Origin of the sequence: Streptomyces sp. NPDC007917 (assembly GCF_042959105.1) — a bacterium.
Taxonomy (GTDB): Bacteria; Actinomycetota; Actinomycetes; order Streptomycetales; family Streptomycetaceae; genus Streptomyces.
This window is the reverse complement of sequence record NZ_JBIBKK010000008.1, coordinates 1-111,268: the sequence shown is the minus strand read 5'-3', so window position 1 is coordinate 111,268 and position 111,268 is coordinate 1. Positions and strand designations below refer to the sequence as shown.

General features: G+C 71.5%; 111 protein-coding genes, 1 rRNA gene and 2 pseudogenes (1 of these 114 cut by a window edge). 62 read left to right on the top strand and 52 right to left on the bottom strand.

Annotation, left to right across the window (positions count from 1 at the left end; translation table 11 throughout):
- On the top strand, positions 1–739 hold the final stretch of the coding sequence (locus tag ACFZDL_RS17610) for a histidine kinase (RefSeq protein ID WP_353588728.1). 1,337 nt of this gene lie to the left of the window's left edge; only the last 739 of its 2,076 coding nucleotides appear in the window; its start codon lies beyond the left edge, outside the window; the stop codon is at positions 737–739.
- On the opposite strand, the gene ACFZDL_RS17605 is transcribed toward ACFZDL_RS17610, so the two are convergent.
- On the bottom strand, positions 736–1,344 hold the full coding sequence (locus ACFZDL_RS17605; RefSeq protein ID WP_353588730.1) for a response regulator transcription factor: 609 nt from the start codon (positions 1,342–1,344) through the stop codon (positions 736–738). The two genes, ACFZDL_RS17610 and ACFZDL_RS17605, sit on opposite strands and share 4 nt — an antisense overlap.
- Before the next feature lie 111 nt (positions 1,345–1,455).
- Here ACFZDL_RS17605 and ACFZDL_RS17600 point away from each other — a divergent pair, with 111 nt between their 5' ends.
- A complete protein-coding gene (locus ACFZDL_RS17600) occupies positions 1,456–2,187 on the top strand; it encodes an ABC transporter ATP-binding protein (RefSeq protein ID WP_353588732.1) in 732 nt (243 codons plus the stop codon).
- Positions 2,187–4,655 carry an FtsX-like permease family protein gene (locus ACFZDL_RS17595; protein WP_353588733.1) on the top strand — a complete coding sequence of 823 codons (2,469 nt, stop codon included), beginning with the start codon at positions 2,187–2,189 and terminating at the stop codon, positions 4,653–4,655. The genes ACFZDL_RS17600 and ACFZDL_RS17595 overlap by 1 nt, the downstream gene beginning before the upstream one ends.
- A 111-nt stretch (positions 4,656–4,766) precedes the next feature.
- Here ACFZDL_RS17595 and ACFZDL_RS17590 read toward each other — a convergent pair whose 3' ends face one another.
- Complete coding sequence (locus ACFZDL_RS17590) at positions 4,767–5,285, bottom strand: NUDIX hydrolase (RefSeq protein ID WP_353588734.1); 519 nt, start codon at positions 5,283–5,285, stop codon at positions 4,767–4,769.
- The gene (locus ACFZDL_RS17585) at positions 5,282–6,460 is read right to left on the bottom strand and encodes an XRE family transcriptional regulator (RefSeq protein ID WP_391191450.1); all 1,179 of its coding nucleotides are present in this window, start codon (positions 6,458–6,460) and stop codon (positions 5,282–5,284) included. The genes ACFZDL_RS17590 and ACFZDL_RS17585 overlap by 4 nt, the downstream gene beginning before the upstream one ends.
- Positions 6,461–6,785: 325 nt before the next feature.
- Here ACFZDL_RS17585 and ACFZDL_RS17580 point away from each other — a divergent pair, with 325 nt between their 5' ends.
- From ACFZDL_RS17580 to ACFZDL_RS17550, 7 genes are all read left to right on the top strand, one after another.
- On the top strand, positions 6,786–7,292 hold the full coding sequence (locus ACFZDL_RS17580) for an ATP-binding protein (protein WP_353588736.1): 507 nt from the start codon (positions 6,786–6,788) through the stop codon (positions 7,290–7,292).
- A complete protein-coding gene (locus tag ACFZDL_RS17575) occupies positions 7,289–7,486 on the top strand; it encodes a hypothetical protein (RefSeq protein ID WP_353588738.1) in 198 nt (65 codons plus the stop codon). The genes ACFZDL_RS17580 and ACFZDL_RS17575 overlap by 4 nt, the downstream gene beginning before the upstream one ends.
- Complete coding sequence (gene amcB / locus ACFZDL_RS17570) at positions 7,483–8,601, top strand: cyclophane-forming radical SAM peptide maturase AmcB (protein WP_353588739.1); 1,119 nt, start codon at positions 7,483–7,485, stop codon at positions 8,599–8,601. Before ACFZDL_RS17575 ends, amcB begins: the two co-directional genes overlap by 4 nt.
- Positions 8,579–8,758, top strand: a complete 180-nt coding sequence (amcA, locus tag ACFZDL_RS17565) for a multiple cyclophane-containing RiPP AmcA (protein WP_353588740.1) — start codon at positions 8,579–8,581, stop codon at positions 8,756–8,758. The genes amcB and amcA overlap by 23 nt, the downstream gene beginning before the upstream one ends.
- Before the next feature lie 39 nt (positions 8,759–8,797).
- A complete protein-coding gene (locus ACFZDL_RS17560; RefSeq protein ID WP_353588741.1) occupies positions 8,798–9,487 on the top strand; it encodes a pentapeptide repeat-containing protein in 690 nt (229 codons plus the stop codon).
- Between the two features lie 19 nt (positions 9,488–9,506).
- Positions 9,507–10,223 carry a hypothetical protein gene (locus ACFZDL_RS17555; protein ID WP_353588742.1) on the top strand — a complete coding sequence of 239 codons (717 nt, stop codon included), beginning with the start codon at positions 9,507–9,509 and terminating at the stop codon, positions 10,221–10,223.
- A 453-nt stretch (positions 10,224–10,676) separates the two neighbouring features.
- Complete coding sequence (locus ACFZDL_RS17550) at positions 10,677–13,406, top strand: putative Ig domain-containing protein (protein ID WP_353588743.1); 2,730 nt, start codon at positions 10,677–10,679, stop codon at positions 13,404–13,406.
- A gap of 168 nt (positions 13,407–13,574) precedes the next feature.
- On the opposite strand, the gene ACFZDL_RS17545 is transcribed toward ACFZDL_RS17550, so the two are convergent.
- Positions 13,575–14,336: a phosphoglyceromutase gene (locus ACFZDL_RS17545; RefSeq protein WP_353588745.1), complete on the bottom strand. Its 762-nt coding sequence runs from the start codon at positions 14,334–14,336 to the stop codon at positions 13,575–13,577.
- A gap of 146 nt (positions 14,337–14,482) precedes the next feature.
- On the opposite strand from ACFZDL_RS17545, the gene ACFZDL_RS17540 reads away from it, so the two are divergent.
- The gene (locus tag ACFZDL_RS17540) at positions 14,483–15,793 is read left to right on the top strand and encodes an MFS transporter (RefSeq protein ID WP_353588747.1); all 1,311 of its coding nucleotides are present in this window, start codon (positions 14,483–14,485) and stop codon (positions 15,791–15,793) included.
- A gap of 11 nt (positions 15,794–15,804) precedes the next feature.
- Here the strand turns inward: ACFZDL_RS17540 and ACFZDL_RS17535 are convergent, their stop codons facing one another.
- The 5 genes from ACFZDL_RS17535 to mshA form a co-directional block, all read right to left on the bottom strand.
- Positions 15,805–17,832 (bottom strand): M48 family metallopeptidase, encoded by a 2,028-nt coding sequence (locus ACFZDL_RS17535; protein ID WP_353588749.1) that lies wholly within the window; start codon positions 17,830–17,832, stop codon positions 15,805–15,807.
- Positions 17,829–18,497: a SigE family RNA polymerase sigma factor gene (locus ACFZDL_RS17530; RefSeq protein ID WP_353588751.1), complete on the bottom strand. Its 669-nt coding sequence runs from the start codon at positions 18,495–18,497 to the stop codon at positions 17,829–17,831. The genes ACFZDL_RS17535 and ACFZDL_RS17530 overlap by 4 nt, the downstream gene beginning before the upstream one ends.
- A gap of 112 nt (positions 18,498–18,609) precedes the next feature.
- Positions 18,610–19,131 carry a YbjN domain-containing protein gene (locus ACFZDL_RS17525; RefSeq protein ID WP_353588753.1) on the bottom strand — a complete coding sequence of 174 codons (522 nt, stop codon included), beginning with the start codon at positions 19,129–19,131 and terminating at the stop codon, positions 18,610–18,612.
- A 34-nt stretch (positions 19,132–19,165) separates the two neighbouring features.
- Entirely contained in the window at positions 19,166–20,836 is a 1,671-nt protein-coding gene (locus tag ACFZDL_RS17520) for a hypothetical protein (RefSeq protein ID WP_353588755.1), read from the bottom strand.
- 118 nt (positions 20,837–20,954) lie between these two features.
- Entirely contained in the window at positions 20,955–22,352 is a 1,398-nt protein-coding gene (gene mshA, locus ACFZDL_RS17515; protein ID WP_353588757.1) for a D-inositol-3-phosphate glycosyltransferase, read from the bottom strand.
- 171 nt (positions 22,353–22,523) lie between these two features.
- Between mshA and ACFZDL_RS17510 the strand changes: the two genes are divergently transcribed.
- On the top strand, positions 22,524–23,348 hold the full coding sequence (locus ACFZDL_RS17510) for a class I SAM-dependent methyltransferase (protein WP_353588759.1): 825 nt from the start codon (positions 22,524–22,526) through the stop codon (positions 23,346–23,348).
- Here the strand turns inward: ACFZDL_RS17510 and ACFZDL_RS17505 are convergent.
- The gene (locus ACFZDL_RS17505) at positions 23,317–24,963 is read right to left on the bottom strand and encodes an APC family permease (RefSeq protein WP_353588761.1); all 1,647 of its coding nucleotides are present in this window, start codon (positions 24,961–24,963) and stop codon (positions 23,317–23,319) included. The two genes, ACFZDL_RS17510 and ACFZDL_RS17505, sit on opposite strands and share 32 nt — an antisense overlap.
- A gap of 54 nt (positions 24,964–25,017) precedes the next feature.
- Here ACFZDL_RS17505 and ACFZDL_RS17500 point away from each other — a divergent pair, with 54 nt between their 5' ends.
- On the top strand, positions 25,018–26,211 hold the full coding sequence (locus tag ACFZDL_RS17500) for an ROK family transcriptional regulator (protein ID WP_353588763.1): 1,194 nt from the start codon (positions 25,018–25,020) through the stop codon (positions 26,209–26,211).
- 17 nt (positions 26,212–26,228) lie between these two features.
- Here the strand turns inward: ACFZDL_RS17500 and ACFZDL_RS17495 are convergent, their stop codons facing one another.
- Positions 26,229–27,095, bottom strand: a complete 867-nt coding sequence (locus ACFZDL_RS17495) for a helix-turn-helix transcriptional regulator (protein ID WP_353588765.1) — start codon at positions 27,093–27,095, stop codon at positions 26,229–26,231.
- Between the two features lie 172 nt (positions 27,096–27,267).
- Between ACFZDL_RS17495 and ACFZDL_RS17490 the strand changes: the two genes are divergently transcribed.
- Positions 27,268–28,305 (top strand): aldo/keto reductase, encoded by a 1,038-nt coding sequence (locus ACFZDL_RS17490; RefSeq protein WP_353588767.1) that lies wholly within the window; start codon positions 27,268–27,270, stop codon positions 28,303–28,305.
- On the opposite strand, the gene ACFZDL_RS17485 is transcribed toward ACFZDL_RS17490, so the two are convergent.
- The 4 genes from ACFZDL_RS17485 to mshD form a co-directional block, all read right to left on the bottom strand.
- Complete coding sequence (locus tag ACFZDL_RS17485) at positions 28,302–28,745, bottom strand: NUDIX hydrolase (protein ID WP_353588769.1); 444 nt, start codon at positions 28,743–28,745, stop codon at positions 28,302–28,304. The two genes, ACFZDL_RS17490 and ACFZDL_RS17485, sit on opposite strands and share 4 nt — an antisense overlap.
- The gene (locus tag ACFZDL_RS17480) at positions 28,738–30,174 is read right to left on the bottom strand and encodes a CHAD domain-containing protein (protein ID WP_353588771.1); all 1,437 of its coding nucleotides are present in this window, start codon (positions 30,172–30,174) and stop codon (positions 28,738–28,740) included. Before ACFZDL_RS17480 ends, ACFZDL_RS17485 begins: the two co-directional genes overlap by 8 nt.
- Positions 30,175–30,262: 88 nt before the next feature.
- Complete coding sequence (locus ACFZDL_RS17475) at positions 30,263–32,521, bottom strand: RNA degradosome polyphosphate kinase (RefSeq protein WP_353588773.1); 2,259 nt, start codon at positions 32,519–32,521, stop codon at positions 30,263–30,265.
- A gap of 269 nt (positions 32,522–32,790) precedes the next feature.
- On the bottom strand, positions 32,791–33,726 hold the full coding sequence (mshD, locus tag ACFZDL_RS17470) for a mycothiol synthase (RefSeq protein ID WP_353588775.1): 936 nt from the start codon (positions 33,724–33,726) through the stop codon (positions 32,791–32,793).
- Between the two features lie 288 nt (positions 33,727–34,014).
- Between mshD and ACFZDL_RS17465 the strand changes: the two genes are divergently transcribed.
- Together ACFZDL_RS17465 and ACFZDL_RS17460 are read left to right on the top strand one after the other, a co-directional pair.
- The gene (locus ACFZDL_RS17465) at positions 34,015–35,838 is read left to right on the top strand and encodes a bifunctional metallophosphatase/5'-nucleotidase (RefSeq protein WP_353588777.1); all 1,824 of its coding nucleotides are present in this window, start codon (positions 34,015–34,017) and stop codon (positions 35,836–35,838) included.
- Positions 35,839–36,033: 195 nt separating this feature from the next.
- On the top strand, positions 36,034–37,488 hold the full coding sequence (locus ACFZDL_RS17460; RefSeq protein ID WP_353588780.1) for an FG-GAP-like repeat-containing protein: 1,455 nt from the start codon (positions 36,034–36,036) through the stop codon (positions 37,486–37,488).
- A gap of 16 nt (positions 37,489–37,504) precedes the next feature.
- Here the strand turns inward: ACFZDL_RS17460 and ACFZDL_RS17455 are convergent, their stop codons facing one another.
- Both ACFZDL_RS17455 and ACFZDL_RS17450 read right to left on the bottom strand, forming a co-directional pair.
- Positions 37,505–37,711, bottom strand: a complete 207-nt coding sequence (locus ACFZDL_RS17455; RefSeq protein WP_353588782.1) for a DUF397 domain-containing protein — start codon at positions 37,709–37,711, stop codon at positions 37,505–37,507.
- A 12-nt stretch (positions 37,712–37,723) separates the two neighbouring features.
- The gene (locus ACFZDL_RS17450; RefSeq protein WP_353588784.1) at positions 37,724–38,575 is read right to left on the bottom strand and encodes a helix-turn-helix transcriptional regulator; all 852 of its coding nucleotides are present in this window, start codon (positions 38,573–38,575) and stop codon (positions 37,724–37,726) included.
- A 129-nt stretch (positions 38,576–38,704) separates the two neighbouring features.
- Between ACFZDL_RS17450 and ACFZDL_RS17445 the strand changes: the two genes are divergently transcribed.
- Together ACFZDL_RS17445 and ACFZDL_RS17440 are read left to right on the top strand one after the other, a co-directional pair.
- Positions 38,705–39,226, top strand: coding sequence for an ATP-binding protein (locus tag ACFZDL_RS17445; protein WP_353588786.1), 522 nt, complete (start codon positions 38,705–38,707; stop codon positions 39,224–39,226).
- A 26-nt stretch (positions 39,227–39,252) separates the two neighbouring features.
- Positions 39,253–39,879: a hypothetical protein gene (locus ACFZDL_RS17440; RefSeq protein WP_353588788.1), complete on the top strand. Its 627-nt coding sequence runs from the start codon at positions 39,253–39,255 to the stop codon at positions 39,877–39,879.
- Positions 39,880–40,026: 147 nt separating this feature from the next.
- Here ACFZDL_RS17440 and ACFZDL_RS17435 read toward each other — a convergent pair whose 3' ends face one another.
- Both ACFZDL_RS17435 and ACFZDL_RS17430 read right to left on the bottom strand, forming a co-directional pair.
- Entirely contained in the window at positions 40,027–40,419 is a 393-nt protein-coding gene (locus ACFZDL_RS17435; protein WP_353588790.1) for a hypothetical protein, read from the bottom strand.
- A 178-nt stretch (positions 40,420–40,597) separates the two neighbouring features.
- Positions 40,598–41,350, bottom strand: coding sequence for a dienelactone hydrolase family protein (locus tag ACFZDL_RS17430; RefSeq protein ID WP_353588974.1), 753 nt, complete (start codon positions 41,348–41,350; stop codon positions 40,598–40,600).
- A 112-nt stretch (positions 41,351–41,462) separates the two neighbouring features.
- Here ACFZDL_RS17430 and ACFZDL_RS17425 point away from each other — a divergent pair, with 112 nt between their 5' ends.
- Positions 41,463–41,945 carry a MarR family winged helix-turn-helix transcriptional regulator gene (locus ACFZDL_RS17425; RefSeq protein WP_353588791.1) on the top strand — a complete coding sequence of 161 codons (483 nt, stop codon included), beginning with the start codon at positions 41,463–41,465 and terminating at the stop codon, positions 41,943–41,945.
- A gap of 85 nt (positions 41,946–42,030) precedes the next feature.
- Here the strand turns inward: ACFZDL_RS17425 and ACFZDL_RS17420 are convergent, their stop codons facing one another.
- The 5 genes from ACFZDL_RS17420 to ACFZDL_RS17400 all read right to left on the bottom strand — a co-directional run bounded on the left by ACFZDL_RS17420 (position 42,031) and on the right by ACFZDL_RS17400 (position 46,158).
- Positions 42,031–42,816 (bottom strand): ABC transporter permease, encoded by a 786-nt coding sequence (locus ACFZDL_RS17420; protein WP_353588793.1) that lies wholly within the window; start codon positions 42,814–42,816, stop codon positions 42,031–42,033.
- Positions 42,813–43,811, bottom strand: a complete 999-nt coding sequence (locus ACFZDL_RS17415) for an ATP-binding cassette domain-containing protein (RefSeq protein ID WP_353588795.1) — start codon at positions 43,809–43,811, stop codon at positions 42,813–42,815. Before ACFZDL_RS17415 ends, ACFZDL_RS17420 begins: the two co-directional genes overlap by 4 nt.
- A 64-nt stretch (positions 43,812–43,875) precedes the next feature.
- On the bottom strand, positions 43,876–44,721 hold the full coding sequence (locus ACFZDL_RS17410) for a DUF4097 family beta strand repeat-containing protein (RefSeq protein WP_353588797.1): 846 nt from the start codon (positions 44,719–44,721) through the stop codon (positions 43,876–43,878).
- Between the two features lie 92 nt (positions 44,722–44,813).
- On the bottom strand, positions 44,814–45,332 hold the full coding sequence (locus tag ACFZDL_RS17405; protein ID WP_353588799.1) for a toxin-antitoxin system HicB family antitoxin: 519 nt from the start codon (positions 45,330–45,332) through the stop codon (positions 44,814–44,816).
- A gap of 238 nt (positions 45,333–45,570) precedes the next feature.
- Entirely contained in the window at positions 45,571–46,158 is a 588-nt protein-coding gene (locus ACFZDL_RS17400) for a short chain dehydrogenase (protein ID WP_353588801.1), read from the bottom strand.
- A gap of 161 nt (positions 46,159–46,319) precedes the next feature.
- Between ACFZDL_RS17400 and ACFZDL_RS17395 the strand changes: the two genes are divergently transcribed.
- The gene (locus tag ACFZDL_RS17395; protein ID WP_353588803.1) at positions 46,320–47,249 is read left to right on the top strand and encodes a helix-turn-helix transcriptional regulator; all 930 of its coding nucleotides are present in this window, start codon (positions 46,320–46,322) and stop codon (positions 47,247–47,249) included.
- Positions 47,250–47,263: 14 nt separating this feature from the next.
- A complete protein-coding gene (locus ACFZDL_RS17390) occupies positions 47,264–48,292 on the top strand; it encodes an LLM class flavin-dependent oxidoreductase (protein ID WP_353588805.1) in 1,029 nt (342 codons plus the stop codon).
- 6 nt (positions 48,293–48,298) lie between these two features.
- Here the strand turns inward: ACFZDL_RS17390 and ACFZDL_RS17385 are convergent, their stop codons facing one another.
- On the bottom strand, positions 48,299–48,715 hold the full coding sequence (locus ACFZDL_RS17385) for a RidA family protein (protein ID WP_353588807.1): 417 nt from the start codon (positions 48,713–48,715) through the stop codon (positions 48,299–48,301).
- Between the two features lie 10 nt (positions 48,716–48,725).
- Positions 48,726–49,118: a hypothetical protein gene (locus ACFZDL_RS17380; RefSeq protein ID WP_353588809.1), complete on the bottom strand. Its 393-nt coding sequence runs from the start codon at positions 49,116–49,118 to the stop codon at positions 48,726–48,728.
- Between the two features lie 187 nt (positions 49,119–49,305).
- Here ACFZDL_RS17380 and ACFZDL_RS17375 point away from each other — a divergent pair, with 187 nt between their 5' ends.
- A complete protein-coding gene (locus ACFZDL_RS17375; RefSeq protein ID WP_353588811.1) occupies positions 49,306–50,325 on the top strand; it encodes a DUF2993 domain-containing protein in 1,020 nt (339 codons plus the stop codon).
- Positions 50,326–50,428: 103 nt separating this feature from the next.
- On the opposite strand, the gene ACFZDL_RS17370 is transcribed toward ACFZDL_RS17375, so the two are convergent.
- The 5 genes from ACFZDL_RS17370 to ACFZDL_RS17350 all read right to left on the bottom strand — a co-directional run bounded on the left by ACFZDL_RS17370 (position 50,429) and on the right by ACFZDL_RS17350 (position 55,726).
- On the bottom strand, positions 50,429–51,838 hold the full coding sequence (locus ACFZDL_RS17370; protein WP_353588813.1) for a HAMP domain-containing sensor histidine kinase: 1,410 nt from the start codon (positions 51,836–51,838) through the stop codon (positions 50,429–50,431).
- Positions 51,835–52,587 (bottom strand): response regulator transcription factor, encoded by a 753-nt coding sequence (locus ACFZDL_RS17365; protein WP_353588815.1) that lies wholly within the window; start codon positions 52,585–52,587, stop codon positions 51,835–51,837. Before ACFZDL_RS17365 ends, ACFZDL_RS17370 begins: the two co-directional genes overlap by 4 nt.
- A gap of 105 nt (positions 52,588–52,692) precedes the next feature.
- Positions 52,693–53,763 carry a trypsin-like peptidase domain-containing protein gene (locus ACFZDL_RS17360; RefSeq protein WP_353588817.1) on the bottom strand — a complete coding sequence of 357 codons (1,071 nt, stop codon included), beginning with the start codon at positions 53,761–53,763 and terminating at the stop codon, positions 52,693–52,695.
- A 113-nt stretch (positions 53,764–53,876) separates the two neighbouring features.
- Positions 53,877–54,899 carry a LacI family DNA-binding transcriptional regulator gene (locus ACFZDL_RS17355; protein WP_353588819.1) on the bottom strand — a complete coding sequence of 341 codons (1,023 nt, stop codon included), beginning with the start codon at positions 54,897–54,899 and terminating at the stop codon, positions 53,877–53,879.
- Between the two features lie 23 nt (positions 54,900–54,922).
- The gene (locus tag ACFZDL_RS17350; protein ID WP_353588821.1) at positions 54,923–55,726 is read right to left on the bottom strand and encodes a response regulator transcription factor; all 804 of its coding nucleotides are present in this window, start codon (positions 55,724–55,726) and stop codon (positions 54,923–54,925) included.
- A 264-nt stretch (positions 55,727–55,990) separates the two neighbouring features.
- On the opposite strand from ACFZDL_RS17350, the gene ACFZDL_RS17345 reads away from it, so the two are divergent.
- Entirely contained in the window at positions 55,991–56,908 is a 918-nt protein-coding gene (locus tag ACFZDL_RS17345; protein WP_353588823.1) for an alpha/beta fold hydrolase, read from the top strand.
- Between the two features lie 73 nt (positions 56,909–56,981).
- Here the strand turns inward: ACFZDL_RS17345 and ACFZDL_RS17340 are convergent, their stop codons facing one another.
- Positions 56,982–58,880 (bottom strand): ABC transporter ATP-binding protein, encoded by a 1,899-nt coding sequence (locus tag ACFZDL_RS17340; protein WP_353588976.1) that lies wholly within the window; start codon positions 58,878–58,880, stop codon positions 56,982–56,984.
- Positions 58,881–59,091: 211 nt separating this feature from the next.
- Positions 59,092–60,825: an ABC transporter ATP-binding protein gene (locus tag ACFZDL_RS17335; RefSeq protein ID WP_353588825.1), complete on the bottom strand. Its 1,734-nt coding sequence runs from the start codon at positions 60,823–60,825 to the stop codon at positions 59,092–59,094.
- A gap of 104 nt (positions 60,826–60,929) precedes the next feature.
- On the opposite strand from ACFZDL_RS17335, the gene ACFZDL_RS17330 reads away from it, so the two are divergent.
- The 7 genes from ACFZDL_RS17330 (at position 60,930) to ACFZDL_RS17300 (ending at position 65,619) form a co-directional block, all read left to right on the top strand.
- Positions 60,930–61,214 carry a MoaD/ThiS family protein gene (locus ACFZDL_RS17330; protein WP_353588827.1) on the top strand — a complete coding sequence of 95 codons (285 nt, stop codon included), beginning with the start codon at positions 60,930–60,932 and terminating at the stop codon, positions 61,212–61,214.
- 10 nt (positions 61,215–61,224) lie between these two features.
- Positions 61,225–62,766 (top strand): hypothetical protein, encoded by a 1,542-nt coding sequence (locus ACFZDL_RS17325; protein ID WP_353588829.1) that lies wholly within the window; start codon positions 61,225–61,227, stop codon positions 62,764–62,766.
- 94 nt (positions 62,767–62,860) lie between these two features.
- Positions 62,861–63,556, top strand: coding sequence for a DUF2993 domain-containing protein (locus ACFZDL_RS17320; RefSeq protein ID WP_353588831.1), 696 nt, complete (start codon positions 62,861–62,863; stop codon positions 63,554–63,556).
- A gap of 253 nt (positions 63,557–63,809) precedes the next feature.
- The gene (locus ACFZDL_RS17315; RefSeq protein WP_352133573.1) at positions 63,810–63,890 is read left to right on the top strand and encodes a putative leader peptide; all 81 of its coding nucleotides are present in this window, start codon (positions 63,810–63,812) and stop codon (positions 63,888–63,890) included.
- 160 nt (positions 63,891–64,050) lie between these two features.
- Entirely contained in the window at positions 64,051–64,890 is an 840-nt protein-coding gene (locus ACFZDL_RS17310) for a sulfurtransferase (protein ID WP_353588833.1), read from the top strand.
- A 38-nt stretch (positions 64,891–64,928) separates the two neighbouring features.
- Complete coding sequence (locus tag ACFZDL_RS17305; protein ID WP_014177646.1) at positions 64,929–65,216, top strand: DUF1416 domain-containing protein; 288 nt, start codon at positions 64,929–64,931, stop codon at positions 65,214–65,216.
- Positions 65,217–65,361: 145 nt separating this feature from the next.
- Positions 65,362–65,619: a DUF3099 domain-containing protein gene (locus ACFZDL_RS17300; protein WP_353588835.1), complete on the top strand. Its 258-nt coding sequence runs from the start codon at positions 65,362–65,364 to the stop codon at positions 65,617–65,619.
- 9 nt (positions 65,620–65,628) lie between these two features.
- Here the strand turns inward: ACFZDL_RS17300 and ACFZDL_RS17295 are convergent, their stop codons facing one another.
- Entirely contained in the window at positions 65,629–65,994 is a 366-nt protein-coding gene (locus ACFZDL_RS17295; RefSeq protein WP_353588837.1) for a DsrE family protein, read from the bottom strand.
- A gap of 334 nt (positions 65,995–66,328) precedes the next feature.
- On the opposite strand from ACFZDL_RS17295, the gene ACFZDL_RS17290 reads away from it, so the two are divergent.
- The 3 genes from ACFZDL_RS17290 to ACFZDL_RS17280 all read left to right on the top strand — a co-directional run bounded on the left by ACFZDL_RS17290 (position 66,329) and on the right by ACFZDL_RS17280 (position 68,442).
- Positions 66,329–66,892, top strand: a complete 564-nt coding sequence (locus ACFZDL_RS17290; protein ID WP_353588839.1) for an FABP family protein — start codon at positions 66,329–66,331, stop codon at positions 66,890–66,892.
- Positions 66,893–66,915: 23 nt separating this feature from the next.
- The gene (locus tag ACFZDL_RS17285) at positions 66,916–67,407 is read left to right on the top strand and encodes a Fur family transcriptional regulator (protein ID WP_353588841.1); all 492 of its coding nucleotides are present in this window, start codon (positions 66,916–66,918) and stop codon (positions 67,405–67,407) included.
- 69 nt (positions 67,408–67,476) lie between these two features.
- A complete protein-coding gene (locus ACFZDL_RS17280; protein WP_353588843.1) occupies positions 67,477–68,442 on the top strand; it encodes a folate-binding protein in 966 nt (321 codons plus the stop codon).
- 81 nt (positions 68,443–68,523) lie between these two features.
- Here ACFZDL_RS17280 and dtd read toward each other — a convergent pair whose 3' ends face one another.
- The gene (gene dtd / locus ACFZDL_RS17275; RefSeq protein ID WP_353588845.1) at positions 68,524–68,949 is read right to left on the bottom strand and encodes a D-aminoacyl-tRNA deacylase; all 426 of its coding nucleotides are present in this window, start codon (positions 68,947–68,949) and stop codon (positions 68,524–68,526) included.
- A 151-nt stretch (positions 68,950–69,100) separates the two neighbouring features.
- Between dtd and ACFZDL_RS17270 the strand changes: the two genes are divergently transcribed.
- Both ACFZDL_RS17270 and ACFZDL_RS17265 read left to right on the top strand, forming a co-directional pair.
- Positions 69,101–69,862: an ABC transporter substrate-binding protein gene (locus ACFZDL_RS17270; RefSeq protein WP_353588847.1), complete on the top strand. Its 762-nt coding sequence runs from the start codon at positions 69,101–69,103 to the stop codon at positions 69,860–69,862.
- 104 nt (positions 69,863–69,966) lie between these two features.
- Positions 69,967–71,214 (top strand): GNAT family N-acetyltransferase, encoded by a 1,248-nt coding sequence (locus ACFZDL_RS17265; RefSeq protein WP_353588849.1) that lies wholly within the window; start codon positions 69,967–69,969, stop codon positions 71,212–71,214.
- 12 nt (positions 71,215–71,226) lie between these two features.
- On the opposite strand, the gene ACFZDL_RS17260 is transcribed toward ACFZDL_RS17265, so the two are convergent.
- On the bottom strand, positions 71,227–71,814 hold the full coding sequence (locus ACFZDL_RS17260; protein WP_353588851.1) for a TetR/AcrR family transcriptional regulator: 588 nt from the start codon (positions 71,812–71,814) through the stop codon (positions 71,227–71,229).
- Positions 71,815–71,931: 117 nt separating this feature from the next.
- On the opposite strand from ACFZDL_RS17260, the gene ACFZDL_RS17255 reads away from it, so the two are divergent.
- The gene (locus ACFZDL_RS17255; RefSeq protein ID WP_353588853.1) at positions 71,932–72,906 is read left to right on the top strand and encodes a zinc-binding dehydrogenase; all 975 of its coding nucleotides are present in this window, start codon (positions 71,932–71,934) and stop codon (positions 72,904–72,906) included.
- Positions 72,907–72,916: 10 nt separating this feature from the next.
- Positions 72,917–73,738: pseudogene (locus ACFZDL_RS17250) on the top strand (TIGR03564 family F420-dependent LLM class oxidoreductase); the annotation flags it as partial.
- Here ACFZDL_RS17250 and soxR read toward each other — a convergent pair.
- Entirely contained in the window at positions 73,627–74,316 is a 690-nt protein-coding gene (gene soxR / locus ACFZDL_RS17245; protein ID WP_391191417.1) for a redox-sensitive transcriptional activator SoxR, read from the bottom strand. The pseudogene ACFZDL_RS17250 and the gene soxR overlap by 112 nt on opposite strands.
- 53 nt (positions 74,317–74,369) lie before the next feature.
- On the opposite strand from soxR, the gene ACFZDL_RS17240 reads away from it, so the two are divergent.
- On the top strand, positions 74,370–74,999 hold the full coding sequence (locus ACFZDL_RS17240; RefSeq protein WP_353588857.1) for an NAD(P)H-dependent oxidoreductase: 630 nt from the start codon (positions 74,370–74,372) through the stop codon (positions 74,997–74,999).
- A 136-nt stretch (positions 75,000–75,135) separates the two neighbouring features.
- Complete coding sequence (locus tag ACFZDL_RS17235; protein ID WP_353588858.1) at positions 75,136–76,488, top strand: pyridoxal-phosphate dependent enzyme; 1,353 nt, start codon at positions 75,136–75,138, stop codon at positions 76,486–76,488.
- Between the two features lie 21 nt (positions 76,489–76,509).
- On the opposite strand, the gene ACFZDL_RS17230 is transcribed toward ACFZDL_RS17235, so the two are convergent.
- Entirely contained in the window at positions 76,510–77,154 is a 645-nt protein-coding gene (locus ACFZDL_RS17230; protein WP_353588860.1) for a peroxiredoxin-like family protein, read from the bottom strand.
- 135 nt (positions 77,155–77,289) lie between these two features.
- On the opposite strand from ACFZDL_RS17230, the gene ACFZDL_RS17225 reads away from it, so the two are divergent.
- Positions 77,290–77,889: a TetR/AcrR family transcriptional regulator gene (locus ACFZDL_RS17225; protein WP_353588862.1), complete on the top strand. Its 600-nt coding sequence runs from the start codon at positions 77,290–77,292 to the stop codon at positions 77,887–77,889.
- Between the two features lie 2 nt (positions 77,890–77,891).
- Here the strand turns inward: ACFZDL_RS17225 and ACFZDL_RS17220 are convergent, their stop codons facing one another.
- Positions 77,892–79,031 (bottom strand): MerR family transcriptional regulator, encoded by a 1,140-nt coding sequence (locus ACFZDL_RS17220; protein ID WP_353588864.1) that lies wholly within the window; start codon positions 79,029–79,031, stop codon positions 77,892–77,894.
- Between the two features lie 149 nt (positions 79,032–79,180).
- On the opposite strand from ACFZDL_RS17220, the gene ACFZDL_RS17215 reads away from it, so the two are divergent.
- On the top strand, positions 79,181–79,627 hold the full coding sequence (locus tag ACFZDL_RS17215; protein ID WP_353588866.1) for a MerR family transcriptional regulator: 447 nt from the start codon (positions 79,181–79,183) through the stop codon (positions 79,625–79,627).
- 7 nt (positions 79,628–79,634) lie between these two features.
- On the opposite strand, the pseudogene ACFZDL_RS17210 reads toward ACFZDL_RS17215, so the two are convergent.
- Positions 79,635–80,306, bottom strand: a pseudogene (locus tag ACFZDL_RS17210) (LysR substrate-binding domain-containing protein); the annotation flags it as partial.
- A gap of 26 nt (positions 80,307–80,332) precedes the next feature.
- Here ACFZDL_RS17210 and ACFZDL_RS17205 point away from each other — a divergent pair.
- On the top strand, positions 80,333–80,578 hold the full coding sequence (locus ACFZDL_RS17205) for an NmrA family NAD(P)-binding protein (protein WP_391191411.1): 246 nt from the start codon (positions 80,333–80,335) through the stop codon (positions 80,576–80,578).
- 41 nt (positions 80,579–80,619) lie between these two features.
- On the opposite strand, the gene ACFZDL_RS17200 is transcribed toward ACFZDL_RS17205, so the two are convergent.
- Positions 80,620–81,828, bottom strand: coding sequence for a transposase (locus ACFZDL_RS17200; protein ID WP_353588870.1), 1,209 nt, complete (start codon positions 81,826–81,828; stop codon positions 80,620–80,622).
- Positions 81,829–81,963: 135 nt separating this feature from the next.
- On the opposite strand from ACFZDL_RS17200, the gene ACFZDL_RS17195 reads away from it, so the two are divergent.
- The 6 genes from ACFZDL_RS17195 (at position 81,964) to ACFZDL_RS17170 (ending at position 85,495) form a co-directional block, all read left to right on the top strand.
- Complete coding sequence (locus ACFZDL_RS17195; RefSeq protein ID WP_353588872.1) at positions 81,964–82,257, top strand: hypothetical protein; 294 nt, start codon at positions 81,964–81,966, stop codon at positions 82,255–82,257.
- 86 nt (positions 82,258–82,343) lie between these two features.
- Complete coding sequence (locus ACFZDL_RS17190; RefSeq protein WP_353588874.1) at positions 82,344–82,922, top strand: carboxymuconolactone decarboxylase family protein; 579 nt, start codon at positions 82,344–82,346, stop codon at positions 82,920–82,922.
- On the top strand, positions 82,919–83,782 hold the full coding sequence (locus tag ACFZDL_RS17185) for an RNA polymerase sigma-70 factor (RefSeq protein ID WP_353588876.1): 864 nt from the start codon (positions 82,919–82,921) through the stop codon (positions 83,780–83,782). The genes ACFZDL_RS17190 and ACFZDL_RS17185 overlap by 4 nt, the downstream gene beginning before the upstream one ends.
- Before the next feature lie 124 nt (positions 83,783–83,906).
- A complete protein-coding gene (locus tag ACFZDL_RS17180) occupies positions 83,907–84,404 on the top strand; it encodes a helix-turn-helix domain-containing protein (protein ID WP_353588878.1) in 498 nt (165 codons plus the stop codon).
- Between the two features lie 18 nt (positions 84,405–84,422).
- The gene (locus ACFZDL_RS17175; protein WP_353588880.1) at positions 84,423–85,019 is read left to right on the top strand and encodes a hypothetical protein; all 597 of its coding nucleotides are present in this window, start codon (positions 84,423–84,425) and stop codon (positions 85,017–85,019) included.
- A gap of 134 nt (positions 85,020–85,153) precedes the next feature.
- On the top strand, positions 85,154–85,495 hold the full coding sequence (locus ACFZDL_RS17170; protein ID WP_353588978.1) for a DUF2516 family protein: 342 nt from the start codon (positions 85,154–85,156) through the stop codon (positions 85,493–85,495).
- 89 nt (positions 85,496–85,584) lie between these two features.
- On the opposite strand, the gene ACFZDL_RS17165 is transcribed toward ACFZDL_RS17170, so the two are convergent.
- Together ACFZDL_RS17165 and ACFZDL_RS17160 are read right to left on the bottom strand one after the other, a co-directional pair.
- Complete coding sequence (locus tag ACFZDL_RS17165; protein WP_353588882.1) at positions 85,585–86,817, bottom strand: fused response regulator/phosphatase; 1,233 nt, start codon at positions 86,815–86,817, stop codon at positions 85,585–85,587.
- A gap of 317 nt (positions 86,818–87,134) precedes the next feature.
- Positions 87,135–88,253: an NlpC/P60 family protein gene (locus ACFZDL_RS17160; RefSeq protein ID WP_353588884.1), complete on the bottom strand. Its 1,119-nt coding sequence runs from the start codon at positions 88,251–88,253 to the stop codon at positions 87,135–87,137.
- Positions 88,254–88,617: 364 nt separating this feature from the next.
- On the opposite strand from ACFZDL_RS17160, the gene pstS reads away from it, so the two are divergent.
- From pstS to pstB, 4 genes are all read left to right on the top strand, one after another.
- A complete protein-coding gene (pstS, locus tag ACFZDL_RS17155) occupies positions 88,618–89,745 on the top strand; it encodes a phosphate ABC transporter substrate-binding protein PstS (RefSeq protein WP_353588886.1) in 1,128 nt (375 codons plus the stop codon).
- Positions 89,746–89,845: 100 nt separating this feature from the next.
- Positions 89,846–90,832: a phosphate ABC transporter permease subunit PstC gene (gene pstC / locus ACFZDL_RS17150; RefSeq protein WP_353588888.1), complete on the top strand. Its 987-nt coding sequence runs from the start codon at positions 89,846–89,848 to the stop codon at positions 90,830–90,832.
- Positions 90,833–90,977: 145 nt separating this feature from the next.
- Positions 90,978–92,054 (top strand): phosphate ABC transporter permease PstA, encoded by a 1,077-nt coding sequence (gene pstA / locus ACFZDL_RS17145; RefSeq protein ID WP_353588889.1) that lies wholly within the window; start codon positions 90,978–90,980, stop codon positions 92,052–92,054.
- A 31-nt stretch (positions 92,055–92,085) separates the two neighbouring features.
- Positions 92,086–92,862: a phosphate ABC transporter ATP-binding protein PstB gene (pstB, locus tag ACFZDL_RS17140; RefSeq protein WP_089512516.1), complete on the top strand. Its 777-nt coding sequence runs from the start codon at positions 92,086–92,088 to the stop codon at positions 92,860–92,862.
- A gap of 138 nt (positions 92,863–93,000) precedes the next feature.
- On the opposite strand, the gene ACFZDL_RS17135 is transcribed toward pstB, so the two are convergent.
- Both ACFZDL_RS17135 and ACFZDL_RS17130 read right to left on the bottom strand, forming a co-directional pair.
- Positions 93,001–93,999 (bottom strand): inorganic phosphate transporter, encoded by a 999-nt coding sequence (locus tag ACFZDL_RS17135; protein ID WP_353588891.1) that lies wholly within the window; start codon positions 93,997–93,999, stop codon positions 93,001–93,003.
- Between the two features lie 8 nt (positions 94,000–94,007).
- Positions 94,008–94,628, bottom strand: coding sequence for a DUF47 family protein (locus ACFZDL_RS17130; protein ID WP_353588893.1), 621 nt, complete (start codon positions 94,626–94,628; stop codon positions 94,008–94,010).
- 193 nt (positions 94,629–94,821) lie between these two features.
- Here ACFZDL_RS17130 and ACFZDL_RS17125 point away from each other — a divergent pair, with 193 nt between their 5' ends.
- Entirely contained in the window at positions 94,822–95,202 is a 381-nt protein-coding gene (locus ACFZDL_RS17125) for a metal-sensitive transcriptional regulator (RefSeq protein ID WP_353588895.1), read from the top strand.
- 11 nt (positions 95,203–95,213) lie between these two features.
- On the opposite strand, the gene ACFZDL_RS17120 is transcribed toward ACFZDL_RS17125, so the two are convergent.
- Positions 95,214–95,408 carry a hypothetical protein gene (locus ACFZDL_RS17120; protein WP_353588897.1) on the bottom strand — a complete coding sequence of 65 codons (195 nt, stop codon included), beginning with the start codon at positions 95,406–95,408 and terminating at the stop codon, positions 95,214–95,216.
- Positions 95,409–95,535: 127 nt separating this feature from the next.
- The gene (locus tag ACFZDL_RS17115) at positions 95,536–96,612 is read right to left on the bottom strand and encodes a hypothetical protein (RefSeq protein ID WP_353588899.1); all 1,077 of its coding nucleotides are present in this window, start codon (positions 96,610–96,612) and stop codon (positions 95,536–95,538) included.
- 139 nt (positions 96,613–96,751) lie between these two features.
- Here ACFZDL_RS17115 and ACFZDL_RS17110 point away from each other — a divergent pair, with 139 nt between their 5' ends.
- On the top strand, positions 96,752–96,937 hold the full coding sequence (locus ACFZDL_RS17110; RefSeq protein WP_353588901.1) for a hypothetical protein: 186 nt from the start codon (positions 96,752–96,754) through the stop codon (positions 96,935–96,937).
- 71 nt (positions 96,938–97,008) lie between these two features.
- The gene (locus ACFZDL_RS17105) at positions 97,009–98,649 is read left to right on the top strand and encodes an FAD-binding oxidoreductase (protein ID WP_353588903.1); all 1,641 of its coding nucleotides are present in this window, start codon (positions 97,009–97,011) and stop codon (positions 98,647–98,649) included.
- Between the two features lie 72 nt (positions 98,650–98,721).
- On the opposite strand, the gene ACFZDL_RS17100 is transcribed toward ACFZDL_RS17105, so the two are convergent.
- A complete protein-coding gene (locus tag ACFZDL_RS17100) occupies positions 98,722–99,441 on the bottom strand; it encodes a phosphatase PAP2 family protein (RefSeq protein WP_353588905.1) in 720 nt (239 codons plus the stop codon).
- Between the two features lie 200 nt (positions 99,442–99,641).
- The gene (locus ACFZDL_RS17095; RefSeq protein WP_353588907.1) at positions 99,642–100,649 is read right to left on the bottom strand and encodes a bifunctional lytic transglycosylase/C40 family peptidase; all 1,008 of its coding nucleotides are present in this window, start codon (positions 100,647–100,649) and stop codon (positions 99,642–99,644) included.
- Positions 100,650–100,925: 276 nt separating this feature from the next.
- Here ACFZDL_RS17095 and ACFZDL_RS17090 point away from each other — a divergent pair, with 276 nt between their 5' ends.
- The 7 genes from ACFZDL_RS17090 to ACFZDL_RS17060 all read left to right on the top strand — a co-directional run bounded on the left by ACFZDL_RS17090 (position 100,926) and on the right by ACFZDL_RS17060 (position 109,341).
- Positions 100,926–101,132, top strand: coding sequence for a DUF397 domain-containing protein (locus ACFZDL_RS17090; protein ID WP_014177694.1), 207 nt, complete (start codon positions 100,926–100,928; stop codon positions 101,130–101,132).
- Between the two features lie 272 nt (positions 101,133–101,404).
- The gene (locus ACFZDL_RS17085; RefSeq protein WP_065961275.1) at positions 101,405–101,713 is read left to right on the top strand and encodes a hypothetical protein; all 309 of its coding nucleotides are present in this window, start codon (positions 101,405–101,407) and stop codon (positions 101,711–101,713) included.
- A gap of 278 nt (positions 101,714–101,991) precedes the next feature.
- Positions 101,992–102,885 carry a hypothetical protein gene (locus ACFZDL_RS17080; protein WP_353588909.1) on the top strand — a complete coding sequence of 298 codons (894 nt, stop codon included), beginning with the start codon at positions 101,992–101,994 and terminating at the stop codon, positions 102,883–102,885.
- Positions 102,875–104,218 (top strand): hypothetical protein, encoded by a 1,344-nt coding sequence (locus ACFZDL_RS17075; protein WP_353588911.1) that lies wholly within the window; start codon positions 102,875–102,877, stop codon positions 104,216–104,218. Before ACFZDL_RS17080 ends, ACFZDL_RS17075 begins: the two co-directional genes overlap by 11 nt.
- Before the next feature lie 2 nt (positions 104,219–104,220).
- On the top strand, positions 104,221–105,774 hold the full coding sequence (locus tag ACFZDL_RS17070; protein ID WP_353588980.1) for an SCO6880 family protein: 1,554 nt from the start codon (positions 104,221–104,223) through the stop codon (positions 105,772–105,774).
- Between the two features lie 44 nt (positions 105,775–105,818).
- Positions 105,819–107,267 carry an ATP-binding protein gene (locus ACFZDL_RS17065; RefSeq protein WP_353588913.1) on the top strand — a complete coding sequence of 483 codons (1,449 nt, stop codon included), beginning with the start codon at positions 105,819–105,821 and terminating at the stop codon, positions 107,265–107,267.
- A gap of 1 nt (position 107,268) precedes the next feature.
- Positions 107,269–109,341, top strand: coding sequence for a hypothetical protein (locus tag ACFZDL_RS17060; RefSeq protein ID WP_391191394.1), 2,073 nt, complete (start codon positions 107,269–107,271; stop codon positions 109,339–109,341).
- Between the two features lie 31 nt (positions 109,342–109,372).
- On the opposite strand, the gene ACFZDL_RS17055 is transcribed toward ACFZDL_RS17060, so the two are convergent.
- The 3 genes from ACFZDL_RS17055 to rrf all read right to left on the bottom strand — a co-directional run.
- Entirely contained in the window at positions 109,373–110,518 is a 1,146-nt protein-coding gene (locus ACFZDL_RS17055) for a DUF6596 domain-containing protein (RefSeq protein ID WP_353588915.1), read from the bottom strand.
- Positions 110,519–110,527: 9 nt separating this feature from the next.
- Entirely contained in the window at positions 110,528–110,935 is a 408-nt protein-coding gene (locus ACFZDL_RS17050; protein WP_353588917.1) for a YciI family protein, read from the bottom strand.
- Positions 110,936–111,180: 245 nt separating this feature from the next.
- A 5S ribosomal RNA gene (gene rrf, locus ACFZDL_RS17045) occupies positions 111,181–111,268 on the bottom strand; the annotation flags it as partial.

Genomic DNA, 111,268 nt, shown 5'->3' with positions numbered 1-111,268 from the left:
GCCGCGGGTGGGCCTGTCGTCCGCGATGACGGTCAACTACACCGTCAGCACCGTGGTCACCGGGCTGGTCGTCTACGGGCTGCTGCGCCTCGACCAGATCGTGAACGAACTCAAGGAGGCGCAGCGGCGGCTGGCCCGCTCGGCGGTCGTCGAGGAGCGCCTGCGCGCGGCCCGTGACCTGCACGACCTGCTCGGCCACAGCCTGGCCGCGATGCTGCTGACCTGCGAACTGGCGCGCAGGCTGCCGCCCGAGCAGGCCCGCGCACAGCTGACAGGCGTCCTGGCCATGGCCGAGCGCGGCGAGGCCGATCTGCGGGCGGCCTCCGGTGGCGTGGGCAGCATGTCGCTGACCGCGGAGGCCGCCTCGGTGCGCTCGGTGCTGACCGCCGCGGGTGTCCCGGCCGAGGTGTCCCTGGGCCACGACGGCCTCGGGGCCGAGGCGGAGACCGCGCTGAGCGCGGTGCTGCGGGAAGCGGTCACCAATGTGCTGCGGCACAGCGACGCCCGCTCCTGCACGATCTCGACGGCCTCCGAGGACGGCGGAGTGCGGCTGCTCGTACGCAATGACGGGGCGCGCGGCGCGGGGGGCCGTCCGGGGTCGTCGGGGATCGGCAACCTGACGGCGCGGCTCGTGGCGCTGGACGGGAAGCTGACCGTGGAGTCGGAGGGCGACGGCTGGTTCGAACTGGCGGCCTGGGTGCCGTACGGCTCAGCTCGCCAGGAGCCGGAAGGACCCTAGATCCAGCCCGCTTCCGTGGCGATACGGACGGCATCGGTCCGGTTCCGGGCGTTGAGCTTGCTGACGATGGCGGTGAGGTAGTTGCGGACCGTCCCCGCCGTGAGATGCACCTGCGCCGCGATCTCCGTGGCTTCCGCGCCCCCGGCCACCAGCCGCAGCACCTCGGCCTCGCGCGGGGTGAGCGGGTTGTCGGCCAGGTCCCAGGCGGTGACCGCGAGCGAGGCGTCCAGCACGCGCTCACCCACCGCCACTTTGCGGATCGCGGTGACGAGGTCGTCCGGCGGGGCGGTCTTCAGGACGAACCCGTCCACCCGAGCGCCGAGCGCCCGGCGCAGATGCCCGGGTTTGCCGTACGCGGTGAGCATCAGCACCCGGCAGCCGGGCACCTTCTCGCGCACCACGGCGGCCGCCTCCAGCCCGTCCATCGTCCCGGGCATGTCGATGTCGAGCACGGCGATGTCCGGCTGGTAGACCCTGGCCGCGTCCACGGCCGCGGCGCCGGAGTCGACGGTGGCGACGACCTCGATGTCCTCCTCGAGGCCGAGCAGCGCCGCCAGCGCCTCCCTGATGATGTGCTGATCCTCCGCCAGAAGCACCCGTATCACCCGGCCAGGTATACCAGCTGAGCACCGGGTCGTCCGGATCATGACGAGGTCACGCTTCGGACATGATGAGCTCCATGGCCCGCGTCGTGCCTGGCCAGCAGGGTTGAAGTCATGGCAGACACAGTGCGGTTGGACGCGGTGAGCAGGGTGTACGGCAAGGGCCAGGGGGCCGTCGCCGCGCTCCGCGAGGTATCGGTGAGCATCGCCCGGGGCAGTTTCACGGCGGTCATGGGCCCCTCCGGATCGGGCAAGAGCACGTTCCTGCACTGCGCCGCCGGCCTCGACACCCCCACCTCGGGCGCGGTCCGGCTGTCGGACACCGACCTGACCGGGATGAACGAGACGAAGCTGACCGAACTGCGGCGGCAGCGGGTCGGGTTCGTCTTCCAGGCGTTCAACCTCATCCCCTCGCTCACCGTCCTGGAGAACATCACCCTGCCGCTGCGGCTGGCCGGCGCCCGCCCGGACAAGGCGTGGCTGGACGAGATCGTGCGACGCGTGGGACTCGAGGGGCGTACGGACCGCCGCCCGGCCCAGCTTTCCGGCGGCCAGCAGCAGCGCGTCGCGCTCGCCCGCGCGCTCGCCACCCGCCCGGAGGTGATCTTCGGGGACGAACCGACCGGAGCGCTCGACACGATGACCGCCCGCGACGTCCTGACCCTGCTGCGGGAGATCGTCGACGACATGGGCCAGACGGTGGTCATGGTGACCCACGACCCGGTGGCCGCCTCGTACGCGGACACCGTCCTGTTCCTGGCCGACGGCCGCATCGTGGACGTGATGAGCGCCCCGACCCCCGACAAGATCGCCGAGCGGATGACCCGGCTGGGAGCGTGGAAGTAATGGCCGTGCTGACCCTCGCACTCAAGACGCTGCGCCACCGCAAGGCCGCCTTCGCCGGCGCGTTCGTCACCCTGCTGTGCGCCGCCGCGCTCGTCACCGCCTGCGGGATGCTGCTGGAGACCGGGCTGCGGGGCCGGGTCGCGCCCGAGCGCTACGCGGGCGCCCCGGTGCTGGTGGCCGGTGACCAGTACGTGCACCGGACGATCCACAAGTCCAACGGCAAGACGAAGCACAAGGCGAAGCCGATCGCCGAACGCGCTTGGATACCGGCATCGCTGACGGACCGGCTGCGCCGGACCCCGGGCGTGCGCGAGGTGGTCGCCGAGGTGACCTTCCCCGTGTCCACCCCCGCGTCCACCGGGCGCGGCCCCGCCCAGGGCCACGGCTGGGACTCGGCGGCGCTCACCCCCTTCACCCTGGCCTCCGGCCAGGCCCCCAAGGCCGCCGACGAGGTGGTCGTCGACGCCCGCTCGGATGCCCGCGTGGGCGCCCGGCTGTCCGTCCTGACCCCGGCGGGCCCCGCCACATACCGGGTCTCGGGCGTCACCCGGCAGGCCCTGCCCAGCCAGGACACGCTCTTCTTCGCCCCGGCCGAGGCACGGCGGCTGGCGGGCCGCCCCGGCCAGGTCAGCGCGATCGGGGTCTTCCCGAAGCCGGGGCAGCGGCCGGATGTGACCGCCGCCCTGCGCGGCACCAGGGCCTTGGAGTACGCCGGGGACGGCCGCGGCTCCGTGGAATTCCTCGACGCGGAGCAGGCGCGGGTCAAACTCATCAGCATGGGCGCGGCGCTCGGCGGCACGTCGCTCCTGGTCGCGATCCTCGTCGTGGCCGGCACCTTCGCGCTCTCCGTCCAGCAGCGGCAACGGGAGATCGCCCTGCTGCGCGCCGTCGCCGCCACCCCGAAGCAGCTGCGCCGACTGCTCGCCGGCGAGGCCCTGGTGACCGCCCTCGCCGCGGGCCTCCCCGGCGCCGCCGCCGGCATCGCGCTGGGCTACTGGCTGCGGTCCCGGTTCGTGGCCCTGGGCGCCGTCCCCGAACATCTCCCGCTGGTGGTCAGCCCCTTCCCCGCCCTCGCCGCGCTGCTCGCCACCGCGCTGGCCGCCTGGGCCGCCGCCCGCCTCTCCGCCCGCCGAGCGGCCCGGGTGCGCCCAGTGGAAGCGCTCGGCGAGGCCGCGCTGCCGACCGCGCGGCTGCCCTGGGTCCGGCTGGTGGCCGGCCTCCTCGCCACCGCCGGCGGGGTCACCCTCACCCTCGTCCTGTCCACGCTGACCACCGAAGCGGCCTCCGGCCCCGTGGTGCTGCTCACCGCGCTGATCTGGACCGTCGCGGTCTCCCTCCTCGGCCCCCTCCTGGCCCGCGCCGCGGTCGCCCTCCTCTCCCTGCCCCTCCGCGCCTCCCGCGTCGGCGGCCACCTCGCCGCGGCCAACCTGCGGGTCGGCTCCCGGCGGCTGGCCTCCATCATCACCCCGCTGTGCCTGCTCACCGCCCTGACCTGCACGATCCTGTTCAGCCAGACCACGATGAGCCACGCCGCCGCGCGCGAGTCCGCCGCCGGCAACCGCGCCGACTACGTCCTCGGCCCCCGCGTCCCCACCTCACTCGCGGGCTCCCTGCGCGACCGTCCCGGCGTCGAGGCCGTCACCGAAGTCCTGCACACCTCGGTCCGGATCGACCTCAAAAAGTACGGGGCCCAAGCGGTAACCCCCCAGGGCCTCGAGCGGACCACCGACCTCGGCGTGGTCGCCGGCTCCCTGCGCCACCTCGGCACGGACTCCCTGGCGGTCAGCGAGAACGCCGCCGACCGGCTCGGCGTATCCGTCGGCGACACCGTCCACCTCACCCTCGGCGACGGCACCCCCGCCGCCCTCAAGGTCGCCGCCCTCTACAGCCGCGGCCTGGGCTACGGCGACCTCACCCTCGCGTATGCCTCCGTCGCCCCGCACGTGGACAACCCCATGCCCACCCTCCTCGTCAGCGCCCCCACCCTGACCCGCACCCAACTGACCGCCCTGACCTCCGCTGTCCCCGGCGTCACCGTCATGGACCACACCGAGGCCGCCGCCACGACCGCGCCCAACGCCGAGGTCAACTACGTGGCCATGGGCCTGATCATCGCCTTCTCCGCCATCGCCGTCATCAACACCCTCGCCATGTCCACCTCCGACCGCTCCCGCGAACTCGCCCTGCTCCGCCTGGTGGGCACCACCCGCCGCCAGGTCCTCCGCGTCCTACGCCTGGAAACCCTCGCCGCCCTCCTGATCGCCACGACCCTCGGCACCGCCATCGCCCTCCTCACCCTCACCGCCTTCGCCACCGGCATGACGGGCTCCTCCACCCCCCACATCCCCCCACTCACCTACCTGGCCGTGCTCCTGCCCACCGCCGCCCTCGCCCTGGCCGCCACCACCCTCCCGGCCCGCCTGGCCCTCCGCCAGCACCCGGCGGAGGCGATCAGCGCCCGCGAGTGAATGGCGAATGCCCCCTGCCTGCGAGAACGGGTGGGGGGCTTAGCGTTGCCAGGGGGGATCTGAACGCTACGCAACCAACGGATTGACAGGCTCGGAATACGTGTCATCCGCTCACGCGTCCGGCGTCAGCTGCCCGTCGCGCAGAAACTTCGGGTGTGCGTCGGAAAGCGCGGTGATAGCGGCCTCCAGCCGTCGGCCCAGCCGGTCTTGTAGCCAGCCGTCGATCTGGTGCGGTGGCACAAAGGCAAGTTCGGACAGTTCGTCGTCGTGGGGACGGAGTGCGGTGGCCTGGTCGTGGTCGAGGGTGCCGCCGTCGAAGACGAAGGCGATCTGGTCGTCCCAGGCGCCGTGGGGGGGCACCCAGTCGACGACGAGCGGGCGGAGTAGCTGGAGGTCCAGGCCCAGCTCCTCCTTGATCTCCCGACGGGCCGCGTCGTCGGGCGCTTCGTTGGCCTCGGCCATGCCACCAGGGAGGTCCCAGCCGGGTTTGTACGTGGGGTTCACCAGCAGGATGTAGCCGGCCGGGTCGCGCAGGACGACATCGGCGGAGACGCGTTTTCGGGCCTGGGTGGCGTTGCCTTCGGCGAGGTAGGCGTTCCAGGCGGCGGGGTCTGCCGGGGTGGGCCTCATGGAGTAGTGCCTTTGCTGGGCGGCTGGATGATGTCGGCGAGCAGCAGCATTCTGGCGCGCCGGGCTTCGTCGAAGCGGGCCAGGAGGCCCCGCACAAGGCAATGATCGCGGTGGGGTGCCAATAACTTACGGAGAGTGTTCAACTGGTGGACGACACGGACGGAGCCGAGGGCGGAATCAGCAGCGATCAGGGTGTGGCCGACGCTGACGGCGGCATCCAAGTCCTGGCGGTCGATGTGGATACGGCACAAGGCGATGCGGCTGAAGGCGAGGGACCGAGCCCGATCAGTTTCTCGGAGTGCGATGGCTTGTTCGGCGTGGTGCAGGGCATCGTCGTGCTGCCGCAGGTCGCGCAGGGCGAGCGCAGCCTCGCTGGCCAGGGCGGCGGAGTCGAAGGGACTGAGCCAGGGATGCTCGGCCTGCGGCGTGGCACTGTCGAGGGCCTGGTGGGCCTGGTCGAGGGCGCGGGCCGCCACAGTGGCTTGGGCGGATGCGGCAAGGGCGCGAGCCGACATGGCGTGCAGGCGGGCGGTGAGCGCGGGGACGCGCGGGCCTTGGCCGGCGAGTTCCAGGCCGGTGCGGGCCCAATGCGACGCGGAGGTCGGATCGCCGGTCTGCAGGGCTAGGTGGCTGTTGCTGGCGGCGATGTTGGCGGCCAGGAGGGTGTCCCCCGAGGTACGGGCGAGGGGAAGGGCGCGAGTGAAGTGGCGCCCGGCCAAGTCGTCGCGGCCGGAATCGTGCGCCATCCACCCGGCCATCTCGGTCAAAGCGGCTGCTGCAGCGAAGACCTGGGGGCTGCTGTCCGCGTCGACGAGGCGGGGAGCGACGCTGCCGCTGAGGTGTCGGACCACCGCTCCGTAGAGGCGACCGCCGCCGGTCTGCCGGTCGGCGCTGCGGAAGGCGTCCACGGCGGCCAGGTCGTCGCCATCTGGAGGGACGGCTCCTTCGGGCGCGGGAAGTGGCGCGGGGGTGGGCTCCCAGGGGCGTGAGGCCAGGCCCAGGAGTCGGCCCGGAATGTGGAAAGCGTCCGCGATCTGCTCGAAGATGACAAGCTTCTCGACCCGGCTCTTGCCGTTCATGTAGTCGTAGAGCCGCCCTTGAGTGATGTCCACGGCGGCCGCGATGCGCCGAGTGCTGATCCCGCGGTTGTTGAGCAAGCGGAACAGCGCTCCCATGTCACGCCTGTCGCAGGCAGCGAGGAATCGATCGTCGCACAGCAGGCCGGCGACAACTTCGCGTGAATCTCGCTGCGCGCGGTCCATAAAACGTCTCCCCCCCCCGTAAGGCGGTTCCTCGAGGCTACGCCACACAAGCCAGAGCTGACTCCGACTTGGGGTCACCTGACGGGGTCTCATGGGAGCCCGCGCGAGGCGTCTACTGGGTCCGCCGTTCGAAGCCTCCCAGTCCTGCGGGGGCCGCTCAACACGGCGTGACCGGCGGTCTCCTCTCTGCCCCCGTCAGGGAGGGGCCGCTCCGTCCCCTCTCCGAGGAGTTCTCCTCATGCCCACGCGTCGTACCCTCCTCGTTCTGCCCGCGGAGCCGGCCATTACCGCCTTCGCCCGCGATCGAATCCTCACCGAAGCGGTCGGCTGGGGCGTGCCGCTGGACGATGAGCAGCGGGAGGCCGTGAAGCTGGTCGTCTCGGAGCTGGTCACCAACGCGGTCGTCCACGGCAGGGGGCTCGTCACGGTCGGCCTCTTCTACGAGTCGTACGAACGACGACTCCTACTCGCCGTCTACGACGGCAATCCTGACGCCCCGAAGCGTCGGGAGGCGGAGGCCGACGACGAGCACGGTCGCGGACTGGCGCTCGTGGGCCATCTGGCCTCCCGACATGGCTGGGAGCCCACAGAGGCAGGCAAGAAGGTCTGGGTCGAGTTCGACGTCCCCATCCGTAGGACGGCGAAGGGCCATGGCCTGCTGCTACGACGGCACCTCAGCCCTCTGGCCCCACAGCCGTACGGACACCGCCTTCGGGCGCAGATGGCGTCGGCGGGTGGCCTGTGAGCACCGGACGCCATACGGCCCCAGCGGCACCGATCAAGGATCCGGGCATCCGGTTCGTCCTGGCCACGTTTGGACTCTGGCTCATCCCACCGCTCATTGTGCTCAACACCCAGGCCATTGGCCTGCTGTCCGTCGGCCACTCGCTCGCCACGACCGCCCCGGACACCGGCTCACTGAACGAGGAGCAGATATGACGACGACCACCCGCCTCGCTGCTGTCCCCGGTGCTGTGATCATGCAGCCGACGACGCTCTGCCAACCCCTTGACTGCCGATACTGCTACCTGCCGTTCCGCAAGGAGAAGCACCTCATGCCCGGGCAGGTGGCCCAGTCCGTGGCCGCCTCGGTCAACGAGTGGGCCCGTGACGACCCGCGGTTCGAAGTCGTCTGGCACGGCGGCGAGCCCCTGTCCGCCGGGCGCGACCACTTGGCGCGGCTCATGGAGCCGTTCACCGGCGTCAAACACACCCTCCAGACCAACGCCGCGCTGATCGACGACGCCTGGTGCTCGTTCCTGCTGGAGCACGACGTGGGGGTGGGGGTGAGCATCGACGGACCGGCCGACATGAACGCCCACCGGGCCACACGCGCCGGACACCCCGCCTTCCGCGTGGTGATGCGGGGCATCGAGCGACTTCGGTCCCACGGCATCCCGTTCTCCGCCATCGCGGTGGTTACCGATCCCGACCCGCGACGCGCCCCCGAGTTCTACGAGTTCTTCGCCGAACTGGGATGCCACTCGCTCGGCGTCAACGTCGAGGAGCAGGAGGGAATGAATACGGCGCCGCACGCCCCCGACGCCGGCCGGACCACCGATTTCTGGGCAACCTTCACGGCGGCCTGGGAATCGAACCCGGTGCTCCAGGTCCGCGAAATCTCCCGGGTCCTGGAGTTCGCCGGTTCCATACTCGGGCGGCAGGGGCTGGTCTCCGGCCCGTCCGCCGCGCCGTGGGACCCACTGCCCACCATCTCCTACGACGGCGGCGTCGTACTCCTCTCACCGGAGCTGGCCGGTTTCACCGACCCCCGCTTCGGTGACTTCACCACCGGCAACGTCCTGGACCGCGATCTTGCGTCCCTCCTGGCCGACGCCGAACACGGCACCTCCTGGTTGACGGAGTTCTGGAACGGTGTGGACGCCTGCCGTGCCACTTGCCCGTACTTCGCGTTCTGCGGCGGCGGCCATCCGGCCAACCGCTACTTCGAACACGACGGCCGCCTCGACGGCACCCGTACCCGCTACTGCACCGCAGCGAAGATCGCCCTCCTGGAAGGAGTCACCCACCATGTCCACAACCACCGCCACTGATCTCGTGCTCGACTCGGCCGACCGCTTCCGCGCCCTCATACGAACCGCGGGAACGGTGCCGCACACGGCGAAGTTCGACAACCGCCCCACCTGGGCGAACACGATGCCTTCGTTCGATAACCGCCCGACCTGGGACAACTGGAACAAGAAGAAGTAGCCTCGGCGTCCCTCAGCCCTGGAGAGATGGAGCACGACTGTGGACACCCGAACCATCGGCCGCGTCACGCTGACCCTTCCCAGCCTGGACGAGCCCGGCCTGTACCTGTCCAACGTCCAGTCCCTCGAAGGCGGCCGGGGGATCGTCCAGGACTTCCAGTACGCCGACGCCGACCTGCGTTCACTCGACCTCGCCGACACCCAACTGGTCAGCGGCCGGGTCACGAACCTGCGAGCCGCCCGCGTCCACCTGGAGCGGCTGCGGCTGAACTCAGTCGAGTTTGTGGCCTGCGACCTCGGCTCCGCCACCTGGCGCGACAGCAAGCTGTCTCGCGTCGTCTTCCGCGATTGCAAGCTCATGGGCGCGAACCTGGTCGACCTGGCCCTAGACGACGTCCTGTTCGAAGGCTGCCGACTCGACTACGCCACGCTGGAAAACGTCCGCGCCACCGGCCCCGTCGCCTTCTCCCGATGCGTATTGACCGAGGCGTCCCTGACCGGCTGCGACTTGACCCACGCCGTCCTGGGCGCCTGCACGCTGCGGCTGACCGAGTTCGGACAAGGCCGCTACCAGAGCCTCGACCTGCGCGGCAGCGACCTCTCCTCCGTGCACGGCGTCGAACGGCTTTCCAAGGTCATCATCGACCGCACCCAGGAACCCGAACTGACCGCAGCCCTCCTGGCTCAACTCAACGTCACCTACAGCGAGGATCTCGATGCCCCACGCTGATCGATCCCACCATCCCCGAATGTCCCTCGCCATCGCCGCCACCGAGGCCGCCGCACTCCAGGAGCGCTGCGAGGTGACGACCCTGCGCACCATGCGCGGCAGCCTCACCTACGAGGACCACGCGGTCGTCCCCGCCGCCCCCTGGACGAAGATCACTGACGAGATGGGGCGAAGTCTCACCGCACCAGCCGCGATGATCAGGGACAGCGCGCTGATCGAACTGGTGAAGCCACCTGAGCCCATAGACGTCCTCGGCACCCTGACCGACCGGCTCGGCGATTCCGATGCCGTCTACCTCGGGCAGGCAAGCGCCCCCGCCGACACCTTCACCACCACCGGCAACCACGAGAACGAGGGCCGTCGCATCGGTCTGCACGTCGACAACTGGGACAAACTCCCCTACGCCACCAAGCACACCGCCCGACGCCGCCTCTGCCTCAACCTCGGCCCCGGCATCCGCTACCTCTTCCTCGGCGACCTCGACATACGCGCTGTCTGCCGCACCGTCCACGAGGACTTCGCCCACAGATACCCGCACACCGACGACCTGCGGCAGTTCATCGACGACGGCCACCTCATGCTCTGCTTCCGGCTCCGCCTGGAACCCGGCGAGGGCTATATCGCCCCGACCGAACTCTTCCCCCACGACGGCTCCACGGAAGCACAGCCCAAACCCTCGACCGCCGCCTTCTGGCTGGGCAATTGGCCCCGCGGCGTCCTGCCCTCCCTGATCTGATGCCTGTCCGCGTGGGTCTGTCTGTGGCTCGACCCGCCGGACAGGCCGTAGGCCCCGAACCAGCACCCGTTCGGGGCCTCGCTCAAAGAGCTCCTGCGCCGCGCGGCGGGCAGCAGGCGGCCGGGGCGCGGCCGCATGTGCCGGTCGGACTGTCTGCGCACGCCTCTTGTGTGGTGGGGCCGGGGTATCTATGGTTCACAGAAATCGGTTTCTAGGAGGTCCGCAGTCATGCGGAGTCAGGCAGCAACAAGGCGTGACCTGGGCACCGGGCAGTGCTACGGCCGTACTCATCCGCGTCGGACACCGTCAACGACCCACTGATGTAGAAAGCGTATTCCAACCTCGTGGTTCTCACCCAGGACACCGTCTGACCGGAGTCCGCCCCCTCACCCCCCACTCATTCCCGGCAGGCACCCGCACCCACTGGAGAGTTGTATGTGGCAAGAATCAGGGATGAGGCTCAGACATACGCGGTGGTGGGCGATGGCCACCGTGGTGTGCGCTCTGCTCGCGGCCTTTGTTCCGGCGTCCTCCGCGGAGGGGGCTACGACCTCCGAACCGGCGACCGGCGACTTCCCCGCCGTCACGCTGAAGGAGGTCACCAGCGGCGACGGGTTCGTCCACCCCGGTATCGCGGTGAGCGCGTCGAACCTGCGGCTGGCGCGTCAGCAGGTGCTCGACGGTGCGGAGCCATGGGCCTCCTACTACGCGTCCATGCACGGCACCAAGTACGCCTCGCGCAGCCTCACCGCCGTCAACGGTGGGTCGGGGGTCGACACCCCGAAGTCGGACGCCTTCAACTCGCAGGGCATCGAGTCCAGGTTCATCCAGGACGCCTTCGGTGCCTACACCCAGGCGATCGAGTACTTCATCACGGGTGACCCCGTCTACCGCGCGAACGGTATGCACATCATCCGGACCTGGTCCCACATGGACCCGGCGAAGTTCGCGCCGTATCCCGACGACCACATCCACGCCGGCGTCCCGTTGATGCGCATGCTCGCCGCGGCCGAGATCTTCCGCTACTCCAGCGTGAATTCCGGCTCCGACGGCTACGACACCGCCTGGACCGACGCGGACACCACGAACCTGACCAAGAACCTCATAACGCCCGCGATCAAGACCCTGCTCGACGGCAACACCTTCTTCATGAACCAGCAGCTGTACCCGATCGTCGGTGAGCTGGCCGGCTACGTCTTCACCGACAACCGGGCCGGCTACGAGCAGGCTGTCGAGTGGTTCTCGGTCAACAAGACCAACCCGAACCGCCACACCAACGGGGCTCTGAACTCCCTGTTCCGCGTGATCAGCGCGGACGACCCGCTGAACCCCTACGGCCACTCGTTCGTGCAGCACCAGGAGATGGGCCGCGACCAGGCCCACGCGTGGGACGGCATCGCCATCGCGACGGAGATCTCGCGCATGCTCACGGTGCAGAACACCCGGCTGGACCCGGTCGCCGGCACCGTGTCCACCAAGTCGGACGCCGTGTCCCCGTTCCGGTTCGGCAACGACCGGCTTCTCGCGGGAGCGGACGCCTGGTACGCGTACATGATGGGCAAGACCATCCCGTGGATCGACACCACGGGCGGTCCCGGCAAGCTCTCCGAGGCCTACCGGGGACGCCTGTTCCAACCCATCGACGAGCTCTACAACATCTACCGGTACGAGTTCGGGGTCGACGTCAAGGAAGAGGCCCCCAACGTCGCGAAGGTGAAGCAACAGGCCGACGGCCCGGAGTTCTTCTGGGGAACGGGGGCGTACAACTACTGGAACAGCAACCCCGACTACAACCCGGACTACTGGCTCTCGCTGCCCGAGAAGGTGGCCGGGCAGACCCGTCCGAAGCAGACCAACCCCCTGGTGCGGGTGGCGCAGCGCAGCATCCCCCTCGACGGCCGCTCCGAGGTCCGCGAGGACGACGGACACGACATCGTCCGGATGCGCGCGTCGAAGAAGGGCGCCACCATCGCGGTCCGCACCCTGATGTACGACAGCCGTGCAGGATACAGCCCTGTGGGGGTGCTGATCCGCACCAACGGCCCGGCGACCCTGGAGATCCGCAAGGACATGTCGCTGAAGCCGTACCACACCGTGAGCCTGCCCGACACCCATGGCACGTGGCGTTACGTCACCTACGACATGGACCTCGGCATCCTTCACGGGAGCGTCGCGGGCGACAACCTGGCGTACTACACGGTCGTCGGCGCCTCTGACGTGAACGTCGACATCGACAGCGTCAACCTCCAGGCCAAGGCCCAGCTCACCCCGCCGTCCTTCCCGCAGGGGCAGCGGACCACACTGGTCGGTGTGGCCGGGGCGCCGCTCAAGCGGTCGCTCGCCGCGACCGACTCGGGCGACGAGACCCTCACCTACGAGGCTTCCGGTCTTCCCGAGGGCGCCACGTTCGACAGCACCACCGGAGCGTTCAGCTGGACACCCACCCGTTCCCAGACAGGTGAGGCCCACGCGTCCGTCGTCGCCTCCGACGGCAAGACCGACACCGTCCTGAAGCTCGACCTGGTGGTCGCGCCGGACCGGGCGGGCGCGCTCACCGCGGCACAGGACGGGTTCGACCCCGAGGCGACGTACGTCCGGGGGCGCCTCAAGGAGTTCAAGGACGCGGTGTCCTCCGTCAAGGCCACGATCGACACGGCCGATGACAGCACCTTCCTGGCCGGGCTGGTCACCGTGCAGGACGCGGTGAAGGCGCTGCAACTGCTCAACCCGAAGCTCGCCGACGGCACCCTGAGCTATGCGCCGCTGGTGACCTCGTCCCTGTCCGAGACCAATGTCTGGAACATGACCGATGGTGACATCAACACCTTCTCCGGCGATCTGAGGGCTCCGTTCACGCTGGACTTCGGGGCCGGGTTCCGGGTGCGGGCCGACGCGTTCGGGCTCCAGGCCCGGTACAACTTCGGCAACCGCTCCCAGGGCGCCAACGTCTACGGGTCGAACGACGGCTCCACCTGGACCCTGCTGACCTCACGGGAGACCACGAACACCACCCCGGACTTCACGATGGAGACCATCCCGGTTCTCTCCAAGGTCCAGGACAAGGCGTTCCGGTTCCTCAAGGTCCAGGTCGACGACCCGGGCGTGCCCACCGACCCGAGCTACCCCGGGATCTCCTCCTTCGGCGAACTCCGGATCCACGGTTCCCGGATCGAAACGGCGTAGGCCGTCAAGTCGGCGACACTCTCCTCCAGCAATGACGACCCGGCACGGGCCGTCAACGGCGACAAGGTGACCCGTAACACCAGGCCGGGCCACGAACGCTCGGCCCCGGCCCGGCAGTAAGCCCCCTGCTCGCGGGAAACCGCGGTCAGGGGGCTTGCGGGCGTCGGCTTACTTCTTCTTGCCCTGGTTCTTGACCGCCTCGATGGCGGCCTTCGCGGCCTCCGGGTCGAGGTAGGTGCCGCCCGGGTTGACGGGACGGAAGTCGGCGTCGAGCTCGTAGGCGAGCGGGATGCCGGTGGGGATGTTCAGGCCCGCGATGTCGGCGTCGGAGATGCCGTCGAGGTGCTTGACCAGCGCGCGCAGGGAGTTTCCGTGGGCGGCGACCAGGACCGTACGGCCGGCGAGCAGGTCCGGGACGATGCCGTCGTACCAGTACGGGAGCATGCGCGCGACGACGTCCTTCAGGCATTCGGTGCGCGGCCGCAGCTCCGGCGGGATGGTGGCGTAGCGCGGGTCGTCGGCCTGTGACCACTCGGAGTCGGCCTCGATGGGCGGCGGCGGGGTGTCGTACGAGCGGCGCCAGAGCATGAACTGCTCCTCACCGAACTCGGCGAGGGTCTGGGCCTTGTCCTTGCCCTGCAGCGCGCCGTAGTGGCGCTCGTTGAGGCGCCAGGAGCGGTGGACCGGGATCCAGTGGCGGTCGGCGGACTCCAGGGCGAGCTGCGCGGTGCGGATGGCGCGCTTCTGGAGGGAGGTGTGGACCACGTCGGGGAGCAGGCCGGCGTCCTTGAGCAGCTCACCGCCGCGGACTGCCTCCTTCTCGCCCTTCTCGTTGAGGTTGACGTCCACCCAGCCGGTGAACAGGTTCTTCGCGTTCCACTCGCTCTCGCCGTGGCGGAGGAGGATCAGCTTGTACGGTGCGTCGGCCATGGCGTCGAGCCTACTTGACCCCTATGAACGCGAAGCCTGACGCACCCGGTCAATCCAGTGGCGCACGGGGAGCCGGGGTCGGTAATTTGCGGGTACCGCTCGCACCGCTTACATACGCCGCGTTTTTTTGTACAGGGGGCCGCCCGATGTCCGTTGCGCTACCTTCCGTCGCCAGGCTGACACAGGCAGCGAGGGAAAGTGTCTCGGGCCTGCCCCGCGCCTTCTGGTGGCTGTGGACCTCCACGCTGGTGAACCGGCTGGGCGGCTTCGTCGCCCCGTTCCTTGCCATGTACCTGACCGTGGACCGCGGCTATTCGGCCACGTACGCCGGGCTGGTCGGCGCGCTGCACGGGCTGGGCGGGGTGGTGTCGGCGGTGGGTGCCGGGGTCATGACGGACCGGCTGGGGCGCCGTCCCACGCTGCTCGTCGCGCAGAGCGCGACGGCGGTCAGCGTCGCCGTGCTGGGCTTCGTCCAGCACCCGGTCGCCATCGCGTCGGTCGCGTTCCTCGTCGGCATGGCGACGAACGGATCGCGGCCCGCGGTGCAGGCCATGATCGCCGACATCGTCGCCCCGGAGGACCGGGTCCGCGCCTTCTCGCTCAACTTCTGGGCCATCAACCTCGGCTTCGCCTTTTCCGCGACGGTGGCGGGGCTGATCGCCGAGCACGGCTATCTGGCGCTGTTCCTGGGCGAGGCGATCATGACGCTGCTGTGCGCCGTCGTCGTCTTCGTCAAGCTGCCGGAGTCCCGCCCGGTGCGGGAGGAGGCGACGGGCGCGGCGGCTGCCGAGCCGGAGACCGGGCTCGGGACCGTCGTGCGCGACCGGCCGTTCATGGCCGTGGTGGCGCTGTCGTTCCTGATCGCGACGCTCATCCAGCAGGCGTTCGTGGCACTGCCGGTGGCGATGGGCGAAAGTGGCCTGTCCGGTACGGACTTCGGGCTGGCGATCGCCGTGAACGGGGTGTTGATCGTGGCCGTGCAGATCCCCGTCACCCGGTTCATCGAGCGGCACCGCGAGCCGACCCGGCTGCTGATCGTCGCCGCGCTGCTGATCGGCTACGGTTTCGGGCTCACCGCCTTCGCCGGATCGGTCGCGATCTACGCCCTGACCGTGTGCGTCTGGACCATGGGCGAGATCATCAACACCCCGATCCAGATGGGGCTCGTGGCCCGGCTCTCCCCGACCCACGGGCGCGGCCGCTACCAGGGGGTCTACGTGCTCTCCTGGTCGCTCGCGGCGCTCGTCGCCCCGCTGACGGCCGGGGCGGTGATCGACCACTACGGGGCGGATGTGATGTGGGCGGCCTGCGCGGTGGTGGGGACGCTGGCCGCGGTCGGGTACGCGGTGCTGATGCGCGCCATCGGGCCGGGGGCGGAGAGGGAAGGCGCGAGGGCCGCCTCGGGGGAACGCGGTGGAGACGGCTCCCGGCCTGATCACCCCGTCGCCGCGGGCTGAGCCACGCGGCCTCACCGAGTGCGCCTGGGCACCAGGGACTCGATGTCCAGACTCGGCCGCAGCACCGTCCCCGGCGTCCAGATCGGAGCGGTGGGCAGGGGCAAGGACGGGGCCGTGGTCGGCCAGGCCGAGTACCCGCCCGCACCCGGCACCTGCCCCGGCAGCCCGGCGCCGCCCGTGGCCGGGGCGTAGGTGCCGGTCGGGTGCCATCCCGTGCCGGGGTAGGTCCGCTCCCCGCGGTTGGCCCACAGCAGCCAGGACACGGCCGTCATCCCCAGCAGCACGGTGAGCGCCAGCACCCGGATGCCGGAGATACGCCGCTGGGCGGGCGCGGCCACGCCGGGCGTGATGCTGATCCCGGCGGGTCGCGACATGCCGGGAGGTCGCTCGCCGGCCGCCTCCGCCCCGTCCGGCGCCCTCTCCCCCGGCAGCGGCGCCCGCTCGTCCACCCCCAGCGCGGCCAGGTACAGGCCGAGCCGTTGGGTCTCCCCGGGGCGGCGTACGGCGGTGCCGGCCCAGTCCCGGATCGTCTCGGGCGCGATGCCCTCGGGCGGTACGAGGGTGCCCGGGCCGGTCCAGTTCATCGTCCAGTGCGCGCTCCCCCGTGCGACCAGCTGCGCCCCGATCAGCACGTACAGGGCCTCCGCGAGCAGGTCCAACGGGCCCTGCCCGGTCCCCGCGTGCCTCCCTTCGGCTCGCTCAGCGCTCTCAGTGCTCTGATCGGGTCGCACGCGGCTGCCCAGCGCGCGGGCGAGCGGCATCCGCCGTCCGCTGTCGAGCACGCGCAGGACCCGCTGGATCGTCAGCCCCCGGGGCGGCTCCCCGGATATCCCCTCGGCCTTCTCGACCGTGCGGACCGCCTCCGCCAGCGGCTTCAGCAGCCGCGTCGCCCGGTGTTCGGCCAGCAGCCCGAGCCAGTCCCGCCACGGCATGGTCGGCGTCGTCCCGAGGCCGGGGTACAGCGTGCGGGCCAGCTCGACCGCGTACCCTCGCGGCACCTCGACGGGCTCGGCGACGCCGCCCTCGGCGGGCCGGTCGGGGAGGCGGGACAGGTGGCCCAGGCGGGTGGCGAGGTCAGGGTGCGGGTCGTCGCGGTCGGCGGGCCGCTCGGCGGCCTTCGCCCGGAGCGCGGCGAACGGCTCCCGCAGCTCGGGGGCGTCCACCATGTCCGCGAAGGCGCGGAACGGATCGTCCGGTACGCGCCCCTCGGCCCGGCGTACGGGGGTGAGGAAACCCGCGACGAACTCCAGCCAGGCCACCTCCAGCGCGGACGCCGAGCGCAGGGCATCGGCGACGGTCCGCGCCCCGGCCACCCGGGCCGCCTCGCGGTCGGCCTCGAGCTCCTGGCGGCGCCGGACCGGCCGGGTGAGCAGGCGGAAGACGCGCGTGTAGCCGCGGAGCAGCAGCAGGGGCCCGCCCGCGTACAGCCGCACCAGGTCGTTGGCCGCCGCCGCGCTCCGGATCGCCTCGCAGGCGGCCACCAGCCCCGCCGAGCCGCGGTGGGCGAGGGCGCCGAAGCGGCTGTGGCGGCGGGAGAAGTGGCCCAGCTCATGCGCGAGCACCGCGCGCAGCTCGGCCGGCGGCAGGCCCACCACCAGGGGCAGGCCCAGGTAGAGGGTGCGGCGGCCGGGCACCAGGCCGAGGAACGAGGCGTCCTCGGTGACCGAGGCGTTGACCTCGGCGGTCAGCCGGATGGCGTCCGGCGGGGCGGTGCCCACGCCCTCGGCCAGCTCCTCGACGGCCGCCCATAACGCGGAGGCCCTGCGGCGGCTCGCCCACACCGTGTTCTCCGGCGGCACGGCGGGCCGCGCGGTGCGCACCACCGCCCACACCATGCCCGCCATGATCGGCGCGAACGCGGCGCAGGCCAGGATGGTGCTGGTGGGCGGCGCCGTACTCTCCGGCGTGCCGGCGGCCCACAGCCCCAGCACCAGGAACGCCACCCACACCAGGACCAGGAGCGCGACCAGCGCGTAGAAGACGACCAGCAGCACCAGGGCCAGCACGGCCCGGGCGGCGGCGACGGCAGTGGCGATCACGGCTGTCTCCGGTCGTGCGGCAGTCGACTCCGTGTGTGCGCGTCGCCGTGCAGCCCATCAAGCAGCCACGCCGCGGCGCCGCGCAGCGCCGCGGACAGCGGGTCGGTCCGCACGCCCGGGACCAGGGAATCCCCCGGCCGGCCGAGCTCCGGCGAGACGTCGAGCAACAGGGCGAGCCGGGCGCGGGCCTTGTGCAGATTGCTGCCGACGCTCCCGGCGCTGATGCCGAGCGCGGCGCCGATCTCCGCGTAGCTCATGCCTTCCAGGGAGTGCATCACGACCACCTGGCGCTGGCGCGGCGGCAGCATGCCGAGCGCGCGCAGCACGGCCAGCGCCTCGGAGGTCTCCTCCACGGTGGCGGTGGTGGCGGCCGGTACGGTGAGCTCGACCGGCTTCCACCGGAACCACCAGCGCCGGCCGTCGCGCGACAGCTTGCGGCGCATGGTGGTCGCGACCCACCCCTCCGGCGAGGCGCACGCCCGCACGGCCGGCCAGCGGCGCATCGCCTCGATGAACGCCTCCTGGACGGCGTCCTCCGCGTTCTGCCGATTGCCGCTGAGCATCACCGCGCGGGCGGCGAGCCAGGGGTAGGTCCGGGCGTAGAAATCTTCGAAGTCCTCAAACTCCCCTAAGTCTTCGCAGCCCTCGAACTCCCCGTTACCCATGGTCGGCCCCCATCTTGTCCTCCTTTGATGCTTCCCGGTCGGTGACCGGTGCACAAGGAAGAGGCCTCAGGGGACGAAATTCTTCACCGTGAATCGCCGCCGAGCGCCGCGCTCAGGCCTCGCGGGTCAGATGGGCGAACGCCGCCAGGTTCCGCGTGGACTCGCCGCGCGCCGTACGCCACGCGTACTCCTTGCGGATCGCGCTGGCGAACCCCATCTCCAGCAGCGTGTTGAAGCTGCCGTCGGCGTTCTCCAGCACCGTGCCGAGCACCCGGTCCAGCTCCTCCGGAGTGACCGCCGCCAGCGGCAGCCGGCCCACCAGATAGATGTCGCCGAGCTGGTCGATCGCGTAACTCATCCCGTACAGGCGGGTGTTGCGCTCCAGCAGCCAGCGGTGCACGGCCTCGTGGTTCTCGTCCGGGCGGCGGACGACGAAGGCGTTGACCGACAGCGAGTGCCGGCCCAGGCGCAGCGAACAGGTCGTGGACAGCTTGCGGGTGCCGGGCAGCGTGACCACGTACGTGCCGTCGGAGGGGTTCTCCCACTCCAGTTCGGCGTCGCGCAGCGTCTGCTCGATCACGGCCTTGGCGGCTTCTGTCGTGGCGGTCTGGTTCCTTACCTCGGCGTCACCCATGAACCGATCGTAGGCGACGGTACCGTTCCTAGCGCTACTGGTCAGCATTGACCAAATCAACATATTCCGGGCCAGGCGGGAGGCGTCTGGTTCCGGGTGCACCCCGAACGGTCCTGGGCGCGGGGAACGGCACGAGCTGGTCACTTCGGCTCCGGCAGGTCTTGCCGCCCGTGTGGGGCGTGCCTGTGGTCCTGGGTGGGCTCGTGGTCCCACGCGGCCTGGGCACGGATGCGGTCTGGCCGGTAGCTCTCCGCTGTCCGATCCTCTGGTCGGGAGCGGTCACACCTGGCCGACGCCGGATCCGTTGTCCCAGGCCGCGTCTGCCGATCGCCACCGCGGCCGCGTGATGCCGGGTGACCTTGGTCTTCGATTGATCGTCGAGGGGTGCTTGCCAGTGCTGGGCGCCCCAGCGGGAGGTGTAGGCCGGGTCCACGGCGACCACGACCAGCCCCTGGTGGTAAGCCATGCCGCGCAGCCGTTCCCGGAACCTGGCGGTGGGGATACCGGCCACCGTGCGCCGGAAGGCCTTGCCACGCCGGCCGCGCCCCATCGTCTCCCGGCCCGTGTGCCGGGCGTCGGTGAAACCCAGGTTCTCGACCACAATCCCGGTGCAGCCATACATCCTGGCGATTTTTGTCAGGGCGGTGACAGCGGTCCGCAGTCTGCCGTCCCGCCGGGAGGCAGGGCCGGTCAACTCCAGCGGCACGGTGATGGGCGCGCCGACCGGGTTGCCATGCGGGTCGAGCACGTACGCCGCGAGATGGTCGGCGTTCAGGTCGACCCCGAGCATGCGCCCGCCCGCCGCCCGGATCTCCTGCGGCGAGGGCAGCATGGTCTGCGCCGCCGACCACGAGGCATCGAGGTACCAGCGGCCGCGCACGGGGTCGTGCACGATGTCGTAGCGGACGGCTTGGTGCGCGGTCACGCGGTCCAGCCACTCTGGTCTGCGGTGGTGGAAGGTGACGGTGCAGGCCAGCCGGTAGCGGCCACGCGGCGCGTTCGCCAGATGCCTCAGCGGCTCAGGAAGCACAATCGTCACACTGCCGTCCGCCGGATCCACCGTGATGGTGTAGTTCCCATGCGGGGCCCCGGACTCGCCGTCCGCGGTGAGGAACAGCCGGGCCGCCTCCCACCGCTCGCGCCACCCCTCGGCCGTGAGATGGGCCTGGTCCAGGTGGTGCCGCAGCTTCGCCAGACGACGCCCGCCCACGACCACGGACGGCCGCCCCTCGGCGATGCGCTGCTCGACCACGGCAAGACGGGCTTTCAGTGCCTGGAGGCGGCGCTGCTTCTGAAAGCGTTCGCCCCGGCCCTGGTAGCCGCGCGTCCTGCCCTTGCGCTGCCCGCACGGCACCGCGAGGCGACGGGCAATCTTCTTGATGGCGCGGCGGAGCCCGGCACGCTCGTCGTACAGGCAGCGCATACTGAGCTGGTACTGGTCCTCGCTGACACGGGTCATCGCGCCCGCCCAGCGCGACCACGACACCCCGGTCAGCTTCTTCTTCCGCCCGGCCCGCCGGTTGTCCTTCACCGGCACCAGGCCGATCGCAACACGCTCAGCCAGATCCGCCCGCCCATGACGGCCCAGATGCTGCCCGGCCAGGGTGAGGACCTTCTCGTCCGCGCCATCGAGCCGCAGCCGGTCCCGAATCCGCGCACCCGAGGGCGCGGACACGGTGAACGGCGGCGCGATCGTACGCAACACACGCTTCCCCCCACGCTGACGCGCCACCGCTCCCCCTCTCCCGGGACACCACGAACTCAGCCGCCACCACCGATCATGCGTTCCCAGCACACACAGACCCCCTGGAAACCGCCCCCATTCACCCGGACGAGGGATACACCGGCCAGCCACGGCCAACAACCGAATCAGCTGCTGCCGACCCGCGCATCGCCTCCGCGTAGACGTCCGCCGTCGCCGCGGCCGCCTTGTCCCAGCCGAAGCGCTCGGCGTGGTGGGCGGCCCCACTGCTCAAACGATTCAGCAGCCTGGGGTCCCCGGAGAGGCGGTGCAGCGCCCGGGCGTAGTCGGCCGGGTCGTGGCCGGGCACCAGGATGCCGCTGTACCCGTCCCGTACGGCCACGGGCAGACCGCCCACCTCGGCGGCGATCACCGGCGTGCCGCAGGCCTGGGCCTCGACCGCCACCAGCCCGAACGACTCGTTGTAGGAGGGCATGACCAGCACCGACGCCGCCCGGTACCAGTCCGCGAGCTCGTCCTGGGTGCACGGCGGCCGGAAGCGGACCACATCGCTGACGCCGAGCCGGGCCGCGAGCTTGTGCAGCCGCTCCGGTTTCGCCAGCCCGCTGCCGCTCGGCCCGCCGACCACCGGCACGACGATCCGCTCGCGCAGCCGGGGGTCCTCGTCCAGCAGATGGGCGACCGCGCGCAGCAGGATGTCGGGCGCCTTCAGCGGCTGGATGCGCCCCGCGAACAGCGGTATCAGCGCGTCCGGGGGCAGGCCCAGACGCGCGCGGGCGGCGGCGCGGCCGTCGGCGGGCCGGAAGCGCTCCAGGTTCACCCCGGGGTGGACGACGGCGACCAGCTCGGGGTCCGCGCCGTAGTGGCGGACCAGCTCGTCCGCCTCCTCCTCGGTGTTGGCTATGAGCCGGTCGGCGGCCCCGACGATCTGCTCCTCGCCGATGACGCGGGCCGTGGGCTCGGGGGTGTCTCCCTCCGCGAGGGCGGCGTTCTTGACCTTGGCCATGGTGTGCATGGCGTGGACGAGCGGCACCCCCCAGCGCTGGGCGGCCAGCCAGCCGACGTGGCCGGAGAGCCAGTAGTGGGAGTGGACGAGGTCGTAGTACCCGGGGCGCTGCCCCGCCCAGGCCCCCATCACGCCGTGCGTGAACGCGCACAGCTGGGCCGGGAGGTCTTCCTTGGCCAGCCCCTCGTACGGACCGGCGTCCACATGCCGTACGAGCACGCCGGGCGCGAGCTCGACGGCGGGCGGGAGGGCGCCGGTGGTGGCGCGGGTGAAGATCTCCACCTCGATGTCGAGGGCGGCCAGCCGCTTGGAGAGCTCCACGATGTAGACGTTCATGCCCCCCGCGTCACCGGTGCCGGGCTGGTGCAGTGGCGAGGTGTGCACGCTGAGCATCGCGATCCGGCGCGGGCGGCGCCCGACGCGCCTCAGGCGCTGGTGGTGCGGCCCGCCGAACGCTCCGTGTCCGTGGGAACGGCCTCTCAGGCCGCCGAGCCGGGAAATATGCTGGCTCACCGCGCGATCCTCCTTGCCGGGACGGACTCGGGTAGCGGAATCCGGACGGGCCCCGTCAACCCGACAACACCGGAACCTCTCGTTCCCATTTCCGCTTTGCCGAAGCGTGTCCGCTCTTTGCCAAAGCGTGATGTTCCGGGGGCGGACACGTCGGCGCTTAGGCTCGGCGTCATGTCTGCCCGCGTCCCTCCGCAGCCCTCCTCGCCGCCGGGCCGGCCCATCGGGTCGGCGACCCGGGGGACCACCAACCCCAACCGGCTGCGCCGCATGGACCGGTGGATCGCCGCGGCCCACGCCCCCGCGCTGCGCCGCGCCGAGGCGCCCGTCGCCGTGGACCTGGGCTACGGGGCCGCGCCGTGGACCGCCGTGGAGCTGCTGGGCAGGCTGCGTACGGTACGGCCGGACGCCCGGGTCGTGGGCGTCGAGATCGACCCGGACCGGGTCGCCGCCGCGCGGCCGTACCGCCGGGAAGGGCTGGACTTCGCGCACGGCGGGTTCGAGGTGCCGCTGCCGCACGGCGCGCGGCCCGCGCTGATCCGGGCGGCCAATGTGCTGCGCCAGTACGACGAGGACGAGGTCGCCGACGTGTGGCGGCGGCTGTGCGCGCGGCTGGCGCCGGGCGGGCTGCTGGTCGAGGGGACCTGCGACGAGATCGGGCGGCGCCATGTGTGGGTCGCCCTCACCGCGCACGGCCCGCGCACCGTGACCTTCGCCGCGCGGCTCGGCTCCCTGGAGCGCCCCTCCGACCTGGCCGAACGGCTGCCGAAGGCGCTGATCCACCGCAATGTGCCGGGCGAGCCGGTGCACGCCTTCCTGCGCGACTTCGACCGCGCCTGGGCGGCCGCCGCCCCGTACGCGGCGCTGGGCGCGCGCCAGCGCTGGATACGCAGCGCCGAGGCGCTGCGCGCCGCGGGCTGGCCGCTCGTGGACGGCCCGCGGCGCTGGCGCCAGGGCGAGGTCACCGTCAGCTGGGAGGCGCTGGCGCCGCGCCCGTGACCCCGTCCGTCCCGTCCGTCCCGTCCGGGTCTGCCTTGTCCGCCCTGGCCGCCCCATGGCCGCGACCGCCGCCCCCGCGACCGCCGCCCCCACGACCGTCCAGATACTCCTCGCTGATCTCCTTGGGCCCGAACGGCCACACCTTCTCGAACCGGGACCAGAGCAGGAACGCCACACACCCCGCCGCGACCCACGCCAGCGACCATTCGATGGGATGGCGTCCGGGCGAGTTCTTGTCCGCGTATCCGTAGATCACCAGCCAGCCGACCAGCGCGACCACGCTCGGCACCGGATACAGCCACATCCGGTACGGCCGCCGCAGCGCCGGCTGCCGGCGGCGCAGCACCGTCACGGCGAGGACCTGCGCCAGCGCCTGCACGATGACCATCACCGTGGTGAGCAGCTGGATCAGCGTGGCCAGGTCGGTGTGGCGGCCGATCAGGAAGCCGACGGCCGTGACCACGCCCATCGTGGCCAGGCCCAGCACGGGGAAGCGGTGGCGCGGGTGGAGCGTGCCGTACGGGCGGAAGAAGACGCGTTCGCGGGCGGCGTCGTAGGGGACGCGGGAGCCGCCGAGCAGCCCCGCGAAGACCGACGCGAAGGCCGTGACCAGGATGAGGACCGTGACGACATCGGCCGCCCCCTTCCCCCAGGTCTCCTCCAGGACCGCGGACGCGACGGACTGCGACGCCACCGAATCGGAGTCGAGCATCTGATGCCAGTCGATGACGCCGAGGGTGCCGATCTGGAGCAGCAGGTAGATGCCCATGATGCCGAGGATCGAGGCGAAGATCGCGCGGGGCAGGGTGCGGCCGGGGTCCTTGATCTCGGCGCCCATGTACGCGGCGGTGTTGTAGCCGAGGTAGTCGTAGATGCCGATGGTCAGCCCGGCCGCGAAGCCGGTCCAGAAATGGCCGGACCCGAGGTCGAAGGCGTGCGCGGGGTACGTGAACGCCTTGTCCGGGTCGAAGTCGCTGAGCGCCGCGGCGATCACCAGCACCACGGAGGCGATCATCACGCCCCACATCACGGCGCTGAGCTTGGCGATGTGTTCCACACCCCGCCACAGCAACACCACGACCAGGGCGATGACGCCGAGCCCGACGAGATCGCCCTGCGTCTGCGTCATGCCGTGCCACAGATAGCCGAGGTACTGCACGAGACCGACCACGCCCGTGGACATGATCAGCGGGATGAACAGCATCGCCGTCCAGACGAACAGAAAGGGCATCAGCTTGCCGCTGCGGTACTGGAAGGCCTGGCGCAGATAGACGTAACTGCCCCCGGCCCCGGGCAGCGAGGCGCCGAGCTCGGCCCAGATCAGCCCGTCCGCCAGCGCCAGCACCGCGCCCGCGAGGAAGCCGATGACGGCCTGGGGCCCGCCGAAGGCGGCGACCATGAGGGGGATGGTCACGAACGGCCCGATGCCGCACATCTGGCTCATGTTGATGGCGGTGGCCTGGAACAGCCCGATCCGGCGGACGAATCCACCCTCGCCGTTCCCCTCGCCGTTCCCCCCGCCCCCGCCGCCGTTTCCGCCGCCCGCGCCGTCCCCACCGTCCGCGCCGCTCGCCCCGCCCGGCGGGGGCTTGCTGAGCGCCGGTCCTCCTGCCATCTGGACCTCCCTGGCTCGCCGTGCGAGTGTGATTAAGTTAAGGAGCCTTACTTGATGAGTCAAGACGCGGAACCCTGGAACCGGCAGCGGCTGCGCAGCAACAACGAACGCCTCCTGCTGGCCCGGCTGCGCGCCGAGGGCCCCGCCTCCCGCGCCCAGCTCGCCCGCGGGACAGGCCTGTCCAAGCCCACGGTCTCCAGCGCCCTGGCCGCCCTCGAAGAGGCCGGTCTCGTACGCGAGGCGGGCCGGCAGGCGCCGCCGGAGCGGGGCAGGGTCGCCGTGCTGTACGAGCCGGACCCGACCGCCGGTTACGTCCTCGGCCTGGACATCGGGCGCGCCTGGCTGCGCGTGGCCGCCGCCGACCTGGACGGCACCGTCGTCGCGCGCGCGGAGGTCCGCAACCGCGGCCGCAGCGCCGCCGCCATGGCGGACCTCACCGTCGCCGCCGCCCGCCGGGTCATCGCCGACGCCGGGGTGGACCCGGCCCTGGTCGCGCACACCGTCGTCGGCGTGCCCGGTGTCTACGACCCCGAGCGGCGCCGGGTGCGCTACGCCGACAACCTGCCCGGATGGGGGCGCGCGGGCCTGCTGGACCGGATGCGCGAGGAGCTGGGGACGCCGCTGTCGGTGCACAACGACGCGAACCTGGCGGCGCTCGGCGAGTACACCTTCGGCGCGGGGCGGGGCAGCAGGCTCTTCGTGTACGTCCTGGTGGGCACCGGGCTCGGCATGGGCGTGGTCGCCGACGGCCGGCTGTTCACCGGCGCGCACGGGGCGGCCGGGGAGATCGGCTTCCTGCCGCTGCTGCCCCAGGTGGGCGGCGCCGAGCGGCAGGGGCTTGAGGGTGCCGTCGCGGCCGAGGCGGTCGTACGCGCCGCCCGGGAGCTCGGCATGTCCGGGACCAGGTCCGAGCCGCTGACCGCCAAGGCCGTCTTCGACGCGGCGCGGGACGGGGTCGCGCCCGCGCTGGAGGCCGTACGGCAGGAGGCCGAGCGGCTGGCCCATGTGGTCGCGGCCGTCGCGGCCGTGCTCGACCCGGACCTGGTGGTGCTCGGCGGCGGCGTCGGCCACAGCGCGGACCTGCTGCTGCGGACGGTGGAGCTGACCCTGCAGCGGATCGGGCCGCTGCGGCCGAAGGTGGCGGCGAGCGCGCTCGGAGAGGACGCGGTGCTGCTGGGCGCGGTGGCGACGGGTCTTGAGGCTGCCCGGGAGCGGGTGTTCACCCGTACCCGGGAGGGCGGCGCGTAACGCTTCTCGCTACGCCACTACCCCACCGGCACCGTGCCGCGCGCCAGGGCCCGCAGCGCCTCGGCCGTCGGGGAGCCCTTCTCCACCGCGTAGGTGCACAGCACCTGGCCGGGGTCCGAGGGCAGGACGAAGGCCTCGAACCTCAGCTCAAGATCCCCCACCACCGGGTGCCGGATCAGCTTCGCACCGCTGGTCCGCTCCCGCACTTCCTGTTCCTCCCACCGCTGCCGGAACTCCTCGCTCCGTCCCAGCAGCTCGTGGAGGACCTGGCCCACCCGGAGGCTGTCGGGGTGGCGCCCGGCCTCCGCGCGCAGGCTCGCCACCGTCTCGTCGGCGACCGTGTCCCACTCCGGGTGCAGGGCCTTGGCGTCCGGGTGGAGAAAAACCAGCAGGGAGCAGTTGCGCTCGCGCTCCGGGATCGCCGCGTAGTCGAAGGCGATCCTGCCGCCCAGCAGGTTCCAGGCCAGGATGTCCCCGCCCGGCCCGAAGACGAAGGCGGGCACGGTCTCGTCCATGGCGTCCAGCAGCAGCCGGACCTCGGGCCGTACGCGCGGCCGGGGGCCGGGGTCCAGGGGCTGTCCGTGCCCGTGCCCGTGCCCGTGCCGGGGCAGCGTGATGTTGCGCAAATACATGTGCTCGGACGGCGTCAGCCGCAGCGCCCGCGCGAGGGCGTCCACCACCGAGTCCGAGACGGCGGGGGCGCGGCCCTGTTCGATACGGGTGTAGTAGTCGACGCTGATCCCCGCCAGCTGCGCGACCTCCTCGCGGCGCAGCCCCCGCACCCGGCGCCGTACGAGCCCTTCGGGCAGCCCCAGCTCGGCGGGGTCGAGCGCCGCGCGCCGCGCCCTCAGGAACGCCTTGATCTCCGGCTCCGCATCGCCCATCGCTCCATTATCCGCGGCGCGGCCCGGAGCCCGCCGCGGATGGTGCCGGAAGGCGGCCGTCCAGGTGGTTCTGCCAGACCCAGGTTGAACCGGGCCTGGTGTCCCGGTCGCGCACGTCCGAGGCTGTGGTCACAGACCGCACCCACAGACACATCCCCATAAGGCGGAACCCATGAAGCGCAGGATCCTCGGCGGCACCGGCATCTCGGTCAGCGAATACGCCCTGGGCGCGATGATGTTCGGGAGCCTGGCCAACCGGGACCACGACGACTCGGTACGGATCATCCACCGCGCCCTGGACGCGGGCATCAATTTCGTCGACACCGCCGACATCTACTCCAGCGGCGAATCGGAGGAGATCGTCGGCAAGGCGCTCAAGGGGCGCCGTGACGACGTCGTCCTGGCGACCAAGGCCCATGGCTCGATGGGACCGGACGCCAACCACAGCGGCAACTCCCGGCGCTGGATCACCCGCGAGATCGAGAACAGCCTGCGCCGCCTCGACACGGACTACATCGACCTGTACCAGATCCACCGGCCCGACCCGACGACCGACATCGACGAGACCCTTTCGGTCCTGTCGGACCTCGTCCGGGCGGGGAAGGTGCGGGCCGTGGGCTCCTCCACCTTCCCGGCGGAGCAGATCGTGGAGGCCCAGTGGACCTCCGAGCGGCGCGGCCACGTCCGCTTCCGCAGCGAACAGCCGCCGTACTCGATCCTGGCGCGCTCGGTGGAGGCTGCGGTGCTGCCCACCGCACAGAAGTACGGGATGGGCGTGCTGACCTGGGGCCCGCTCTCCGCGGGCTGGCTGTCCGGCCGCTACACCAAGGCCTCCGATGTAGACCTTGCGGGCGGTCGGGCGGCCATCGAGAAGCACAAGTTCGACCCCTCGCTGCCGCAGAACGCACGCAAGCTCGAGGCCGTCGGCAAACTGGCCGAGCTGGCCTCGGAGGCGGGGCTCTCGCTGCCGCACCTGGCGATCGCGTTCGTACGGTCCCACCCGGCCGTCACCTCGGTGATCATCGGCCCGCGCACGATGGAGCAACTGGAGGACCTGCTCGCGGGGGTGGACGTGGAGCTGAGCGAGGACGTCCTTGACCGCATCGACGAGATCGTGCCGCCGGGTACGGACCTCAACCGGGACGACAGCTACTACACGCCGCCCGCGCTGGCCGACAAGGCACAGCGGCGCAGGCGGCCCGGGGCCTAGGCACCCTGGCTCAGCGTGTCCAGGAACGCGTCGACGAGCGCCCGGTCGTGGTCATGCGTCAGCCACGCCCGGGCCTCGCCCGGGGGCAGCCAGACGAGCCGGTCGACCTCGTCGTTGGGCACGAAGGCCCCGTCGGCGCCGTGGGTGCCGTCGGCCCCGGCCGCCTCCGCCGCCCAGTAACGGACCTCCTTGGGGCGGCCGTTGACCGGATAGCGCACGGTGGGCAGCGCGGCGCCCGGCACACAGACCACCCCGGTCTCCTCCAGCACCTCGCGCACCGCGCCCCGCAGTGGCTCCTCGCCCCGCTTGAGCTTGCCTTTCGGATGCGACCAGTCGTCGTACCGCGGTCTGTGCACGAGCGCGATCTCCGGCCCGCCGCCGCGCGGGGAGCGCCGCCACAGGACGCACCCCGCCGCGCGGATCACCGCGTTCTCAGCCATGCGCCGAAGCCGCGATCCGCTGCCAGATCCGCCCGAAGGCGAAGCGGGCGGCCTCGACCTCGTGTCGTTGGTCGGCGTGCAGCACGCCGAGGGCATAGGCGGTGGCCGGGGCGATCCGCGGGGTCCGGGCCGCGGCGGCCGCGGCGGCCGCCGCCTCGGCCGCGTCCCGGTGCCGTTCGAGGGCCTGTCCGGCGGCCAGCAGCCGTACGGACAGGGAGGGATCGGCCTCCACCGGCCCGGCGCCGTCCGGCCGCTGCCCCGCGTCAAGCACCTCCAGGGCGTAACGCCGCAGCCGCACCAGCCGCCGCACCTGGTCCCAGGGCGCGTCCTGCCGCTCGCTGGCGGGCGGGGCGTCGGCCGCCGGGGTCGCGGCGAGGCCGTGGACCAGCGCCTCCGCGTTGTACGGATGCCCGGCCCGGCCCAGCGGCAGGGCCTCGACCGACTCGACCAGCCGCCGATGGGCCAGCTCCGCGAGCGGGGGCAGGGCGAGCTCTGCGGGGCGGGCCGCGGCGGCCTCGTCGAGGTGGACCTCGGAGGCGAGGAGCGCGACCGCGTCGGCGACCGCGTGGAAGCGGGAGGAGCCGAGCACCTGCAGGGCCGCGGTGTGCGCACGGGTCCGCGCGAGGGTGAGCTGGCGCTCCAGGAGGGCCCCGGCCCGCGCGGCCCCGACCGTGAGCACCCCGCCCCGGGCCTCGTCCGCGCCGCCGCCCGACCGCGGTCCGGCGCCGCCGCCCGGCTGCTGCCTCGCCCTGTCGCCCCGCTGCCCGGCCGCCCCGGCCTCGCGCCCCGGGGCCGCGACGGCTGTCGCGTCCGCGTTCGCGTCGGCGGTGTCCTTCACGGCGTCATGGGCACCGTCACGGGTGTCATACGCGGCGTCGGCCGTCAGGGAGACGCCGCGGCGGGCGGCCCGGGGCGGGCGCTGCGCCGCCGCGTCCCCCGCCGCCCCGTCGCCCCGCGCATCCGCCGCCGCATCCACCCGAGCATCCACCCGGACATCCACCTGGGCGTCCCCGCCCGCGCCGGCCGCACCTGCCGCCGCGTCCGCCGCCCCGTCCACCGGGGCGCCCGCGCCCGAGAGCCGGTGGAGGGCGCCGCGCAGCCGGGTCAGGCGTGCCGCGTAGGCGTGCTCCAGCGCGAGCGTGCCGGACAGCCACACCAGCTCGGTGCGGAGCTGATCCGCCCACGCGGTGTCGGTGAGCGGTCGGTAGACGTACAGCGTGCCGCTGATCCGCCGCGCGCAGCGGCGCAGCAGCCGGGCGGCCTCGGCCGCCTCATCGGCGTCGGCCCCGCTCTCGCGCTGCTGCCGCAGGCTCCGCAGGAAGTCCCCGGCCTGGGTGTTCAGGTACCACGCCAGCACATCGCCTGCCGTGCCCGTCGCGAGCGCCGGTCCGGCCGCCGCCGTGTGGACCCCCATCACACCGTCCGTCATCGTGTCGTACCCCCCAGGGCCGAGGGCAGCGGCGGGTGGAGCGCCGTGCGACCGGCCGGCCCCCGTAACCCCGACCGGCGACGACAGATCATGTCGCTGTACCACGCCGTCGCCTCCGGGCGTCTATGAGCATTTCCTGTATGTTCCGCAACGGCTGTCCGTCCACGTCCGTCGCGTGCCGCGTCCACTCGCCGTCCGGGCCCAGGTGCCAGGAGGAGGTGGAGTCGGACATGCCGGACTCCAGCAGACGGCTGAGGGAGGCGCGGTGGCCGGGGTCGGCGACCCGCACCAGCGCCTCGATCCGGCGGTCGAGATTGCGGTGCATCATGTCGGCGCTGCCGAGCCACACCTCGGGCTCCCCGCCGTTCCCGAACGCGAAGACACGCGAATGCTCCAGGAACCGGCCGAGGATCGAGCGGACCCGTATGTTCTCCGAGAGCCCGGGCACCCCCGGCCGCAGCGCGCAGATGCCCCGCACCCAGACGTCCACCGGCACACCCGCCCGCGAGGCCCGGTACAGCGCGTCGACGATGGCCTCGTCGACCATCGAGTTGACCTTGATCCGCACGTATGCGGGCCGCCCCGCCTTGTGGTGGGTGACCTCGCGGTTGATCCGGCTGATCAGCCCGTCGCGCAGCGACCTGGGGGCGACCAGCAGCCGCTGGTAGTTCTCCCGCCGGGAGTAGCCGCTCAACCGGTTGAACAGGTCGGACAGGTCGGTGCCGACCTTCGGGTCGGCGGTCAGCAGCCCCAGGTCCTCGTACAGCCGGGCCGTCTTGGGGTGGTAGTTGCCGGTGCCGACGTGGCAGTAGCGGCGCAGCGTGTCGCCTTCCTGACGGACCACAAGCGACAGCTTGCAGTGGGTCTTCAGGCCGACCAGGCCGTAGACCACATGGCAGCCGGCCTCCTCCAGCTTGCGCGCCCACTTGATGTTCGCCTGCTCGTCGAAGCGGGCCTTGATCTCGACGAGGACCAGCACCTGCTTACCGGCCTCGGCGGCGTCGATGAGCGCGTCGACGATCGGCGACTTGCCGGAGGTCCGGTAGAGCGTCTGCTTGATCGCGAGCACGTCGGGGTCGGCGGCCGCCTGCTCCAGGAAGGCCTGGACGGAGGTCGAGAAGGAGTCGTACGGGTGGTGCAGCAGCACGTCCCGCTCGCGCATCGCGGCGAAGATGTCCGGCGCGGAGGCGGACTCGACCTCGGCGAGGTCCCGGTGCGTCCCGGCCACGAACTTCGGGTACTTCAGCTCCGGCCGGTCCAGCGCCGCTATGCCGAACAGCCCGGTCAGATCCAGCGGCCCCGGCAGCGGATAGACCTCGGCCTCGGAGACCTTCAGCTCGCGCACCAGCAGGTCCAGGACGTACGGGTCGATGGACTCCTCGACCTCCAGGCGCACCGGCGGCCCGAAGCGGCGCCGCAGCAGCTCCTTCTCCAGGGCCTGGAGCAGGTTCTCCGCGTCGTCCTCCTCGACCTCCAGGTCCTCGTTGCGGGTCACCCGGAACATGTGGTGCGCCAGCACCTCCATGCCGGGGAACAGCTCCTCCAGGTGCGCCGCGATCACGTCCTCCAGCGGCACGTACCGCTGCGGCGACGCCTCCAGGAATCGCGAGAGCAGCGGCGGGACCTTCACACGCGCGAAGTGATCATGCCCGCTGACCGGGTTGCGCACCACGACCGCGAGGTTGAGGGAGAGCCCGGAGATATAGGGGAAGGGGTGCGCCGGGTCCACCGCCAGGGGGGTGAGGACCGGGAAGATCTGCTGACGGAAGAGCGTGAAGAGGCGGGACTGCTCGTCCTCCGTGAGGTCGGGCCAGCGGATCAGATGGATGCCCTCGTCGGCCAGCGCGGGCGAGACGTCCTGCTGGAAGCAGGCCGCGTGCCGGGCCATGAGCTCCCGCGACCGGGTCCAGATCAAGTCCAGCACCTCACGGGGCTGCAGCCCGGAGGCGGAGCGGGTGGCGACCCCGGTCGCGATGCGCCGCTTGAGGCCGGCGACCCGCACCATGAAGAACTCGTCCAGGTTGCTCGCGAAGATCGCGAGGAAGTTCGCCCGCTCCAGCAGCGGCGTGTTCGGGTCCTCGGCGAGCTCGAGCACCCGCTCGTTGAACGCCAGCCAGCTGCGCTCACGGTCGAGGAACCGCCCCTGGGGCAGCGCCTCCCCCTCCACGTCCACGGTGTCGACCTCGTACGAGTCCAGGTCGCCGTCGAGGTCGGGGTCGAGGTTGCGGACGGGCGGCGCGGCGACGGCATGCGGCCGGTGGGCCGCGATGGAGCCGACCGAGGGCTGAGGCTGGTGCTGCGGGTGGGGCTGCGCGGTAATGGGGGCCTGTCCGCTGGAGTGGTTCATGTCCTCATTGTTCCGCGCCGAAGACGCGAACGGCTTACCGGAAGCCGGTGCTGAAGCGGCACGGAGCCTCCGGTTCGAGGTGGGCGGCACGGCGGGCTGCATTCAGCGATGCTCGCAACCGAGTTTGAATCGCCGGTAACGGAGACATGGCGCGTAGGAAATCGCGATCCATCCCGCAGACGACCTGCCGCCCCGGCCCCGCCGCCGTTCCGCGGCCCCGCGCCGGGCCGCACCGCCCGGCGCCGGGCGCCGCCCAGCCCCTCCCCGGCTCAGGTCTCCGTGCGGTACATCAGATCGGTCTCGTACGTCGTGAAGCCCTGCCGGCCGTAGACGGCGACGGCGGGGAAGTTGTCGGCGTCGACGTACAGCATCGCGGTCGGCAGCCCCCGCGCCGCCAGGTGCCGCAGCCCGATCGCGGTCAGCGACCGGCCGAGCCCGCCGCCCTGCGCCTCGGGCCGCACCCCCACCACGTACACCTCGCCCAGCCGCTCCTGTGCGTGCACCTTGGTCCAGTGGAACCCGACGATCTCCCCGCCCCGCTCGGCCAGGAAGAAGCCCTCGGGGTCGAACCACGGCTCGCCCATCCGGTCCTCGAGATCGCGCAGGGTCAGCGAGCCCTGCTCCGGGTGGTGCGCGAAGGCCGCCGCGTTCGCCGCCAGCCAGGCGGCCTCGTCCTCGCCCGGCCGGAAGGTCCGTACGGTCACGCCCTCCGGCAGCACCGGCTCGGGGATGTCCAGCGCCGCCGGCGGCCCCAGCGGCCGGCGCATCTGCCGCAGCTCGCGGAACAGCGTCAGCCCCAGCACCTGCGCGAGATGGCGCGCCGAGGAGTGCCCGCCGTGCGCCCACACCCGCAGCCGCTTGCCGGACTCGCGCAGCAGCGTCACGCCCAGCGCCCGGCCGTGCCCCTGCCCCCGGTGCGCCGGGTGCACGACCAGCTCCGCGGCCGGGGCCTCCACCGGGTCGGTGTCCTCCAACTGCGCGTACCCCACGAGCTTCCCGCTCGGCTCCTCGCTCAGCAGCAGATGGCGCACCCCCTCCCGCCGCCCGCGCAACTGCAGCCGCCCCTGCTCGGACACGGCCTGCTGACCGTCGGTGCGCGCGGCCTCCGCGACGAGCCGCAGCACGTCCTGCGCCATGGCGGGCGTCACCTCGTCGAGGACATCGATCCGGCGGGCGCCGGCCGCCTCGTTCAGCACGTCATTCATGTTCCCGAGCCTACGGCCAGGCCCTGGCCGGGCAGGCGGCCGCACATTCCCTTGTCCCCCCGTCACTCACCCGACGCATCCCCGGCTCTCGCGCCGAACCGCTTCCACACCTCACGCCCGGGCCATACCGCCGAACGGGTGACCTCTGAGTGCCCCCTCTCCGCCGGCCGCCCCCTGCCCCCCGGTCGCCCACACGCAATCAGCTCGTAACCTCGACCCCCCTGCCCCGCTACGCGCGTTGACCGTAAGCTGCCGCGCATATCACCACCGGTGCACAGAGGGGACCACATGCCAGCGACACCCAGGCGGCGCCGCGCGGCCCGCCGGTTGACCGCCGCGGCGGCCGTGCTGGCCGCGGCGGCCGGAGTCCTGTCCGCCGCGGGCCCGGCGGGCGCGAGCGCCGACTCCGCCGCCGAGTCCGCCGCCGCCGAACCGCGCCCAGCCCGCACTGTCGATGTGCAGCTGCTGTCGTTCAACGACCTCCACGGAAACCTGGAGCCCCCGCAGGGCTCCTCCGGCACCGTCACCGAGACCCAGCCGGACGGCACCACCAAGGCCGTCCCGGCGGGCGGCGTCGAATACCTCGCGAGCGCCCTGCGCACCGCGCGCAAGGGCCACCCGTACTCCGTCACCGCCGCCGGCGGCGACATGATCGGCGCGAGCCCGCTGCTGTCCGGCCTCTTCCACGACGAGCCGACCGTCGAGGCGCTCAACAAGCTCGACCTGGACGTCACGGCCGTCGGCAACCACGAGTTCGACGAGGGCCGCGCCGAGCTGCAGCGCATCCAGAACGGCGGCTGCCACCCCAAGGACGGCTGTTACGAGGACGGCAAGACCTTCCCCGGCGCCGACTTCCCCTACCTCGCCGCGAACGTCACCGACGAGAAGACCGGCAAGCCGATCCTCAAGCCGTACACCGTCTGGCAGCGCAACGGCGTCAAGATCGGCTTCATCGGCGTCACACTCGAAGGCACCCCCGACATCGTCACCGCCGAGGGCGTCAAGGGCCTGAAGTTCCACGACGAGGTCGAGACGATCAACAAGTACGCCAAGGAGCTCAACCGCAAGGGCGTCAAGTCGATCGTCGCGCTCATCCACGAGGGCGGGCTGCCCGCCTCCACTTCGTACAACTACGACTGCGACAGCTCCGGCCCGGGCGCCGGCATCTCCGGCCCGATCGTCGACATCGCCAAGAAGATCACCCCGCAGGTCGACGCCCTGGTCACCGGCCACACCCACCAGGCCTACGCGTGCACGATCCCGGACCCCTCCGGCACCCCGCGCACCGTCACCTCCGCCGCCTCCTTCGGTCGCCTCTACACCGACACCACCCTCACCTACGACCGCCGCACCGGCGACGTCGTCCGTACGAAGGTGAAGTCGGCCAATCACGTCGTCGACCGGCAGCAGCCCAAGGCCGCCGACATGACCTCCCTCATCGGCCGCTGGAACAAGCTGGCCGCGCCCGTCGCCAACAAGCCCGTCGGCTACGTCTCCGCCGAGATCCCGGGCCGCGGCTCCACGTCGTACGAGTCACCGCTCGGCGACGTCATCGCCGACGCCCAGCTCGAAGCGCTCTCCCCCGCCGACAAGGGCGGCGCCCAGCTCGCCCTCATGAACCCCGGCGGCATCCGCTCCGACCTCGCCTACGCGGCGTCCGGCAGCGAGGGGGACGGCGTCGTGACCTACGGCGAGGCGTTCACCGTGCAGCCCTTCACCAACATGCTGAACGTCATCGACCTCACCGGCGCCCAGCTCATCACCGCCCTTCAGCAGCAGGTCAGCGGCTCGAACCAGGCGTCCCCGAAGATCCTCCAGGTCTCCAAGGGCCTCACCTACACCCTCGACCTCACCAAGACCGGCGCCGACCGCGTCGTCGCCGACTCGGTGAAGCTGAACGGCGAGCCCATCGACCCGGCCAAGACCTACCGCGTCGCGATGAACGAATTCCTCGCGGGCGGCGGCGACGGCTTCCCCGTCTTCAAGGACGGCAAGAACAAGCTGGTCGGCGAGTCCGACCTGGACGCCTTCACGGCCTACCTGGGCGCGCACTCCTCGGCCGCCTCGCCCCTGGCTCCGCCGGCGGCGGACCGTATCAAGATCGTGAAGTGACCCGTCAGCACTGAGCGTTACGCGTCGCGGCCCGGCCCCAGCGGATTTCCGGGGGAGCCGGGCCGCGGTGCGTTATGCGGCGTTGCCGCGCTGCTTCAGGCGCCGTTCACCTTCTGGTTTCTCTGCCAACCCAACCATTCCACCCTCCCGTTGGTCTCAGCCAGCGACGACGAACCACCGGGAGAAGGTACGGGTATGCGCAAAGGCTTGCTGTCCATGGGTGCCGCGATGGCCGTGGTCACGGGGGTGGCACTGGCGGGGACCTCACACGTCGCCGCGAGTACCGGCGCCCCAGGCGGCGACAGCGGCGCCATGAGCCTGGCGGCGGCCACGGCGGGTTCGGGCAAGGCCGCCGACGTGGACGGCGACGGCTACGACGACCTCGCCGCCGGGGCGCCCGACGCCGCGACCAAGGGGTACGCCAAGGCCGGTTACGTCGCCCTGACGTACGGCACCAAGAACGGCATCCAGGTCAGCCGGCACAAGGGGCTCACCCAGTCGTCCACCGGCATCCCGGGCACGCCGGAGGCCGGTGACCGGTTCGGCTCCGCGCTCGCCCTGGGCGACATGGACGGCGACGGCTACGCGGACCTGGTCGTCGGCGCGAGCGGCGAGGCCATCGGCGACGTCAAGGGCGCCGGTTCGGTGACCGTCGTCTTCGGCTCCGCGACCGGCCTGTCCAGCAAGGCCATCGCGTTCCACGCGCCGACCGTCACGGCGCGGCAGGGCTTCGGCGGCCGGCTGGCCCTGGGCGACTACAACCACGACGGGCTGAAGGACCTCGCCGTCGTCGACGGCACCAAGGTCGACGTCGTCCTCGGGGCGAAGAACCTGCGCTCGACGCCCACCCCGAAGATCACCCGCATCGCCCCGCCGGGCGGCGGCGCCGGAACGCGCGGCATATCGAGCGGCGACATCAACGGCGACGGCTACGACGACCTCGTCACCGTGGCCTACTTCGACGACCCCGCCGACGAAGGCACCCTCGGCGTGCTGCCGGGCTCCAGCACAGGCCTGAAGAGCACGCCGCTCGGACGAAACATTGGGTTGCCCTTCGCCGACTACAGGGCCGTGGTCGGTGACATCAACGGCGACGGCAAGGACGACGTCGTCATCGACACCGGCTTCTCCGACGGCCCCGACGACTATCTGCTGCGCACCTTCCCCGGCAGCGCGAGCGGCCTCGACGCGGCGGGCGCCGTGGTCTGGAACGGCGGCCCCCACCAGGGCACCGCGGCCCGCCTCGCGGACGTCAACGGCGACGGCCACGCCGACCTGCTCATCGGCGACCCGAACGCGGACGACAGCGACGGCTTCTCCAACGCCGGGGCGCTCACGGTCGTGCCCGGCGCGTCGGACTGGCTGGCCGCCTCGAAGGCGCGGACGCTGTCGCTCGACACCAAGGGCGTCGTCGGCGTCGCCGAGACGGGCGACCTGTTCGGCTCGGCGATGGCCCCCGGCGACTACAACGGCGACGGGACGGCCGACCTCGCGGTGGGTGTGCGGGGCAAGTGGCGCGGCACCGGTGCCGTCAGCATGCTGTACGGCGGTGGCGACGGCCTGACCGGCACCGGCTCGATCCTCTTCGGCCCGGACTCCTTCGGCTACGAGGCGGTCAAGGCGGCGTTCGGCGCGGCGCTTTCCGGGTGACTCCCGCAGGGTGACGTCACGGGCGCCGGGTGGCCGCGAGGTGGTCCAGGCGGCCGGCCTTGGTGCTGCGTATGAAGGCGCGGAGGGCGGCGGGTGTCGTGGTCAGGATGGCCTCGGGCTCGTCGCTCTCGCGTATTGCGATGTTGCCGTTGGCGGCGGCGACGTTCACGCAGTTGCCAGCGTCCGCGCTGTAGGAGGACTTACGCCACTGGTACGTAGACACGTTTCTCACCTTTCACATGCTGCGCATGATGTTGTGGATGAAGTCCCGCGACTCGGCCGACGCAAGCGCCGTCGCCTCCATCCGTTCCAAGACAGCCCGGTACTTGGTCAACTCGGCCTCAGCGTCCATGAACTGGGTTCCCTGAGCGGAGTCGAGCTGCACTGTGTCAAGCTGCGGCACAGCGCCGAGGACATAGTCGAATGACTGTCCCGTTCCGGGGAAGGTGCCGCCACCGAACGGAATCACCCGGATGGTGACGTTGTCCATCTCGCTCATCGCGATGAGGTGTTCGAGCTGCGCTCGGACTGTACTCACTCCGCCGAACTCCATCCGCAGAGCGGCCTCGTGGATAACAGCGGTGTACGGCACCGGATCGTCGCCGTAGAGGATGGCCTGCCGCTTCATCCGGTGGGACAGCCGGTGCTCCACCTCGTAAGCCCGCAGCGGCGGAGCCGCCTCCCGGATCACCGCGCGGGCGTGGTCCACGGTCTGCAGCAAGCCTGGGATGTGGATGACCAGCGCTACGCGCAGCCCCCGGGCCTGATGCTCCAGCTCGGCCATGTCCGCGAAGCTCGCCGGGAGATACTCCCGGTACTCGTCCCACCAGCCCCGGGTGCGTCCACCGGTCATGTCTGCCAAAGCATCCACCAGTTCATCATCAGCACAGGCGTAGCTCCGGGCCATCGCCCGTACCCGGTCTCCGCTCACCGCGTACCGGCCAGCCTCGATCATGCTCACCCGAGCCTGCGGCACACCGATGAGGGCCGCTGCCGCAGTTGAGGACAGGCCAGCACGCTCACGAAGCTTGCGCAGCTCGGCGCCAAGTCGTCGCGGTTTGAGCGTCGGGTTATTAGTCGTCGCCATTGGTCCCCCTCGTAACCCACACGGGTTTAATCAAGAGCTGTCTCGCCGAACTCCGGCTAGATCTACCACCAACTGCTCTACCGTGTGAGCCAAGCCGCTCAACTCCACCCGACCGAGGGAGAGACACGGATGGCAACCGTCTCGCCGCAGCACCCCGACTCCGACGGAGCCGACGACTCCGAACAGCCCTGGACGTACACCCTCCGCCTCCCCAACGACCCGAGGGCCGCCCGGATCGCGCGGGTCACCCTCCGGGCGGTCCTGTCCGGCCACGGCATGGCGGAGCTGACCGAGACGGCCGAGCTGCTGACGTCCGAAATGGTCACCAACGCCCTCTGTCACTCCGACGGCCCCGCCCAACTCCGCCTGCGTCACCTCTGCGAGAACCGCCTCCGGGTCAGCATCTGGGACACCAACCCGCTCATCCCCGCGCCCTTCGACACCCCGCCCGGGCACCTCGACCGCTTCGCCGCCCTCACCGAAGCCGCAGCCAAGGCCGACGACACCCACGGCCGTGGCCTGCTCATCGTCCGGCTCTGCGCGGACAACTGGGGCGGCTATCCACTCGCCGACGACCTCTTCGGCATCAGCGGAAAGCTGCTGTGGTTCGAACTGGCCCCACGCCGCGACGCGTTCGACATCGCGGCATGAGACGGCCGCACCTGTAGTGTCCCGTCATGCCGACCCGACGCCTGGCCCTCGTGGCTCCGCTCGACGAAGATGCCGAGGTCGAATGGGACGCGGACGGGGGATGGTGTCACGTCGCGGCCAACCACCCGTTCGCCATGTTCGCCGTCGGCCAAGGGTGGCGGTCGATTCCGCTGCCGGAGTCGTACGAGGATGGCGACCGTGCCGTGCGTGAGTGGCAAACCCTCGATCACACGGTCGTGCGGCTGACCCTGGACACGATCATCGCAGTGAGCCATGTTGAACTTCAGGGCGACTCGATTGAGACGACGGAGGCGCTGATCCGCGCGGCTTGGGAGTGTGGGACCTATGCCGACGTCCTGTCTGCACTCACACACCTGAACACGCTTGGCGCCACTCAGGCAGAACGGGACCTTCGGCGGCTCGCCGTGACCGGTACAGGGGAGCCGGACACACGAGCTGTCGAGATGATCGAGGGTGCCGTTCGAGACCCACGTCCAGAGGTCCGCTCAGCGGCAATGACGGTCGTTCAGTACCTAAAGTGGCAGGAACTTCGGCCCAGCGTGGAAGAGGTCTTGCGCCTCGACCCCGACGATGTTGCCGCATCGAGCGTCCTCTTCCTGCTGGACCTGATGAGGCAGACGGAGGTTGGCTGACCGTCAGGCCGCCCGTCACGTCGGTGGCGCCACGCTTTGACCCAGGCGAGGCTGGACCACCGCCCCGCCCGCGCCAACGCCACCACCTCACGCGCCGCCGCAGCCGACAACGATGCTGCGCTGGCCAGTCACTATCCCCGCCAGCCACTACCCCCGCCAGTCACCGATGCCATCCCACGCGACTTCCAGCTCGCGCGCGCGAACTCCACCGAGCTCGGCGGCGACCACCCTGTGCACATCGCGCATCTTCTGCATGCCGTTCATCCGGTCCAGCTCGGCACCGATCTCCCGGGTCCGCTGGTCTTTCCCCTTCATGCTCAGGAAGCCCCGGGTCCTGGCGATCTCGACGAGTTCGTCGAGGAGTTGATCGGTGCGGGTGTCCTCGTCGACCGGGGAAGCGACGGAGCGCAGGGGTACATACGGGGGGCCGGACCGCGCATACGGGTACCCGGACCGCGATCGGCGACCGCGTAGGGCGGCGAGGAAGCCGCCCAGCACGACGAGAGCGACAACCACGCCGATCAGTACCGCCGGCTCCACACCGTCTCCTTCCCCAGGGCCGATAGCGCCGCAAGCTAGTGGGGGCGGTGGGGGACCGGTCCCCGTCAAGCCGTGAGCGTCACCCTCCACCGCGTCCACGGAGGCGCGGGCGACATCCGCCGCCGGGGTGCCGATGGCAGGGTCCATGCCCAGAGTGACGAGGGGCCTCGCCGGAGCCTCAGCTGTTGGCCAGGGTGCGGTTCAGGAGGGAGAGCAGGCGGTCCCAGTGGCGCTCCAGCCCGGAGGCGCTGAACGCGTCGGTGTCGGACATGGTGAAGCCGTGGACCGTGCCGGGGTAGATCTCGCAGGTGTGGCCGACACCTGCGGCGTCCAGGGCCTGGTAGAGCTCACTGATGACTTCGGGCGACAGATCGCCTTCGGCGAGGCCGAGATGGACTTCGGCGGTGAGCTCGGGGATGAGGCGGTGCGGGCTGTCGGGCGCGTCGGTGACCACGAAGCCGGGGTGGAATCCGGCGACGGCGGCCACCTGGTCGGGGTGGGCCGCTGCGGTACGGAGCGCCAAGAGGGTGCCGATGCAGTAGCCGGTCACGGCGACCGGTCCGGGGCTGACCTCGGGCTGGGCTGTGAGGAACCTGAGGTAGGCGTCAGCGTCGCGCAGGACACGTTCGTTGGTGATGTGTGCCTCGAGCAGGGGCAGCAGCTGGGCGGTGATCGCGGGCCGGATCTCTTCTCCGATGTACTCGGGAAGTTCGATCACCGGTGCCGGGCCGTGCCGGTAGTAGAAGTTGGGGACGAGCACGTAGTAGCCGTGCCCGGCCAGTTCGCGGGCCTTCTCCTCCAGCTCGGGACGCACACCGAAGGCGTCCGTGTACAGCAGCACTCCAGGGTGCCGATCGCCGTTGCCGGGGAAGGCGGCGAAGGCGTCGGCGTGACCGTCAGGGGTGGGAATCTGCAGGGTCTTGGTGGGAATGGTGGAACTTCCTTCCTGGGGTTCGCTCGACCAACGTTAGTTGAACTAACGGAGTCGGCGCGAGCGAAGGTACATCGTTAGTCGGACTAGCGCAATGGGTACGATTGGCGCCATGACCAGAGCCGATGCCGCGGACATGCCCGACGACGGCGAGACCAGGACGCCCGACAGGCTGCGTCGACGGGCGAGCCGACTGCTGTCGCAGCTGTCCACGCGGTCGGACCGGCTGATCAACGAAGGGCTGGCGCAGGTCGATGCCCGCAAGTGGCACTACGCCGTGCTCGCCTCACTGCAGGATCACGGACCCGGCAGCCAGGCGACGCTGAGTCGGCGCACCGGCATCTACCGCAGCGACATGGTCGGCGTGCTCAACGAACTGGCCGAGCGGCACCTCGTCGAGCGGGCCCCGGACCCCGCCGACCAGCGCCGCAACATCATCACGATCTCCACCCAGGGCAGCCGTCAACTGCGCCGCCTCGACAAGGTCCTGGACGACCTTCACGACGAACTGCTCGCGCCGCTGAGTCCGGCCGAACGCGACCAGTTCGTGCAGTTGCTCACCCGCTTGCTCGACCACCACACCCGGACTTCCTGACCCCGGGCGCGCGCGCCGACGGGCGGCGTACTCCGACCTGGTGTCGGTGTACGCCGCCCTGGGGTGGGACGCGCGCTCGTGTCGCCTACTTGGGGTCGCGGTTGAACACCGCCTTGGACCAGCGGTAGCCGAGCGCTGCCAGGCCGATGGACCAGGCAATGCTGATCCACCCGTTGTTGCCGATCTCGGTGCCCAGGAGCAGGCCGCGCAGGGTTTCGATGGTCGGGGTGAACGGCTGGTACTCGGCGATGGGCTGGAACCAGCCGGGCATGGCGTCGACCGGGACGAAGGTGCTGGAGATCAGCGGCAGGAAGATCAGCGGCATCGCGTTGTTGCTGGCCGCTTCGGCGCTGGGGCTGACCATGCCCATCCCGACCGCGATCCAGGTGAGCGCCAGGGCGAACAGCACGAGCAGTCCGAAGGCCGCCAGCCACTCCAGCGCGGAGGCGTCGGCCGAACGGAAACCGATCGCCACACCGACGGCCCCGACGAGCACCACACTGATCACGCACTGCAGCACGCTGCCGATCACGTGCCCGATGAGTACCGAGCCGCGGTGGATGGCCATCGTGCGGAAGCGGGCGATGATGCCTTCGGTCATATCCATGGAGACGGAGACCGCGGTGCCGATGGTGGTGCTCCCGATGGTCATCAGCAGCAGGCCCGGCACGAGATATCTGATGTAGTCGGAACGATCGCCGCCGCCGATCCCGGCGCTCATGGTGTCGCCGAAGATGTAGACGAAGAGCAGCAGGAGCATGACCGGGGTGAGCAGCAGGTTCAGGGTCATCGACGGGTAGCGCCGGGCGTGCAGGAGGTTGCGGCGCAGCATCGTGGACGAGTCGCGTACGGCGAGGGCGAGGAAGCTCATCGGACGTCCTCCTTGGACTGGGCGGGCACGGTGGTGCTGGTGAGGGCGAAGAAGACGTCGTCGAGGTCGGGGGTGTGGACGGTGAGTTCGTCGGCCTCGATGCCGGCGGAGTCGAGCCGGTCGAGGATGGAGCGCAGTTCGCGCTGGCTGCCGTCGCTGGGGATCTGCAGGGCGAGGGCTTCGTCGTCGCGGGTGGTCTCGCGCAGCGTGGCGGCGGCGTTGTGGTAGGCGGCCGGGTCGGTGAAGCGGAGCCGGATGTGTCCGCCGGGGATCAGTCGCTTGAGTTCGTCGGCGGTGCCTTCGGCGGCGATTTTGCCGTTGTTGAGGACGGCGATGCGGTCGGCGAGTTCGTCGGCCTCCTCGAGGTATTGGGTGGTGAGGAAGACGGTGGTGCCGCTGGTGACGAGTTCGCGGATGATCTGCCACATGTTGTGGCGGGAGCGCGGGTCCAGGCCGGTGGTCGGCTCGTCGAGGAAGATGATCCGCGGGTTGCCGACCAGGGTCATGGCGATGTCCAGGCGGCGCTTCATGCCGCCGGAGTAGGTGGAGGCGGGCTTCTTCGCGGCCTCGGTGAGGTCGAAGCGTTCCAGCAGCTCGGCGGTCACGCGTCGGCCTTCGCGCTTGGGCAGGTGGTGCAGGTCCGCCATCAGGAGCATGTTCTCCTCGCCGGTGATCAGGCCGTCGACGGCGGAGAACTGACCGGTGACACCGATCGCGGCGCGAACCCCTTCCGGGGAGGTGGCGATGTCATGGCCGGCGACATGGGCCTGGCCGCCGTCGGCGGTGATGAGGGTGGAGAGGATCTTGACGGCGGTGGTCTTGCCGGCGCCGTTCGGGCCGAGCAGCGCGAACACGGACCCGGTGGGGATGCGCAGATCGATGCCGTTGAGGACGGTCTTGTCACCGTAGGACTTGCGCAGCCCGACGGTGGAGATCGCGAGGGGAGACTGGGGACCGTCACCCAGACTGGATGTGGGCATGACAGAAGCAGGCATGGAGCCCTCCCGTTCGAAGGCTGAAAGGGGCTGGGGGGTTGAGGGTGGCGCGGGGGCGAGGCGCTCAGGCCTTGGCGCGGAGGATGTCGATGTTGCCGTACCGGGTGCGGGCGCGGACCTCGACGGTCTCCTCGACCTTCTCCGGGGTTTCGGACGCGGTGAGGGTGTTGCGCACCTGTCCGGAGCCCGCGCTGGCGTCGATCCAGGCGGCCGTGCCCTCGCGGACACCGACCTCGATGGAGCCGTAGGAGGTCTCCAACTGAACCGTCCCACGGGCCACGTCGGCCGCGCGCACGGTGCCGTGGGCGGTGGTCGCGGCGACCGAGCTCTCGGCGCGCGCGATGTCGATGTCCCCGTGGGCGCCGCTCACCCGCAGGTCGCCGGTCACGGTGCCGACGGTCGTGGTGCCGTGCGAGTTCTTCAGGACGGCGGAGCCGTCGATGGCGCCGACGCGCAGGCTGCCGGTGCTGGTGGTGATCTCGGCCGTGCCCTCGACGCGGTCCACGGTGATCGAGCCGTGGGAGGCGGTCAGCTTCAGCGGGCCGGTCGCCTCGAGGCGGACGTCACCGGAGGAGGTCTTCACCCGGGCCTCGCCGAGCCGGCCTTCGCCGAGCACCTGGGTCCAGGCGCCGGTCATGTCGACGCGTGAGCCCGTGGGCAGTTCGACCGTCACATCGACGATGCCGGGGCGGCGCAGCGAATTGCGCGACTTGGGGGTCCTGACGGTCAGGGTGCCGCTTGCGTACGTGACCTCGGCCTGCTCGGCGGCCCGCACGTCCCGGTCCTTCTTCGGGTCGCGGGGCCGCACCTCGACGAGGGTGTCGAGGCGGTCGCCCGCGGTGAAGCGGATGGAGCCGGCCTCCACGTGGGCGGTGACCGAAATCGGCTCGGGGGTGTCGAAAGAAGGCATGGCTGTCCCGTCCTCTTGAGTCTTGGTGGCGTCCCCGCAGGTGGGACGCGGTGTGGGGTGAAGTGAGGTGAAGTGGTGCGGGCGGGGCGCGGCTAGCGCACCCAGCCCGTGAAGCTCTGCCCGATGGTCTGGGTCTTCTGCGTCGTACGCGGCCGGGCGCCGCCTTCGACCGCGGCCGACACGGCCCGCACCAGCCACGCGTTGACCGACAGGCCCTCACGGGCCGCGGCCTCCTCGGCGCGGGCCTTGAGGTGCGCCGGCAGACGCAGATTGACGCGGGCGGTGCCGCCCTCGTCGCCGTCGGCCGGAACCGGGGGCGCGAGCGGTTCGGCGGACGCGGCCGGCTGGGCGGGGGCGCCGCTGTCGGCGGGCGGCAGCGTCACCACGAAGTCGGGGTCCAGCCCGCGCAGCCGTACGTCGACCGAGCCGGGGGCGAGCTCGCGGGTGATCTCGTCCATCGCGGCGGAGAGCACATTGAGCATGGTCAGCCGCGTCGCCGACTCCAGAGGAGCGGTGAGCCTCTCGGCCAGCTCGCGGGCATCGTCCCCGCCGGCTTCGGCGGCCACCGCGAGTTCGCGGCGGAGGGTGTCGACATACGGGGTGAGGTCCATGACGTCATCATGGCACCACAGTGGCGCCACACGCAAGCCCGGTTGGCGTCCCATACAAAGTCACCTTGCGAGCACCCGCTCTGAGCTGCGGAAATGCAAGGGAGGCAGTCTGAGTCATTGTGGCGCCATGCGCGCGCATGCGCCTTTGGGAGGATGGGATGGCCCCACATGGCACCGGATGGCACCAAGCGGTGCCATCCGGTGTCAGACGCGATCCGTCATCGCGCGGTGGGGGCCCTCAAGCCGTGAGCGTCCGCCCGTGGGCGTCGCCCTGGACCGCGTCCACGTAGACGCGGGCGACGTCCGCCGCCGGGGTGCCGGTGGAGGGGTCCATGCCCAGGGCGACGAGGGTTTCGCGGACCCAGCCGGGGCTGACCGCGTTCAGGCGCAGGCCGCGCGGCAGCTCCGGGGCGGCGGCGTGCACGAACGCCTCCAGGCCCGCGTTGACCAGGTAGCCGAGGGAGCTGCCGGGGACGGGCTCGGTGAAGCGGCCGCTGGTGAGGGTGATGGAGCCGCCGTCCCGGACGTGGGCGAGGGCCCGCCGTACGAGGTTCACCTGCCCGATCAGCTTTCCGTCGAGCCCGTGCCAGAACCGCTCGTCCGAGGGGGCGTCCAGCGGGGTGAGGCCCCCGCTCGCGGCGCAGCACACCACCGCGTCCAGATCGTTCCCGGCCCGCGTGAACAGGGTGTCGATCGACGTCGTGTCCGCCATGTCCACCCGGACCGGGCCGCGGCGCGAGGCGCGCACCACCTCGTGGCGCTCCGCCAACGCGTCGGCGACCGCGCCGCCGATGGTTCCCGTCGCGCCGATCACAAGAATCTTCATGGGCTGTCCCGTCCGTTCCGCTGGTCTGGTCACTGGTCTTGTGCCGACTCAGGCTGCGCCGGGCGGCGGGCCGTACCCAGCCCCCTGCCGGAGATACACCCGCGATGACTACACCTGACAGGTGCAGGCACCGCGGGGGCGTGTCCGCGAGACTGGGGTGCATGGACACGCGTGAGGAGCTGGGCGAGTTCCTGCGGTCGCGGCGGGCGCGGCTGCGGCCCGAGGACGCGGGGCTCGCCTCGTACGGGGGGCGGCGCCGGGTGCCGGGGCTGCGGCGTGAGGAGCTGGCGCAGCTCGCCGGGGTGAGCGCCGGCTACTACACACGGCTCGAACAGGGGCAGAGCCCCAACGCCTCAAACGCCGTGCTGGACGCCGTCGCCCGCGTGCTGCGGCTGGACGAGGCCGAGCGGGCCCATCTGTACTCGCTGGCCCGGCCGAAGCCGCGGGCCCGCCGCCGGGCGGCCAGGCAGGAGCAGGTGCGGCCGGGGGTGCGGGTGATGATCGAGTCGTTCGGGGATGTGCCCGCGCTGGTCATGGGGCGCTTCTGCGATGTCCTCGCGTGGAACCGGATGGCCCATGCCCTGATGGCCGGGCATCTCGACTTCGACGCGCCGAACCGCCCGGCCGACCGCCCCAACATCGCCCGTCTGCTCTTCCTCGACCCGCACACGCGCGAGCTGTACGCCGACTGGCCCCGCAAGGCCCGCTCGACCGTCGCCGATCTGCGGCTGATCGCCGGACGGTATCCGGGCGATCCCGCGCTGACCGGCCTGATCGGCGAACTGACCGTGGGAAGCGCGGAGTTCGCGAAGCTGTGGGCCGCGCATTCGGTGGGCGACTGCGGCACCGCCACCCGTACCTACCGCCATCCCGTGGTGGGCACCATGACGCTGATGTGCGAGTTGCTGGCGCTCCCGGAGGACGAGGGGCAGCGGGTGGCCGTGATGAACGCCGAGCCGGGTTCGCCGTCCGAGGAGGCCCTGCGGCTCCTCGCCGACCTGGCCGCCACCGCGGACACGTTCTCGACAGGTCCGCGCAACAACCGCCTGCCAGAATCGGGCGGTGTCGGTGTACGCGGAACGCACCGCTGACGCTGGAGGGGCCTGTGCCGCTGACCTCGGAACCACTGCGCAAGCTGGGCTTCTTGACCATCGGGCTGTTCGACGAGGCCGACCCCCGCCGGGGCCATGAGTCGACCCTGCAGATCATCGAACTGGGCGAGCGGCTGGGGTTCGACAGCGCCTGGGTACGCCACCGCCATCTGCAGTACGGCATCTCCTCCCCCGTCGCCGTCCTGGCCGCGGCCTCACAGCGCACCAGCCGCATCGAGCTGGGCACGGCGGTCATCCCCCTGGGCTGGGAGAATCCGCTGCGTCTCGCTGAGGACCTGGCGACGGTCGACCTCCTGTCCGGGGGTCGCCTCAACCCGGGGGTCAGCGTCGGCCCGCCGATGCACTACGACAGGGTCAAGGACGCGCTCTACCCCCACACCGCCGACGCCGAGGACTTCAGTTTCGAGCGGGTACGGCGGCTGCTGGACCTCGTGCGGGGCGAACCGGCCACCGCCTTCAGCGGCACCGAGGGCTTCGAATCCTTTTCCGACCGCGTCCAGCCCCACTCCCCCGGCCTGGGCCGCCGCATGTGGTACGGCGGCGGCAGCCTGCGGTCGGCCCGGTGGGCAGGTGAGCACGGGATGAACTTCCTGACCAGCAGCGTCGTCAAGGCGGAGGAGGCGCAGGAGTCGGCGGATTTCGCCGAGATCCAGCTCTCGCACATCCGGACCTTCCGCGCCCACCACCCCGACGGCGACCGCGCCCGCGTCTCCCAGGGGCTGGTCGTCATCCCGACCGACACCGCCACGCCGGAGCAGCGGGCGAAGTACGAGGCGTACGCGCGCGAGCGCACGCCGCGTACGGCCACCCCGCAGGGCCCGGCCCGCATGATGTTCGCCCCGGACCTGGTCGGGACCTCCGCCGAGATCGCCGAACGGCTCCACGCCCACGCCGCCTTCCGGGAGGTCGACGAGGTGGCGTTCGCGCTGCCGTTCACCTTCGAGCACGAGGACTACGTCCAGATCCTCACCGATATCGCCACCGAGCTGGGCCCGGCGCTGGGCCGGCGGGCCGCCGTCTAGGCCCGTCTAGGCCCTGTCCGGCTCCTCGACGAGCGCGAACGCTTCGACCTCCAGGACCAGCTCGGGGCGGAACAGCGCCGCGACCTGGACGGCCGTGCTGGCGGGCGGGCGCGTCATGTCCACGTACTCGTCGCGTACGGACCGGACCGCGGGCAGGTGGGCCACGTCGGTGACGTAGTACGTGAGCTTGATGACGTCGTCGAAGGTCGCGCCCGCGGCCGCCAGACAGCGGCGCAGGTTCTCGAAGACCTGCCGGGCCTGGGCGGCGGGATCGCCGACGCCGACGATCTCGCCCCGGGCGTCGAGCGCGATCTGCCCGGACACCGCGACCATCCGGCCGGAGCCCGTGACGACGTTGGTGTAGCCGTTCCCCGGAGCGACGCCCTCCGGAGCCGGTATGTGTGTGAGCCGCTTCTTGTTCATGGCGGCATCCTCACCCCTGGGTGCCCGCCCCACCATCGCTTTTCGCGCGGCGGGCGCTCAGCGCCTCGGGGAAGAGGGTAAAGCCGTCGATCTCCTGTCCCGTGGTCGCACCGGGCTGCCAGCCCTGGGCGAGGGCCGCGTCGAGGAAGGCGCGGACCACGCCCGGCTCGTGGAGGTTCAGCCAGCCGCGGTCGTGGTCGCCGACCGTGCTCGTGGGGCCGATGGCCGGGGGCTGGCGGAAGGTGAGCAGCAGGCGGCCCCTGCTGCCGTCCAGCCGGAGGGACAGGGTCTCCCGGCAGGTCGAGACGTCCGGCCGCTCGCCGCCCTCGTGGGCGTGGCCCACCGACCACAGATAGGTCTTCTCGCCGACGACGAGCCGGCGGGTGCTGCGGGAACGGGCCATGTCGGCCACGCTACGCGCTCCGTGCCGTTCACCACGAACCCTTATCAGGGCTTGCGTCCGGGCCGGGCGGGCATGTTGGGATGGAGTGATGCGATCTCCCGTGCGCATGTTCTCACCCCTGTCCCGCCAGTCTGCCCAAAGCGTCGACCCGGATCCGGAGCCAAAGGTTCCCCGGGGGCTCGCCCGCGTGCCGCGCACCACCAAGGTGGTGATCGGGCTGCTGCTGGTTGCCGTGCTGCTGGTGCTCGTGGACCGCTTCGCCGTGATGTACGCCGAGAAGCGGGCGGAGCAGACGCTGCGGCACAAGCTCGGTCTTGCGGCGACGCCCGAGGTGAACATCCACGGGTTTCCGTTCCTCACCCAGGTGCTGGGCAAGCACCTGGACGGGGTGGACGTCACCGTCCCCGACGTGGCGGCCGGCCGGGTGACCCTCGCCGAAGTACGCGCCGAGGGCACGGACATCTCTTTGGTCGGGGACCTGCCGCTGCCCCTCGACGGGGCCAGGGCGGCCCAGGTGGACGGGGACGTACTGCTGTCCTTCGACGACCTGAGCCGCGAAGTGGGCGCCTCGCAGGTGACGTTCCGGGTGCTCGACCGCCAGTCGGTGCGCGCGGAGGGCGTGTTGCCGGTGGCCGGACGGCAGGCGCGCATCCACGCCACGGCGCACATCCGGCGGGACGGCGACCGGGGGATCGCCACCAGCGTCAGCGACATGCGGCTCGACGTCCCCGGCATCGCCACCTACCGGCCCGGGCGGCCCGCCCGGCTGCGGCTGCACCCGGAGGCCGCCAAGCGCATCAGCCGCGACAAGCAGAAGACGCGGGCGCTGCTCGCGGTGGCGTCGGTGGCGCGGCAGCTCGACGTCACGCCCGAAGCGGCGGAACAGGCGCTGCGGGACGACAAGCAGCTGAGCCGGATCACCGGGCGGCCGGGCTTCGCGGACCGGCTGACGCGGGCCAACCTCGTGGATCTGGTCGCCGACCGGCCCGAGACGCTGGAGAAGGTCGGCGTCGACCCCGTACTGGCCCGGGCCCTGGTGCGGCTGCGGGCCCAGGATCTGACGGAGCGGGTCGCGTTCTCCTTCCAGCTGCCCAAGCAGGTCAAGGGCCTGCGGCTGCGGAACATCACCGTCGAGCGCGAGGGCATCCGGGCCGATCTGACGGGCTCGGGGCTGTCCGTGGGCGCCGGGCGGCACTCGGCCGGCTGAGCGCGGCCCGGACGCGGCCGCCCGCGCCCACGGTTCCGGGAATCGTCTGAGTGTGCCGCGGGCCCGCCTCGGCCATGTCCGGGCCCGCAGGCGGGCGCGGGTGTCAGTCGAGCTCCGGCGGCGGCGTGGGCGCGCCCGGGAGACGGATCCAGGCCAGCGTCCCGCCGCCCGGCGCCGGCTGCAGCCCCACCTGGCCGCCGGACTGCTGGACCGTGCGGGCCACGATGGACAGGCCGAGGCCGGAGCCGGGCAGGGAGCGGGCGGTGGGCGAGCGCCAGAACCGTTCGAAGACATGCGGCAGTTCGTCGTCGGGGATGCCGGGGCCATGGTCGCGGACCGTGAACTGGCCCTCTTTGAGCACGACCTCGACCACACCACCCGAAGGGCTGAACTTCACGGCGTTGTCGAGCAGATTGACCAGCGTCCGCTCCAGCGCCGCGGCATCCCCCCGTACGTACCAGGGCCCCAGCGAGGCATCGATGGTGCGGTCGGCGCCGCGCAGCCGCGCCCGTTTCAGCGCGGTCGCCGCCACGTCGTGCAGCGCGACCACCTGCAGCGGCCCGGTGCCGGGCAGCGCGTCCGGCCGGGACAGCTCCTGGAGGTCGCCGATCAGCGCGGCCAGCTCGGTCATCTGCGCCTTGACGCCGGCCATCAGCGCCTTGCGGTCGGCGGGCGGCAGCGGCCGGCCGGTCTCCTCGCTGCGCGCGAGCAGTTCGATGTTGGTGCGCAGCGAGGTGAGCGGCGTACGCAGCTCATGGCCGGCGTCGGCGATCAGCTGCTGCTGCCGTTCGCGGGAGGAGGCGAGGGCGGCCGTCATGGAGTTGAAGGAGCGGGACAGCCGGGCGATCTCGTCGTCGCCCTCGGCGGGGATGCGCACGGCCAGGTCCTCCGTGCGGGCCACGTGCTCGACCGCCTCGGTCAGCCGGTCCACGGGCCTCAGCCCGGTCCTGGCGATCCACAGTCCGGCGGCCCCGGCGCCGACGACGCCGGCGCCTGCGACCAGGAGCATGACCAGCGCCAGGGTGTTGAGGGGGTCGGTCACCTCGGAGAGGGGGCGGGAGACGGACACGGTCAGCAGGCCGGGGCCGCCGTCCAGCCGGACCGGCATCTGCCGGGTGTAGACGCGGACGGCGTCGCCGGCCGTGGTCGTGCCGTCCCGGGTGACCTCCTGGAGCCGGCCGTTGGCGACGGCGGTGTCCTGGTCCGTCACCTTCACCGCTGTCGGGCCGACGACGCACCGGTCGCCGTTCGCCCGGACGAACTGGAGACCCGCGGGGTCGGGGCCCAGCCGGTCGTTGGTCTGCGCCTTGGCCGAACAGGGCAGGTCCAGCAGGCGCTGGATGCGGTCCGGGGACACGCTGTCGCGCAGCTTCTGGTCCAGCGCGCCGGTCAGCTCCTGGCGGGTGAGGAACCAGCAGGCGAAGGCCGCCACCGCCACCGCGACCGCCACCGCCACCGCGGTCAGCAGCGCCAGCCGCGAGCGGAGCGGCAGCCGGCGGAAGCGGTTCGTCACGGCGCGCCGCCCTCGGCGGCGCGCAGCACATAGCCGACGCCGCGCACGGTGTGCACGAGCCGGGGCTCACCGCCCGCCTCGGTCTTGCGGCGCAGATACATCACATACACGTCCAGCGAGTTGGACGACGGTTCGAAGTCGAAGCCCCACACGGCCTTGAGTATCTGTTCGCGGGTGAGGACCTGGCGCGGATGGGCGAGGAACATCTCCAGCAGGGTGAACTCGGTGCGGGTCAGCTCGACCTGGCGCCCGCCCCGGGTCACCTCGCGCGTGGCGAGGTTCATCCGCAGGTCGGCGAAGGTCAGCTCGTTGCCGCCGGTGTCCGGGACGGCCCCCGCGGCCCCCACGGCGGCCGCGTACGAGCTGCGGCGCAGCAGGGCGCGGATGCGGGCCAGCAGCTCGTCCAGCTCGAACGGCTTGACGAGGTAGTCGTCGGCGCCCGCGTCGAGCCCGGTGACCCGGTCGCCGACCGTGTCGCGCGCGGTGAGCATCAGGATGGGCACGGTCACCTGGGTGGCGCGCAGCCGCCGGGCGGCGGTCAGCCCGTCCATACGGGGCATCAGCACATCGAGCACGATCAGCTCGGGGTCGTACGCGCCGACCTTCTCCAGCGCGTCGAGCCCGTCCAGGGCCGTCTCGGTCGTGTAGCCCTCGAAGGCGAGGCTGCGCTGCAGGGCCTCGCGGACGGCCGGCTCGTCGTCGACGATCAGGATGCGGGCGGGCTGGTCGCCGTGCTCGGCGGGGCTCATGGCTCGGGTTCCTCACTCGGAGTCGGCGCAGGCGCGCCGGCGAAGGGCGGCGATGACAGGGCGGTGGATCCGCTGCCTTCAGCCTCGCACGGCAGCTGCGAGCGCTCAGCTGTAGCTGGTGTTGCCGCCGCTGTCGCCGCCGCCGTCGCGCAGATTGTCGAGGTCGGCCTTGACGGTGTTGACGGGGATGGAGAAGCCCAGGCCGATGCTGCCCGCGCTGCTGGAGCTCTGGTCCGCGGCGGACGAGTACATCGCGGAGTTGATCCCGATGATCTGGCCCCGCATGTTGATGAGCGCGCCGCCGGAGTTGCCGGGGTTGAGCGAGGCGTCGGTCTGGATGGCCTTGTAGGTGGTGGTCGAGGTGCCGACGTCGCCGTTGTACCGGCCGCCGCCGAACTCGAACGGCCACTGCTCGCCGCCGCCCGGCCCCTGCCCCTGGCTCTCGTCCGTCGAGACGGTCACCTCGCGGTCGAGCGCGGAGACGATGCCGCTGGTGACGGTGCCGGTCAGCCCCTCGGGCGAGCCGATGGCCACGACCTGGTCGCCGACGTGGACCCCGCTGGAGTCGCCGAGTGTGGCGGGCCTGAGCCCGCTCGCGCCCGAGACCTTGATCAGGGCCAGGTCCTTGTTCTTGTCCGTGCCGACCACGGTCGCGCTCTTCTTGCTGCCGTCGCTGAAGGTGACCTTGATGGTGTCGGCGCCGGCGATGACGTGGTTGTTGGTGATGATCTCGCCGCCACTGGTGATGACCACGCCGGAGCCGGTGGACTGGCCGCTGCCGGAGGTGGCGCTGATCTCCACGATGCTCGGGCTGACCGCCGCCGCGACGGCGCTGACCCCGCCGACCTTGCTGGAGGTGGCGCTCACGACGGTGGTCGTGGTGGAGCTGTCCGACTTCTCGGCCGCGTTGGTGACCAGCGCCGCCGTCCCACCGCCCACGAGCGCCGAGACCGCCGCCACCGCCGCGATCAGCAGGGCGGACCGGGACGCGCGCCGCCTGCGGCGGCCACTCCCCTCGCCGCTTCCCGGCCATACGGTGATGCCCGAGGGGGTGGTGACGGGTTCCTGGGGCGCCTGCGCGGGCGGCGCCGGATAGGGCGCGGAATGGCCGGACCAGGCGCCGTACGGGTGGAGCGGGGGCTCGTGATCGCCGCTGTGGGGCGTGTTCTCCGTCATGTCCCCGACTGTGATCGGCGAACATGAGAACTTTCTGAGTGCCCGCTGAGAAGCCCGACAGAAGTCGGTATGCCCGAGATAAGGACCGGGGTGGTGTCAGCCGCGGCCGCGCGCTACGCGCAGCCGCAGGACCGCCGCACCACCAGCGCCGACGGGAACTGCCGCACCCGCTCCCGCCGCGAGGACGCGGGCCGCACCGCGTCGTCCAGCACCATGTCGACCGCCGCGCGCGCCATCGCGGGCCGGTCGGAGGCGACCGTCGTCAGCGGCGGGTCGGTGAGCCCCGCCTCCTTCACGTCGTCGAAGCCGGCGACCGCCAGCTCTCCGGGCACCTCGATGCGCAGCTCGCGCGCCGCCCGCAGCACGCCGATCGCCTGGTCGTCGGTCGCGCAGAAGATGGCCGGCGGCCGGTCGGGTCCTGACAGCAGCTCCAGGGCGACCTTGTAGGCGTCGTACCGGTTGTACGGGGCCTGGAAGAGCCGCCCCTCCGTGGACCGCCCGGCCTCCGTCATCGCCCGGCGCCAGCCCTCGACGTGGTCGGTGACCGGGTCGCCGACGGTGGGGGTGATCTCCATGCCGCCGATGCACGCCACATACTCGTACCCGTGCTCCAGCAGGTGCCGCACGGCCAGTTGCGCGCCACCGATGTCGTCCAGCACCACCGCCACGTCGTCGATCGCCTCGGGGCGCTCGTGCAGCAGCACGACGCGGGCGTCCCAGGCCTCGATCTCGGCGGCGGCGTTCTCGCTCAGGCCCTGGCTGATGAGGATCAGCCCGGACACCCGCATGCCCAGGAAGGCGCGCAGATAGTGCACCTCGCGCTCGTCGAGGTAGTCGGAGTTGCCGACCAGCACCATCTTTCCGCGCTCGGAGGCGGCCTGCTCGACGGCGTGTGCCATCTCGCCGAAGAACGGCTGACGGGCGTCCGGCACGATCAGCCCTATGAGGTCGGTCCGCCGGCTGGCCATCGCCTGCGCGACCCGGTCCGGCCGGTAGCCCAGCTCCTTGATCGCGGCGAGTACCCGCTCGCGCGTGGCCGGGGCGACCGGCCTTGGTCCGTTATTGATGACGTAGCTGACGACCGCCGTGGAAGTCCCCGCCAGCCTCGCCACATCATCCCGCGTCACCTTGGCCACGCGCGAAGTCTACGCGGGTCCAGCTAAGTGTTGGCCTGCTGTGCGGCCCCGGCTTTCACGTTCTCCGCGCGCGGCGCCCCGTCGGCCGGAGCCCCCTCGCGCACGGCGCTCCCGGCGCCCGACCTGATCTTGGTTTCTTCGGAGCCGCGGTCGCCCTTCTCCGGGGAGACGAACCGGTAGCCCACGTTCCGCACGGTGCCGATCAAGGACTCGTGTTCCGGGCCGAGTTTGGCCCGCAGCCGCCGTACGTGCACATCGACCGTGCGGGTGCCGCCGAAGTAGTCGTAGCCCCAGACCTCCTGCAGCAACTGCGCCCGGGTGAACACCCGGCCGGGGTGCTGGGCCAGGTACTTCAGGAGCTCGAACTCCTTGAATGTGAGATCCAGCACACGGCCCTTGAGCTTCGCGCTGTACGTGGCCTCGTCGACCGACAGATCGCCGTTGCGGATCTCCATCGGGCTGTCGTCGGTCGTGATCTGCTGGCGGCCCATCGCCAGCCGCAGCCGGGCCTCGACCTCGGCCGGACCCGCGGTGTCGAGCAGGACGTCGTCGATGCCCCAGTCGGCGGTGACCGCGGCGAGGCCGCCCTCGGTCACCACGAGGACCAGCGGACAGCCCGGCCCGGTGGAGCGCAGCAGCTGGCACAGGCTGCGCACCTGGGGCAGATCACGGCGGCCGTCGATGAGAATCACATCGGCACCGGGGGTGTCGACCAGGGCCGGTCCCTCCGCCGGGGCCACCCGCACGCTGTGCAGCAGCAGACCGAGCGCGGGAAGCACCTCCGTGGAGGGCTGCAGTGCGTTGGTCAGCAGGAGGAGGGAGCTCATCGGCGATCACCCGCCCCGGACGTCGTCCTATGGTCGTACACGCTTCGCTCGCCCATTACGTCGGTTCCTCCTCGGTCCCTGCGAGAGGGGGCACCTCCCAGGCCCGGCCTGGGGGAGTATGCGGCTACTACTTCGTACCTGGCTGACTCGTACTGTTTCGCGCCCTGGAGCGCGAGTGCGCTCAAACGCGCGGAACGCGCCTGAAAGCACAAAAGGACCCGGGGGCTACTTTGCCCGGATCCTCTTCCCAGAAGAATAACCCACATGACACGTGGGATTAAGGCTGCGTCCGCGCCACCTCCTGTTTCCTTGATCACCAAGCGCGGGGGGCCGACCAGGCTCCTGACGGACGACGGGGTGGCGATCGAGGCCGCGTACGAACCGTTTCGGCCGTACGGACCGGGGCCCGGCACGGGTGCGGACCAGGGTCCGGCGATCGTGGTCGCACACGGCTTCACGGGCGCGCTGGAGCGCCCCGCGGTGCGCCGCGCCGCGGCCGCGCTGAGCCGCCACACGGCCGTGGTCACCTTCTCCTTCCGGGGGCACGGACGCTCCGGCGGGCGCTCCACGGTCGGCGACCGCGAGGTCCTGGACCTGGCCGCCGCGGTGCGGTGGGCGCGCCGGCTCGGGCACCGGCGGATCGCCACGGTCGGCTTCTCGATGGGCGGCTCGGTGGTGCTGCGGCACGCGGCGCTGTACGGGGCGGGGGCCCCGCACGGGGAAACAGACACGGGCAGAACGGGCAGGGGGGCTCTTGAGGCGAAGGCGGGCGCAGGGGCGCGCGAAGGGGCGCACACCGACGCCGCCGTGGCGGTGAGCGCGGCGGCCCGCTGGTACTACCGGGGGACCGCCCCGATGCGCCGCGTGCACTGGGCGATCACCCGGCCGGCCGGGCGCCTGGTCTCCCGCTACGGGCTGCGCACCCGTATCGACTCCTCCGGCTGGGCCTGTGAACCGCTCTCCCCCGTCGCCGCCGCGCCGCTGATCGCCCCCACACCCCTGCTGATCGTCCACGGCGACCGGGACCCCTACTTCCCGCTGGACCACCCGCGGACGCTCGCGGAGGCGGCGGACCCGTCGTGCACAGAGCTGTGGATCGAGCCGGGCTTCGGCCACGCGGAGAACGCGGCCGGCGCCGCCCTGCTGGGCCGGATCGCCGCCTGGGTGACGGCCCGCGTCTGACCGGCCGCGTCCGGCCGCGTCCGGCCTCGATCCGACCTGTGTCCGACGGGTCATGCCCGACCACCGGAGTGGTTCACTCCGTCTCGGCCACCGGCTCCGCGAACTGCGCCTCGTACAGCCGCGCATAGGCTCCGCCCGCCGCCCGCAGCGACTCGTGCGTGCCCTGCTCCACGATCCGCCCCGCCTCCATCACCAGGATCACGTCCGCGTCGCGGATCGTCGACAGCCGGTGAGCGATCACAAAACTGGTGCGGCCGGTCCGCAAGGAGGCCATCGCGTGCTGGATCAGCACCTCCGTACGGGTGTCGACCGAGCTGGTGGCCTCGTCCAGGACCAGGATCGCCGGCTCCGCCAGGAACGCCCGGGCGATCGTGATCAGCTGCTTCTCGCCGACGCTGATGTTGGAGCCCTCGTCGTCGATCACCGTGTCGTAGCCGTCCGGCAGGGTCCGTACGAAGCGGTCGACATGCGTGGCCCTGGCCGCCTCCACGATCTTGTCGAAGGACGCGCCCTCCGCCCCGTACGCGATGTTGTCCGCGATCGTCCCGCCGAAGAGCCAGGTGTCCTGGAGCACCATGCCGATGTTGGAGCGCAGCTCCTCCCGGGACATGGCGGCGATGTCCACCCCGTCCAGCGTGATCCGCCCGCCGCTGACCTCGTAGAACCGCATCAGCAGATTGACCAGGGTGGTCTTGCCCGCGCCGGTCGGGCCGACGATGGCCACCGTCTGGCCCGGCCGCACCGCCAGCGACAGGTCCTCGATCAGCGGCTTGTCGGGGTCGTAGCGGAAGGAGACGTCCTCGAACTCGACCCGGCCGCGCACATGCTCCGGGCGCGCCGGAGCGGCCGCGTCCGGCTGCTGCTCCTGGGCGTCCAGCAGCTCGAAGACCCGCTCGGCGGAGGCCACACCCGACTGCACCAGGTTGGCCATCGAGGCGACCTGGGTGAGCGGCTGGCTGAACTGGCGCGAGTACTGGACGAAGGCCTGGACGTCGCCGATCGACAGCGCCCCGCTGGCCACCCGCAACCCACCGACCACGGCGACCAGCACATAGTTCAGGTTGCCGATGAACATCATCGCGGGCTGGATGATCCCGGAGATGAACTGGGCGCGGAAGCCCGCCTCGTACAGCTTGTCGTTCTGCACCCGGAAGAGCTCGGCGGACTCCTTCTGCCGGCCAAAGACCTTCACCAGCGAGTGGCCGGTGTACATCTCCTCGATATGGCCGTTGAGCTTGCCGGTGGTCTTCCACTGCTGCACGAACTGCGGCTGCGCCCGCTTGCCCACCTTCGTCGCCACCACCACCGAGACCGGCACGGTCACCAGGGCGACCAGCGCCAGCAGCGGCGAGATCCAGAACATCATGGCCAGCACGCCGACGATGGTCAGCAGCGAGGCCATGAGCTGGCTGAGGGTCTGCTGAAGCGTCTGCTGGATGTTGTCGATGTCGTTGGTGGCCCGCGACAGCACCTCGCCGCGCTGCTGCTTGTCGAAGTACGACAGCGGCAGCCGGGCCAGCTTGTGTTCGACGTCCTCGCGCAGCCGGAAGACCACGCGCTGCAGCACGACCGTGGCGACGCGCGCCTGGAAGAGGTTGAACAGCGAGGAGAGGGCGTAGATCGCGGTCACCCACATCAGCACGGTCCCGACCGCGCCGAAGTCGATGCCCTGGCCGGGGACCACGTCCATGGACGCGACCATGTCGGCCACCGTGCCCTGGCCCTGCTGCCGCAGCCCCTCGACCGCCTCCGCCTTGGTCACATCGGCGGGCAGGTCCCGTCCGATGATGCCCGCGAAGATCAGGTCCGTGGCCTCGCCGAGGATCTTGGGGCCGAGCACCGACAGCGCGACGCTGGCCGTGCACAGCGCGAGCACCAGCAGCGCCATGCCGCGCTCGGGCCGCAACGTCGCCAGCAGCCGGCGGCTTGAGCCCTTGAAGTCCATGCTGCGCTCGGTCGGCTGGCCGCCCATGAAACGCGCGGGGCCGGCCGCCGGCGCGGGGCCTCTTCGGGGCGGTGCGGTGGGCGCAGGAGCGCTGGGCGCGGGGGCACTCTTCTCACTCACGCCCCTCCCTCCCGCTCAGTCTCGGCGCGCTCCCACGCGCGAGCTTCCCTCGTCACTGCTCGCTCCTCCGTCGCTGCGCGGCTCCTCAGTCCAGCCCGCGCAGCGCGCCAAGACACGCTCATGCTGCCTCCTGCTCGGTGAGCTGGGAGAGCACGATCTCCCGGTAGGTCTGGTTGTCCTCCATCAGCTCGGCGTGGGTGCCGGTGCCGACGACCCGCCCCTCGTCGAGGACCACGATCCGGTCCGCGCCCCGGATGGTGGACACCCGCTGGGCGACGATGACCACCGTCGCGTCCTCCGTCTCCTCCGCCAGCGCGGCGCGCAGCCGCGCGTCCGTGGCGTAGTCCAGGGCGGAGAAGGAGTCGTCGAAGAGGTAGACCGCCGGCTTGCGGACCAGCGCGCGGGCGATCGCCAGCCGCTGCCGCTGGCCGCCGGAGACATTGCCGCCGCCCTGCGCGATGGGGGCATCCAGCCCGCCGTCCATGCGCTCGACGAAGTCACGGGCCTGGGCGGTCTCCAGGGCCTGCCACAGCTCCTCGTCGGTCGCGTCCGGCTTTCCGTACCGCAGGTTCGAGGCGACCGTGCCGGAGAAGAGGTACGGCTTCTGCGGCACCAGACCGATGGACTCGGCCATCAGGGCCGGGTCCATGTCGCGTACGTCGACGCCGTCGAGGTGCACACTGCCGTCCGTCGCGTCGAACAGCCGGGGCACCAGGCCCAGCAGGGTGGACTTGCCGCTTCCGGTGGAGCCGATGACGGCCGTGGTCTGACCGGGCCTGGCGACCAGCGAGACCTCGCGCAGCACCGGCTCCTCCGCGCCCGGGTAGCGGAATTCCACGCCCCGCAGCTCCAGCAGGCCCCGGCGCTCCAGGGGCGGGACGGGCTTCAGCGGCGGGGCGACGCTGGTCTCGGTCTCCAGCACCTCCTGGATGCGCTCGGCGCACACCTCGGCCCGCGGCACCATCATGAACATGAAGGTGGCCATCATCACAGCCATCAGAATCTGCATCAGATAGCTGAGGAACGCGGTCAGCGCCCCGATCTGCATGTCCCCGCTGTCGATGCGGTGGCCGCCGAACCAGACGACGGCGACGCTGGAGAGGTTCACCACCATCATCACGGCCGGGAACATCAGAGCCATCAGCCGGCCGGCCTTCATCGACACGTCAAGCAGCTCGGTGTTGGCCCCGGTGAAGCGCTCCCGCTCGTGCTCGTCGCGGACGAAGGCCCGGATGACGCGGATACCGGTGATCTGCTCGCGCAGCACCCGGTTGACGGTGTCGATCCGCTCCTGGACGCCGCGGAACAGCGGCCGCATCCTCCGGACGATCAGCGAGACGATGATGCCCAGGGTCGGGACGATGAGCAGCAGCAGCCCCGAGAGCGGGACGTCCTGATTGAGCGCCATGATGACGCCGCCCACACACATGATCGGCGCCGAGACCATCAGGGTGAACGACATCAGGACCAGCATCTGGACCTGCTGCACGTCGTTGGTGGTTCGGGTGATGAGCGAGGGCGCGCCGAAGTGGCCCACCTCGCGCGCCGAGAAGGACTGCACACGGTCGAAGACGGCCGCGCGCACATCGCGGCCGAGCGCCATCGCCGTCCGGGCGCCGTAGTAGACGGCGCCGATGGAGCAGACGATCTGCGCCAGCGTGACGGCGATCATCACACCGCCGAGCCGCAGGATGTAACCGGTGTCTCCCTTCACGACACCGTGGTCGATGATGTCCGCGTTGAGGGTCGGCAAATAGAGCGTCGCCAGCGTCTGCACCAGTTGCAGCACGACGATCAAGGCGATCGATCGGGTGTAGGGCCTCAGGTTCGCCCGTATAAGTCGGACCAGCACACCGGAACCCTAAGCGAGGGCCCCCGGGCTCGCCCCGGGATTTACCGGTCTGCCGCCGGACCCCGTCATCATGGGGGGCGGCAGATGACGGGAGAGGGATCGCGATGGCGATGAAGAACACGGCGGGACCGCCGGCCGGCACCATCCGGTACTGGGCCGCGGCCAAGGCGGCCGCCGGCACCGCCGAGGAGCCGTACGCCGCGACGACGCTCGCCGAGGCCCTGGACTCGGCCCGGCTGCGGCACGCCGCGCGGCCGGAGTTCGCGCGGGTGCTGGGGCGCTGTTCGTTCCTCGTCGACGGCGACCCCGTCGGCACCCGTGATCACAAGACGGTCCAACTGGCCGAGGGCGGCACGGTCGAGGTGCTTCCGCCGTTCGCAGGAGGGTGACCCCGACGTCATGAGCAACCAGCCGCAGCATCCCGGGAATCATCCGTACGACCCTTATGGGCCGAACGGGTCGGCCGAGCAGCCGTACCAGGCCTATGAGGGCTACGAGGGATACGAGGGACAAGGGCAGCAGGGCGCGTACGAGTCCTACGAGCCGCACGGCCAGTACGGCCCGAACGGCCAGTACGCCCCGCAGGGCCAGTACGACCCGAACAGCCAGTACGCCCCGCACGGGCAGCAGGCCGCCGCCTGGCAGGGGTACGACGGGCAGCAGCCGTACCAGCAGGCCTACCCGCAGCAGCAGCCGTACCCGGAGCAGGGCTACCCGGAGCAGGGCTACGCCCAGCAGGGGTACCCGGAGCAGGCGGCGTACCCAAAGCAGGGGCACTCCCAGCACGGCTACGCGCAGCACGGGTACCAGCGAGGCGGCCAGGCCCACCAGGGGCAGCCGTACCAGGGGAACCAGCCGCACCAGGGGCAGGGATACCAGCAGCAGCCTCACCAGGGCCGCCAACCTCACCAGGGCCACCAGAACCACCAGAACCAGCAGGGCCACCAGGAGCCGTACGCCGCCGCCTGGGACGGCCGGCGGCAGCACGCCCCGGCCGGCGGCCACACCACGGCGGACACCATGCAGTTCGCGGCCGCCGCACACACACCGCGCACCCCGTCCCAGGCCGTGCCGTCCCCCTCGGCTCCGGCCGGGCCCGCCCCAGGGCTCGCCCCGTCCCGTTCCCCCGAGCCCGCCGAGCCCGCCGGATCGGCCGAGCCCGCCGCCAAGCCGCTCACCGCGGCCGAGCGGGCCCGCGCCGAGGGCCGCCCGATGATCGTCTCCCCGGGGCTGACGCCCGCCGCCCTGACCGCCGTCCTCGCCGCCCTCCTCGCGGCCACCGCTCCGCTGGCCCGGCCCGCCGTCGCCGTCGCCGTGGCGCTGCTGCAGGCGGTCACCGCGGCCGGCTGGTTCCGGCTCAACGGCATGTGGCCCGCCCGGCAGGGCATCGCGCTGGCCTTCGCGGGCGGCCTGGCCGCCGACGTCGGGCTGCTGACCACCGAGCGCTCCCACGCCCCGACGGTGCTCATGGGCACGCTGGGCGTCTGGCTGCTGCTGGTGCTGATCCTCCAGCTGCGCAGCCACGCCTCGCCCGACGAGCGCTTGTACGGCCTGACGGCGACCGTCGCCTCGTCCGCGGTCACCGTGATCGCGGCCGGGCACCTGGCCGCGGTCGCCGAGTCCTCGGACGCCGTCGTGGTGGGGGCCGCCGCCGTCGCCGTGGCGGCGCTCGTACGCGCCCTGCCGCTGCCGGGCGCGGCCGCCGCGGTCCTGGCGCTGGCGGCGTCCGCGGGCGCGGGCCTGGCGGCCGGCCGGGTGACCGACACCGGCACCACCAGCGCGGTGCTGCTGGGTCTGGCGGCGGGGGTGTGCGCGCTGATCGGACTGCGCGTGGCCAGCTACGACTATCCGTCCCGCTTCGTCCACATGACCGCGGGCGTCGCCCTGCCCCTCGCCGCCGCGGCCCCGGCGGTGTATGTGATCGGCCGCGCCCTGGTGTGATCCAGGCCCCACGGGGCGGCCACGCCCGCCCCGCTGCGGTTAGGCTCGCAGCCTCAGGCGTGGGCCTGAGCCAGAGCATGGGGGACCCTACGCAATGCGCGCACTGCGAATCACGGCGATCGTCTTCGTCGTACTCGGCATTCTGTTCGTCGCCGCCGACCGCCTGGCGGTGTATTTCGCGGAGTCCGAGGCCGCCGACAAGATCAAGAGCAGTCAGGGGCTGACCAGCACCCCCGACGTCTCGATCAAGGGCTTCCCGTTCCTGACCCAGGTCGCCGGCAAGGAGCTGGACGAGGTCGAGATCGGCATGGACGGGCTGACCACGGACGCGGGGGGCGGCCGTACGGTGCGCGTGACCAAGCTCAGCGCCAAGCTGCACAACGTCCGGATATCCAGCAGCTTCTCCTCCGCCACCGCCGACAGCGCCACCGGGTCCGCGCACATCAGCTACGCGGACCTGTCCACGGCGGCGGGCCAGGGCGTCACGGTCGGCTACGCCGGGAAGGACGAGGCGGGCCGGGGCCGCGTCAAGATCACCGGCCAGCTGCTGGGCTTCAGCATGAGCACGTACTCCACGGTCACCATCGTCAACGGCGACACCATCCGGATGCACGCCGAGTCCATCCCGGGCAGCAGCGTCCCCCGGTGGGAGGAGAAGGTGCGCGAGCGCACGGACATGGACCGCAAGATCGACGGCCTTCCGGCGGGCATGCGGCTCGACAAGGTCGAGACGAACGAGGACGGCATAGACGTGTCGGTCGTGGGTAATAACGTCGAGCTGGCGGGCTGAGCCCCGCGGAGCGGGACCCCGGCGCCGCCCTCCCCATGCGGCCCGCCCCCGCGTCCCGGCCTTCAGACCGTTCCCGACGTCCATCCGCTGAGACGATCCCGTCCGCGATGGCAGACATTCCTGGGCGCCCGGTGCCCCGCGGACCGCTCCGCGAGGCGCCGGGCGCCCTGTGCGTTTCACATCGCGGACAATCTCGTCTCAGGATGCGACACGCCGGTGACATGCCCGCCGGTCCGTCCCTACGATCGGACGCATGAAGCGACAGGCGGATCTCACGAAGCGGCGGGCAGTAGACCTGTGCCGCGTGGCCGCCATGCTCTGTCGCGCCGCCTGACGAGGACGCGCGGCCCGCTCCTTTCACCTCATCGGCCCCGCTCCTATCGGCCCGTCAGCCGAGCCCGCCCGCACTCCGTTCGTACGCTCGCTACCGACCGCGCGTAGCCCGCATACCGACGCGTACCCGTACCGCCGCAACTGCCCCGGAGGAGAGAAACATGAGCCGCAGTGACGTCCTGGTGGACGCCGACTGGGTACAGGCCCGCATCGATGACCCCAAGACGGTCATCGTGGAGGTCGACGAGGACACCTCTGCCTACGACAAGAACCACATCAAGAACGCCATCCGCATCGACTGGAAGCAGGACCTCCAGGACCCGGTGCGCCGCGACTTCGTCGACCAGGCCGGTTTCGAGAAGCTGCTGTCCGAGAAGGGCATCGCCAACGACGACACGGTCGTCCTCTACGGCGGCAACAACAACTGGTTCGCGGCCTACGCCTACTGGTACTTCAAGCTCTACGGGCACCAGGACGTCAAGCTCCTCGACGGCGGCCGCAAGAAGTGGGAGCTCGACTCCCGCGACCTGGTCGCCGAGGTCCCGTCCCGGCCGCAGACCGAGTACAAGGCCAAGGCCCAGGACACCTCGATCCGCGCCTTCCGCGACGACGTCGTGTCGGCCATCGGCTCGCTGAACCTGGTGGACGTCCGCTCCCCCGACGAGTTCTCCGGCAAGCTGCTCGCCCCGGCGCACCTCCCGCAGGAGCAGTCGCAGCGTCCGGGCCACGTGCCGAGCGCCCGCAACATCCCCTGGTCGAAGTCCGCCAACGACGACGGCACCTTCAAGTCCGACGACGAGCTCAAGGAGCTCTACGAGGGCGAGGGCGTCGACCTGTCGAAGGACACCATCGCCTACTGCCGCATCGGTGAGCGCTCCGCTCACACCTGGTTCGTCCTGCACGAGCTGCTCGGCCAGAGCAACGTCAAGAACTACGACGGCTCCTGGACCGAGTACGGCTCCCTCGTCGGCGTGCCGATCGAGCTCGGCGCCAACAGCTGACCTCCCTCTCCCTCCCCCGAACGTAAGGACAGTCACCCATGTGTGGAGCAACGGCCGGCGGCCCCGACGCGTCGACCATCAAGCCCGGCGAGACCACCATCCAGGGGTCGGTGACCCGCGACGGCGAGCCGGTCACCGGCTACGTCCGGCTGCTGGACAGCACCGGTGAGTTCACCGCCGAGGTCCCCACCTCGGCGACCGGACAGTTCCGCTTCTACGCGGCCGAGGGCACGTGGACCGTGCGCGCCCTGGTCCCGGGCGCGACCGCGGACCGCACCGTCGTCGCCCAGAAGGGTGGCCTGGCGGAGGTCGCCATCGCCGTCTGACGCGCCTCTTGCGCATCACGGCGAACAGGTACGGCCAGAGGGCCGCACCCCGGGGTTGGACGCCTCGGCGGGGTGCGGCCCTCCGGGCTGTTCGGGGCCCGTCCCACGTCTGTCCGGGCGGCGCCCCCGGACGTATCCTGGTGGTATGTACGCGCGACGCCGCCACGCATACTTCATCCTGATGGGCGCGTGTCTGACGCTCTTCATCTCGGCATGGGGATTCGTGCGTCTGTGGTCCGTCCCGGCCGCCGTCGTGATGTGCATCGTCGCCATGGTGATCCCGCCGCTGGCCGCCATCGTGGCCAACCGCAGGGGCCCGGAGGACCGGTGGTGGGACGAGTCGGGCGACGAGGAGTCCGACCGCTGGTGGCGGGAGCTGGACGAGTACAACCACCGCCGCTAGCTCCCCCGGTCAGTAGACGAGCGCCTGTACGCCGTCCGGCACGATCTCGCTGACGAACACCTGTGCCCCCGCGATCCGGGCGCCCTCGATGAGGTCCTTCTCCTCGATGTCCCGGCGGGCCGCGCACTGCGAGCACACCGTGATCGTGCCGCCGCCCGCGAGGATGCCGTCGATCAGCTCCGGCAGCGGCGCCGCGTGCGGCAGCCGGAACTCCGCCGCGCGCCCCGGGAGCGCGAACCAGGCCGACTCCCCCGTCAGCCACAGCGAGACCTCCACGCCGCTCGCCGCGGCCACCGCCGCCACCGTGAACGCCTGGGAGCACCGCTCGGGCGCGTCCGCGCCCGCCGTCACCTTGATCACCAGCTTCTTCGCCATACGGCCAGCCTAGGCCGGGGGGTGCCCGCCCCCGCGGCCTCCCCCGCACGGGAGACCTCGGAGAGCCGTCCCCCGCACCGGCGACTAGACTCGGCCCCGGTCCATGACCGTTCCGCGAGTCCCACCGGAACGTCCCACTCCTCCAAGGAGCGCGCTCGTGCTTGAGGCAGTCTTCACCACCCTGATGATCCTGGTCGCCGTCGCCACCCTCGGCTTCGCCGCGCTGACCTGGAAGAAGCTGTACCAGGGCCAGCGCTGACCCGCCCCTGCCCCACCGCCCGGCGCCCCTCGCGCCCGTCCGCTCCCCTCCCCTCCCCACGGATCGCCTGAATTCATGATCGAGATCCCGTCCGACCTCCACCCGGACCTCGTGCCGCTCGCCTTCCTCCTCGGCAACTGGGAGGGTGCGGGCGTCTATGACTTCCCGGGGACAGAGAAGTGCAACTTCGGGCAGGAAGTGACCTTCACCCACGACGGACGCGACTTCCTGGAGTACATCTCGCACACCTGGGTGCTCGACGGCGAGGGCAAGAAGGTCCGCCCGCTGGAGAGCGAGTACGGCTTCTGGCGGATCGGCGAGGACCGCAAGGTCGAGATCGTCATGATCCGCGACCAGGGCGTCGTCGAGGTCTGGTACGGCGAGCTGGCGGAGGGCAAACCGCAGATCGACCTGGTGACGGACGCCGTGGCCCGTACCGCCGCCTCCGGCCCGTACTCCGGCGGCAAGCGGCTCTACGGCTACGTCAAGAGCGATCTGATGTGGGTCGGCGAGAAGGCCACCCCACAGGTCCCGCTGCGGCCGTACATGTCCGCGCATCTGAAGAAGGTCGTGGACCCGCGCGAATGGGCCAAGGACCTCAAGGACCTCCCGGACGACGGCATCGCCTTCTTCCGCTGACCGACCGCCCTACACTGGGCAGCGTGGCGACCACCGACTGGAAGACAGATCTGCGGGAGCGCGGCTATCGCCTGACGCCGCAGCGCCAGCTCGTGCTCGAGGCCGTCGACCACCTCGAGCACGCCACCCCGGACGACATCCTCACCGAGGTGCGCCGCACCGCCAGCGGCGTCAACATCTCCACGGTCTACCGCACCCTGGAGCTGCTGGAGGAGCTGGGGCTGGTCAGCCATGCCCACCTCGGGCACGGCGCTCCCACCTACCACCTGGCCGACCGGCACCACCACATCCATATGGTCTGCCGGGACTGCACGGATGTGATCGAGGCCGATGTGTCCGTGGCCGAGCCGTTCGTCCGGCAGCTGCGGGCGAACTTCGGTTTCGACACCGATATGAAGCACTTCGCGATCTTCGGCCGCTGCGCCAAGTGTTCGGCCGGCCGGGCGGGCGAGGACTCCGGCGAGGCCCGCACGACGAAGGCGGGGTCCCGGGCGGGGTCCAAGTCCGGCTCGTAGACCGGAGGCCGGGCCCTGGGCCACCTGCCAGGGCGAGTCCCGCCCCGGGCCGAGTCGTAGGCTGAGCTCATGAAGAGCCCTTTGCTGTCGCTGCCCGGCGCCGTCCCCGGCGAGGGCCCCGACGAAGGCGTCGCCGCGCACTACGGCGACCTGTTCCGCGAGCAGCGCGCGCTCGCCGACGGCTCCGGTTTCGTGGACCTCTCGCACCGCGGCGTGATCACGGTCACCGGACCGGACCGGCTGAGCTGGCTGCACCTGCTGCTCACCCAGCACGTGAGCGAACTCCCGGCCGGTCAGGCCACGGAGGCGCTGATCCTCTCCCCGCACGGCCACATCGAACACGCGCTCTACATAGTCGACGACGGCGAGACCACCTGGGCCCATGTGGAGCCCGGCACCCAGGGCGACCTGCTCGCCTACCTGGAGAGCATGAAGTTCTTCTACCGGGTGGAGGTCGCCGATCGCACCGAGGAGTTCGCGGTCGTCCACCTCCCGGCGGGCAGCATCGCCGAGGCCCCCGAGGGCGCCGCCGTCCGCGAGACCCCGTACGGCCGGGACCTGTTCCTGCTCCGCGCCGACCTGGAGGCCTTCGCCGCGGCCGGCGGCCCGCCGGCCGGTGTGCTGGCGTACGAGGCGCTGCGCGTCGAGGCGCACCGCCCGCGGCTCGGCCTGGAGACCGACCACCGGACCATCCCCCATGAGCTGGGCCTGATCGGCAGCGCCGTCCACCTCCACAAGGGCTGCTACCGCGGCCAGGAGACCGTCGCCCGGGTGGAGAACCTGGGCAAGCCGCCCCGTCGGCTGGTCTTCCTCCACCTGGACGGCAGCGAGGTGACGCTGCCCGGCCACGGCGCGCCCGTGCGGCTGGCCTCGGAGGGTGCGGCGGGGCGCCCGCTGGGCTTCGTGACGACGTCGGCCCGCCACCACGAGCTGGGGCCGATCGCCCTGGCGCTGGTGAAGCGGAACGTGCCGGTGGACGCGGCGCTCATCGCGGATACAACAGCGGCGGCGCAGGAGGTCGTCGTCGAGCCGTAGCAACGGACGTAGGCGGGGCCGTCGGCACTGTTCCGCCGGCCCTGGCCCGGCGGCTCGTGCCCGTGCGCGGGGGCCGGGGCCTCAGACCTCGACGATCACCGTGAACGGGCCGTCGTTCGTGAGCGAGACCTTCATGTTCGCCCCGAACCGGCCCGTCTCCACCTGCGCGCCCAGCTCCCGCAGCCGCGCCACGACCTCGTCCACCAGCGGCTCGGCGACCTCGCCGGGCGCGGCCGCGTTCCAGGTGGGCCGGCGCCCCTTGCGCGCGTCGCCGTAAAGCGTGAACTGGCTGATGACCAGCAGCGGGGCGGACAGGTCCGAGCAGGACTTCTCGCCCTCCAGGATGCGCACGGACCACAGTTTGCGGGCCAGCTGCGCCGCCTTCTCGGGGGTGTCGTCGTGCGTCACCCCGACCAGGACGCACAGCCCCTGGCCGACGATCTCCCCGACCGTCTCGCCGTCCACGACGACGCTCGCCCCGTTCACCCTCTGTACCACAGCACGCATACGGACCATCATGCCCTGCCTCCTTCCGGGGCCGATCGGGTGGAAGGCCGCTGCGGACGGACCGTACACAGTGGCACGATGCGTGCAAGCGGTGCGCAATGGGCACAACGCGATCAGCTTGCGTCGCACCGCATGGAGGGGACGGAACCGCATGATCACATCCGGCACCGGGCAGCCGCCCGGGCCCGCATCGACGCGCCCGCAGGACGGCGACCTGCTCCAGGCGGCCACCGAGGCCCTGCAGCAGCCGGGATTCCAGCCGACGGACCCGCAACAGCCGGGACGGCCCGGGCTGCCGCCGCTGCCCGGAGGGCAGCCGCCGAGGCCGCCGAGCCAGCGCGGCGGCCGGCAGGCCGACTCGACGCCCGGGACGAAGGCCGGCCCGGCACCCGGCGCGGCGGCGCGGGAGCCGGCCGGGCTGCGCCTGCCCGAGCTGCGGGCGCTGCGCCGCTCGGCCCAGGGCGAGGAGGCGGATCTGAGCTATGTGCGCAGGCTGCTGCAGGGCCGGATCGACATCCTCCGCGCCGAGCTGAACCGCCGTTCGGCCCCCGTCTCGCCGGGGGCGGCCGACGAGGGGGACCGGCCCCCGGCCGCGCTGGTGGATCTGCTGCCGCAGATCCTCCTCGACGGCCCGTCAGGGCACCGCTCCTCCGCCCGGCATGTGACGCTCGGCACTCCGCAGGGGGCGGAGTGCCGGCGGCTGGCCGAGGAGACGCTGGCCGAGGTCGGCCTGTCCGACCTCCGGGCGCGTACGGACGAGGAGTTGGCCGGGGCGATGGCCCGTCTCGTCGGCTGTGAGCGGCAGGTCTCGCGGCGGCGGCGGGAGCTGCAGCGCACGGCGGACGACTGCGGTGCGGAGATCACCCGGAGGTACCGGGAAGGGGAGGCCCACGTGGACGACCTGCTCACGTAAGCGCTCCGTGTCCGTACGGACCGTGATCCGTGCGGTCCGTACGGACACAGGGCCTGCCGATATCCAGGTGCGTCCCGCCGCACGGGCCGCCTACCGTGGGGTTCATGGCTCCAGAGATCCGTCAGGTCGCCGACTCCGACCTCACCGACTGGTCCCGCGCGCTCAACGCCGGCTTCCTGCGGCCCCCGGAGGCGGACAAGGACGAGGTCGACATCCGGCGGGGGCAGATCGGCCGGGAACTGGACCGTGTGCAGGGGGCCTTCGACCGGGGCCGCTGTGTGGCCACCTTCCGCAGCTTCGCACAGCGGCTGACGGCGGTCGGCGGGGCCGAGGTGGCGGCCGACGCCATCAGCAACGTCTCGGTCTCGCCCACCCACCGCCGCCAGGGGCTGCTCAGCCGGATGATGGACCGCGATCTGCGCGCGGCCAAGGAGCGCGGCGAGCTGGCGGCGTCGCTGATCGCCGCCGAGTACCCGATCTACGGGCGGTACGGGTTCGGCCCGGCCACCTGGGTCACCGAGTGGCTGGTGGACATCGCCCGCGCCGGGCTGGACGCGCGCTACTCCGGGCCCGCGTGCGGCGGCCGGGTGGACTTCGCGGACGGCGCCGGGATACGGGAGCTGGGTCCGGTGCTGCACGAGCGGCTGCGGGCCCGGCTGCACGGCATGATCGACCGCCGCGAGCTGTGGTGGCGGATGAACACCGGCCTGCTGACCTTCCCCTACCATCCGTGGACCGAGCCGTTCTACGTGCTGTACCGCTCCCCCGACGGCTCCGTGGACGGTCTGCTCGCCTACACCTGCGACAGCAAATGGGAGGGCAAGCGCCCTCACGACACGGCCAGGGTGCTCGGGATGCTCGCGGCCACCCCGGCCGCCGAGCGCGCGCTGTGGCACTTCCTCTTCTCCGTCGACTGGGTCAGCCACGTCGCCACCGGCCACCGCCCGCCGGACGACGTGCTGCCGCTGCTGCTGGGCGATCCGCGGGCGGCCCAGGTCACGACGTACGCCGACTTCCTGTGGCTGCGGCCGCTGGACGTCCCCGGGCTGCTCGAGGCCCGTACGTACCCCGTCCCCGGCTCGCTGGTCCTGGAGCTGTCCGACCGCGCGGGCCTGGCCGGCGGCCGCTATCTGCTGGACGCCGGGCCCGACGGCGCCACCTGCGCGCCCACCACCCGGTCCGCCGATCTGACCATGGACATCGGCGAGCTGGGGACGCTGTGGCTGGGAGATGAGTCCGCGGTCCGGCTGGCCGCGCTGGGGCGGGTCACCGAGGAGCGCGAGGGCGCCGCGGCGCGGGCGGATCTCCTGCTGCGCACCTCGCGCCGCCCTTGGTGCCCGGACATCTTCTGACCGGGTCCGGCTTCACTTCCCCTGGCCGACCAGCAGGTCCGCCAGGTCCCTGACCGACTGGCGGAACCGCGTCCAGTCCCCTTCCGCCGTCAGCCGCCGCACCAGCTCCCCGTCGAACGCGGCCAGCAGCATATGGGCCACGAACTCGGCGTCGAGGCCCGGTCTGAGCTCCCGGACCAGCGCGGCGACGTGGGCGTGCCACCCCCGGTAGGTGGGGTCGTCGAACTTGTCGTCGCCGCAGGCGCGTTCGTGCGCGGCGATCAGCGACAGATGGCGCTGGGAGAGGTCGGCCAGCGCGTCGAGGAAGGCCAGGAGCCGCTCGCACGGGGCACCGGCGGTGCCCAGCGGCGCCGCCTCCTGGTGGATCTCCTCCGCCAACCGGGCCGCGCGGTCGGCCAGCAGCGCCTGGAACAGGCCGGTACGGCTGCCGAAGCGGCGGAAGACGGTGCCCTTGCCGACCCCCGCGGCGGCCGCGACCCGGTCGAGGGACACGTGCTCGGCGCCGCACTCCGCCAGCAACTCCTCGGTGGCGCGCAGGATCGCGCGCCGGTTGCGCGCGGCGTCGGCGCGCTCGCCGCGCGCTGTCGTGGCCTCGCTCACGGCCCCTCCTTCCACGCCGGTCGACGGTTGTAACCGGACCGCTGGTCCCCATAGTATCCGCCACAGAACAACCGGACTGTCAGTCCGGTTCACTCGTTCTGCCCTGGGGAGGCAGCCATGAACAGCAGCACAGCGGCCACCATGCGCGCACTGATCGTCGATCCCGAGGCGCCGGGGTCCCTTCGCTTCGCGGACGTACCGGAGCCCGAGCCGGGGCCGGGCGAGGCCCTGGTCGAGGTGCGGCACGCGTCGCTGAACCTCGGCGAGATACGCAACGGCGCCGGCCGGCCGCCCGGCACGGTCATGGGCTTCGACGCGTCCGGCGTGGTGCTCCGCGCGGCGGCCGACGGCTCGGGACCGGCGGCGGGCACCCGGGTGGCGGGCCTGGCCGTGGGCAGCTGGGCCGAACGCGTCGCGGTGCCCACCGACAACCTCGCCGCCGTCCCCGACCCTGTGGATCTCGCGGACGCCGCCGCACTCCCGGTCGTCGGCCTCACCGCCCTGCGGACGCTGCGCGCGGCCGGAAACGTCCTGGGCAAGCGGGTGCTGATCACCGGCGCCTCCGGCGGGGTCGGGCGGAGCGCCGTCCAGCTGGCGCGGCGGGCCGGGGCGTACGTCATCGCCTCGGTGGGCTCGCCCGCGCGCGGCGCGGGGCTCAGGGAACTCGGCGCGGACGAGGTCGTGGTCGGCCTGGAGCCGGTCGAGCAGCCCGTGGACGTGGTCCTGGAGAACGTCGGCGGGCCCCAGCTCGTGGCCGCCTGGCACCTGCTCGCCCCCGGCGGCAATCTGCAGAGCATCGGCTGGGCGTCCGGCCAGGACGCACTCTTCCCGGTGAACAGCACCATCGCGCTGGCCGAGGCCAAGTCGCTCAACTCCTTCGGCGACATCACCCGCCCCGGCCCCGACATCGCCACCCTGCTCGGCCTCGTGGCGCGCGGCGACCTGTCACCGGAGGTCGGCTGGCGCGGCTCCTGGGAGCGGGTCGCGGACGCGGCCGACGCGCTGCTCGGGCGGCGCGTACCGGGCAAGGCCGTACTCGACATCGCCCCCGCCGTGAGCGCGAAGCCCGCGGCCCCCGCTACGGAACGGTGAGAGGCACCCCATGCGCATCGGACTCCTCCTGAACGTCCTCGGCACCCCCCTCGACACGGTCGTCCAGCAGGCGCGCGACATCGCCGCGTCGGGCCTCGGCACCGCCTGGCTGCCCGAGATGGGCGCCTGGGACGCCCTGACCGCGGCGGCCGCCATCGGCCCCCAGGTGCCCGGGCTCGCCCTGGGCACGTCCGTGGTCCCGACCTATCCGCGCCACCCGCTGACGCTCGCCGCCCAGGCGCTGACCGCGCAGGCGGCCACCGGCAACCGCTTCACCCTCGGCGTCGGGGTGAGCCACCGGCACATCATCGAGGAGCAGTTCGGCCACTCCTTCGACCGGCCCGCCCGCCATCTGCGGGAATACCTGTCCGCGCTGGGGCCGTTGCTGCGCGGCGAGAGCGTGACGTACGAGGGCGAGACCCTCAAGGCCGCCGGCGCGGTCACCGCCCCCGGCGCCGAACCGCCCGCGCTGCTGGTCGGCGCGCTCGGCCCGGCGATGCTCAAGGTGGCGGGCGAGCTGGCGGACGGCACCGTCGCCGTCTGGGCGGGCAGGGCCGCGCTCGCGGACCACATCGTGCCCACGATCAGCCGGGCGGCGGCCCGCGCGGGACGGCCCGCGCCGCGTGTCGTCGTCTTCAAGGCCGTGGGCGTGACCGCGCACCCGCAGGCGCGCCGCGCGGAGATGGCCGAGCGGTTCCGTCAGGTCGACCGGATTCCGCACTACCGCGCCGTGCTGGACCGCGACGGCTCGGCGGGCCCGCAGGACACCGCGGCGCTGGGCGACGAGTCGGTCGTCGAGCAGGAGCTGCGGGAGCTGGTGGACGCCGGGGCGACCGAGTTCATCGCCTCACCGGTCGGCACATCGGAGGAACAGGCCCGCACGCTCGCCTTGCTGGCCGGGCTGGCCGCCTCCTGACCCGAGGAGCCGCAGACGCCGGGCGCCTCCGCGTCCGAGCAGGACTTCAGCAGCCGGCGCGCGCCCGGGCCCTGCTCGCCGAGCCGGTCGTACCGGTTCACCAGGGCGCACTTGTCGATCGACAGGCAGCCGCAGCCGATGCAGTCGGTGAGGCTGTCGCGCAGGTTCAGCAGCTGCTCGATCCGCCCGGTCAGGTCCTCGCGCCAGCACTCCGAGATCCGGGCCCAGTCCTCCTTGCTGAGGACGTGGTCCTCGGGGAAGAGCGAGAGGGCCTCCCGGATCCTGGCCAGCGGGATGCCGACGCGCTGCGAAGAGCGCACAAAGGCGACCCGGCGCAGCGTGTCGCGGGTGTAGCGGCGCTGGTTCCCGGAGGTGCGGCGGCTGTGGATGAGCCCTTCGCGCTCGTAGAAGCGCAGCGCGGAGGCGGGGACTCCACTGCGCTGGGACAGGTCACCGACCGTGAGTTCATGGGTCTTCCACGACATCTGGCTCATGGGAATCGAGGGTAACTTGACTTCAACCAATGTTTAAGTCCGAGTCTGGGTCCATGGTTACCGACACAGCCACCGTCCCCACGCCCGACACGGCCACCGCGGCCGGCACCCCGCTCCGCCTCGCGGTCATCGTCGCCAGCACCCGCGAGGGCCGCTTCGGCCCGAAGGTCGCCGACTGGTTCACCAGCCGCGCCGCGCTCCACGCGGATCTGCACGCCGATGTCATCGACCTGGCCGACACCCCGCTGCCCGGGAGCCTCAGCCACCGTCCGGGCCCCGAGGCCGCCGAGGCCCTGGCGGCCGTGACGCCCCGGCTGGAGGCCGCCGACGCGTTCGTCGTGATCACTCCCGAGTACAACCACAGCTACCCGGCCCCCCTCAAGAACGCCATCGACTGGCACTACACGCCCTGGCAGGCCAAACCCGTCGGCTTCGTCTCCTACGGCGGGGTCTCCGGCGGCCTGCGCGCGGTCGAGCATCTGCGGCCGGTCTTCGCCGAGCTGCACGCGGTCACCGTCCGCCACACGGTGAGCTTCCACAACGCCGGGGAACTCTTCGACGCGGACGGCACGCTGAAGGACCCGAAGGGCCCGGAGGCGGCCGCCACGGCCCTGCTCGACCAGCTGACGTGGTGGGCGCGGGCGCTGCGGGAGGCCCGGGACGCCCGCCCGTACGTGGGCTGACGGGCTGCCGCCCGCCTGCCGGCGGCTGTCCGCGACCAGCCGCGACGGGTGCCGAGGCGCGCTCGCGGCCGGGGCCGCCAGCCCAGCCGCGGCCCGGGCCGGATGAACCCGGCCCGGGCCTGGCATCATCCGGCCCATGCAGCAGCCCAACTCCCAGCCCGCACGGCCGAACTCCCAGCTCGCACGCCCCAACGACCGGACCGCCCGGCCCGCTTCTCCGCCCTCCCGGCCCACCTCCCCGCGCCCCGAGCCGCAGCGCACCGCGCAGCGGCCGCGGTCGCTCGCCACCGGTCAGCGGTCCCTGGGGGATCCCGCGGTCCACTACTCGCTGTGGCCGCCGCTCACCAACGGCTGCCCGCGCACCTCCACCGACGCCGTCGCGTACCCGCTGGAGGTCGACTACGCCTACGACCAGGTGCCCGCCGACCTGTTCGGCCGCCCCGCCGCCCACGGCCTCGAACGGTGGGCCCCGCTGCTCCCGCCGCTGGCCGCCCCCGGGCTCGGCGAGGGGAACACGCCCCTGGTCCGGCTGACCGACGGCGTCTACGTCAAGGACGAGTCGCGCAACCCCACCTGGAGCCACAAGGACCGGCTCAACCGCGTCGCCGTCAGCGCCGCGAAGGCCAGCGGGGCGCACGGCATCGTGGTGTCCTCGTCCGGGAACCACGGCGCCGCGGCGGCGGCCTACGCGGCCCGCGCCGGGCTGCCGTGCGCCGTGTTCGCCTCCCCTCACGCCCCGCCCGCCGTCGCCTCGTTCATCCGCGCCTACGGGGCCGTGGTGCTCACCGTCCCCCACGAGTCGGTGCGGGCGCTGGCGCGGCGCGTGGTGGCGGAGTTCGGCTACCACCCCGTCAGCAGCTTCACCGACACCGCCCACACCGGCCACCCCTTCGGCCCCGAGGGCTACAAGACCATCGCGTACGAGATCTTCCTGGACCTCGGCGAGACACCCGAGGCGGTGTACGTGCCCACGGGCTACGGCGAACTGCTCTTCGGCGTCTGGAAGGGCTTCCACGAGCTGACCCTGCTCGGCCTCGCCGACCGCACCCCGCGGGTGTACGCGTGCGAGCCCGCCGCCGCGGGCGCGCTGGCCACCGCGATCCGCACCGGCCGCCCCGCCGCCGAGGTCCCGGTCGGGCCGACGGAGGCGTACGCGATCGACTGCGCCGTGGGCAGCTACCGCGGGGTGGTGGCCGTGCGCGAGAGCGGCGGCGCGGCGCTGACCGTCACCGACGGGCAGATGGCCGCCGCCCGCGCCGAACTCGCCGCCCAGGGCCTGTGGGTCGAGCTGTCCTCCGCCGCGGGGCTGGCCGGGCTGCGCGCCCGCCAGGAAGACCCCGCCGCCGACGCGCGCGACGCCTCGGGGCCCGTGGTGTGCGTCGCCACCTCCAGCGGCTTCAAGGACAGCGCCACCGCCGCCCGTACCTACCCGCCCATGCCCGCGGACTGGGACACCGTCGCGGCCGCGCTGCGCGGCCTGTCGGGCTGAGGACCGCAAGCCGCGTGATCCCTACAGGCCGGCCAGGGCGGCGAGGATGTCGGCCGGTTCGGCGCGCGCCGTGTAGTCGGTGTCGGCGAAGGCCCACCGGATCACCCCGTCGCGGTCGATGACGTACGTGGCGGGCAGCGGCAGGGTGCGCGGATGGCCGCCGTTGACGCGCTGCAGGTCGAAGCCGAACGTGGCGTAGACGGCGGCGAGGTCGTCGGGCAGGTCGAAGGCGAGCCCGTACTGCTTGGCGGTGTCGGAACCGAGGTCGCTGAGGACGTCGAACGCCAGCTCGTGCTTCTCGGTCAGCGACAGGGACTCGTCGGGGATCTGCGGCGAGACGGCCACCAGGCGCGCGCCCCGCGCGGTGATCTCGTCGTGGTGGCTCTGGAGGGCCCGCAGGGCGATGTTGCAGTACGGGCACCAGGCGCCGCGGTAGAAGGTGAGGACGACCGGGCCCTCGGCGAGCAGACCGTCGAGGGTCACCGTGCGCCCGGTCGCCGAGGGCAGCTCGAAGCGGGGCGCCCGGTCCCCCACGGCCAGGGCGCGGTCGGCCTGCCCTGACTCGGCGAGCTCCCGGCCGGCCCGCTCCATGACCTCGCGTGCCTCGGCGGGGATCTGCTGGTAGCGGGCCTCGTAGAAGGCGCGCAGTTCGGCGTTGAGACTCATCGCGGCCGTTCCTCCCTGATCTCGGAATGGTCGTTCCAAGATAGCGGGCGGGTGCGACCCCGTCCACGACTTGGCCGCGCTATCTTGGAATTCCCATTTCAAGATGACTGGATCACGGCGGCAGAAGGGCCGAACATGCCGGACGTCAAGCACTTCGACCCCGACGCGGCGCTGGCGACCGTGGTGCGGCTGTTCTGGCGGCAGGGCGTGGCCTCGACCGGAATCCAGGACGTGGTGACCGCGACCGGAGTCAACCGCTCCAGCCTGTACGCCACCTTCGGCGGCAAGCAGGAGCTCTACCGGGCCGCGCTGCGCCGCTATGTGGAGCAGTGGTCCCACCCGGCGTTTCGGAGCCTCGCCGAGGACGGGCGCGGCCTGCCCGCCATCACCGAGTTCTTCGACGGGCTGATCGCGGTGCGGTGTTCGGGGGAGTACGCGCGGTGGGGCTGCATGGTCGTCAACGCGCACGCCGGCGCCGACGACACCGACCCCGACGTCCGCGCCCTCCTGGACCGCCACCACCAGCAGCTGCGGGACGCCCTGCGGACGGCGCTCACCGCCGCCGAGGCCCAGGGGCAGCTCGCCCCCGGCACGGACCCCGGCGCGGCCGCCGAGGTCCTGGCCCTGCTCGCCTACGGGGTGAACGTGCGCTCGCGCGCCGGGGCCGACGCCCGGGCCCTGGAGGCCACGGTGGCCACCACCCTGGACGCCCTCGGCGCCCGGGCGGCGGCCTGACCTTACGGCTGACGGCCGGGCTCGGGCGCCAGGACGTCGGCGACCACGCAGCTGACGTTGTCGGGGCCGCCCGCGCCGTTGGCCAGGGAGATCAGCTCACGTACCGCCTGCTCGGGGTCGCGGGCCACGGTGAGGACGTGGCGTACGTCCTCGGTCGGTACGACGGAGGACAGCCCGTCGGAACAGAGCAGATAGCGGTCCCCCGGCCGGGCGTCGTGCAGCCGTATGTCAGCCGCCCCTCCAGCTCCTCCCGCACCTCCAGCACCTCCCGTCAGGGCGCGCGCCAGCAGCGAGCGCTGTGGATGGGAGGTGGCCTCCTCGGGGCTCAGACGCCCTTCGTCGACCATCGACTGGACGAGGGTGTGGTCGTGGGTGATCTGGAAGAGCTCGCCGTCCCGCAGCAGGTAGGCGCGGGAGTCACCGATGTGCACCAGGGCGAGCCGGGAGCCGGTCCACAGCATCGCGGTGAGCGTCGTGCCCACCTCATGGGGCGCGGGGCCGGCTCCGGCGACATCGCGCACCGCCACGCCCGCCCGCTCGACGGCGTCCTCCAGCGCGTTGAGCAGGTCACCCGCCGGGACGCCCGCGCCGACGCCCTCGGCGTCCAGGCGTTTGAGCACGTGGACGGCGGCCTCCCCGGCCGGGGCCCCGCCCGTACCGAAACCGTCGGCGACGGCAAGCAGGCGCGGCCCGGCGTAGGCGGTGTCCTGGTTGCTCTCGCGGACCAGTCCGGTGTCGGACAGCGCGGCGTAACGGATGTCCAGAGGCTCGACGGTCGAAGACGTCGGAGACATGGCGGGGTCCTTCCCTGACAGATGGTCGACGAGGAAGCCGGCCAGGTCCCGCCGGGCGGCGGTCTCGGCCTCGGTCCTGGCCCAGAAGGCCCGGACCTCCCGCGCCGCCGCGGCCGCGTCCCGCTCGCAGAGGTCACAGACCTCGCCGATACGGGCCAGCGGCATGCCCAGACGGCGCAGCCAGGCCACCAGCCGGGCCCGTTCGAGCTGCCCCGGCGCGTAGAGCCGATAGCCCGTCACCGGGTCGACGCGGGCCGGGGCCAGCAGCCCCAGCTCGTCGTAGAGCCGCAGCGCCTTCGGCGACAGCCGGGACGCCTTCGCGAACGCCCCGATGGTCAGCAGCCCCATGTCCGCCCTCCTCATCCCGGGCACTTCGCCCGGTCCCTCGATGCTGTGGCCTCCCCCAAGGTGAAGGTCAACGGCCGCCCCTCGACCTTCACCTTGACCTTCACGTCCACGGCAAGGTTTAGGCTCCCTTCCGAACAGAAGGGAGCACCATGCGCATCGGGGAGCTCGCGCGCGCCACCGGCACCACGACCCGGGCGCTGCGCTACTACGAGGAGCAGGGCCTGCTGCGCCCGGACCGGTCCACCAACGGCTACCGCAGCTACGGCGACGAGGCCGTACGCGTCGTCGGGAACATCAGGCTCCTGCTGGCCGCCGGGCTGACCACCGACGATCTGCGGCTCGTGGACGGCTGTCTGCGTGACGAGCTGACCGGCGACCACGTATGCGACGACGCCACCCCCAAGATCGAGATCTTCGAGCAGCGCCTGAACCTGCTCCAGCAGCGCATCAACGACCTCGTCGAGGTCCGGGACCAGCTCCTGGACCGGCTGGCCGACCTCCGCAGGAGCCGTTTGGACCCTGTCGCCCGGCCGGCCGCGGCCACTGGGGCGTGCGCCGCGTCGATGAGCCAGGAAGCCGCCCCGCAGGGCACCTGACCGCCCGTCAGCGCCCCTCCGTGGCCGGGATGTCGAGGATGGCGAGGAAGGCCGTCGCCGCGGGTGGGCGGCCGACCTGGCTCCAGATGACGTACTCGACGCGGGCCGGCGCGTCCGTGACCTCGATGGTGGTGACGCCGGTGAGCTGGGGTACGTACGCGGAGGGGAGCATGGCGATGGCCAGGCCCTGCTCGACCAGCCGGCCGATGAACTCCGCGGTGGTCACTTCGAAGGCGACGTCGCGGCCGAGCCCGGCGGCCGAGAAGGCCTGGTCGGACTGGGCGCGTCCGGCGGTGCCGGCCGGAAGGTCCACGAACACCTCGGAGGAAAGCCTGCGGAGGTCGACCGCCGGCTCGTCGGCGAGCGGATGGTCGGGCGCGACCACGGCGACGAGCCGGTCACGGGCGAGCTCGCGGGCGGCGACGCCCTGAGGCCGCGAGGTGGTCGGCAGCCCGAGGAAGGCCACGTCGAGGGCTCCTTGCCTGACCTGCTCGACAAGGTCCTCGCTCGCGCCCACCCGCAGGCCGATGCGCACCTGCGGATACCGGCGGCGGAAGTCACGCAGCGCGCCCGGGATGTCGACCGCGGCGACGGTGGGGATCAGGCCGACGGCGAGCCGGCCGCGTACCTCCCCGACGGCCGCGGCGACCTCGGCTGCCGCGCGCTCGGCGGCTTCCAGGCTCGCTACTCGCGGCAGCGCGGGGCGTGCACGGCGTCTTCAGCGTGCAGCCCTCCGACTTAGCCGACCCACGCGCCGAAGTCGAGGTGCGGCAGGACAAGAACGTCGCCGACGCGGCCGAGACCGTGGGCGTCATGCACCTGGTCTACAGCTCCGGCAGCGGCGCCGAGCGCGGGTCCGGCGGCGCACACTTCGAGACCAGGCGGAGACCGGGGCGCACATCGACGCCATCGGCGTACCCGCGACGGTGCTGCGGCCGGTGTTCTTCGTGACTCCACCCACGCGTAAACGCGCGGGCTTCCTGCGTCGCTGGCTAAGCAGCGTCGCAGAGGGCCAGCCCGGCCCTGTTAAAGACGTTCAGTGCGCCGATGTGGTCCGCGTTCGCGGCGAACCCGCAGGAGACGCATGCGAACCTCGCCTGGGTGACACGGTTCCTCTTGTCGACGTGCCCGCATGCGGTGCATGTGATCGAGGTGTTGCGGGCGTCCACCGGAATCACCAGGCGACCGGCACTCTCAGCCTTGTTCGCCAGGATTCGGAGGAACTGTCCCCAACCCGCGTCGAGGATGCTGCGGTTCAGCCCGGCCTTCGCGGCGGCCCCGTTCGGGAGGAACGCTCCGTCGCGCTCGGGGTCGGGCTTGGGTGCGGGCGCTTTGGTCATGCCCGCCGTGTTCAGCTTCTCGTGGGCGATCACGTCGTGCTCCCGCACGAGCGCCAGCGCCCGCTTGTGGTGGTGGTCCAGGCGCTGACGCCGGATCCTGGCGTAAAGCTTGGCGACCTTCCGGGCGGCGGCCTTGTGCTTCTTGGTCCGGCGACGGGTGCGCCGGGGGAAGGTGGACAGGTGCCGCTGGGCTACGGCCAGCTCCTCGGCCATCGCGTCAAGGAACCTGGGGTTCGGGGCGTGCTCGCCGCCCGAGTCGGTGAAGAAGTGCACTGTGCCCATATCGATGCCCACGACGCTGCCCGTTGCGGGCAGGGGCTCGGCAGGCACGTGGTCGCAGGCGAGGACCACGTACCAGCGGTTGCCCTCGCGCTTCACCGAGACCGTCTTGACCCGGCCCTTCACGGGCCGGTGCTGATGCACCCGCACGTGCCCCACGCCTTGGAGACGTACCCGGGTGTGGGCGCCGTTGGGAGTGGAGTCCCAGCGGCAGCCGTCCCCGTCCCTCGGGAAGACGACGGTGTCGAAGTGGCCCACGCCCTTGAACCTGGGGTATCCAGGCTTCCCACCGCTCCTGACCCGGCGGAAGAACGCCTGGAACGCCTTGTCGAGCCGCCTGAGCGTGGCCTGCTGACTCGAGCATGACCAACGGCCGTGACGCTCCGGGTCGAACGCCCGGATCTCCCTCAGCTGCGCCGACTGGTCACCATATTTGATGCTGGTCTTCGACGTGTGCCGCCAGGCGTCACGACGCTCCTGCAAGGCGCCGTTATAGAGCGAACAATGGTCCCGCAACATCTCCGTCAGAGCCTGCGCCTGCCGAACGGTGGGCCTCAACAGGAACTTGTACGCACGCAGCAACGCAGCCCACCCCCTTTACGTCTCCCCTGGTCAAAGCCGGTGCCATCACACTACCGGCCACCACTGACAACGCAGCGTGCTCCACCGCTTCGCGACTCCGCGTCAACGAATCGACTCCACCACCGGCTAAAGCCGGTGGTCCCTTCGGCGGACGCGTTCGAGAACCCGGACGGGTTCCTCGGCAAGAAGCTCGAAATCGCCGGCGACGAGCTGACCGTGCGGCGGATCGCCGAGGTGTTCTCCCGGGTCGACGGCGTCCCGACACGTTTCGAACGGCAGCCGATCGACGAGCTGCGGGCCGAGGCCGAGCAGGCGGCGAACATGTTCGGCTGGCTCAACGAGAAGGGCTTCCAGGCCGATATCGGCGCGCTCCGCGCGCGGTACCCGGAGCTGTTGACCCTCGAGACGTGGCTGAGCAAGATCCGGTAGGGGTTTGTTGTCACGCTCGCGGGCCCGGCGGTGTCTTCATGCCGAACGAGCACACGTAACAGGTGCACAGGTACGAGGAGGACACCATGGCGCCACGCGTCCCGAAGGCGGAGCTCCCCACCGAGCTGCGGGAGAACCTGATCAAGCAGCTCGGTGCCGTGCCCGAGCCCGTCGAGGTGAGCTTCAACAACCCCGACGTCGCCACGGCCAGTCTGGAGTTCTCGGCCAGACTGGGCGCGTGGGACGCGGCCGACGCGAGCCTCAAGACATTCGCGCACATGGCCGTCGCGGCACAGGTCGGCTGCAGCTGGTGCCTCGACATCAACTACTTCGCGGCACTGAACGCGAATCTGGACCTGACCAAGGCGAGCCAGGTGCCGCGCTGGCGGGAGTCGGACGTGTTCACCCCGCTGGAGCGGGAGGTGCTGGAGTACGCCGAGGCCATGACCAACACGCCGACGACCGTCACCGATGAGATGTCGGCGAGTCTGCTCACCCAGCTCGGCGCGGCGGCGCTGGTCGAGCTGACCGCGTTCATCGGCTTCGCCAATCTGTCGACCAGGAACAACACCGCGCACGGGATCACCTCGCAGGGATACTCCGATACGTGCGGGATTCCGCTGGCCGAGCGGCCCGGGCAGACCGGCGCGGCGTCGACGGCATGACCGAGGACCCGTTCTTCACCCACCGCGGCCTGCTGTTCACGGTCGCCTACGAAATGCTCGGCTCGGCGGCCGACGCGGAGGACGTACTGCAGGAGTCCTGGCTGCGGTGGGCCGACGTCGACCGCGCGCAGGTGCGTGACGCGCGGGCGTATCTCGTCCGGACCGTCACCCGGCAGGCGCTCAACCGTCTGCGGACGCTGTCGCGCAGCCGCGAGGACTACGTCGGCGAGTGGCTGCCGGAACCGCTGCTGACCAGCCCCGATGTCGCCGAGGACATCGAACTCGCGGAAAGCGTCTCGATCGCCATGCTGACCGTGCTGGAAACGCTCGGGCCGGCGGAGCGGGCGGTGTTCGTGCTCCGCGAGGTCTTCGAGATGCCGTACGGCGAGATCGCCGAGGCCATCGGGAAGCCCGTGGCCACGGTGCGGCAGATCGCCCGGCGGGCACGCGACCACGTGGCGGCCCGGCGGCCACGGATGCGGGTGAGCCGGTCGGAGCAGCAGGCCGTGCTGGAGCGGTTCCTGATCGCGCTGCGCACCGGGCGGCTGCGGGAGCTGATGGAGGTCATGGCGCCGGACGTGGTCCTGATCGCCGACGGGGGCGGAGTGGTCCCCGCCGTTCTGGCGCCGGTCCACGGGGCCGGCACCGTGGCGCCGATGCTCGCCGGTGCTCACCGGGTGGCCAGGGTCGAGACGACGACCGTGTGGCTCAACGGCGCGCCCGCGGGCCGGATCGAGTTCGACGGCGAGCCGGCCGCGGTGAGCCTCGTGGTGGAGAACGGGCGGGTCACCCGGATCTATGTGGTGCGCAACCCGCTGAAGCTGACCCGGCTGGACGAACCGGCCCCCCTGGCCAGATAGGCCCGCCGCCGCCTCGGCGTCATGGGTGTTCCGGGCGGTGGGAACCGCCCGGAACGCCACCCGCTCCGGCACGGCTGCAAGCAAATGCTTGCAATAGTTAGCACTCGTGCGGCAGCATGGGGGCATGGCATCACTGAACGTCGGCAACCTCGGCGAGTTCCTTCGCGAGCAGAGACGCAGCGCGCGGCTCTCGCTGCGCCAGCTCGCCGACGCCGCCGGGGTGTCCAATCCGTATCTGAGCCAGATCGAGCGCGGGCTGCGCAAGCCGAGCGCGGAGATCCTGCAGCAGCTCGCGAAGGCGCTGCGGATATCCGCCGAGACCCTTTATGTGCAGGCCGGGATTCTCGACGAGCGGGAGCGGGACGGGACGGAGACGCGCAGTGTGATACTGGCCGATCCGTTGATCAACGAGCGGCAGAAGCAGGTGCTGCTGCAGATCTACGAGTCGTTCCGCAAGGAGAACGCACCCGCCCCCGCCGCGGGCGACACCCCCTCGGGCGCCCCCACCGGCACCGGTATCCCCACCCTCGCCGGCACCCCAGCCGGCCCGGGCGCGGGCCCCGGCAAGCCCATCGGAGCCCCCTCCGGCAGCACCGACGTCGACGCCGAACCCTCGATTTGATCCGGGAGGACCATCAGCATGGCCATCACCGACGATGTGCGTAAGACGCTCACCGACCCGACCCCCCTGTACTTCGTGGCGGGCACGGCCGACCTCGCCGCCCAGAAGCTCAAGGAGGTGCCGTCGCTGGTCGAGAAGATCGTCGCAGAGGCCCCCGAGCGCTTCGCAGCCGTGCGGAACACCGACCCGAAGGCCGTCCAGGACCGGGTCACCCAGCAGGCGAAGGAGGCCCAGGAGAAGCTCACCGAGCTGCTGGGCACGCTCGACACCGACCTGAAGAAGCTCCGCGACACGGCACAGGACCTGGCGCTCCAGGGCGTGGGCCGCGCCGCCGAGCTGGCCGTCAAGGCGCGGGAGCGGTACGACGAGGTGGCCGAGCACGGCCAGGAGGTCGTGAAGACCTGGCGCGGCGAGGCGGCCGACGAGATGGTCGAGGTGGCGAGCGCCATCGAGCCCAAGGAGGAGCCGGTCCCGGTCTCGGGCGACTCGTCCAAGGACGCGGCGAAGAACGCGGCCAAGCCGGCGCCCGCCGCCGCCAAGAAGGCCCCGCCCCGCAAGCCGGCCCCCGCTCCCGCCCCCGGCGCGAAGAAGACGCCGCCGAAGCCCCAGGGCTGAGGGACGTGTTCTAGCCCGAAGAGCACACCCAGGGCCGGGTACGCACCTGCGTGCCCGGCCCTGGCAGCGGGTACGGTGGCCGATGGAACGCTTCCGTATCCATATCTTCTCAGGTGGTCTAGGCGGTGGACGGCGTGCTGGTACAAGGGTTCAACCAATTGATGTACTGGGTCTCCTGGGGGCTGCTCCTGTTCAGCCTCTGCGCCTTCATCGACGCCGCGATCCGCCGCGAGGACGCCTACCGGGCCGCGGACAAGCAGAACAAACCCTTCTGGCTGATCATCCTGGGCATCGCCGCCGCGGTGAACTTCTTCATGGGCATCTTCGACTTCCTGCCGATCATCGGGCTCATCGCGACCATCGTGTACTTCGTCGATGTGCGCCCCGCGCTCCGGCAGGTCTCCGGCGGCCGCAACTGGCCGCGCCGCCGCGGCTCCAGCTCCGACGGCCCGTACGGGCCCTTCAACGGCCGCTAGGCCGGCACGGACGGTCCGCCTGCCCCCGGAGAGTGCCGGCCGGGGGCGCCAGGGGCGCCGGAGGCGCCGGAGGTGTCAGGCGGGGGGTGTCAGCCCCGGTCCAGGAGCAGCACGGCCAGGTCGTCCGTCAGCTCCCCGCCGTTGAGCGCCCGCACCTCGGTGACGGTGTTGTCCAGCAGCTCCTCGCCGCGCAGCCCCGCCGTCAGCCCACGGGCCACGATCTCGACCATCCCCTCCTGGCCCAGCCGCTGCACGCCCTTCCCGACGCGCCCCTCGATGAGACCGTCGGTGTACATCATCAGGCTCCAGGAGCCGCCGAGCTCGATCTCCCGGCGCGGCCAGCGGGCGCCCGGCAGCAGCCCGAGCGCCGGGCCGTTGTCGTCGGCGGGCAGCAGCCGGGGAGCGCTCCCGGGGCGTACCGCCAGGGGAGCGGGGTGGCCGGCCAGGCACACCCCGGCCCGCCGCCCGTCCGGCGCGATGTCGACGGTGCACAGGGTGGCGAAGATCTCTTCGTCGGCGCGCTCGTTCTCCAGGACCTGCTGCAGGGTGCCGAGCAGCTGGTCGCCGCAGAGCCCGGCGAAGGTCAGGGCGCGCCAGGCGATGCGCAGCTCGACGCCGAGGGCGGCCTCGTCGGGGCCGTGCCCGCAGACGTCGCCGATCATCGCGTGGACGGTGCCGTCCGGGGTGCGGACGGTGTCGTAGAAGTCGCCGCCCAGCAGGGCGCGGCTGCGGCCGGGCCGGTAGCGGGCGGCGAAGCGCAGGCCCGAGCCCTGCAGCAGCGGGGTGGGCAGCAGCCCGCGCTCCAGCCGGGCGTTCTCCTGGGCGCGCAGCCGGGACTCGGTCAGCTGGCGCTGGGCGAGGTCGGAGCGTTTGCGCTCGACGGCGTAGCGGATGGCGCGGCTGAGCAGCCGCCCGTCCAGCTCGTCGCGGAAGAGGAAGTCCTGGGCGCCGACCCGTACGGCCTCGGCGGCGCGCTCCCCGTCCTCCACGGCGGTCAGCACGAGGACCGCGTGGGCGGGTGCGAGCCGCAGCACCGCGCGCAGGGCGTCGAGCTCGTCCTCCGCCTTCTTGCAGGGGCCGGGCAGGGCCAGGTCCAGCAGGATGCACTGGACGTCATCGGTGAGCAGCCGCTCGGCCTCGGTGAGATTGCGGGCCGTACGGATGCGGACCCGGTTCCCCTCGGTGTCCAGCAATTCGGGGACGTTGAAGGAGCCGGCGGGGTCTTCCCCGATCACCAGCAGGGTGAGCCCGTTGTCGGGCGGCGCGGCGGGCAGGGCCTCGGTGGCCGGCACCTCCAGCTGCCCGGTCGCGGGTACGGACATCGCTCGATTCCTTCCCTCCCCCCGAGAGCGCGGCGCTCCCACGGCCGTTCACACGACCCAGCGCCGGACACTGAGAGGCGACCATAGCGCTAGGGCAGGCCCCAGCGGAATGACCTTCGGACAGCCACTTTTGTCATATGCCAACGCCAGCAAGGGACTTGACGCGCCGAGGGCCGACCGCGGGATGACAAACATCACGCCCGCGCGGGGCGAAATGACCGAATGGCCGCTCGGCTCCGGCCCGGCCGCCGCCCCGACCCCGTCCCCCGGACGGGCCCCGTCCCCCGGATGGGCCCCGCCCCCGGACGGGCCCCGGTTCAGCCGCCGTCCGGGCGTACGACACCGAGGATCGGCATCGAGCCCGCCCCGGCGACGGTGATCTGCCGCCCCGGGCGCGGCGCGTGGATGATCGCGCCGTCCCCCACGTACAGACCCACATGGCTCGCGTCCTTGAAGTAAATGATCAGGTCCCCCGGCCGCATCCGCTCCACGCTCACCTTCGGCAGCCGCCGCCACTGTTCCTGCGAGGTGCGCGGGATCGAGCGGCCGCTCGCGGCCCAGGCCTTCTGGGTCAGCCCCGAGCAGTCGTAGGTGTCGGGGCCCTCCGCGCCCCACACATAGTCCTTGCCGAGCTGGGCCGTCGCGAAGTCCACCGCCCGCTGCCCGTGCGAGGTGCCCTTTCCGCCGATCTTCCGCAGTATCCCGGAGCCCAGCCAGACCGTCTGCGCCCGGCGCTGCTGCTCCTCCTCCAGCCGCCGCAGCCGCTCCCGCTCCTCCGCCCGCAGCCGGGACTCCACCTGTCTGGCCCGGCTGAGCTTCGCCCGGATCTCCTTGCGGGCCGCGGCCTTCTTCGCGCGGCTGGAGTCGAGCCGCTCCCACTCCCGGGTGGCCGCCTTCGCATAGCGGTCGAGGGTGGCCTGCGTCTTCTCCAGCTGGTTCATCAGGCCCCGGGTCGCCTGCTGCCCCTTGCGCGCCAGCGCGACGCCGTCGAGGAACCCCTCCGGGTCGTCACCGAGGAGCAGCTGCGCCTCTGGCGGGATTCCGCCGTTGCGGTACTGGGCCCGGGCCACCGCACCGGCCCGCTTCCGCAGGCCCGCCATCCGCTTCTGCGCCTTGACCACGGCCTGCGCGATCTTCACGATCCGCTTCTCCTGGCGGGCCTGTTTCTCGCGCGCCAGGTTGTACGCGTCCGTGGCCGCCTCAGCCTTGCGGTAGAGGCTCTGCACCTTCTTGTGCACCTCTTGCAGGCTGCCGCCCCCGGACGCCGCGCCCGCGGCCCCTTCGGCCCCGGCCTCCGCCCCCGGCGTGGGGTCGCGCGGCGCCGCCTGCGCCCGCTGCGGGCCCGCCGACATCCCCACAGCACAGACGAACGCGGTGGCCGCGGCGACGCCCGCGCCCCCGCCCCTGCCGTCCCGCCTCACCTTCCGCTTCCTCATCACCTGCGGACCTCCACGAGCCGTCGCGTAACCCGCGTGCCAGAGCCGACCTACCGGTACGTAGGGACGGATAGTGACATGCCGTACCGCAATCCGACAGAGTCACGCGCCGATCACCTCCCCCATCACCCCCACTCAACCGGAATCAAGGCCTCCCAGGGCCACCACCCTGACGGCCGAGGTTCACCCTCCGTTCACCCGTGTCCATCAGCTGCTTCACCTGATCTGCCTAATTTCGGCCCTACACCGTGCCGGCCGCGCCCATGGCATGACCGGCGCGCATCTGAGCAGAACCAGAAACGCGCATCACCCCACCTCTTCGTGCGCCGTCCCCACCGGCGGCTCCTGGAAGGAAAACCCGAAAGTGAAGCTTCAGCGCAACAACCGGCTTCGCGCCATCGCCGCCGGTGCCCTTGCCGTCTCCGGCGCCCTGGTCCTCACCGCCTGCGGCTCCGACGACAACACCGGCTCCTCGAGCGGTGGCGGCGGCACCAAGGCCGCCGGCAACATCAAGTGCGAGGGCAAGGGCCAGCTGCTGGCGTCCGGGTCGTCCGCCCAGAAGAACGCCATGGACCTGTGGGTCAAGAACTACGGCGCGGCCTGCAAGGACGTCAAGATCAACTACAAGGCCACCGGCTCCGGCGCGGGCATCCAGGAGTGGCTGCAGGGCAAGACCGCCTTCGCGGGCTCCGACTCGGCGCTCAAGCCCGAAGAGGTCGCCTCCTCCAAGAAGATGTGCAAGACCGGCCAGGGCATCAACCTGCCGATGGTCGGCGGCCCGATCGCGGTCGGCTTCAACGTCCCCGGCGTGGACAAGCTGACCCTGGACGCCAAGACCCTCGCCCTGATCTTCGACTCGAAGATCACGAAGTGGAACGACGAGGCGATCAAGAAGCTCAACAAGGGCGTCAGCCTGCCGGACCTGAAGATCCAGGCCTTCCACCGCTCGGACGACTCCGGCACCACGGACAACTTCACCAAGTACCTCAAGGCCGCCGCCCCCTCGGCGTGGCCGCACGAGCCGGGCAAGGCCTGGGAGGGCAAGGGCGGCCAGGCCGCGGACGGCTCCTCCGGCGTCTCCTCGCAGGTGAAGCAGGTCTCCGGCGCGATCTCCTACTTCGAGCTGTCGTACGCGACCGCCAGCAGCATCAAGACCGTGGACCTGAACACCGGCGCCTCCGCCCCGGTCCAGGCCACCGTCGACAACGCCTCCAAGGCCATCTCCGAGGCCAAGATCAAGGGCACCGGCAAGGACCTCGCCCTGGACCTGGCCTACGACACCAAGGCAGAGGGCGCGTACCCGATTACCCTGGTGACCTACGAGATCGCCTGTGACAAGGGCAACAAGTCCGACACCCTCGCCGCCACCAAGTCGTTCCTGACCTACGTCTCCAGCGAGGACGGCCAGGCCTCCCTGAAGGAGCTCGGCTACGCGCCACTGCCGGCCGAGATCGCCACGAAGGTCCGCGAGAGCGTCGCGAGCCTCTCCTGACCCGAGTGCGGTCGGCTCCGACATCACGGAGCCGGCCGCACCGTCCGGTGCACCGCCGCGCAAGGAGCCACACCCTCAGGCTCCGCAGACCGGAGAACCCATGAAAACGGACATAGAACCCACATCCCCCACAGAACCGCCGGCCCTGGTCAGCTCTCGCAGCACCAGCCGCTTCGGCGACAAGATCTTCCTCGGCCTCTCCCGGGGCTCCGGAGTCCTGCTGCTGGTGATCATGGCCGCCATCGCGGTCTTCCTCACCGTACGCGCCGTCTCCGCCATCTCCGAAGACCACGGCAACTTCCTGACCACCTTCGAGTGGAACACGACCAGCCGCCCGATGGTCTTCGGCATCGCCGTCCTCGCCTACGGCACGATCGTCAGCTCGATCATCGCGATGCTGATCGCGGTCCCGGTCGCGGTCGGCATCGCGCTGTTCATCACGCACTACGCGCCGCGCCGGCTGGCCACCCCGGTCGCCTACGTCATCGACCTGCTCGCGGCGGTCCCCAGCATCGTCTACGGCCTGTGGGGGGCGCTCTTCCTCGTCCCGCACCTGACCGGCCTGTACAAGTGGCTCGACGACTACCTGGGCTGGACCAAGATCTTCGAGTACAACGACGGCGCCCCGCGCTCCCTGTTCACCATCGGCATCCTGCTGGCGATCATGATCATCCCGATCGTCACCAGCGTCAGCCGCGAGGTCTTCCGCCAGGTCCCCCAGATGCACGAGGAGGCCGCGCTCGCGCTCGGCGCGACGCGCTGGGAGGTCATCCGGATGTCGGTCCTCCCCTTCGGCCGCTCCGGCATCATCAGCGCCTCCATGCTGGGCCTGGGCCGCGCGCTGGGCGAGACGATGGCCGTGGCCACCGTGCTGTCCCCCAGCTACCTGATCAACGCCAGCCTGCTGGACCCGGGCGGCGGCACCTTCGCCCAGAACATCGCCAGCCACTTCAAGGAGGCCGACGGCCCCGCTCGTGACGCGCTGATCGCCTCCGGTCTGGTGCTGTTCGTCATCACCCTGCTGGTGAACGGCGCCGCGCGGCTGATCATCGCCCGCCGCAAGGAGTACTCGGGAGCCGCGGCGTGAACGACGCACGCATGCAGGCTTCCTGCGCGCAGCGCAGCCGCTTGAGGGCGGTGGCGGGAGACGGGCGGGACGCCGGGCCGCAGACGACCGTGAAAGCCGCGCCTCTGCGCCGCGCGGGCGGAGAAGTGAACGAAGGAGGCGCAGCGTGAGTAACGCAGTCATCGACAGGAGTCAGGTCGCCGGGGACGCGCCGCGTCCGGCCCTGCGGCAGCCCCGGCTGCCCAAGTGGGCCCCGATCGTCCTGGCGCTGGTCTCGGCGGGCCTGGGCTGCGGCATCGGCGTCGCCGGCGATCTGAGCAGCAAGATCCAGTGGGGTCTGATCGCCGCGCTGCTGTTCGTCCTGATCTCCTTCGCCCTGACCGCCAGGGTCGAGGGCTCCCGCCAGGCCAAGGACCGGCTGGCCACCAGCCTGATCTGGGTCTGCTTCCTGCTCGCGGTGATCCCGCTGGTCTCGCTGATCTGGGAGACCATCGACCGGGGCCGCACGGTCCTCGACGGCTACTTCCTCGGCCACTCCATGGAGGGCGTGCAGACGATCCTCCCCGGCGGCGGCGCGTACCACGCGATCATCGGCACGCTGGAGCAGGTCGGCATCGCCACCGCCATCGCGGCCCCGATCGGCCTGCTGACCGCCGTCTACCTGGTGGAGTACGGGCGCGGCCGGCTCGCCAAGGCAGTGACCTTCTTCGTGGACGTCATGACCGGCGTCCCCTCGATCGTCGCCGGTCTGTTCATCCTCACCTTCTGGATCATCATCCTGGACTTCGACTACTCCGGCTTCGCAGGCGCGATGGCCCTGGCCATCCTGATGATGCCGATCGTCGTCCGCTCGACGGAGGAGATGCTCAAGCTCGTCCCGAACGAGCTGCGCGAGGCCTCCCTCGCACTGGGCGTGCCCAAGTGGCGCACCATCCTCAAAGTGGTGCTGCCCACCGCGATCGGCGGGATCATTACGGGTGTGATGCTCGCGGTCGCCCGTATCGCGGGTGAGTCGGCCCCGATCGTGCTGCTGGTGTTCGGCGCCCAGGGGATCAACAACAACCCCTTCGAAGGGGCGCAGTCCTCGCTCCCGTACTACGTGTACGAGCAGTGGCAACTCGGCAACGACGCCTCGTACAACCGGGCCTGGGCGGCGGCGCTCGTCCTGATCGCCTTCGTCATGATCCTCAACCTGCTCGCCCGCGGCATCGCCCGCTGGAAGGCCCCGAAGACCGGCCGCTGAGGCCACGCCACGAAGAAGAGAAGTGATTCACATGGCCAAGCGCATCGACGTCAGCGGCCTCACCGCCTACTACGGCACCCACAAGGCCATCGAGGACATCTCGATGACCGTCGAGCCCCGCTCGGTGACGGCCTTCATCGGCCCGTCCGGCTGCGGCAAGTCCACCTTCCTGCGCACCCTGAACCGGATGCACGAGGTCACCCCCGGTGGCAGGGTTGAGGGCAAGGTGATGCTGGACGACGAGAACCTGTACGGCACGGGCGTCGACCCGGTGTCCGTGCGGCGTACGGTCGGCATGGTCTTCCAGCGCCCGAACCCCTTCCCCACGATGTCGATCTTCGAGAACGTCGCGGCGGGGCTGAAGCTGAACGGCTCGTACAAGAAGAGCGAGCTGGAGGGCATCGTCGAGAAGTCCCTCAAGGGCGCCAACCTGTGGAACGAGGTCAAGGACCGGCTGAACAAGCCGGGCGCGGGCCTGTCCGGCGGTCAGCAGCAGCGGCTGTGCATCGCGCGCGCCATCGCGGTCGAGCCGCAGGTGCTGCTCATGGACGAGCCGTGCTCGGCACTGGACCCGATCTCCACCCTCGCCATCGAGGACCTGATCGGTGAGCTGAAGGAGCGCTTCACGATCGTCATCGTGACGCACAACATGCAGCAGGCGGCGCGCGTCTCGGACCGTACGGCCTTCTTCAACCTGGCGGGCGTCGGCCAGCCGGGCAAGCTCATCGAGATCGACGAGACCGAGCGGATCTTCTCCAACCCGTCCGTCCAGGCGACCGAGGACTACATCTCGGGCCGCTTCGGCTGACGCACCGCCTCCCGCAGCCGGCAGGCCGGCCGCGGAGGAGGACGTCCTGTGGTGCTGCATGGCGGTGCCACCACAGGACGAAGGGCCCGCCCCCATCACCCAGGGGGCGGGCCCGCCGTCCTTTTGGTACCCGTGCCGTCAGCCGAAGGCCAGGTTGACGATCCAGTAGCTGAGCGCGGCGACACCGGCCGCCGCGGGCATCGTGATGAACCAGCCGAGGATGATGTTCTTCGCCACGCCCCAGCGCACCGCGTTCACGCGCTTGGTCGCGCCGACGCCCATGATCGCCGAGGTGATGACATGGGTCGTCGAGATCGGCGCCTGGAACATGAACGACGCGGTGTACATGACCGAGGCCGCCGTGGTCTCCGCCGCGAACCCCTGCGGCGGGTCCAGCTCGATGATCCGCCGGCCCAGCGTGCGCATGATGCGCCAGCCGCCCGCGTACGTACCGAGCGAGAGCATCGCGGCGCAGGCGATCTTCACCCACACCGGGATCGCGTCCCCCTCGTCCTCCACCCCCGAGATGACCAGGGCCATCACCACGACACCCATGGTCTTCTGGGCGTCCTGCAGACCGTGGCCGAGCGCCATGGCCGCCGCCGAGACGGTCTGGGCTATGCGGAAGCCGCGCTTCGCCTTGTGCGGGTTGGCGTTCCGGAACATCCACAGGATGGCCACCATCACGAAGTAGCCCAGCACCAGGCCGACGACGGGCGACAGGAACATCGGGATGACGACCTTCTCCACCACCCCGCTCCAGTGGACGGTGCTGGACCCGGCGAGGGCCGCGCCCACCAGGCCGCCGAACAGGGCGTGCGAGGAGGACGACGGAAGGCCGAAGTACCAGGTCACCATGTTCCAGGTGATCGCGCCCACCAACGCGGCGAACAAGATCATCATGCCTTGGTCGCCGGTGGGGGTGGCGATCAGGCCCTCACTGACGGTCTTGGCGACCCCGCTGCCCAGGAAGGCGCCCGCGAGATTCATCACCGCGGCCATCGCGAGCGCCGCCCGCGGGGTCAGCGCCCGGGTCGAGACGGAGGTGGCGATGGCGTTCGCCGAGTCATGGAAGCCGTTGGTGTACGTGAAGAAGAGCGCGACCGCAATGGTCACGACAAGCGCGAAGGTGTCCATGCCGAGGCTCAGGACTCCTTGACGGCGATCGTCTCGACCGTATTGGCCACGTGCTCGAAGGCGTCGGCCGCCTCCTCGAGCACATCCACGATCTGCTTGAGCTTGAGCACCTCGATGGCGTCGTACTTGCCGTTGAACAGGTGCGCCAGGAGCTTGCGGTGGATCTGGTCCGCCTGGTTCTCGAGACGGTTGACCTCGATCCAGTACTCGGTGAGGTTCGTCATGGTGCGCAGGTTCGGCATCGCCTCGGCGGTCAGCTCCGCGGCCCGCGCCAGCACCTCGATCTGCTGTTCGACACCCTTGGGCAGCTCCTCTATCTGGTAGAGGACGACCAGGTCGACGGCCTCCTCCATGAAGTCCATGATGTCGTCGAGGGAGGAGGCGAGGGAGTAGATGTCCTCGCGGTCGAACGGCGTGATGAAGGAGGAGTTCAGCTGGTGGAAGATCGCGTGTGTCGCGTCGTCCCCCGCGTGCTCCGCGGCCCGCATGCGTTCGGCGATCTCGGTACGAGCGGAGGAGTCCGCCCCGAGCAGTTCCATCAGGAGTTTCGAGCCGGTAACGATGTTGTCCGCGGAGGCGGCGAACATGTCGTAGAAGCTCGTCTCCCTGGGGGTCAGACGAAAGCGCACTGGGGATCCTCGGAATGCATCGGGGTCTGTCTCGTTGATGCTAGGTGCATCATCCGGCCACGGTAACCGGCGTTCCCCAGTGTGACCCATAGGGCAGAGTGCTTATCACAGGGACCCGGCCCAACCAGGCCGACCCGGTACCATATACCCAGCCGGGGTATATACGGACATTTGCAAACAACGGGAGGGCGCCATGACGACCACGGCAGCCGACAACACCGCCCCCGCCGAGGGCGAGGAGCGGAGCCAGGCGTCCGGGCCCGAGGCGGAGGCCCCCCTCGCCGAGCACACCGGCCACGGCTACGCCAAGCAGAAGGACCAGCACCTCAAGCGGCTGCGCCGCATCGAGGGCCAGATCCGGGGCCTGCAGCGCATGGTCGAGGAGGACGTGTACTGCATCGACATACTCACCCAGGTCTCCGCGAGCACCAAGGCGCTCCAGTCCTTCGCGCTGCAACTCCTGGAGGAGCATCTGCGCCACTGCGTGGCGGCGGCCGCCGTCAAGGGCGGCGAAGAGGTCGACGCCAAGGTCGCCGAGGCCACCGCCGCCATCGCCCGCCTGCTGCGGACCTGACGGCACCGGCGCTACGGCCGGGCGTCCCCGTCCTCGCCTTCGGCTGGATTTGATCGGTCCTCCGCCACCTGGAGCACCTCGTCGATACGGTCCGGACTGAGCCTTTCCCCGTCCGCGCTCGACGCAGCGATCATCAACTCACCGTAGAGATCGATCTCGACGAGGGCCACGGGGTCCGGGCCCGACGAGCCGCGACGCGCAACCACGTGTTTCACCTCCTCCTGCGAGCATCTGCGAGCACTTCCGAGCAGCGGCTTCCCAGCGTAGGGATCGGTACACACTCCGCGCATGGCACGGATGGACCATTTCACGGGGCTGAACGGCATGCGCTGGCTAGGTCTGGGGGGATCCAACCCTTCCTGTGTAGATATCCGATGATTTGGGAAGCGTCACGGCGGCCGGCGCTCCGAAGTCATACAGCTCGATGGTGGACGCCACCCCCAGCGTGCGCCGTACGTCCTGAGGGCCGGGTGCGCCCGGGGAACCCGGCGCACCCTGGGCGGCGCTGCCGCCCTGCCCGGGCCGCCCGGCGCCGCTCCCGCCTCCGCTCGCGGTTCCGCCTCCGGTTCCGGTTGCCTCGCCCTGCTCGGAATGACCGCCCTGGCCGGACTGGCCGCCCTGGCCGCCCTGGCCGCCCCGGCCGGACTGACCGCCCCGGCCGGACTGACCGGCCTGACCGGACTGCCCGCCGGCGTCGCTGACCACCGTGAACTGGTGCCGGACCTCGCGCAGCCGGCCCTGCCGGTCGAGATAGGCGTCAAAGGGCACCGCGTGCTCGGCGAACCCCCGCGCCGCGGCCGCCAACGGGCCGCGCACCCCCGGCGACGCGACCCGCGCGGCCCGCCCGATGTCCGTCGTCCCGCGATAGTGCCGCACCACCGTCCCGTCCAGCCCCTCCTCACCCACCAGGCTCACGCTCCGGGCCCCGCGCAACAGCTCGGCGGCGGCCAGCGGATCGGTCGCCCCGCCGGTGACGAGATTCCCGTCCGGAATGCCCGCCGTGTCCACCCGGACCCACTTGTCCGGCGGAATGCCCGCGCCCCGGTTCCGCATGAACAGCGCGCCCGAGGCCAGCAGTTCGGTGATCGGCTCATGCTCGGAGGCCCCCATCGCGTCCCTGGGCAGCACCAGGCGCAGCCGCCCCATCCGCCTGACGAAGTCGTACGCGCCGCTGCCCCGGATCGACACGCGCGTGCCACCGGTCGCCGTCTCCAGCGTCGTACGGACCCGTGAACTGCCCGACCGGACCAGCACATCGGCGGCGCGGTGCAGCGCGGCGACCGCGGCGGCGTGCGACTCGCCGCCGGGGCGCTCGTCGGCGACCGTCTCGGAGGAACAGCCGGTCACGGTCGCGGTGGTCGTGGTCGCCATCAGCCCGGCCAGCAGCACGCCCGCGACGGCGGCCGCCATGCGCCTCGTTCGGGCGCCGCCCGTACGCCGCTGGATTTCCATCGACCGTCGACCCCCTGGCCACGCTCGTCCACGCCTTGGTACTTGCTCGTTTAACGACTCGCCCCTAGTGGTCGTCACGGCCGAGTAGCGTGGTCATGTGCTCGACTCTGGCGTTTCGGACCCCGGCCAACACCGCACCACCACCGTGGAGAAGGGCTCCTTCTGCACGGCCCGCTGCTCCTGCGGCTGGCGCGGCCCCGCCCGCCGGTCGCGGGACAAGGCCCGCACCGACGCGGCCGGCCACGCCGACGGAACCGGATGCGCCGCCTCGCCCTCTGAGTAGGGGACCGGGCCTGCGCGCGACCGCCCGGCCAACTGGTGGGGCAGCAGCGTCAAGTGGGACGGGAGGCCGCCATGAACCGGCGGACACTACTGGCAGCGGGCACGGCACTGGCGACCACGGGGACGTGGGCCGCGGCGTGCGACAAGAACGCGGGGCAGGCGGCGGGGGACGGCGACCCGTCCACCCGCGCCGCCTCCTCCGCCTCCTCCGCCTCCTCAGCCTCCGACGCCCGCTCGTCCTCCGCTTCCGCTTCGGCCTCCGCCGGCGGCACCGACGGCAAGCCGCGGGCCTCCGACTGGACCGCGCTGGGCAAGGGCCTGCAGGGCGGACTGATACGCCCCGGCGACGCCGACTACGCCACCGCCCGCCAGCTCTACAACACCCGCTTCGACCGGCTGCGGCCCACCGCCGTCGCCTATGTCGCGGGCACCTCGGACATCTCCGAGTGCCTGGACTTCGCCCGCCGCCACGGCACCCCCGTCGCCATCCGCAACGGGGGCCACAGCTACGCCGGTTGGTCCAGCGGCGACGGACGCCTCGTCATCGACGTCTCCGCGCTCAAGTCGATCCGTACCTCCTCCGGCGAGGCCCGGATCGGCGCGGGCGCCAAACTCATCGACGTCTACACCACCCTGGGCGCGTCGGGCGTGACCGTACCCGGCGGCTCCTGTCCCACCGTGGGCATCTCCGGACTGACCCTCGGCGGCGGCCACGGCGTCGTCTCCCGGGCGTACGGGCTCACCTCCGACAACCTCACCGGCGCCACCATCGTCACCGCCGACGGCCGGACCCTCCAGGTGTCCAAGGACCGCGAGGCCGATCTGTTCTGGGCCCTGCGCGGCGCCGGCAACGGGAACTTCGGCGTCGTCACCGAGCTACGCTTCCGCACCCACCGGGCCGCCGACGGGGTCACCTGCTACATGACCTGGCCGTGGTCCAAAGCGGCGACGGTGCTGAAGGCCTGGCAGAAGTGGGGCCCGGACCAGCCGGACGAGATCTGGTCGGCGCTCCACCTGGAGGCCTCCCCCGGACGCACCCCCACCGTCTCGGTGAGCTGCTTCTCGCTCGGCACGTACGGCGCCCTGCAGAACGCCGTCGACCGGCTCGCCGACGGCCCGGGCGGGCCCGGCCCCGCCTCGAGAGTCATACTGCGCCGCCGCGGCTATGTGGAGGCGATGCGGGCGTACGCCGGATGCGCCGACACCGGCACCACCCAGTGCCACCTCCCGGGCGACACACCGGGACGCAGCTCGTCCGGCGTCCTCAAGCGCGAGACCTACGCGGCCCGCTCCGACTTCTACGCCCGCTCGCTGAGCGAAGCGGGCCTGCGCGCGATGCTCGGTCAGGTGGAGGCGTACGGGCGCCGTACGGGGGGCGGGGGCGCGGTCAGCATCGCGCTCACCGCGCTCGGCGGGGCCGTCAACCGCGTCGCGCCGCTGGCCACCGCCTTCGTCCACCGACGCTCGCGCTTCCTGGCGCAGTACACCGCCTCCTGGGCGGCCGGCGGCGCCGGGACGGCCCAGCTCTCCTGGCTCGACGGCGTCCACACGGCGATGCGACGCCATGCGTCGGGGGCGGCGTACCAGAACTACACGGACGCGTCCCTCAAGGACTGGCGCACCGCGTACTACGGGTCGGCCGCGGACCGGCTGACCAAGCTGAAGAAACGATACGACCCGAACCGGCTGTTCGACTTCCCGCAGGCGCTGTGAGCGCGGGGGCCCGGCCCCGCCGGACCCCAGTCCGCCGGACCCCGGGCCCCTCAGGCCGGTCCCTCAGGTCCCTCAGGCAGCCAGGTCCTTGTTGCTGCACTCGCCGCCGCCGGAGGCGTGGGACCCGGGGAACTCCGGCACGTCCTCCTGCGCGGCATCCCCGGCCGCGGGGGCCGTGCCCGCCCGCACCAGCCAGCCCATCCGCGAACCCGCGATGGTCGTCGTCAGCGGGGTCAGCAGCATCATCGCGAGCGGGGCCAGCAGCAGTGCGACCGCCGTGCCGAGCGCGAACCCGCCGATGACGTCCGTCGGATAGTGCACGCCCATATAGACGCGGCAGAACCCTTCGAGCAGCGCGAGGCCGATCGCGGCCACCCCGTAGGCGCGACTGGCCATGAACACGCCCACCGCGATCGCCATGGTCAGCGTCGCGTGGTCACTGACGAACGAGAAGTCGGTCTTGCCCGCCACCAGGACGTCGAGACCCTGGTGGTCCTTGAAGGGCCGCGGCCGCTCCACGAACCCCCGGATCGGGATATTGGCGATCAGCGCGAGCCCGGCGGCCAGCGGCGCCCAGACCAGTCCGGCGACGGCGGACGGCGCGTCCTGCGGCCGCTTGCGCACGCTCCACCAGGCGCCGAACAGGACGAGGAGCAGCCCGATGATGATCCCGTACTCGCCGACGAACTCCATGACGCGGTCGAACCAGTGCGGAGCGTCCTTGGCGAGTCCATTGATGTCATAGAGCAGGCTGACATCAGGGTTCGACCCGTCCAGTGCGAGTCCAGCCATGTGCCGTGGCCCCTTATCTCTTGCCTGTCGCTACATGCGGCTGCCGGCCCCCGTTGGTGAACGCGATCGATGCCGATTGTGTCCGCTGCCGATCCACTACCAGGGAACGCCCATATCGAGCGGGGCGTTCCGCTCTCTACCCAACGATCACCAGGACGTTATCGAAGGGTGACCGATCGTCGCAGCTCAGCGCGGAGACTTTACGCGGAGTTCGCCGTCGGCAACGCTTTTGCGCCATCTTTGGTCACCCGCGTCGCACCGATGTAGTCCGGCGTGTCGATCTTGTCGAACCGGATCACGGCCCCAGTGTACGGGGCGTTGATCATCTGTCCGCCCCCGACATAGATCCCGACGTGGTGAATGGATCTCGGATCGTTGAGGTCGTACGCGAAGAAGACCAGGTCGCCCGGGAGCAGCTCGTCCCGCTTGGGATGCGGCCCGGCGTTCCACTGATCGTTGGCCACACGCGGCAGCTCGATCCCGACGGTCTTGTACGCCGCCTTCGTCAACCCGGAGCAGTCGAACCGCCCGCCGTCCTCCGGGGTCCCGTCGCCGCCCCACAGATACGGCTTCCCGAGCTGCTTCTGCGCGAAGTAGATCGCCGCGGCCGACTGCCGCGAGGGCTGCACCTTCTGGACGGGCGCCGCGAAGCTCTTGGCCAGGGTGGTGATGGTCTTCACATAGTTCTGGGTCTCCCGGTACGGCGGCACACCGGAGTACTTGATCACCGCGTACGCGCCCGCGTTGTAGGAGGCCAGCATGTTGTGCGTCAGATCGCCCGGGACGTCCTCCACATACTTCGCCAGCGAGCAGTCGTACGCGGCCGCCGACGGGATCGCGTCCTGCGGATCCCAGATGTCCCGGTCCCCGTCCTTGTCGCCGTCCACGCCGTGGGTGGCCCAGGTGCCCGGGATGAACTGCGCGATCCCCTTGGCGTTCGCCGGGCTCTGCGCCTTCGGGTTCCAGCCGCTCTCCTGGTAGAGCTGCGCGGCGAGCAGGGCGGGGTTGATCGCGGGGCACAGATTCCCCCACTTCTGGACCAGCGGCTGATACGCGGCGGGGACGGCGCCTCTGGCCAGCCCGACCGTCGTGCCGCTGTTACCGCCCGTGAGGTCCGCGGCGACCATGTACGTACCGACGACGAGGAGCGCGACGAAGGAGAAGGAGACCCCGAGACCGACACTGACGCCCAGCCAGACCTTACGCACCCGCCCATCCTCCCCCATCTGCCCGCCATACGAACGTGTTTCCGTACGTACGGCGAAAATCCGCCGCCCGCCAGCCGAAACCATACGGGCGCGGCGGGGCCGCCGCACCGCATGCCCCGCCTCCCTCCACCCCTGCGCCCCGCCCCTGCCCCCGGCAGGCGTCTACATGCGGCTCCGCCGCGTGGCCGACCCCGCCCCCAGGCCGCCTCCCGTACGGACGCCGAGCGCGTAAAGTCCGGCGCGTCCGGGCACCTCACACTCCTTAAGGACCATGCGATGACACAGCTCGACTGGCAGCGGGCCACGACCCCGGAGGACGGGGAGCAGGAGGCCTACCTGGAGGTGGCCGCGGGCCCCGATGGCCGGATCTACATGCGCGAGAGCAACGACCCCGACAACATCGTGGTGACGACCCAGGCGAAGTGGGAGGCGTTCATCAAGGGGGTCAAGGCCGGCGAGTTCGACGACTTCGCGGAGGAGTGAGGCGCGGGCGGCCCCAGGGGCTCGCCGATCTCCGGCCCTCGCGACTGATCGTTGCCCAGCGCCCATGTGCGTGATACACACAGTGATCAGAGAGCCCTAGGTTGACGCATTTGTACGCCAGTCAGGCCATCGTGGCCCACAACACGTACGAGATCCGCCAAGAAATGCCGCCAAGTCGACATGCGGAAGCGGAATCGTCAGCGAAGATAGAGCCTGGCATGTGCCAACCGCACGGGTGGCACACAACTACCCACAAGGGGCGGTGACTTCTCATGTTCCTAGCGGCCGACAAGGGCGACATCGACACCATCATCGGCGGAATCGCCCCAGACTGGGGCCCCTTCGGCGACCTGGGCGGCGAGGCCCGCGTCATGATCGAGGTGGTCATGGCCGTAGCCCTGCTGCTCTGCTTCGGCATCGCCATCTGGGGCGCGGCCAAGCAGCGGATCGGCGCGACCGCGCTGCGCGACACCTTCAGCGCCGAACAGGGCAAGGGCCTGATCGTCGCCGGACTGACCGGTGTGTTCATCATCGGCTCACTGGGCACTGTCTTCACGATCGTGTACGGCATGGCCGTCTAGCGCACCGCCCGCTCACCCAGCCGACCCACACACCGCCGACCCCCACCCGCGGCGCACCCCCGGCCCCCAAGCCTCCACCCCCGAGCCCCCCACCGGTCCTCCTCCCCACCGAGGCTGCTTCCTGATGCCCGCATCGCCCCTTGAGGTCGTGTCAGCTTGATGTCCACTCACACCGCCGCGCCCCAGCGTCAGTCCGCGCCGCTACCGTCGTATAGGGGCAGGGCTGTCTCGGTTGACACGATTGACACGGTTGACAGGTTTGAAGGGGCGTACGTGCGATGAGTCTGGGCGGCGATGACGGATACGGCGGGGACTACGGCCAGGACCCGACCCGTACGGGCGGCATGTCCCCCAGAGGCCACCTGACGCGCACCCGCCTCCCCGAAGGCGACGACGACCCCTTCGCCCCACCCCGCCGAGGCACCACCCGCCCCGGCAAGCCCAGCCGCAACCTGGTCACCGTCGTGGGCGTCGTCGTACTCCTCATCGCGGCCATCGCCTTCGCCAACCGCGGCGGCGGCGAGAACTCCTCGGACAACAGCACCGAGTCCGACTCCGGCACCAGCCCGAAAAGCCAGTCGACAGCCCCGACGGGCGAGCGCCCGGTGGAGGGGAAGGACCAGGCCACGGGGATCGCGTCGGGGTTCGCGAAGACGGAGCAGGGGGCGCAGAGTGCGGCGGCGAATTACGCGGTGGCGCTGGGGTCGGCTGACATGTTCAAGACCACCAGTCGGCGGCAGATCGTGAACGCGATCTATGCGCCGGACGCCGCCACCGCCCGGCTGAACCGCCTCGACAAGGCCTTCTCGGGTAACAAGATCCTGTCGAATGCAGGCCTTGACGCCAAGGGCAACCCGCCGGACGGCATGACCTTCGTGTCCCGTACGAACCCGGTGGGCACCAAGGTGGAGGAATTCAAGGGCGACACGGCCCGGATCGCGGTGTGGCAATCCCTCCTCTTCGGGATCGCGGGTGAAGGGTCGACCAATCCCGTCTCCGAGAGCTGGCACACAGACACCCTCGAACTGCAATGGATCAAGGGTGACTGGAAAGTAACCAAGTACACCCAGAAGGACGGCCCCGCGCCTGTCGGCCGCGACCAAGCCGCCGCTTCCGCCGAGGACATGGCGAACGCTGTAGAAGGCTTTGGAGGGTTCACCTATGCCCGCTAACCGCCGTCGCGCCCTCTTGATCGGTTCCGCAGTCGCAGCCATTCAAGTCGCAGGCGTCCTTCTCGCGAGTCACGCCGCAGCCGCCCCATCGCCCACCCCGACCCCCTCCGGCAGCAGCGACGACTGTGGGCTTGACGGCCAGTACAGCGATCTGTGTGACGGTGACGGGGGCGGGGGCGGCACATCCGACCCCACCTCCCCCCTCGACCCCGCCGCCTCCCTCGCCCGCGGCTGCGCCAACGCCGCCTCCTGGCTCGTCGGCAAGCTCTCCGATCTCGTCAAAGAGACCGCGACCGTCGACTTCACCAACGAGGCCTTCCTCCGCCAGTACGCCGTCGTCTTTGCCGCCTCGACCGTCCTGACCCTCATCCTGTGGCTGCTCGCCGTCGCCAAGCGCGCCATCCGCGGGGTGCCGCTCGGGGAGGCGCTGTCGGAGGCCATAGGTTTCCTGTGGCTGACGGTCCTGGCCTCCGCCTTCACGCCGCTGATCCTCTATACGGTCGTCACGGCGACCGATGCCGTCACCCAGGCCATCGCCTCGGGCACGGGCGCGGACAATGACACCTTCTTCGGCTCGTTCGCCCAGGCCCTGAAGAAGGACGAGGACATCGGCGGCGGGCCGATCATGCTCATCGTCGTATCGCTGGTGACCATCCTCGCCGCCGGCGTGCTCTGCCTCGAGCTCGTCATCCGTGCCGCCCTCCTCTACGTCGGCGCGCTGCTGGGCACCGCCGTCTACTCGGGGCTGGTCGACAAGAACATGTGGGGGCATGTGCGCCGCTGGGCGGGGATCATGATCGCGGTGATCCTGGTCAAGCCGGTGGTCGTGATAGTGCTCGCCCTGGCCGGGGCGCTGTCCACGTCCGACAAGGGCCCTGACGCCTTCTCGGCCGTCGTCTCCGGCCTCGCGATCATCATCCTCGCCATCTTCGCGAGCGCGATGATCTACCGCTTCGTGCCCGGCTTCGGAGACGAGATCGTCAAGGCCCGCAGCGCCAGTGCGGACCCGGCGTCCCGTCAGGCCGCCGCCATCATCAGCTCCCCGGCCGCCCTGGTGAAGCAGGGCATCAACACCCACAGCGCCCGCGGCGACGGCGGCGGAGGAGGCGGGGGCGGCTCGGCCGGCCCCGCGCAGGCCAAGCCCGCCAACCCGGTCTCCGGCGGCGTCGCCGCGCACAGCACGCGCGGCGGCGGCCAAGGCGGCGGGGGCGGCGGAGGCGGGGGCGGCGCCGCACGCCCCAGCGGCGGCGGGGGCGGAGGCGGCGGGGCCGCCGCCGCGGCCCGTGCGCAGAACCGCGGTTCCAGCAACAACCCCGGAGGTGATCGGCGGTGACGATCGAGGCACAGTCCCACCCCATCGCGCCTCGCCGCACATATCTCATCGGGCGCGCCCGCCCCAGCGCGATCGTCGGCAAGAACCGTGAGACCGGCGAGATCGCGTTGATCATCGGGGGTGCGTTCCTCGGGATGATGTGCGGGCTGCTGGTCCCGGTGCTGACGCTGCGCATCGTCACCCTGGTGGGCTTCCCGACCCTCGCGCTGGCCGCCGTCTACGTCCCGTACAACGGCCGCACGTTCTACAAGTGGTTCGAGATCAACCGCTCCTACAAGCGCACCGTGCGCAACAGCGCCACCTACCGCTCCACCGCCGCCGAGGCCGGCACCCGCCTCGACGGCCGTGAGGTCGAGGTCGGCCCGCCGCCCGGCATCGGCCGGATCAACTGGCTGGCCGCCCCGTTCGGCCCCGACGAGATCGCGGTGCTTCTGCACGCCGACCGCCGCACCGTCACCGCCGCCATCGAGATCGAGGGCCCGGGCGTCGGGCTGCGGGACAGCGAGGACCAGGAGGCGCTGGTCGACCGGTTCGGCACGCTGCTCAAGCACGTGGCCAACGGCGACGGCTTCGTGACCCGTCTGCAGATGCTGGCCCGCACCCTGCCCGCCGACCCCGACGCACACGCCAAGGACGTGGAGCGGCGCGGCGACGAGGAAGCCCCCGCCTGGCTCAAGGACTCCTACGACCAGCTGCAGTCGATGGTCTCCACCTCCTCCGAGCAGCACCGCGCCTACCTGGTCGCCTGCATGCACTACACCCGCGACCTGGCGGCCGAGGCCCAGGCCATCGCGCGCGCCACCCGCCACAGCGCCGGCGGCCGCAGGCTCGACAAGGACGCGGGCCTGGCCGTGGTCATGGCGCGCGAGCTGACCGATATCTGCGCCCGGCTCGCCGAGGCCGACATCCGGGTGCGCCAGCCGCTCGGCCAGGGCCGGCTGGCCTCGCTCATCCACTCCATGTACGACCCGGACCACCCCATCGACCACATCCAGGCCATGACCCAGCGGAACGCCTGGCCGGCCGAGCTGGACGCGATGGAGCCCACGTACCTCCAGGCCAAGACCCGCGAGTCGAGCACCCGTGAGCCCTGGTGCCACTCCACCGCCTGGGTGAAGGAGTGGCCGATGACCCCGGTCGGGGTCAACTTCCTCGCCCCGCTGCTGGTCCACACCCCCGATGTCATCCGTACGGTCGCCGTCTGCATGGACCTGGAGCCGACCGAGATCGCGATCGAGCGGATGCTGACGGAGAAGACCAATGACGAGGCGGAGGCCAGCCGCGCCGCCAAGATGAACCGCACCGTCGACCCGCGCGACATCGCCGCGCACGGACGGCTCGACCAGCGCGGCGAGGATCTGGCGAGCGGCGCCGCGGGCGTCAACCTCGTCGGCTACATCACCGTCTCCTCCCGCTCCCCCGAGGCGCTCGCCCGCGACAAGCGGACCATCAGGGCCTCGGCGGGCAAGAGTTATCTGAAGCTCGAGTGGTGCGACCGCGAGCACCACCGTGCCTTTGTGAACACGCTGCCGTTCGCGACCGGCATCCGGCGATAGAGCCATAGAGCGATAGAGACGACTGGGACGATAGGGGCTCTGCCGTGGCCGATCCGATTGGCGCCATCACCGAGACGTTCACCAGTTTCCTGTTCGGGAAGGTGGAGACGACCCGGATGCCGGTCCGCACGTCCACGGGGCAGGCGCAGGCTGTCTATCTGCCCACCGCCGCACCGGGCCTGGGCGACTCGGGCGTGATCATCGGGCGGGAGGTGTACTCCGGCAAGGGGTACATCTACGACCCGTTCCAGCTGTACGGACAGCAGCTTCCTGCCCCGCACTGGCTGGTGCTCGGCGAGTCCGGAAACGGCAAGTCGGCCCTGGAGAAGACGTACGTCCTGCGGCAGCTGCGATTCCGCGACCGCCAGGTCGTGGTGCTCGACGCCCAGGGTGAGGACGGCGTCGGCGAGTGGAACCTGATCGCCCAGGAGCTGGGCATCACCCCCATCCGGCTCGACCCGATGGCCGCCCTGGACGGCGGTATCCGCCTCAACCCCCTGGACCCCGCGATCACCTCGACGGGGCAGCTGGCCCTGCTCCGTACGATCATCGAGGTCGCGATGGGCCACGGGCTCGACGAGCGCTCCGGCTTCGCCCTCAAGGTCGCCCACGCATACGTCAACCAGACGATCGTCGACCGTCAGCCGGTGCTGACCGACATCGTCGAGCAGCTGCGCCATCCCGAGGCGGACTCGGCCGAGGCCATGAATGTCGACATAGACGACGTACGGGCCTGGGGCCTGGACGTCGCCCTGGTGCTCGACCGGCTCGTCGACGGCGATCTGCGCGGCATGTTCGACGGCCCGACGACCGCGGGCATCGACCTGAGCGCGCCCCTCATCGTCTTCGACCTGTCCCACATCGACCGCAACTCGATCGCCATGCCCATCCTCATGGCGATCGTCGGCGTGTGGCTGGAGCACACCTGGATCCGGCCGGACCGCAAGAAGCGCATCTTCCTCGTCGAAGAGGCCTGGCACATCATCAACTCGCCCTTCGTCGCCCAGCTCTTCCAGCGACTGCTCAAGTTCGGGCGCCGCCTCGGCCTGTCCTTCGTCGCCGTCGTCCACCACCTGTCCGACGTGGTCGACGGCGCGGCGGCGCGGGAGGCCGCGGCGATACTCAAGATGGCCTCGACCCGGACCATCTACGCCCAGAAGGCCGACGAGGCCCGGGCCACGGGACGGGTGCTCGGCCTGCCGCGCTGGGCGGTCGAGATCATCCCGACCCTGTCGCCCGGCATCGCGGTCTGGGACGTCAACGGCAATGTCCAGGTCGTCAAGCACCTGATCACCGAGGCCGAGCGGCCGCTGGTCTACACCGACCGCGCCATGACGGAGGACGCGCTGGCCGTCCAGCTGGCGGCCGAGGCCGAAGCGGAGGCCGAGGAGCGGGCGGCCGCGGCGGTGGAGCAGCAACTCGCCCACGAGGCCGAGGCGGACCCGTACGGCGGGCCGTACGGCGGGCCCTCGTACGGGTCGACGGTGGCCTGACATGGCGGCGGGGCGGGCCCACCACGGCCACGGGGACCACGGCGGTCATGGCGGCCCCGCGGAGCCGGGCAGACCCCCGGCCGCGCGGGGCGGCGGCATCCCGGACGGGCTGCTGATCGGCTCCATGCTCTTCCTGCTGGGGCTGACGGGACTGGTGTGGACCGCGACCGGGCTGGCCGGGCTCTTCGCCCACGGCGCCTGGCCGGACGGCGTGCGTTTCCTCCGTACGCCCCTGGCGATGCGCTCACTGGCCCAGCAGCCCCATGACCTCAGCGCGGCATGGCCCGACACGCCGAAGGAGCAGCTGTCGGGGTACGGGCTGTTCTGGGGCCTGTTCATCAGCGAGCTGATGGTGCTGATCGTGCTGACGGTGTTCGTCATCGGCACGTTCACCCGCTATCGCGCGGTACGCGCCAGGCGCCGCGCGGACCGGCAGGAGGCCGCCGCGGCGAGGCGTCGGACCGCCCAGGACGACGCGCCTTCAGCCGTGGACCGGCGCCGGGCCGCGGAAGGACACGAGTACGTCCCCGGGGCGGGCGCCGCCGCGGGCCACCCGTACGGGCCCGAGGACGGCCCCGTACGCGCCGCCGAAGGGCCAGGAGGGCCGGGGGCGCCGAGGGCGCCGGGGCACGACGCCACGGCCCTGGGAGCGGCGCCGGGCGCCCGGCCCGCGGGCGCCGCAGCGTACGCGTACGGCGCCCCGAGCCCCGAAGCGGGCGCCCCAGCGGGCCCCCCGCCGGCCTGGAACGCCGCACCCGCCGGCATCCCGGGCCATGGAGCCGATACGGCGCAGGGCGCACAGCGAGGCGTCGACAGCGGCGCAGCGGTCACCGACGGCCGGACACCCGGCGGCCCCGTCCCCGCCGAACGGCTGACGGACCGACAGGCCGACCAGCCGACGGCCGCCGCCGGTCAGCCGGGCGCCCCCGCAGCCTCCTACGGGCCCTGGAACGGCGCCGCCGGCACCGCGGCGCCCCACCCCGTCGCCGGGCAGCGGGCAGGCGCATGGGACGGCGCGGGAGGCCCTGGCGGCCCCGGCGGCACCCGCGGCCCCGGTGGCGCGGGCGCTGAGCCGCCCGTCGAGCCCACAGCCGCCGCGCCCCAGCCGGTGCCGACCCCGCGCGGCGGCCCCGGGCTCCCCGGGGCCGAGACGGCGCACTCCCGCGTCCTCTACGGCTCCCAGCGCGGCGACGCCGCGTCCCAGGCCGTCCTGGATGCCGACGGCCCGGTCCTGGTCGTCACCAGCGACGCCGCGCTGTGGACGACGACCAAGGACGCGCGCGCGAAGTTCGGCCCCACCCACGTCTTCGACCCGTCCCACCTCCTCGACACCCCGGCCCGGCTGCGCTGGAACCCCGCGGCGGGCTGTGAGTCCCGCGATGCCGCCGCCGCCCGGGCCACCGCGCTCCTCGCCCCCGTACGTCCCCTCCACGCCGTGGACCGGCCCATGGCGGAGGCCGCGGAGACCATGCTCCGCTGCTGGCTGCACGCGGCCGCCGTGGACGGCCGCCCGTTCCGCCACGTGCACCGCTGGGCGCAGGGCAACTCGGCACATGAGCCGGTACGCATCCTGCGGACCCACGCCAAGGCGGCGGGGGGCGCCGCCGGCGAGCTGGAGGCCACGCTCACCGCGCACCCCGAACGCCGCGACATGGCCCAGGAGCTGACGGCCCGTGCCCTCGCCGCGCTGTCCTCGATCCACATCAGGGACGCCTGCAATCCTGGCCGTTCCGACGCCCTCGCATTGGAGTCATTCATCGGCGAAGGGGGAACGCTCTATGTGATGGGCGAATCCATTGAGGATCCGCGGACCCATCCGGGTGCGATGCCCTTGTTGACCGCACTCGCCTCGCACGTGGTCGAGCACGGCCGGCGCATGGCCGAACGGTCATCCTCCGGTCGGCTCGACCCACCACTCACCCTCGTCCTGGACGACGTCGCGGCCGTGGCCCCCCTGCCCCAGCTGCCGGACCTGCTGAGCCAGGGCGCGGCGCAGGGCCTGCCCACCCTGGCGCTGATGCGCTCCCAGGAGCAGGCCCGCGCCCGGTGGCCGCACCGCACCCTGGTCGGCTGAGGGGGCTTCCCCCTCTCGGCCCGGGCGACCGTCAGCGACACCGGCGGGCGTTGAGCCGGGCGGCCTGGCGCGTCAGGTGGTCACGCTCGGCGAGGTTGGGTGCCTTCTGGGCCGCCTCGGCGTACAGCCGCGCCGCCGTCGCCAGGTCGCCGTCGCGCTCGTGGAGGTACGCCGCCACCGCGGCACGGCGGGGCAGGGAGGCGTCCAGCTCCGCGAGCGCCGCCAGGCCGGCGCGCGGTCCGTCGGCCTCGCCGACGGTGACCGCGCGGTTGAGCCGGACGACCGGGTTGTCGGTGAGGCGGGTGAGCTCGTCATACCACTCGACGATCTGCACCCAGTCGGTCTCCTCGGCGGTGGGCGCGTCGGCGTGGAGCGCCGCGATGGCGGCCTGGGCCTGGAACTCGCCCAGCCGGTCGCGGGCGAGGGCCGCCTGCAGGATCTCGACGCCCTCGGCGATCGACTCGGTGTCCCACCGGCCGCGGTCCTGCTCGGCGAGCGGCACCAGACTGCCGTCGGGCGCGGTCCGGGCGGCGCGCCGGGCGTGGTGGAGCAGCATGAGGGCGAGCAGCCCGGCCACCTCGGGGTGGTCGACCACGGCCGCGAGCTGCCGGGTGAGCCGGATGGCCTCCGCGGCGAGGTCGACGTCACCGGAGTAGCCCTCGTTGAAGACCAGGTACAGGACGCGCAGCACGGTGGCGACGTCGCCGGGCTGGTCGAACCGCACGCCGGAGACGGTGCGCTTGGCCCGGCTGATGCGCTGCGCCATGGTCGCCTCGGGCACCAGGTAGGCCTGGGCGATCTGGCGGGTGGTCAGCCCGCCGACGGCGCGCAGCGTGAGCGCGACCGCGGACGACGGCGTCAGCGACGGATGGGCGCACAGGAAGTAGAGCTGCAGCGTGTCGTCCACCGCGGGCGCGGGCCCGGGCGCCGGTTCCTCGTCGACAAGGTCCTCACGCCTGCGGCGGGCGGCGTCGGCCCGGGCCGCGTCGAGGAACTTGCGCCAGGCCACGGTGACCAGCCAGCCCTTCGGGTCCCGCGGCTGGTCGGCGGGCCAGACGCGGACCGCCTCGACCAGCGCCTCCTGCACGGCGTCCTCGGCCGCCGCGAAGTCGGCTCCGCGGCGGACGAGGATTCCGATGACGCTCGGGGTAAGGCTCCGGAGCAGGGCCTCGTTCATCAGCTGGGGTCACTCCGTGATGGTGGGCGGCGCGGCCAGGAACGGGCGCACCTCGAGCCATTCGTGGATGGGCTTACCGCCCGCCCCAGGGGCGGCCGACAGTTCCCCAGCCAGCTCGATGGCGCGCTCATAGCTGTCGACGTCGATCACCATCCAGCCGGCGATGAGGTCCTTGGTCTCGGCGAACGGACCGTCGGTGACCGGCGGGCGCCCCTCGCCGTCGTACCGGACCCACGTCCCCTCGGCGGCGAGCGCCTGACCGTCGACGAACTCACCGGTCTCCTCGAGCCTGGCCGCGAAGTCCTGCATGTACTTCACGTGCGCGGTGATCTCCTCCGGCGTCCACTGGTCCATGGGCACGTCGTTGGCCGGGGCCGGGGCGCCGCGGTAGTGCTTGAGCAGCAAGTACTTGGCCATCGTGTCTCTCCTCGGTGCTGATGCGACCCATTGTGGTCGCGTTCACCCCAGGGACGGAGCCAGTCACCGGTTCTCGACATCGCCGGCCGAACTTTTTTGGGCTCTCGTGGATCAGCCTGGGCGAGCCGCCCCATGCCTCGGCACGCCGGCGCGGCGGTGCGGTGGCGCGGTGGCGCGGTGGCGCACAACGCAAAAATGCCTCGGTCCTGGGCATCTTTCGATACCCAGGACCGAGGCTAAAAATTGTTCGGCGGCGTCCTACTCTCCCACAGGGTCCCCCCTGCAGTACCATCGGCGCTGAAAGGCTTAGCTTCCGGGTTCGGAATGTAACCG

Coding starts and splice junctions, on each gene's coding strand:
- ACFZDL_RS17600 (WP_353588732.1), top strand. CDS start 1,456: ATGGCAGACACAGTGCGGTTGGACGCGGTGAGCAGGGTGTACGGCAAG.
- ACFZDL_RS17595 (WP_353588733.1), top strand. CDS start 2,187: ATGGCCGTGCTGACCCTCGCACTCAAGACGCTGCGCCACCGCAAGGCC.
- ACFZDL_RS17590 (WP_353588734.1), bottom strand. CDS start 5,285: ATGAGGCCCACCCCGGCAGACCCCGCCGCCTGGAACGCCTACCTCGCC.
- ACFZDL_RS17585 (WP_391191450.1), bottom strand. CDS start 6,460: ATGGGAGCGCTGTTCCGCTTGCTCAACAACCGCGGGATCAGCACTCGG.
- ACFZDL_RS17580 (WP_353588736.1), top strand. CDS start 6,786: ATGCCCACGCGTCGTACCCTCCTCGTTCTGCCCGCGGAGCCGGCCATT.
- amcB (WP_353588739.1), top strand. CDS start 7,483: ATGACGACGACCACCCGCCTCGCTGCTGTCCCCGGTGCTGTGATCATG.
- amcA (WP_353588740.1), top strand. CDS start 8,579: ATGTCCACAACCACCGCCACTGATCTCGTGCTCGACTCGGCCGACCGC.
- ACFZDL_RS17555 (WP_353588742.1), top strand. CDS start 9,507: ATGTCCCTCGCCATCGCCGCCACCGAGGCCGCCGCACTCCAGGAGCGC.
- ACFZDL_RS17550 (WP_353588743.1), top strand. CDS start 10,677: ATGAGGCTCAGACATACGCGGTGGTGGGCGATGGCCACCGTGGTGTGC.
- ACFZDL_RS17545 (WP_353588745.1), bottom strand. CDS start 14,336: ATGGCCGACGCACCGTACAAGCTGATCCTCCTCCGCCACGGCGAGAGC.
- ACFZDL_RS17540 (WP_353588747.1), top strand. CDS start 14,483: ATGTCCGTTGCGCTACCTTCCGTCGCCAGGCTGACACAGGCAGCGAGG.
- ACFZDL_RS17530 (WP_353588751.1), bottom strand. CDS start 18,497: ATGGGTAACGGGGAGTTCGAGGGCTGCGAAGACTTAGGGGAGTTTGAG.
- ACFZDL_RS17525 (WP_353588753.1), bottom strand. CDS start 19,131: ATGGGTGACGCCGAGGTAAGGAACCAGACCGCCACGACAGAAGCCGCC.
- ACFZDL_RS17510 (WP_353588759.1), top strand. CDS start 22,524: ATGTCTGCCCGCGTCCCTCCGCAGCCCTCCTCGCCGCCGGGCCGGCCC.
- ACFZDL_RS17505 (WP_353588761.1), bottom strand. CDS start 24,963: ATGGCAGGAGGACCGGCGCTCAGCAAGCCCCCGCCGGGCGGGGCGAGC.
- ACFZDL_RS17500 (WP_353588763.1), top strand. CDS start 25,018: ATGAGTCAAGACGCGGAACCCTGGAACCGGCAGCGGCTGCGCAGCAAC.
- ACFZDL_RS17495 (WP_353588765.1), bottom strand. CDS start 27,095: ATGGGCGATGCGGAGCCGGAGATCAAGGCGTTCCTGAGGGCGCGGCGC.
- ACFZDL_RS17490 (WP_353588767.1), top strand. CDS start 27,268: ATGAAGCGCAGGATCCTCGGCGGCACCGGCATCTCGGTCAGCGAATAC.
- ACFZDL_RS17485 (WP_353588769.1), bottom strand. CDS start 28,745: ATGGCTGAGAACGCGGTGATCCGCGCGGCGGGGTGCGTCCTGTGGCGG.
- ACFZDL_RS17480 (WP_353588771.1), bottom strand. CDS start 30,174: ATGACGGACGGTGTGATGGGGGTCCACACGGCGGCGGCCGGACCGGCG.
- ACFZDL_RS17475 (WP_353588773.1), bottom strand. CDS start 32,521: ATGAACCACTCCAGCGGACAGGCCCCCATTACCGCGCAGCCCCACCCG.
- mshD (WP_353588775.1), bottom strand. CDS start 33,726: ATGAATGACGTGCTGAACGAGGCGGCCGGCGCCCGCCGGATCGATGTC.
- ACFZDL_RS17465 (WP_353588777.1), top strand. CDS start 34,015: ATGCCAGCGACACCCAGGCGGCGCCGCGCGGCCCGCCGGTTGACCGCC.
- ACFZDL_RS17460 (WP_353588780.1), top strand. CDS start 36,034: ATGCGCAAAGGCTTGCTGTCCATGGGTGCCGCGATGGCCGTGGTCACG.
- ACFZDL_RS17450 (WP_353588784.1), bottom strand. CDS start 38,575: ATGGCGACGACTAATAACCCGACGCTCAAACCGCGACGACTTGGCGCC.
- ACFZDL_RS17445 (WP_353588786.1), top strand. CDS start 38,705: ATGGCAACCGTCTCGCCGCAGCACCCCGACTCCGACGGAGCCGACGAC.
- ACFZDL_RS17440 (WP_353588788.1), top strand. CDS start 39,253: ATGCCGACCCGACGCCTGGCCCTCGTGGCTCCGCTCGACGAAGATGCC.
- ACFZDL_RS17425 (WP_353588791.1), top strand. CDS start 41,463: ATGACCAGAGCCGATGCCGCGGACATGCCCGACGACGGCGAGACCAGG.
- ACFZDL_RS17420 (WP_353588793.1), bottom strand. CDS start 42,816: ATGAGCTTCCTCGCCCTCGCCGTACGCGACTCGTCCACGATGCTGCGC.
- ACFZDL_RS17415 (WP_353588795.1), bottom strand. CDS start 43,811: ATGCCTGCTTCTGTCATGCCCACATCCAGTCTGGGTGACGGTCCCCAG.
- ACFZDL_RS17410 (WP_353588797.1), bottom strand. CDS start 44,721: ATGCCTTCTTTCGACACCCCCGAGCCGATTTCGGTCACCGCCCACGTG.
- ACFZDL_RS17405 (WP_353588799.1), bottom strand. CDS start 45,332: ATGGACCTCACCCCGTATGTCGACACCCTCCGCCGCGAACTCGCGGTG.
- ACFZDL_RS17400 (WP_353588801.1), bottom strand. CDS start 46,158: ATGAAGATTCTTGTGATCGGCGCGACGGGAACCATCGGCGGCGCGGTC.
- ACFZDL_RS17395 (WP_353588803.1), top strand. CDS start 46,320: ATGGACACGCGTGAGGAGCTGGGCGAGTTCCTGCGGTCGCGGCGGGCG.
- ACFZDL_RS17385 (WP_353588807.1), bottom strand. CDS start 48,715: ATGAACAAGAAGCGGCTCACACACATACCGGCTCCGGAGGGCGTCGCT.
- ACFZDL_RS17380 (WP_353588809.1), bottom strand. CDS start 49,118: ATGGCCCGTTCCCGCAGCACCCGCCGGCTCGTCGTCGGCGAGAAGACC.
- ACFZDL_RS17365 (WP_353588815.1), bottom strand. CDS start 52,587: ATGAGCCCCGCCGAGCACGGCGACCAGCCCGCCCGCATCCTGATCGTC.
- ACFZDL_RS17360 (WP_353588817.1), bottom strand. CDS start 53,763: ATGACGGAGAACACGCCCCACAGCGGCGATCACGAGCCCCCGCTCCAC.
- ACFZDL_RS17350 (WP_353588821.1), bottom strand. CDS start 55,726: ATGAGCTCCCTCCTCCTGCTGACCAACGCACTGCAGCCCTCCACGGAG.
- ACFZDL_RS17345 (WP_353588823.1), top strand. CDS start 55,991: ATGACACGTGGGATTAAGGCTGCGTCCGCGCCACCTCCTGTTTCCTTG.
- ACFZDL_RS17340 (WP_353588976.1), bottom strand. CDS start 58,880: ATGGGCGGCCAGCCGACCGAGCGCAGCATGGACTTCAAGGGCTCAAGC.
- ACFZDL_RS17330 (WP_353588827.1), top strand. CDS start 60,930: ATGGCGATGAAGAACACGGCGGGACCGCCGGCCGGCACCATCCGGTAC.
- ACFZDL_RS17325 (WP_353588829.1), top strand. CDS start 61,225: ATGAGCAACCAGCCGCAGCATCCCGGGAATCATCCGTACGACCCTTAT.
- ACFZDL_RS17320 (WP_353588831.1), top strand. CDS start 62,861: ATGCGCGCACTGCGAATCACGGCGATCGTCTTCGTCGTACTCGGCATT.
- ACFZDL_RS17315 (WP_352133573.1), top strand. CDS start 63,810: ATGAAGCGACAGGCGGATCTCACGAAGCGGCGGGCAGTAGACCTGTGC.
- ACFZDL_RS17310 (WP_353588833.1), top strand. CDS start 64,051: ATGAGCCGCAGTGACGTCCTGGTGGACGCCGACTGGGTACAGGCCCGC.
- ACFZDL_RS17305 (WP_014177646.1), top strand. CDS start 64,929: ATGTGTGGAGCAACGGCCGGCGGCCCCGACGCGTCGACCATCAAGCCC.
- ACFZDL_RS17300 (WP_353588835.1), top strand. CDS start 65,362: ATGTACGCGCGACGCCGCCACGCATACTTCATCCTGATGGGCGCGTGT.
- ACFZDL_RS17295 (WP_353588837.1), bottom strand. CDS start 65,994: ATGGCGAAGAAGCTGGTGATCAAGGTGACGGCGGGCGCGGACGCGCCC.
- ACFZDL_RS17290 (WP_353588839.1), top strand. CDS start 66,329: ATGATCGAGATCCCGTCCGACCTCCACCCGGACCTCGTGCCGCTCGCC.
- ACFZDL_RS17280 (WP_353588843.1), top strand. CDS start 67,477: ATGAAGAGCCCTTTGCTGTCGCTGCCCGGCGCCGTCCCCGGCGAGGGC.
- dtd (WP_353588845.1), bottom strand. CDS start 68,949: ATGCGTGCTGTGGTACAGAGGGTGAACGGGGCGAGCGTCGTCGTGGAC.
- ACFZDL_RS17270 (WP_353588847.1), top strand. CDS start 69,101: ATGATCACATCCGGCACCGGGCAGCCGCCCGGGCCCGCATCGACGCGC.
- ACFZDL_RS17265 (WP_353588849.1), top strand. CDS start 69,967: ATGGCTCCAGAGATCCGTCAGGTCGCCGACTCCGACCTCACCGACTGG.
- ACFZDL_RS17255 (WP_353588853.1), top strand. CDS start 71,932: ATGAACAGCAGCACAGCGGCCACCATGCGCGCACTGATCGTCGATCCC.
- soxR (WP_391191417.1), bottom strand. CDS start 74,316: ATGAGCCAGATGTCGTGGAAGACCCATGAACTCACGGTCGGTGACCTG.
- ACFZDL_RS17240 (WP_353588857.1), top strand. CDS start 74,370: ATGGTTACCGACACAGCCACCGTCCCCACGCCCGACACGGCCACCGCG.
- ACFZDL_RS17235 (WP_353588858.1), top strand. CDS start 75,136: ATGCAGCAGCCCAACTCCCAGCCCGCACGGCCGAACTCCCAGCTCGCA.
- ACFZDL_RS17230 (WP_353588860.1), bottom strand. CDS start 77,154: ATGAGTCTCAACGCCGAACTGCGCGCCTTCTACGAGGCCCGCTACCAG.
- ACFZDL_RS17225 (WP_353588862.1), top strand. CDS start 77,290: ATGCCGGACGTCAAGCACTTCGACCCCGACGCGGCGCTGGCGACCGTG.
- ACFZDL_RS17220 (WP_353588864.1), bottom strand. CDS start 79,031: ATGGGGCTGCTGACCATCGGGGCGTTCGCGAAGGCGTCCCGGCTGTCG.
- ACFZDL_RS17215 (WP_353588866.1), top strand. CDS start 79,181: ATGCGCATCGGGGAGCTCGCGCGCGCCACCGGCACCACGACCCGGGCG.
- ACFZDL_RS17190 (WP_353588874.1), top strand. CDS start 82,344: ATGGCGCCACGCGTCCCGAAGGCGGAGCTCCCCACCGAGCTGCGGGAG.
- ACFZDL_RS17185 (WP_353588876.1), top strand. CDS start 82,919: ATGACCGAGGACCCGTTCTTCACCCACCGCGGCCTGCTGTTCACGGTC.
- ACFZDL_RS17180 (WP_353588878.1), top strand. CDS start 83,907: ATGGCATCACTGAACGTCGGCAACCTCGGCGAGTTCCTTCGCGAGCAG.
- ACFZDL_RS17175 (WP_353588880.1), top strand. CDS start 84,423: ATGGCCATCACCGACGATGTGCGTAAGACGCTCACCGACCCGACCCCC.
- ACFZDL_RS17165 (WP_353588882.1), bottom strand. CDS start 86,817: ATGTCCGTACCCGCGACCGGGCAGCTGGAGGTGCCGGCCACCGAGGCC.
- ACFZDL_RS17160 (WP_353588884.1), bottom strand. CDS start 88,253: ATGAGGAAGCGGAAGGTGAGGCGGGACGGCAGGGGCGGGGGCGCGGGC.
- pstC (WP_353588888.1), top strand. CDS start 89,846: ATGAAAACGGACATAGAACCCACATCCCCCACAGAACCGCCGGCCCTG.
- pstB (WP_089512516.1), top strand. CDS start 92,086: ATGGCCAAGCGCATCGACGTCAGCGGCCTCACCGCCTACTACGGCACC.
- ACFZDL_RS17135 (WP_353588891.1), bottom strand. CDS start 93,999: ATGGACACCTTCGCGCTTGTCGTGACCATTGCGGTCGCGCTCTTCTTC.
- ACFZDL_RS17125 (WP_353588895.1), top strand. CDS start 94,822: ATGACGACCACGGCAGCCGACAACACCGCCCCCGCCGAGGGCGAGGAG.
- ACFZDL_RS17115 (WP_353588899.1), bottom strand. CDS start 96,612: ATGGCGGCCGCCGTCGCGGGCGTGCTGCTGGCCGGGCTGATGGCGACC.
- ACFZDL_RS17105 (WP_353588903.1), top strand. CDS start 97,009: ATGAACCGGCGGACACTACTGGCAGCGGGCACGGCACTGGCGACCACG.
- ACFZDL_RS17100 (WP_353588905.1), bottom strand. CDS start 99,441: ATGGCTGGACTCGCACTGGACGGGTCGAACCCTGATGTCAGCCTGCTC.
- ACFZDL_RS17090 (WP_014177694.1), top strand. CDS start 100,926: ATGACACAGCTCGACTGGCAGCGGGCCACGACCCCGGAGGACGGGGAG.
- ACFZDL_RS17085 (WP_065961275.1), top strand. CDS start 101,405: ATGTTCCTAGCGGCCGACAAGGGCGACATCGACACCATCATCGGCGGA.
- ACFZDL_RS17080 (WP_353588909.1), top strand. CDS start 101,992: ATGAGTCTGGGCGGCGATGACGGATACGGCGGGGACTACGGCCAGGAC.
- ACFZDL_RS17075 (WP_353588911.1), top strand. CDS start 102,875: ATGCCCGCTAACCGCCGTCGCGCCCTCTTGATCGGTTCCGCAGTCGCA.
- ACFZDL_RS17060 (WP_391191394.1), top strand. CDS start 107,269: ATGGCGGCGGGGCGGGCCCACCACGGCCACGGGGACCACGGCGGTCAT.
- ACFZDL_RS17055 (WP_353588915.1), bottom strand. CDS start 110,518: ATGAACGAGGCCCTGCTCCGGAGCCTTACCCCGAGCGTCATCGGAATC.
- ACFZDL_RS17050 (WP_353588917.1), bottom strand. CDS start 110,935: ATGGCCAAGTACTTGCTGCTCAAGCACTACCGCGGCGCCCCGGCCCCG.